Annotated in this window: 120 protein-coding genes, 1 pseudogene and 1 riboswitch (1 of these 122 running past the window's edge); of the genes and pseudogenes, 58 read left to right on the top strand and 63 right to left on the bottom strand. The window is 64.3% G+C overall.

Translation table 11 applies throughout. From position 1 onward, the window contains the following. Nucleotides 1-316: 316 nt before the first annotated feature. Entirely contained in the window at nucleotides 317-1,300 is a 984-nt protein-coding gene (locus ABZ677_RS18960) for a hypothetical protein (protein ID WP_358372097.1), read from the top strand. Here the strand turns inward: ABZ677_RS18960 and ABZ677_RS18965 are convergent. The 4 genes from ABZ677_RS18965 to ABZ677_RS18980 all read right to left on the bottom strand — a co-directional run bounded on the left by ABZ677_RS18965 (nucleotide 1,282) and on the right by ABZ677_RS18980 (nucleotide 4,944). Next, nucleotides 1,282-1,836, bottom strand: coding sequence for a GNAT family N-acetyltransferase (locus ABZ677_RS18965; protein ID WP_358372100.1), 555 nt, complete (start codon nucleotides 1,834-1,836; stop codon nucleotides 1,282-1,284). The two genes, ABZ677_RS18960 and ABZ677_RS18965, sit on opposite strands and share 19 nt — an antisense overlap. A 147-nt stretch (nucleotides 1,837-1,983) precedes the next feature. Continuing rightward, a complete protein-coding gene (locus ABZ677_RS18970) occupies nucleotides 1,984-2,403 on the bottom strand; it encodes a TIGR03668 family PPOX class F420-dependent oxidoreductase (protein ID WP_037195366.1) in 420 nt (139 codons plus the stop codon). 15 nt (nucleotides 2,404-2,418) lie between these two features. Then, nucleotides 2,419-3,786: a bifunctional diguanylate cyclase/phosphodiesterase gene (locus ABZ677_RS18975; protein ID WP_358372103.1), complete on the bottom strand. Its 1,368-nt coding sequence runs from the start codon at nucleotides 3,784-3,786 to the stop codon at nucleotides 2,419-2,421. Between the two features lie 93 nt (nucleotides 3,787-3,879). Further along, nucleotides 3,880-4,944 (bottom strand): LacI family DNA-binding transcriptional regulator, encoded by a 1,065-nt coding sequence (locus tag ABZ677_RS18980; RefSeq protein WP_358372106.1) that lies wholly within the window; start codon nucleotides 4,942-4,944, stop codon nucleotides 3,880-3,882. Between the two features lie 47 nt (nucleotides 4,945-4,991). Between ABZ677_RS18980 and ABZ677_RS18985 the strand changes: the two genes are divergently transcribed. The 4 genes from ABZ677_RS18985 (at nucleotide 4,992) to ABZ677_RS19000 (ending at nucleotide 9,204) form a co-directional block, all read left to right on the top strand. Further along, nucleotides 4,992-6,191, top strand: a complete 1,200-nt coding sequence (locus tag ABZ677_RS18985) for an MFS transporter (protein ID WP_358372109.1) — start codon at nucleotides 4,992-4,994, stop codon at nucleotides 6,189-6,191. A gap of 45 nt (nucleotides 6,192-6,236) precedes the next feature. Beyond that, a riboswitch (cobalamin riboswitch) is annotated at nucleotides 6,237-6,301 on the top strand. Between the two features lie 67 nt (nucleotides 6,302-6,368). After that, nucleotides 6,369-7,397, top strand: a complete 1,029-nt coding sequence (locus ABZ677_RS18990) for an ABC transporter substrate-binding protein (protein ID WP_358372112.1) — start codon at nucleotides 6,369-6,371, stop codon at nucleotides 7,395-7,397. Next, on the top strand, nucleotides 7,394-8,419 hold the full coding sequence (locus tag ABZ677_RS18995) for an iron chelate uptake ABC transporter family permease subunit (RefSeq protein WP_037195372.1): 1,026 nt from the start codon (nucleotides 7,394-7,396) through the stop codon (nucleotides 8,417-8,419). Before ABZ677_RS18990 ends, ABZ677_RS18995 begins: the two co-directional genes overlap by 4 nt. Next, nucleotides 8,416-9,204 (top strand): ABC transporter ATP-binding protein, encoded by a 789-nt coding sequence (locus ABZ677_RS19000; RefSeq protein WP_037195374.1) that lies wholly within the window; start codon nucleotides 8,416-8,418, stop codon nucleotides 9,202-9,204. The genes ABZ677_RS18995 and ABZ677_RS19000 overlap by 4 nt, the downstream gene beginning before the upstream one ends. Nucleotides 9,205-9,284: 80 nt before the next feature. Here ABZ677_RS19000 and ABZ677_RS19005 read toward each other — a convergent pair whose 3' ends face one another. After that, complete coding sequence (locus ABZ677_RS19005) at nucleotides 9,285-9,755, bottom strand: nuclear transport factor 2 family protein (protein ID WP_170945853.1); 471 nt, start codon at nucleotides 9,753-9,755, stop codon at nucleotides 9,285-9,287. 60 nt (nucleotides 9,756-9,815) lie between these two features. On the opposite strand from ABZ677_RS19005, the gene ABZ677_RS19010 reads away from it, so the two are divergent. From ABZ677_RS19010 to ABZ677_RS19020, 3 genes are all read left to right on the top strand, one after another. Further along, a complete protein-coding gene (locus tag ABZ677_RS19010; protein WP_358372116.1) occupies nucleotides 9,816-10,184 on the top strand; it encodes a glyoxalase in 369 nt (122 codons plus the stop codon). Between the two features lie 202 nt (nucleotides 10,185-10,386). Further along, nucleotides 10,387-10,806, top strand: coding sequence for a tetratricopeptide repeat protein (locus tag ABZ677_RS19015; protein ID WP_358372392.1), 420 nt, complete (start codon nucleotides 10,387-10,389; stop codon nucleotides 10,804-10,806). An 84-nt stretch (nucleotides 10,807-10,890) separates the two neighbouring features. After that, the gene (locus tag ABZ677_RS19020; protein ID WP_358372119.1) at nucleotides 10,891-11,322 is read left to right on the top strand and encodes a PPOX class F420-dependent oxidoreductase; all 432 of its coding nucleotides are present in this window, start codon (nucleotides 10,891-10,893) and stop codon (nucleotides 11,320-11,322) included. Between the two features lie 108 nt (nucleotides 11,323-11,430). On the opposite strand, the gene ABZ677_RS19025 is transcribed toward ABZ677_RS19020, so the two are convergent. Next, on the bottom strand, nucleotides 11,431-12,300 hold the full coding sequence (locus ABZ677_RS19025) for an AraC family transcriptional regulator (RefSeq protein ID WP_358372122.1): 870 nt from the start codon (nucleotides 12,298-12,300) through the stop codon (nucleotides 11,431-11,433). Between the two features lie 88 nt (nucleotides 12,301-12,388). Next, nucleotides 12,389-13,249: a helix-turn-helix transcriptional regulator gene (locus ABZ677_RS19030; protein ID WP_358372125.1), complete on the bottom strand. Its 861-nt coding sequence runs from the start codon at nucleotides 13,247-13,249 to the stop codon at nucleotides 12,389-12,391. A 130-nt stretch (nucleotides 13,250-13,379) separates the two neighbouring features. Here ABZ677_RS19030 and ABZ677_RS19035 point away from each other — a divergent pair, with 130 nt between their 5' ends. Next, nucleotides 13,380-14,453: an aldo/keto reductase gene (locus ABZ677_RS19035; RefSeq protein ID WP_358372128.1), complete on the top strand. Its 1,074-nt coding sequence runs from the start codon at nucleotides 13,380-13,382 to the stop codon at nucleotides 14,451-14,453. An 8-nt stretch (nucleotides 14,454-14,461) separates the two neighbouring features. Here ABZ677_RS19035 and ABZ677_RS19040 read toward each other — a convergent pair whose 3' ends face one another. Next, nucleotides 14,462-14,926: a GNAT family N-acetyltransferase gene (locus tag ABZ677_RS19040; RefSeq protein WP_358372130.1), complete on the bottom strand. Its 465-nt coding sequence runs from the start codon at nucleotides 14,924-14,926 to the stop codon at nucleotides 14,462-14,464. Between the two features lie 397 nt (nucleotides 14,927-15,323). Here ABZ677_RS19040 and ABZ677_RS19045 point away from each other — a divergent pair, with 397 nt between their 5' ends. Both ABZ677_RS19045 and ABZ677_RS19050 read left to right on the top strand, forming a co-directional pair. Then, complete coding sequence (locus ABZ677_RS19045; protein WP_094740531.1) at nucleotides 15,324-16,049, top strand: HAD-IA family hydrolase; 726 nt, start codon at nucleotides 15,324-15,326, stop codon at nucleotides 16,047-16,049. Beyond that, nucleotides 16,042-16,284 (top strand): hypothetical protein, encoded by a 243-nt coding sequence (locus tag ABZ677_RS19050; protein ID WP_358372133.1) that lies wholly within the window; start codon nucleotides 16,042-16,044, stop codon nucleotides 16,282-16,284. The genes ABZ677_RS19045 and ABZ677_RS19050 overlap by 8 nt, the downstream gene beginning before the upstream one ends. A 323-nt stretch (nucleotides 16,285-16,607) precedes the next feature. Here ABZ677_RS19050 and ABZ677_RS19055 read toward each other — a convergent pair whose 3' ends face one another. Beyond that, complete coding sequence (locus tag ABZ677_RS19055) at nucleotides 16,608-17,057, bottom strand: MarR family winged helix-turn-helix transcriptional regulator (protein WP_358372135.1); 450 nt, start codon at nucleotides 17,055-17,057, stop codon at nucleotides 16,608-16,610. A 29-nt stretch (nucleotides 17,058-17,086) separates the two neighbouring features. Continuing rightward, a complete protein-coding gene (locus tag ABZ677_RS19060; protein ID WP_358372138.1) occupies nucleotides 17,087-18,217 on the bottom strand; it encodes a Cmx/CmrA family chloramphenicol efflux MFS transporter in 1,131 nt (376 codons plus the stop codon). Nucleotides 18,218-18,434: 217 nt separating this feature from the next. Here ABZ677_RS19060 and ABZ677_RS19065 point away from each other — a divergent pair, with 217 nt between their 5' ends. Then, nucleotides 18,435-19,097 carry a hypothetical protein gene (locus ABZ677_RS19065; RefSeq protein WP_358372141.1) on the top strand — a complete coding sequence of 221 codons (663 nt, stop codon included), beginning with the start codon at nucleotides 18,435-18,437 and terminating at the stop codon, nucleotides 19,095-19,097. A 6-nt stretch (nucleotides 19,098-19,103) separates the two neighbouring features. Here ABZ677_RS19065 and ABZ677_RS19070 read toward each other — a convergent pair whose 3' ends face one another. From ABZ677_RS19070 to ABZ677_RS19080, 3 genes are all read right to left on the bottom strand, one after another. Then, nucleotides 19,104-19,316, bottom strand: coding sequence for a hypothetical protein (locus ABZ677_RS19070; RefSeq protein WP_037195400.1), 213 nt, complete (start codon nucleotides 19,314-19,316; stop codon nucleotides 19,104-19,106). A 16-nt stretch (nucleotides 19,317-19,332) separates the two neighbouring features. After that, the gene (mraY, locus tag ABZ677_RS19075; protein WP_032397044.1) at nucleotides 19,333-20,403 is read right to left on the bottom strand and encodes a phospho-N-acetylmuramoyl-pentapeptide-transferase; all 1,071 of its coding nucleotides are present in this window, start codon (nucleotides 20,401-20,403) and stop codon (nucleotides 19,333-19,335) included. Between the two features lie 117 nt (nucleotides 20,404-20,520). Then, nucleotides 20,521-21,345 (bottom strand): helix-turn-helix transcriptional regulator, encoded by an 825-nt coding sequence (locus tag ABZ677_RS19080; RefSeq protein WP_358372145.1) that lies wholly within the window; start codon nucleotides 21,343-21,345, stop codon nucleotides 20,521-20,523. Between the two features lie 45 nt (nucleotides 21,346-21,390). On the opposite strand from ABZ677_RS19080, the gene ABZ677_RS19085 reads away from it, so the two are divergent. Both ABZ677_RS19085 and ABZ677_RS19090 read left to right on the top strand, forming a co-directional pair. Continuing rightward, nucleotides 21,391-21,768: a VOC family protein gene (locus ABZ677_RS19085; RefSeq protein WP_358372148.1), complete on the top strand. Its 378-nt coding sequence runs from the start codon at nucleotides 21,391-21,393 to the stop codon at nucleotides 21,766-21,768. 19 nt (nucleotides 21,769-21,787) lie between these two features. Continuing rightward, complete coding sequence (locus ABZ677_RS19090) at nucleotides 21,788-22,174, top strand: VOC family protein (RefSeq protein ID WP_094740536.1); 387 nt, start codon at nucleotides 21,788-21,790, stop codon at nucleotides 22,172-22,174. A gap of 4 nt (nucleotides 22,175-22,178) precedes the next feature. On the opposite strand, the gene ABZ677_RS19095 is transcribed toward ABZ677_RS19090, so the two are convergent. From ABZ677_RS19095 to ABZ677_RS19105, 3 genes are all read right to left on the bottom strand, one after another. Further along, on the bottom strand, nucleotides 22,179-22,703 hold the full coding sequence (locus ABZ677_RS19095) for a DUF664 domain-containing protein (RefSeq protein ID WP_037195406.1): 525 nt from the start codon (nucleotides 22,701-22,703) through the stop codon (nucleotides 22,179-22,181). 102 nt (nucleotides 22,704-22,805) lie between these two features. Next, complete coding sequence (locus ABZ677_RS19100) at nucleotides 22,806-23,159, bottom strand: PLD nuclease N-terminal domain-containing protein (RefSeq protein WP_358372152.1); 354 nt, start codon at nucleotides 23,157-23,159, stop codon at nucleotides 22,806-22,808. Nucleotides 23,160-23,261: 102 nt separating this feature from the next. After that, complete coding sequence (locus ABZ677_RS19105; RefSeq protein WP_358372155.1) at nucleotides 23,262-23,879, bottom strand: LysE/ArgO family amino acid transporter; 618 nt, start codon at nucleotides 23,877-23,879, stop codon at nucleotides 23,262-23,264. A gap of 75 nt (nucleotides 23,880-23,954) precedes the next feature. On the opposite strand from ABZ677_RS19105, the gene ABZ677_RS19110 reads away from it, so the two are divergent. Next, nucleotides 23,955-24,809: a LysR family transcriptional regulator ArgP gene (locus ABZ677_RS19110; protein WP_358372158.1), complete on the top strand. Its 855-nt coding sequence runs from the start codon at nucleotides 23,955-23,957 to the stop codon at nucleotides 24,807-24,809. Nucleotide 24,810: 1 nt separating this feature from the next. On the opposite strand, the gene ABZ677_RS19115 is transcribed toward ABZ677_RS19110, so the two are convergent. Continuing rightward, a complete protein-coding gene (locus ABZ677_RS19115; RefSeq protein ID WP_037195412.1) occupies nucleotides 24,811-25,215 on the bottom strand; it encodes a hypothetical protein in 405 nt (134 codons plus the stop codon). Between the two features lie 130 nt (nucleotides 25,216-25,345). Here ABZ677_RS19115 and ABZ677_RS19120 point away from each other — a divergent pair, with 130 nt between their 5' ends. Then, nucleotides 25,346-25,672: a hypothetical protein gene (locus ABZ677_RS19120; RefSeq protein ID WP_358372160.1), complete on the top strand. Its 327-nt coding sequence runs from the start codon at nucleotides 25,346-25,348 to the stop codon at nucleotides 25,670-25,672. Here ABZ677_RS19120 and lat read toward each other — a convergent pair. Further along, nucleotides 25,669-26,997 (bottom strand): L-lysine 6-transaminase, encoded by a 1,329-nt coding sequence (gene lat / locus ABZ677_RS19125; RefSeq protein WP_358372162.1) that lies wholly within the window; start codon nucleotides 26,995-26,997, stop codon nucleotides 25,669-25,671. The two genes, ABZ677_RS19120 and lat, sit on opposite strands and share 4 nt — an antisense overlap. 124 nt (nucleotides 26,998-27,121) lie before the next feature. Here lat and ABZ677_RS19130 point away from each other — a divergent pair, with 124 nt between their 5' ends. Continuing rightward, the gene (locus ABZ677_RS19130; RefSeq protein ID WP_358372165.1) at nucleotides 27,122-28,657 is read left to right on the top strand and encodes an aldehyde dehydrogenase family protein; all 1,536 of its coding nucleotides are present in this window, start codon (nucleotides 27,122-27,124) and stop codon (nucleotides 28,655-28,657) included. Nucleotides 28,658-28,673: 16 nt separating this feature from the next. Further along, nucleotides 28,674-29,906, top strand: a complete 1,233-nt coding sequence (locus tag ABZ677_RS19135; RefSeq protein ID WP_358372167.1) for a hypothetical protein — start codon at nucleotides 28,674-28,676, stop codon at nucleotides 29,904-29,906. Between the two features lie 22 nt (nucleotides 29,907-29,928). Here the strand turns inward: ABZ677_RS19135 and ABZ677_RS19140 are convergent, their stop codons facing one another. After that, nucleotides 29,929-31,611, bottom strand: coding sequence for a cutinase family protein (locus ABZ677_RS19140; RefSeq protein ID WP_358372170.1), 1,683 nt, complete (start codon nucleotides 31,609-31,611; stop codon nucleotides 29,929-29,931). A 124-nt stretch (nucleotides 31,612-31,735) separates the two neighbouring features. Between ABZ677_RS19140 and ABZ677_RS19145 the strand changes: the two genes are divergently transcribed. The 7 genes from ABZ677_RS19145 to ABZ677_RS19175 are packed head-to-tail and all read left to right on the top strand — an operon-like array spanning nucleotide 31,736 to nucleotide 38,334. After that, complete coding sequence (locus ABZ677_RS19145; protein ID WP_358372172.1) at nucleotides 31,736-32,248, top strand: GNAT family N-acetyltransferase; 513 nt, start codon at nucleotides 31,736-31,738, stop codon at nucleotides 32,246-32,248. A gap of 26 nt (nucleotides 32,249-32,274) precedes the next feature. Further along, entirely contained in the window at nucleotides 32,275-33,162 is an 888-nt protein-coding gene (locus ABZ677_RS19150; protein WP_358372175.1) for a hypothetical protein, read from the top strand. Further along, nucleotides 33,159-35,345: a heavy metal translocating P-type ATPase gene (locus ABZ677_RS19155; RefSeq protein WP_358372178.1), complete on the top strand. Its 2,187-nt coding sequence runs from the start codon at nucleotides 33,159-33,161 to the stop codon at nucleotides 35,343-35,345. The genes ABZ677_RS19150 and ABZ677_RS19155 overlap by 4 nt, the downstream gene beginning before the upstream one ends. A gap of 43 nt (nucleotides 35,346-35,388) precedes the next feature. Further along, entirely contained in the window at nucleotides 35,389-35,622 is a 234-nt protein-coding gene (locus tag ABZ677_RS19160) for an RNA-binding S4 domain-containing protein (protein WP_358372180.1), read from the top strand. Then, on the top strand, nucleotides 35,619-36,356 hold the full coding sequence (locus tag ABZ677_RS19165) for a class I SAM-dependent methyltransferase (protein ID WP_358372183.1): 738 nt from the start codon (nucleotides 35,619-35,621) through the stop codon (nucleotides 36,354-36,356). The genes ABZ677_RS19160 and ABZ677_RS19165 overlap by 4 nt, the downstream gene beginning before the upstream one ends. Then, nucleotides 36,353-37,870, top strand: a complete 1,518-nt coding sequence (locus ABZ677_RS19170) for an NAD(P)/FAD-dependent oxidoreductase (protein ID WP_358372186.1) — start codon at nucleotides 36,353-36,355, stop codon at nucleotides 37,868-37,870. Before ABZ677_RS19165 ends, ABZ677_RS19170 begins: the two co-directional genes overlap by 4 nt. A gap of 8 nt (nucleotides 37,871-37,878) precedes the next feature. Continuing rightward, nucleotides 37,879-38,334 (top strand): GNAT family N-acetyltransferase, encoded by a 456-nt coding sequence (locus ABZ677_RS19175; protein ID WP_358372190.1) that lies wholly within the window; start codon nucleotides 37,879-37,881, stop codon nucleotides 38,332-38,334. Nucleotides 38,335-38,386: 52 nt separating this feature from the next. Here the strand turns inward: ABZ677_RS19175 and ABZ677_RS19180 are convergent, their stop codons facing one another. Together ABZ677_RS19180 and ABZ677_RS19185 are read right to left on the bottom strand one after the other, a co-directional pair. Beyond that, nucleotides 38,387-38,560: a hypothetical protein gene (locus ABZ677_RS19180; RefSeq protein ID WP_170945845.1), complete on the bottom strand. Its 174-nt coding sequence runs from the start codon at nucleotides 38,558-38,560 to the stop codon at nucleotides 38,387-38,389. A gap of 39 nt (nucleotides 38,561-38,599) precedes the next feature. Next, nucleotides 38,600-39,037 carry an Hsp20/alpha crystallin family protein gene (locus tag ABZ677_RS19185; RefSeq protein WP_094632239.1) on the bottom strand — a complete coding sequence of 146 codons (438 nt, stop codon included), beginning with the start codon at nucleotides 39,035-39,037 and terminating at the stop codon, nucleotides 38,600-38,602. Between the two features lie 232 nt (nucleotides 39,038-39,269). Between ABZ677_RS19185 and ABZ677_RS19190 the strand changes: the two genes are divergently transcribed. From ABZ677_RS19190 to ABZ677_RS19200, 3 genes are all read left to right on the top strand, one after another. Beyond that, on the top strand, nucleotides 39,270-39,764 hold the full coding sequence (locus ABZ677_RS19190) for a GNAT family N-acetyltransferase (protein WP_358372194.1): 495 nt from the start codon (nucleotides 39,270-39,272) through the stop codon (nucleotides 39,762-39,764). Nucleotides 39,765-39,836: 72 nt separating this feature from the next. After that, a complete protein-coding gene (locus tag ABZ677_RS19195) occupies nucleotides 39,837-40,181 on the top strand; it encodes a metalloregulator ArsR/SmtB family transcription factor (RefSeq protein WP_037195431.1) in 345 nt (114 codons plus the stop codon). Further along, the gene (locus ABZ677_RS19200) at nucleotides 40,178-40,645 is read left to right on the top strand and encodes an SRPBCC family protein (protein WP_358372196.1); all 468 of its coding nucleotides are present in this window, start codon (nucleotides 40,178-40,180) and stop codon (nucleotides 40,643-40,645) included. The genes ABZ677_RS19195 and ABZ677_RS19200 overlap by 4 nt, the downstream gene beginning before the upstream one ends. 1 nt (nucleotide 40,646) lies before the next feature. Here ABZ677_RS19200 and ABZ677_RS19205 read toward each other — a convergent pair whose 3' ends face one another. From ABZ677_RS19205 to ABZ677_RS19215, 3 genes are all read right to left on the bottom strand, one after another. Continuing rightward, entirely contained in the window at nucleotides 40,647-41,666 is a 1,020-nt protein-coding gene (locus tag ABZ677_RS19205; RefSeq protein WP_358372199.1) for a DUF5914 domain-containing protein, read from the bottom strand. Nucleotides 41,667-41,903: 237 nt separating this feature from the next. After that, the gene (locus ABZ677_RS19210; RefSeq protein ID WP_358372201.1) at nucleotides 41,904-43,049 is read right to left on the bottom strand and encodes an FAD-dependent oxidoreductase; all 1,146 of its coding nucleotides are present in this window, start codon (nucleotides 43,047-43,049) and stop codon (nucleotides 41,904-41,906) included. Next, nucleotides 43,046-43,381 (bottom strand): bifunctional 3-phenylpropionate/cinnamic acid dioxygenase ferredoxin subunit, encoded by a 336-nt coding sequence (locus ABZ677_RS19215; RefSeq protein WP_358372204.1) that lies wholly within the window; start codon nucleotides 43,379-43,381, stop codon nucleotides 43,046-43,048. Before ABZ677_RS19215 ends, ABZ677_RS19210 begins: the two co-directional genes overlap by 4 nt. Before the next feature lie 177 nt (nucleotides 43,382-43,558). On the opposite strand from ABZ677_RS19215, the gene ABZ677_RS19220 reads away from it, so the two are divergent. The 3 genes from ABZ677_RS19220 to ABZ677_RS19230 are packed head-to-tail and all read left to right on the top strand — an operon-like array spanning nucleotide 43,559 to nucleotide 48,292. Further along, nucleotides 43,559-45,991, top strand: a complete 2,433-nt coding sequence (locus tag ABZ677_RS19220; RefSeq protein ID WP_358372207.1) for an FAD-dependent oxidoreductase — start codon at nucleotides 43,559-43,561, stop codon at nucleotides 45,989-45,991. Between the two features lies 1 nt (nucleotide 45,992). Then, nucleotides 45,993-47,144, top strand: a complete 1,152-nt coding sequence (gene solA, locus ABZ677_RS19225) for an N-methyl-L-tryptophan oxidase (protein WP_358372210.1) — start codon at nucleotides 45,993-45,995, stop codon at nucleotides 47,142-47,144. Then, nucleotides 47,141-48,292 (top strand): aromatic ring-hydroxylating dioxygenase subunit alpha, encoded by a 1,152-nt coding sequence (locus ABZ677_RS19230; protein WP_358372213.1) that lies wholly within the window; start codon nucleotides 47,141-47,143, stop codon nucleotides 48,290-48,292. The genes solA and ABZ677_RS19230 overlap by 4 nt, the downstream gene beginning before the upstream one ends. Here the strand turns inward: ABZ677_RS19230 and ABZ677_RS19235 are convergent. The 3 genes from ABZ677_RS19235 to ABZ677_RS19245 are packed head-to-tail and all read right to left on the bottom strand — an operon-like array spanning nucleotide 48,266 to nucleotide 50,067. Further along, the gene (locus ABZ677_RS19235) at nucleotides 48,266-49,027 is read right to left on the bottom strand and encodes an IclR family transcriptional regulator (protein ID WP_358372216.1); all 762 of its coding nucleotides are present in this window, start codon (nucleotides 49,025-49,027) and stop codon (nucleotides 48,266-48,268) included. The two genes, ABZ677_RS19230 and ABZ677_RS19235, sit on opposite strands and share 27 nt — an antisense overlap. Before the next feature lie 18 nt (nucleotides 49,028-49,045). After that, nucleotides 49,046-49,357, bottom strand: a complete 312-nt coding sequence (locus tag ABZ677_RS19240) for an AzlD domain-containing protein (RefSeq protein WP_037195442.1) — start codon at nucleotides 49,355-49,357, stop codon at nucleotides 49,046-49,048. After that, nucleotides 49,354-50,067 (bottom strand): AzlC family ABC transporter permease, encoded by a 714-nt coding sequence (locus ABZ677_RS19245; protein WP_358372219.1) that lies wholly within the window; start codon nucleotides 50,065-50,067, stop codon nucleotides 49,354-49,356. The genes ABZ677_RS19240 and ABZ677_RS19245 overlap by 4 nt, the downstream gene beginning before the upstream one ends. Nucleotides 50,068-50,133: 66 nt before the next feature. On the opposite strand from ABZ677_RS19245, the gene ABZ677_RS19250 reads away from it, so the two are divergent. Both ABZ677_RS19250 and ABZ677_RS19255 read left to right on the top strand, forming a co-directional pair. Continuing rightward, complete coding sequence (locus ABZ677_RS19250) at nucleotides 50,134-50,691, top strand: XRE family transcriptional regulator (RefSeq protein WP_358372222.1); 558 nt, start codon at nucleotides 50,134-50,136, stop codon at nucleotides 50,689-50,691. A gap of 167 nt (nucleotides 50,692-50,858) precedes the next feature. Then, nucleotides 50,859-51,686: an SDR family oxidoreductase gene (locus tag ABZ677_RS19255; RefSeq protein ID WP_094737812.1), complete on the top strand. Its 828-nt coding sequence runs from the start codon at nucleotides 50,859-50,861 to the stop codon at nucleotides 51,684-51,686. Nucleotides 51,687-51,770: 84 nt separating this feature from the next. Here the strand turns inward: ABZ677_RS19255 and ABZ677_RS19260 are convergent, their stop codons facing one another. The 4 genes from ABZ677_RS19260 to ABZ677_RS19275 form a co-directional block, all read right to left on the bottom strand. Continuing rightward, entirely contained in the window at nucleotides 51,771-52,379 is a 609-nt protein-coding gene (locus tag ABZ677_RS19260; RefSeq protein WP_094737813.1) for a response regulator transcription factor, read from the bottom strand. Continuing rightward, nucleotides 52,376-53,521 carry a histidine kinase gene (locus tag ABZ677_RS19265; protein ID WP_358372226.1) on the bottom strand — a complete coding sequence of 382 codons (1,146 nt, stop codon included), beginning with the start codon at nucleotides 53,519-53,521 and terminating at the stop codon, nucleotides 52,376-52,378. The genes ABZ677_RS19260 and ABZ677_RS19265 overlap by 4 nt, the downstream gene beginning before the upstream one ends. A gap of 74 nt (nucleotides 53,522-53,595) precedes the next feature. Then, on the bottom strand, nucleotides 53,596-54,378 hold the full coding sequence (locus tag ABZ677_RS19270) for an ABC transporter permease (RefSeq protein ID WP_358372229.1): 783 nt from the start codon (nucleotides 54,376-54,378) through the stop codon (nucleotides 53,596-53,598). A gap of 9 nt (nucleotides 54,379-54,387) precedes the next feature. Continuing rightward, nucleotides 54,388-55,335, bottom strand: coding sequence for an ABC transporter ATP-binding protein (locus ABZ677_RS19275; RefSeq protein ID WP_358372231.1), 948 nt, complete (start codon nucleotides 55,333-55,335; stop codon nucleotides 54,388-54,390). A gap of 280 nt (nucleotides 55,336-55,615) precedes the next feature. Here ABZ677_RS19275 and ABZ677_RS19280 point away from each other — a divergent pair, with 280 nt between their 5' ends. The 3 genes from ABZ677_RS19280 to ABZ677_RS19290 all read left to right on the top strand — a co-directional run bounded on the left by ABZ677_RS19280 (nucleotide 55,616) and on the right by ABZ677_RS19290 (nucleotide 59,669). Beyond that, entirely contained in the window at nucleotides 55,616-56,146 is a 531-nt protein-coding gene (locus ABZ677_RS19280; RefSeq protein ID WP_094703438.1) for a GNAT family N-acetyltransferase, read from the top strand. 374 nt (nucleotides 56,147-56,520) lie between these two features. Then, a complete protein-coding gene (locus tag ABZ677_RS19285; RefSeq protein ID WP_358372234.1) occupies nucleotides 56,521-57,273 on the top strand; it encodes an ABC transporter ATP-binding protein in 753 nt (250 codons plus the stop codon). A gap of 80 nt (nucleotides 57,274-57,353) precedes the next feature. Further along, nucleotides 57,354-59,669 (top strand): ABC transporter permease, encoded by a 2,316-nt coding sequence (locus tag ABZ677_RS19290; protein ID WP_358372237.1) that lies wholly within the window; start codon nucleotides 57,354-57,356, stop codon nucleotides 59,667-59,669. Nucleotides 59,670-59,699: 30 nt separating this feature from the next. On the opposite strand, the gene ABZ677_RS19295 is transcribed toward ABZ677_RS19290, so the two are convergent. Both ABZ677_RS19295 and ABZ677_RS19300 read right to left on the bottom strand, forming a co-directional pair. Beyond that, nucleotides 59,700-60,086 (bottom strand): hypothetical protein, encoded by a 387-nt coding sequence (locus tag ABZ677_RS19295; protein WP_358372240.1) that lies wholly within the window; start codon nucleotides 60,084-60,086, stop codon nucleotides 59,700-59,702. A gap of 26 nt (nucleotides 60,087-60,112) precedes the next feature. After that, complete coding sequence (locus tag ABZ677_RS19300; RefSeq protein ID WP_358372242.1) at nucleotides 60,113-60,634, bottom strand: DUF3558 domain-containing protein; 522 nt, start codon at nucleotides 60,632-60,634, stop codon at nucleotides 60,113-60,115. A 180-nt stretch (nucleotides 60,635-60,814) separates the two neighbouring features. Here ABZ677_RS19300 and ABZ677_RS19305 point away from each other — a divergent pair, with 180 nt between their 5' ends. Together ABZ677_RS19305 and ABZ677_RS19310 are read left to right on the top strand one after the other, a co-directional pair. Beyond that, nucleotides 60,815-61,354, top strand: a complete 540-nt coding sequence (locus ABZ677_RS19305; RefSeq protein WP_358372245.1) for a hypothetical protein — start codon at nucleotides 60,815-60,817, stop codon at nucleotides 61,352-61,354. A gap of 248 nt (nucleotides 61,355-61,602) precedes the next feature. Beyond that, complete coding sequence (locus tag ABZ677_RS19310; protein ID WP_358372248.1) at nucleotides 61,603-62,859, top strand: reverse transcriptase family protein; 1,257 nt, start codon at nucleotides 61,603-61,605, stop codon at nucleotides 62,857-62,859. 9 nt (nucleotides 62,860-62,868) lie between these two features. On the opposite strand, the gene ABZ677_RS19315 is transcribed toward ABZ677_RS19310, so the two are convergent. From ABZ677_RS19315 to ABZ677_RS19330, 4 genes are read right to left on the bottom strand one after another with little or no spacing between them, the layout of a single operon-like run. Continuing rightward, nucleotides 62,869-65,001, bottom strand: coding sequence for an alpha-galactosidase (locus ABZ677_RS19315; RefSeq protein ID WP_358372251.1), 2,133 nt, complete (start codon nucleotides 64,999-65,001; stop codon nucleotides 62,869-62,871). Then, nucleotides 64,998-65,927 (bottom strand): carbohydrate ABC transporter permease, encoded by a 930-nt coding sequence (locus ABZ677_RS19320; RefSeq protein ID WP_082073862.1) that lies wholly within the window; start codon nucleotides 65,925-65,927, stop codon nucleotides 64,998-65,000. The genes ABZ677_RS19315 and ABZ677_RS19320 overlap by 4 nt, the downstream gene beginning before the upstream one ends. Beyond that, the gene (locus ABZ677_RS19325; RefSeq protein ID WP_037195454.1) at nucleotides 65,927-66,826 is read right to left on the bottom strand and encodes a sugar ABC transporter permease; all 900 of its coding nucleotides are present in this window, start codon (nucleotides 66,824-66,826) and stop codon (nucleotides 65,927-65,929) included. Before ABZ677_RS19325 ends, ABZ677_RS19320 begins: the two co-directional genes overlap by 1 nt. 52 nt (nucleotides 66,827-66,878) lie before the next feature. After that, nucleotides 66,879-68,177 (bottom strand): extracellular solute-binding protein, encoded by a 1,299-nt coding sequence (locus tag ABZ677_RS19330; RefSeq protein WP_037195456.1) that lies wholly within the window; start codon nucleotides 68,175-68,177, stop codon nucleotides 66,879-66,881. 213 nt (nucleotides 68,178-68,390) lie between these two features. Here ABZ677_RS19330 and ABZ677_RS19335 point away from each other — a divergent pair, with 213 nt between their 5' ends. From ABZ677_RS19335 to ABZ677_RS19365, 7 genes are all read left to right on the top strand, one after another. Beyond that, complete coding sequence (locus ABZ677_RS19335) at nucleotides 68,391-70,424, top strand: beta-galactosidase (protein WP_358372254.1); 2,034 nt, start codon at nucleotides 68,391-68,393, stop codon at nucleotides 70,422-70,424. Continuing rightward, nucleotides 70,424-71,242, top strand: a complete 819-nt coding sequence (locus tag ABZ677_RS19340; RefSeq protein ID WP_037195460.1) for a DeoR/GlpR family DNA-binding transcription regulator — start codon at nucleotides 70,424-70,426, stop codon at nucleotides 71,240-71,242. The genes ABZ677_RS19335 and ABZ677_RS19340 overlap by 1 nt, the downstream gene beginning before the upstream one ends. Before the next feature lie 16 nt (nucleotides 71,243-71,258). Continuing rightward, complete coding sequence (galT, locus tag ABZ677_RS19345; protein ID WP_358372395.1) at nucleotides 71,259-72,374, top strand: galactose-1-phosphate uridylyltransferase; 1,116 nt, start codon at nucleotides 71,259-71,261, stop codon at nucleotides 72,372-72,374. Next, nucleotides 72,371-73,537 (top strand): galactokinase, encoded by a 1,167-nt coding sequence (galK, locus tag ABZ677_RS19350; RefSeq protein ID WP_358372257.1) that lies wholly within the window; start codon nucleotides 72,371-72,373, stop codon nucleotides 73,535-73,537. Before galT ends, galK begins: the two co-directional genes overlap by 4 nt. 21 nt (nucleotides 73,538-73,558) lie before the next feature. Continuing rightward, entirely contained in the window at nucleotides 73,559-74,650 is a 1,092-nt protein-coding gene (ugpC, locus tag ABZ677_RS19355; protein ID WP_358372259.1) for a sn-glycerol-3-phosphate ABC transporter ATP-binding protein UgpC, read from the top strand. A 33-nt stretch (nucleotides 74,651-74,683) separates the two neighbouring features. Beyond that, nucleotides 74,684-75,172, top strand: a complete 489-nt coding sequence (locus tag ABZ677_RS19360) for a GNAT family N-acetyltransferase (RefSeq protein ID WP_358372261.1) — start codon at nucleotides 74,684-74,686, stop codon at nucleotides 75,170-75,172. A gap of 97 nt (nucleotides 75,173-75,269) precedes the next feature. Beyond that, complete coding sequence (locus ABZ677_RS19365) at nucleotides 75,270-76,100, top strand: MerR family transcriptional regulator (protein ID WP_358372264.1); 831 nt, start codon at nucleotides 75,270-75,272, stop codon at nucleotides 76,098-76,100. Here the strand turns inward: ABZ677_RS19365 and ABZ677_RS19370 are convergent. Both ABZ677_RS19370 and ABZ677_RS19375 read right to left on the bottom strand, forming a co-directional pair. Next, nucleotides 76,088-76,270, bottom strand: coding sequence for a hypothetical protein (locus ABZ677_RS19370; protein ID WP_032397091.1), 183 nt, complete (start codon nucleotides 76,268-76,270; stop codon nucleotides 76,088-76,090). The two genes, ABZ677_RS19365 and ABZ677_RS19370, sit on opposite strands and share 13 nt — an antisense overlap. A gap of 39 nt (nucleotides 76,271-76,309) precedes the next feature. Further along, a complete protein-coding gene (locus tag ABZ677_RS19375; RefSeq protein ID WP_358372268.1) occupies nucleotides 76,310-76,942 on the bottom strand; it encodes a hypothetical protein in 633 nt (210 codons plus the stop codon). Nucleotides 76,943-77,076: 134 nt separating this feature from the next. Here ABZ677_RS19375 and ABZ677_RS19380 point away from each other — a divergent pair, with 134 nt between their 5' ends. From ABZ677_RS19380 to ABZ677_RS19390, 3 genes are read left to right on the top strand one after another with little or no spacing between them, the layout of a single operon-like run. Next, on the top strand, nucleotides 77,077-78,351 hold the full coding sequence (locus ABZ677_RS19380; RefSeq protein WP_358372270.1) for a histidine kinase: 1,275 nt from the start codon (nucleotides 77,077-77,079) through the stop codon (nucleotides 78,349-78,351). Continuing rightward, nucleotides 78,342-78,998 carry a response regulator transcription factor gene (locus tag ABZ677_RS19385; protein ID WP_094633486.1) on the top strand — a complete coding sequence of 219 codons (657 nt, stop codon included), beginning with the start codon at nucleotides 78,342-78,344 and terminating at the stop codon, nucleotides 78,996-78,998. Before ABZ677_RS19380 ends, ABZ677_RS19385 begins: the two co-directional genes overlap by 10 nt. Continuing rightward, a complete protein-coding gene (locus ABZ677_RS19390; RefSeq protein WP_358372274.1) occupies nucleotides 78,995-79,768 on the top strand; it encodes a DUF4097 family beta strand repeat-containing protein in 774 nt (257 codons plus the stop codon). The genes ABZ677_RS19385 and ABZ677_RS19390 overlap by 4 nt, the downstream gene beginning before the upstream one ends. Nucleotides 79,769-79,802: 34 nt before the next feature. Here ABZ677_RS19390 and ABZ677_RS19395 read toward each other — a convergent pair whose 3' ends face one another. Together ABZ677_RS19395 and ABZ677_RS19400 are read right to left on the bottom strand one after the other, a co-directional pair. Next, nucleotides 79,803-81,041, bottom strand: a complete 1,239-nt coding sequence (locus ABZ677_RS19395) for an FAD-binding domain-containing protein (protein WP_358372276.1) — start codon at nucleotides 81,039-81,041, stop codon at nucleotides 79,803-79,805. 25 nt (nucleotides 81,042-81,066) lie between these two features. Next, on the bottom strand, nucleotides 81,067-81,354 hold the full coding sequence (locus ABZ677_RS19400; protein ID WP_358372279.1) for an FmdB family zinc ribbon protein: 288 nt from the start codon (nucleotides 81,352-81,354) through the stop codon (nucleotides 81,067-81,069). 140 nt (nucleotides 81,355-81,494) lie between these two features. Here ABZ677_RS19400 and fmdA point away from each other — a divergent pair, with 140 nt between their 5' ends. Next, nucleotides 81,495-82,748, top strand: a complete 1,254-nt coding sequence (gene fmdA, locus ABZ677_RS19405; protein ID WP_358372282.1) for a formamidase — start codon at nucleotides 81,495-81,497, stop codon at nucleotides 82,746-82,748. Nucleotides 82,749-82,762: 14 nt separating this feature from the next. Here the strand turns inward: fmdA and ABZ677_RS19410 are convergent, their stop codons facing one another. Then, nucleotides 82,763-83,356, bottom strand: coding sequence for a hypothetical protein (locus ABZ677_RS19410; protein WP_358372285.1), 594 nt, complete (start codon nucleotides 83,354-83,356; stop codon nucleotides 82,763-82,765). A 61-nt stretch (nucleotides 83,357-83,417) separates the two neighbouring features. After that, nucleotides 83,418-84,284 carry an aldo/keto reductase gene (locus ABZ677_RS19415; protein WP_358372287.1) on the bottom strand — a complete coding sequence of 289 codons (867 nt, stop codon included), beginning with the start codon at nucleotides 84,282-84,284 and terminating at the stop codon, nucleotides 83,418-83,420. Nucleotides 84,285-84,380: 96 nt separating this feature from the next. Between ABZ677_RS19415 and ABZ677_RS19420 the strand changes: the two genes are divergently transcribed. Together ABZ677_RS19420 and ABZ677_RS19425 are read left to right on the top strand one after the other, a co-directional pair. Next, entirely contained in the window at nucleotides 84,381-86,252 is a 1,872-nt protein-coding gene (locus ABZ677_RS19420; RefSeq protein WP_358372289.1) for a DUF222 domain-containing protein, read from the top strand. Nucleotides 86,253-86,370: 118 nt separating this feature from the next. After that, nucleotides 86,371-86,727, top strand: coding sequence for a hypothetical protein (locus ABZ677_RS19425; RefSeq protein ID WP_358372292.1), 357 nt, complete (start codon nucleotides 86,371-86,373; stop codon nucleotides 86,725-86,727). 4 nt (nucleotides 86,728-86,731) lie between these two features. Here the strand turns inward: ABZ677_RS19425 and ABZ677_RS19430 are convergent, their stop codons facing one another. Genes ABZ677_RS19430 through ABZ677_RS19440 form a run of 3 tightly spaced genes read right to left on the bottom strand, consistent with a single transcriptional unit; the run spans nucleotide 86,732 to nucleotide 88,960 of the window. Then, nucleotides 86,732-86,929 (bottom strand): PLDc N-terminal domain-containing protein, encoded by a 198-nt coding sequence (locus ABZ677_RS19430; RefSeq protein WP_358372294.1) that lies wholly within the window; start codon nucleotides 86,927-86,929, stop codon nucleotides 86,732-86,734. 15 nt (nucleotides 86,930-86,944) lie between these two features. Beyond that, nucleotides 86,945-87,901, bottom strand: a complete 957-nt coding sequence (locus ABZ677_RS19435; protein ID WP_358372296.1) for an ABC transporter substrate-binding protein — start codon at nucleotides 87,899-87,901, stop codon at nucleotides 86,945-86,947. A 60-nt stretch (nucleotides 87,902-87,961) separates the two neighbouring features. Then, nucleotides 87,962-88,960, bottom strand: coding sequence for a hypothetical protein (locus ABZ677_RS19440; RefSeq protein WP_358372299.1), 999 nt, complete (start codon nucleotides 88,958-88,960; stop codon nucleotides 87,962-87,964). Between the two features lie 39 nt (nucleotides 88,961-88,999). On the opposite strand from ABZ677_RS19440, the gene ABZ677_RS19445 reads away from it, so the two are divergent. Then, nucleotides 89,000-89,242 (top strand): PLDc N-terminal domain-containing protein, encoded by a 243-nt coding sequence (locus ABZ677_RS19445; RefSeq protein ID WP_358372398.1) that lies wholly within the window; start codon nucleotides 89,000-89,002, stop codon nucleotides 89,240-89,242. Here the strand turns inward: ABZ677_RS19445 and ABZ677_RS19450 are convergent. Both ABZ677_RS19450 and ABZ677_RS19455 read right to left on the bottom strand, forming a co-directional pair. Then, a complete protein-coding gene (locus tag ABZ677_RS19450) occupies nucleotides 89,224-89,676 on the bottom strand; it encodes a GNAT family N-acetyltransferase (RefSeq protein WP_358372301.1) in 453 nt (150 codons plus the stop codon). The two genes, ABZ677_RS19445 and ABZ677_RS19450, sit on opposite strands and share 19 nt — an antisense overlap. Continuing rightward, nucleotides 89,663-90,637 (bottom strand): aldo/keto reductase, encoded by a 975-nt coding sequence (locus ABZ677_RS19455; protein ID WP_358372303.1) that lies wholly within the window; start codon nucleotides 90,635-90,637, stop codon nucleotides 89,663-89,665. The genes ABZ677_RS19450 and ABZ677_RS19455 overlap by 14 nt, the downstream gene beginning before the upstream one ends. Nucleotides 90,638-90,701: 64 nt before the next feature. Between ABZ677_RS19455 and ABZ677_RS19460 the strand changes: the two genes are divergently transcribed. Beyond that, nucleotides 90,702-91,613, top strand: a complete 912-nt coding sequence (locus tag ABZ677_RS19460; protein WP_358372306.1) for an aminotransferase class IV — start codon at nucleotides 90,702-90,704, stop codon at nucleotides 91,611-91,613. Nucleotides 91,614-91,616: 3 nt separating this feature from the next. On the opposite strand, the gene ABZ677_RS19465 is transcribed toward ABZ677_RS19460, so the two are convergent. Both ABZ677_RS19465 and ABZ677_RS19470 read right to left on the bottom strand, forming a co-directional pair. Next, nucleotides 91,617-92,765, bottom strand: coding sequence for a serine hydrolase domain-containing protein (locus ABZ677_RS19465; protein ID WP_358372309.1), 1,149 nt, complete (start codon nucleotides 92,763-92,765; stop codon nucleotides 91,617-91,619). Between the two features lie 66 nt (nucleotides 92,766-92,831). Beyond that, on the bottom strand, nucleotides 92,832-93,401 hold the full coding sequence (locus tag ABZ677_RS19470) for a TetR/AcrR family transcriptional regulator (protein ID WP_358372312.1): 570 nt from the start codon (nucleotides 93,399-93,401) through the stop codon (nucleotides 92,832-92,834). A gap of 109 nt (nucleotides 93,402-93,510) precedes the next feature. Here ABZ677_RS19470 and ABZ677_RS19475 point away from each other — a divergent pair, with 109 nt between their 5' ends. Then, nucleotides 93,511-94,350 (top strand): alpha/beta hydrolase, encoded by an 840-nt coding sequence (locus ABZ677_RS19475; RefSeq protein ID WP_358372401.1) that lies wholly within the window; start codon nucleotides 93,511-93,513, stop codon nucleotides 94,348-94,350. Nucleotides 94,351-94,396: 46 nt separating this feature from the next. On the opposite strand, the gene rraA is transcribed toward ABZ677_RS19475, so the two are convergent. Next, entirely contained in the window at nucleotides 94,397-94,876 is a 480-nt protein-coding gene (gene rraA, locus ABZ677_RS19480) for a ribonuclease E activity regulator RraA (RefSeq protein ID WP_358372315.1), read from the bottom strand. A gap of 24 nt (nucleotides 94,877-94,900) precedes the next feature. After that, nucleotides 94,901-95,284: a DUF5313 family protein gene (locus ABZ677_RS19485; protein ID WP_358372318.1), complete on the bottom strand. Its 384-nt coding sequence runs from the start codon at nucleotides 95,282-95,284 to the stop codon at nucleotides 94,901-94,903. 119 nt (nucleotides 95,285-95,403) lie between these two features. On the opposite strand from ABZ677_RS19485, the gene ABZ677_RS19490 reads away from it, so the two are divergent. Both ABZ677_RS19490 and ABZ677_RS19495 read left to right on the top strand, forming a co-directional pair. Further along, nucleotides 95,404-96,444, top strand: coding sequence for an amidohydrolase family protein (locus tag ABZ677_RS19490; protein ID WP_358372321.1), 1,041 nt, complete (start codon nucleotides 95,404-95,406; stop codon nucleotides 96,442-96,444). 71 nt (nucleotides 96,445-96,515) lie between these two features. Continuing rightward, nucleotides 96,516-96,761, top strand: a complete 246-nt coding sequence (locus ABZ677_RS19495; RefSeq protein WP_358372403.1) for a WhiB family transcriptional regulator — start codon at nucleotides 96,516-96,518, stop codon at nucleotides 96,759-96,761. Here the strand turns inward: ABZ677_RS19495 and ABZ677_RS19500 are convergent. Together ABZ677_RS19500 and ABZ677_RS19505 are read right to left on the bottom strand one after the other, a co-directional pair. Further along, a complete protein-coding gene (locus ABZ677_RS19500; protein ID WP_358372406.1) occupies nucleotides 96,730-97,482 on the bottom strand; it encodes a MerR family transcriptional regulator in 753 nt (250 codons plus the stop codon). The two genes, ABZ677_RS19495 and ABZ677_RS19500, sit on opposite strands and share 32 nt — an antisense overlap. Before the next feature lie 87 nt (nucleotides 97,483-97,569). Then, nucleotides 97,570-98,775 (bottom strand): lipase family protein, encoded by a 1,206-nt coding sequence (locus ABZ677_RS19505; RefSeq protein ID WP_358372324.1) that lies wholly within the window; start codon nucleotides 98,773-98,775, stop codon nucleotides 97,570-97,572. A gap of 115 nt (nucleotides 98,776-98,890) precedes the next feature. On the opposite strand from ABZ677_RS19505, the gene ABZ677_RS19510 reads away from it, so the two are divergent. Beyond that, nucleotides 98,891-100,483, top strand: a complete 1,593-nt coding sequence (locus ABZ677_RS19510; RefSeq protein WP_255138067.1) for a succinic semialdehyde dehydrogenase — start codon at nucleotides 98,891-98,893, stop codon at nucleotides 100,481-100,483. A 24-nt stretch (nucleotides 100,484-100,507) separates the two neighbouring features. Here the strand turns inward: ABZ677_RS19510 and ABZ677_RS19515 are convergent, their stop codons facing one another. From ABZ677_RS19515 to ABZ677_RS19525, 3 genes are all read right to left on the bottom strand, one after another. Further along, a complete protein-coding gene (locus tag ABZ677_RS19515) occupies nucleotides 100,508-101,917 on the bottom strand; it encodes a PQQ-binding-like beta-propeller repeat protein (protein WP_358372327.1) in 1,410 nt (469 codons plus the stop codon). Between the two features lie 136 nt (nucleotides 101,918-102,053). Then, nucleotides 102,054-104,042 carry an MFS transporter gene (locus ABZ677_RS19520; RefSeq protein ID WP_358372330.1) on the bottom strand — a complete coding sequence of 663 codons (1,989 nt, stop codon included), beginning with the start codon at nucleotides 104,040-104,042 and terminating at the stop codon, nucleotides 102,054-102,056. A 3-nt stretch (nucleotides 104,043-104,045) separates the two neighbouring features. Beyond that, entirely contained in the window at nucleotides 104,046-104,531 is a 486-nt protein-coding gene (locus ABZ677_RS19525) for a MarR family transcriptional regulator (RefSeq protein ID WP_358372333.1), read from the bottom strand. 116 nt (nucleotides 104,532-104,647) lie between these two features. Here ABZ677_RS19525 and ABZ677_RS19530 point away from each other — a divergent pair. Continuing rightward, a pseudogene (locus tag ABZ677_RS19530) lies at nucleotides 104,648-104,803 on the top strand (VOC family protein); the annotation flags it as partial. On the opposite strand, the gene ABZ677_RS19535 reads toward ABZ677_RS19530, so the two are convergent. The 6 genes from ABZ677_RS19535 to mprA form a co-directional block, all read right to left on the bottom strand. Then, complete coding sequence (locus ABZ677_RS19535; RefSeq protein WP_358372336.1) at nucleotides 104,794-105,918, bottom strand: TDT family transporter; 1,125 nt, start codon at nucleotides 105,916-105,918, stop codon at nucleotides 104,794-104,796. The pseudogene ABZ677_RS19530 and the gene ABZ677_RS19535 overlap by 10 nt on opposite strands. Nucleotides 105,919-105,986: 68 nt before the next feature. Beyond that, nucleotides 105,987-106,901, bottom strand: coding sequence for a LysR family transcriptional regulator (locus ABZ677_RS19540; RefSeq protein ID WP_037186617.1), 915 nt, complete (start codon nucleotides 106,899-106,901; stop codon nucleotides 105,987-105,989). A gap of 18 nt (nucleotides 106,902-106,919) precedes the next feature. Continuing rightward, entirely contained in the window at nucleotides 106,920-107,774 is an 855-nt protein-coding gene (locus tag ABZ677_RS19545; RefSeq protein ID WP_358372340.1) for a GIY-YIG nuclease family protein, read from the bottom strand. Further along, a complete protein-coding gene (locus ABZ677_RS19550) occupies nucleotides 107,758-108,948 on the bottom strand; it encodes a DNA cytosine methyltransferase (RefSeq protein WP_358372343.1) in 1,191 nt (396 codons plus the stop codon). Before ABZ677_RS19550 ends, ABZ677_RS19545 begins: the two co-directional genes overlap by 17 nt. A 48-nt stretch (nucleotides 108,949-108,996) precedes the next feature. Beyond that, nucleotides 108,997-109,941 carry a CopD family protein gene (locus ABZ677_RS19555; RefSeq protein WP_358372345.1) on the bottom strand — a complete coding sequence of 315 codons (945 nt, stop codon included), beginning with the start codon at nucleotides 109,939-109,941 and terminating at the stop codon, nucleotides 108,997-108,999. 16 nt (nucleotides 109,942-109,957) lie between these two features. Then, nucleotides 109,958-110,027: the final stretch of an MprA protease, GlyGly-CTERM protein-sorting domain-containing form gene (gene mprA, locus ABZ677_RS19560; RefSeq protein WP_037186615.1), read on the bottom strand. The gene runs 494 nt beyond the window's last position; the window shows 70 of its 564 coding nt (coding positions 495-564); its start codon lies off the right edge, out of view; the stop codon is at nucleotides 109,958-109,960.

Genomic DNA, 110,027 nt, shown 5'->3' on the forward strand with positions numbered 1-110,027 from the left:
GGGATCCAGTGTTTCGGTCATCATCGATCCTTCCCGCCAAGCTCAGCTCGGCGTGTCGAACCAAGGACCGGATCCACCGTTATTCAGACAGTCCCCAATGTGACGTTCAGTGGCCTTTTCGGCAGTCAATGGCACATCGAGTGGACCTGGAATCGAGTGCGGGCAGCGAATCTTCGGGGCATTGGATCGTGGTGCAGCGTCGCCTCGGCGCACGAGGGTCGGCAGTTTGTCCACAGGGCGTGAGTTGTCCACAGGGCAATTGGTTTCCCGTCGTCGTGATGGATTCGGGGTGTGCGGACTGTGCATCATCTTGGTTATGAAGCGGGGTGGAGCACGAGTCGACGCGAAGGTAATCGCGGCTGCGTCGGATCGCGGCTTCATGAGGACAGCGCATCTACTCGAACTCGGGGTGGCGTCGAAGACCATTGTTCGACGCACTCAGCCGGACGGCAGCTGGTCACGGGCGCTGCCTGGGTTGGTGTTCTTGAAGAACCGCTCGCTGACGCCGATGGAACGCGCCACCGCGGTGGCGATCTACTGCGGCAAAGATGCTCTCATCAGTGGTCGGGCAGGGTTGGCGTTGCATGGATTCGGTACGTCGGGCTCGCTGGAGGAGACATTTGCACTGATTCCCGAGCCGCAACATCGCAAGTCCGTGAGCTTCGCAGTGGTGGAGCGAACGTGGCGAATGCCCACGGCGGAGATCAGGTCGGGGCTCCGCGTCGCGCCGATCGTTCGGTGCTTGTGCGATGCAGTTCGGCGGATGAAGAATGCCGAGCAGTGCCTGGCGCTGATTGCAAGCGTCGTGCAGCGAGGCGCGGCCACCGTGGACGCGATCATCAAGGAGCTCGACGCCGGCAGTACACGTGGGACGGCGATGCCGCGACGGGTGCTGCGGGAGTTGGCGGCCGGCGCGCATTCCGTTGCAGAAGCCCAGGCGCAGAAGCTGTACGCGCGCAGCGGACTTCCGGCGATGCAACACAATGTGGTCGTCCACGACGAGCGGGGAAAGTTCCTGTTGATCGCCGACAATTGGCTCGATGACGTCGCATTGGATTGGGAGATCGATTCGCTGGAGTACCACCTCTCGCCCGCGGCGCACAGGGCGACGGTGGAGCGTCGTGAACGAGCGCAGAACGCCGGCCTCATCGTGGTGACACATCTGCCGAGCGATATTCGAGACGATCCGGAACGCGTGCTGTCCGACCTTCGGGCGCGCTACGAGCAGGCCAAGGCGCGACCGCGACCGAACGTCACGGTTCGGCCGCGAGCAGATCAGGCTTATCGTCGGTCGGGCTGATACACCCAGACCATGTGCTCGCCGGTCTCTGAAACAGCTGCGATCGGTTGATGCTCGATCCTGTCCAGAACGAATCCAAGCCGCCTGGGTACGGCCTGGCTTCTGAGATTTGCTGCATCACAATGAATTTCGACTCGGCGGATCCCGTCCAGTTTCAAGGCCTCCTGTATGAGGGCAGCGACGGCCTCGCTGATCACTCCACGTCCCTCCGCCTGGGCATCGAGCCAGTAACCCAATTCGATTCCGTGCGGGCCGATTCGGCGATGCATCCCGATTTTGCCCAGAAACGCACCGCCGTCGTGGTCGAAAATTCCATAATCGAACATCTCCCCGGCATCCCACTGCTCGACGGCCTCGGCGATACGAGCTAATTGTGCCGAAGGCTGTGTGGCTTCTTCGGTCGCCCAACCCATCCAGGGCACGAGGCGAACGAGATTGCGATCGATCGCGTCGGCAATGGCAACCGCATCGTCGACCGATTCGCGACGAATGACGAGTCGGTCGGTGACAATCCGATCGGGAGGCACGTCGAGCATGGTCAGCAGTGTGTCAACAGTGCACCCGACTTGCCAACGAATTTCGCCGCACTTCCACCTACCCGCAGTCCACTCGATGTGCCATTGACGGGCGAAAAGGCCACTGAAGGTCACATTGAGTGGTCAAAGCGGGGGCAGGGGGCGGGGTCAGGAAGCCGACCAGGATCTCCAGGACAGTTTGTCGATGATGATGACTGGACCCTCGGGTCTGTTGTTTCTGTATTGACTGTATTTCGCGACCAAGGCGTCGGTGGCCGATGTGCCTTCGGTGCTGGAGGATTCGACGATGTGGGCGGATCCGTCTGCGCGGATCCACCAGAGTTGGGACCAGTCGTCGGTGTAGTGGTCGACGATGAGGCTGACGGCGGGGTCGGCGCGGATGTTGTCGAGTCGCTGGAGTTTTCGGGTTGTTTTGGGTTTCCAGTCGATGGCGGTGAAGATGCGGTCGCCGGTGGGCGCGACGGCGAAGACGATCGGTACGAGGTGCGGTGTGCCGTCGGGGTTGATGGTGGAGAGTTGGGCTCGGGGTGCGTCGGTGAAGCGTTGGACTTCGTTGTCGATCTTCACGTTCGGTTCCTCGGGTTAAGCGGATTCGCTGTGGGTGCTGTGTCGGGTGATGAATTGTTCGAGTGCCGCGACGGGCATGGGGCGTCCGAGTAGGTGTCCTTGGCCGAAGGTTACGCCCATGTCGGTGCAGATCTGGAGTTGTTCCGGTGTCTCGATTCCCTCGATGACGGTGTCCTTGCCGAGGGTGGTGGTGACGTCGACGAGGGCGGTGCAGAGCGTGGTCATGGCGCGGCGTCGGTGCAGGTTGTCGCTGTCGAGGTGTTGGGTGAGTGATTTGTCGATCTTGAGGATGTCGACGGGGAGGGTGGCGAGTCGTTCGAGGGAGGAGAAGCCGGAGCCGAAGTCGTCGATGGCGATGAGGACGCCGTGGCGTTGGACGTCGCGGAGTTGGTAGTGGACGGCGTCGAGGTCGTGGAGTGTCTGTGATTCGGAGAGTTCGAGTGCGAGCCGTCCGGGTTCGATGCCGTAGGTGTCGACGGTGTCGATGACGTCGGTGGCGAGGGTTCCTGTGGCGAAGTGGGCGGGGCTGATGTTGACGCCCACCTGGAGGTGGATGTTGCGGGCCTGCCAGTCGGCGATCGTGTGCGCGACCTCGGCGAGTATCCACAGGCTCAGCGGGACGATGAGGTCGGCGTCCTCGGCGAGGGGGATGAAGGTGTCGGGCATCAGTAGGCCGAGTTCGGGGTGGTTCCATCGAATGAGTGCTTCGGCCCCGACGACCGTTCCTGTCGCGAGTTCGACGATGGGTTGGTAGACCATCGTCAGTTCGCGCTCGACCATGGCGATGCCGCGTAGTCGTTCGATGAGTTCGAGTCGGGTGCGGTTGGTCTGGTGGAGCTCGTCGGTGAAGACGTGGTGTTCGTTGCGTCCGACGGCTTTGGCGGCGTGCATGGCTGCGGCGGCGTTGTGGACCAGTTGGGTGGCGCTGATGTCGGTGTCGGTGCTGGAGGCGACTCCGACGCTGGCGGTGAGGGTGAGTTGGTGGCCGCCGAGCTCGAAGGCGGGCTCGAAGATGCTCGTGAATCCGGCGGCCATGGCGCGCGCGGCGATGGAGTGGCAGCCTCGTGCGATGACGACGAATTCGTCGCCGGTGAGTCGGCCGATGGTGTCGCCGGGCCGGGTGGAGGCAAGGAGTCGGTCGGCGATCATGCACAGCAGGTCATCGCCTTGGGCGGGGCCGAGGGCGTCGTTGAATTCTCGGAATCCGTCGATGTCGACCAGCAGGACGCTGAACTGGCGGTCAGGGGTGCGTCGGTCGAGCTCGGTGGTGATGAGGGCAAGGATCTCGATGCGGTTCGGGAGGCCGGTCAGCGCGTCGTGTTGGGCTGCTGTTCCGGACACGGCTGCGACATGACGGGGCGGCGTGTCGTGCTCTCGGCTCATTGTTCCCCCTCATGGCCGGATAGCCACGAGTGATACTAGCCCAAGAGTCCGGTTAGACGCCATAAACAGGGAACATCCCCTTTTTATGGACTATTAGATCACGGTGTTCTCGGTTTGTGTGCCGTTTGTGCGACCTGTCGATATTCGTTCTTCGATTCTCCAGATCGCGTCGTCCACACTGTCGCTGAGTCCGAGCACCCACCGGGCCGCCGACCGCCCCTGATCGAACAGCGACTGCGCGACGGTGGTCAATCCGGCTTCGGCTGCGGCGGGGGAGTCGTCCCACCCGGTGACGGCCAGTCGCCCCGGAATGTCGATTCCGGACACGGTCGCAGCATCGAGTACCCCGAGGGCAAGTTCGTCGCTCATCACGAGCAGTGTGTCGACGGCATTGTCCTGCAACAACAGTCGCGCTGCTCGGTCGCCTTCTGCGCGGGCGTTGTCGGTGGTGAACAGTGTCGGTACCGTCGACCAGTCGATCCCCGATCGCAGGCATGCGTCTCGGTAGCCTGCGAGCCGCGCTCGGGTCACCGGCATCGAGATGTCCGACGCGTCCGCGCCACGCACGATCGTCGATTCGCGTCGGGTATCGGGTCTGAGGGCGACGATGGCAGGTCGAGATCGGCTGTTCAACGCGGTCGTGGCCACGGCGTCGGCTGCCGCTCTGTCGTCGATGGCGATCCAGTTCAGTCCGGGGTGGTCGGGCCCACCCTGGATGCACGTCGGGCGGCCGGTGTCGACGAGCACGTCGAGCAGGGGGTCGTCGATCTCGGTGGTCCACACGACGTACCCGTCGACCTGTGCGTCCCTGATGCGTGCGTTGTCGGTGTCGCGGTGCAGGTTCGGCAGCATCACCAGCGCGGTGTCGGCGTCGAGACACGCTTCGGCGATACCGGACAGAAAGCGTCGAGCCTGGGGATCCTCGAATGCATAGGTGAGTTTCTCGCCGAGGACGACACCGATGCTGTTGTGCCTGCCGCTGCGCAGTGACCGCGCGGTGCGGTTGGGACCGGCGTAACCGAGGGTGGCTGCTGCCTCGTGCACGCGATCGCGTGTGGCCGCCGAAACCCGGCTCGGTCGGTTGTAGGTGTACGAGACGCTCATGGTGGAAACGCCTGCGGACGCTGCGACGTCAGCCATGGTCACCCGAGTGTTCACCGGGCCACTGTAGCGCGCCGCACGGACCGTGTGTAACGATACACAACATGTCTTCGCCGCTACCGAAGCTGCTGGTGCTCGCCGCAGCCGCATTCATCTACGTCACGGCGGAAACGCTGCCGGTGGGGTTGCTCCCCGAGATCTCCGGGGACCTCGGTGTCGGCGAATCCGCCGTGGGTCTGCTGCTGACCTTCTACGCGTACGGCGTCGCGGTGATGACGATGCCGTTGATCCGGTTCGTGCGCGACTGGCCCCGACGTCGCGTCGTCGTCATCACCGTTGCTGCACTGGCACTCTCGCAACTCCTCTCGGCGGTATCCGTCGGATATCCGATGTTGGTGATCTCCCGAATGCTCTGTGCGGCAACACACGGAGTCTTCTGGGCCGTCGTCGCCCCGGTCGCGGCGTCGCTCGCGCTACCCGGCAAGCAGGGCAAGGCGATCGCCACGGTGTACGCCGGTACGTCGCTGGCGCTGGTGGCCGGCAATCCACTCACTGCCGCACTGGGCCAGTGGTTCGGATGGCGCACGGCAGCAACGATTCTCGGCGTCGTTGCCGCAGCGATCGCCGTGGCGTTGTACTTCGTCCTCCCGGCACTGCCGGTCACCCGGGCGGCTTCGGAGACGAAGAAGACACCGCGGGTGCTCGACGGCACCCTGGCCGTTCTGTGTGGAGTGACGTTTCTGGCCGTCCTCGGTCATTTCGCCGCGTACACCTACTTCTCGGTGATCGTCGACCGTGCCATCGGATCGGCGGGTACCACCCTGACTCTGATGTTGATGCTGTACGGACTGTTCGGGGTGATCGGCATCTGGGTGATCGGCAGAACCTACGACCGGTGGCCCCGACACTCGACCATCGGGGCCCTGGGTGCGGTCGCAGCGGCAGTGGCGATTCTCTGGTGCACTCTGAGCGGAGCGCCCGGTAGCTGGGCCGTGTTCGCCGTCGGTGCGATCGCCCTATGGGGACTGGCATTCACCACCCTCCCGGTGTGCATCCAATCGGCAGTGGTCAGAGCGGCCCCGGCCGATGCGGACAAGGCGTCGGCGATCTATGTCGTTGCCTTCCAGTTGGCGATCGCGACCGGTGCTCTGGTGGGCGGTGTGGTGATCGACCTCAGCGGCATCGTGGCCGTCACCGCAGCTGCAACGGCGCTGGTGGCCGCAGCGCTGGTGGTTGTCATCGTGGCGCGCAGGACCTTTCCGCGCAGCTATGCCCAGGAGCCGGTGACAGCAGCGGCACGCTGACCCTCGAGGTGCCCCGCACGATAGGGTCAGCGAGCGACGAACGAGGGAATCCGGTGCAATTCCGGGGCTGGCGCGCAACGGTGACGAGTGAGAGCTCGAAGTCCGAATGCTCGGACGTCGCGATCCACCTCCACCCGCGGCTCCGCGACACGAGCCCTCAGCAGGAAGCTCCTCACGATGCGCATCACACTCGCCGTCCTAGGCGCGGTCTCGATCCTCGTTCTCGCCGGTTGTTCGTCCACCGCGACCACCGACGCGGCCACCCCGACCACCGGAGACTATCCGCTGACCATCGAGAACTGCGGCCGCGACGTCGTCGTCGACGCCCCGCCGCAGCGGGCAGTGTCGCTGAATCAGGGTTCGACGGAAATTCTGCTCTCACTCGGCCTCGCCGACCGCATGGTCGGCACCGCCACCTGGACCGATCCCGTCCGCGCGAACCTCGAATCGGAGAACGCCAAGGTCCCCAGGTTGGCGGACAACAAGCCCTCTCTGGAGGTGGTCCTGGACGCCGAGCCCGACTTCGTCTCCGCGTCGTTCGGCGGCACCCTCGGGCCGGGAGGCGTCGCCGACAGGGACCAGTTCGAGCAGCTCGGTGTGCCGAGCTATCTCTCTCCCACCGACTGCAACGGCAAGACCGACGACAGCGTCAACTCCGACGGTGCGCGTACATCACCGCTCGAAATCGAGACCGTGTACCAGGAAATTCGCGACCTCGCAGCCATCTTCGACGTGCGTGATCGCGGCGAACGCTTCGTCGGCGAGCTGCAGGATCGCTTCGCGACGGCATCAGGAGCCGTCGACGCCTCGGGGGTGACGCTGGCGTACTGGTTCGCCGACACCGACACCCCGTACATGGCCGGATGCTGTGGGTCGTCGGGCATCATCACCGGATCCGTCGGTGCCCAGAACATCTACGCCGACACCACCGACGAATGGCCGCAGGTCAATTGGGAGAGTGTTCTCGATCGCGATCCCACCGCGCTCGTGCTCGCCGATCTGAGTCGACGGAGCATCGCCGGTGATGCTCTCGACAGCAAGATTGCCTTCCTGGAATCGAACTCCGTCACCAGTCGGCTCACCGCCGTCGAGGACAAGCGGTACATCGTCGTCAACGGTGCTGACCTCAACCCGTCGATCCGCACGATCGACGGGGTCGAGAAAGTTGCCGCAGCGCTGCAGAATTGGGGACTGACCACCCCATGAGCCGGACCGATCGCGGGTTGCTGATCCCGCTGCTGCTCGGTGGCTTCGTGGTGTTGGTGCTCTCGATCGGCGTGGCCGTGACGATCGGCCCGGCCAGTGTGTCGGTATCCGATGTGTATCGAGTGATACTGGGGCACATCGGGATCGGCACCGCCGGAGTGAGTCGCATCGAGGACGGCATCGTCTGGCAGTTGAGGTTGCCCCGAACGCTGCTCGCTGCCATCTGCGGTGCAGGCCTCGCTCTGTGTGGAGCCATCATGCAATCGCTGTTGCGCAATCCCCTGGCCGACCCGTTCGTGTTGGGTATCTCGTCGGGCGCATCCACCGGTGCCGTCTCCGTCGCGGTGCTCGGTGTGGGCGGCGGCGCACTGTCGCTGTCCACCGGAGCTTTTGCCGGAGCACTGCTGTCGTTCGTCCTGGTGATGCTGCTCGCCGCAGGTGCGGGCGGCGGAAACGACCGCGTCGTACTCGCGGGAGTAGCAGGGACGCAACTGTTCTCGGCTCTCACGTCGTTCATCGTCATCTCCTCGGCCGATGCCGAACAAACCCGCGGGGTGCTGTTCTGGTTGCTCGGCTCCCTGAGCGGCGCCGACTGGACAGACGTGGCATTGTGCGGCGGTGTCGCACTGCTGGGAATGGTGGTGTGCCTGTTCAACACCTCGGCCCTCGATGCCTTCACCTTCGGGCACGACGCCGCCGCGTCCCTCGGCGTTCCGGTGAAGTATGTGCGAATCCTGTTGCTGGTCATCACCGCACTGATCACGGCCGCTCTGGTCAGTGCCGCCGGAGCCATCGGATTCGTAGGACTGGTACTTCCGCATGCCGCCCGCTTCCTCGTCGGCGCGCGCCACCGAAGACTGCTCCCGACGACGGTGGTGATGGGCGCAATCTTCATGGTCTGGGTCGACACCATCGCCCGAACTGTGTTCGCACCACAGGAAATTCCTGTCGGAGTGGTCACCGCTCTGATCGGCGTGCCGGCCTTCGCGCTCATTCTCTTCCGGCTACGGAGGTCCCGATGACACTGCACGCCAGAGACATTCGATGGACCCGCGGTGGACACCCGATCCTCGACGGCATCAGCTTCGCGCCGGAACCCGGCGAGACCATCGGCCTGATCGGCCCCAACGGCTCGGGCAAATCCTCGCTACTGCGAATCCTCGCCGGCATCGTCGCCCCCGACAGCGGCGACGTGCTGCTCGACGGAGACAACCTGCGAACACTGCGTCGACGCCGCATCGCCAGACGCGTGGCGATGGTCGACCAACACTCCGACACCGACGTCGACATCAGTGTCCGCGACGTCGTCCGTCTCGGCCGCATCCCCCACCACGGCATCCTCGGCGGCGACGCAGCCGACGACGACGCGGCGATAGCGCAGGCACTCGCCGACACCGCCATGGCGTCGAAAGCCACCCGACGATGGCACACCCTCTCCGGCGGCGAACGCCAACGAGTCCAGATCGCCCGAGCCCTCGCCCAACAACCCACCGAACTACTGCTCGACGAGCCGACCAATCACCTCGACATCCAACACCAACTCGACATCCTCACCCTCGTCGCAGGCCTACCCCTGAGCAGCTACATCGCCCTCCACGACCTCAACCTCGCCGCGATGTTCTGCAACCGCATCATCGTGCTGAACAACGGCGCCATCGTGGCATCGGGAACCCCGAACGAAGTGATCACCGAAGACCTGGTGCGCACGGTATACAACGTGCACGCCAGCGTCACGAATGCCGACAATTACCCACAGGTGACCTATCGCCGCCCCGCCCCATCCGACCCCGGAGTCCACTCGATGTGACATTGACCGTCGAAAAGGCCACTGAATGTCACATTGAGTACCAGCCGAAGTGGTCCGCCGAGTCGATTGGCCCGGCGGATCTAGAGTTGCCGCAGTTTCTTCTCGAATGCGTCGAGGCGGGTGGTGTCCTCGAAGAAGTCTTCTTGCGAGATGATTTTTCCCCAACTCGTGCGGACCAGGAGCACTGTGCGGTTGCTGTAGATCTGGGTGCCGTCGGCTGCGTGGGCTTGGTCGTCGAAGCGGGCGAGCAGCGTCATACGCCAGGGTGCGCCGCCGCTGTAGATTTCCGTGATCTGGCCTTTGATTCCGGCAGCGACGAAGTCCTGGAAGAATTTTTCGATGGCCGGGCGGCCGCGGTGCGTGCCCGACCAGCGGCTGTCTCCATCGGCGAACTTGAGCACGGCGTCTCGGTGGAATGACGACAGTAGCGGGCGGTAGTCGCCGTTGTTCAGTGCTTCGATGTCTCGCTGCAGCTTGAGTGTCAGCGCTCGCATCAGCAGGAGCTTGAATGCGAAGGCCGTCGAGATGCCGGCCAGAAATCTCAGTTGCATGCCCATACGTTTGCCTACCGTTCACCGGCGTGTCAATCGAGATGGCGGTACGTTCGTTCGATGATTCACCACGTGCAGGTCGCCTGTCCGGCGGGCGGCGAAGACCGCGAGCGCGAGTTCTACTCGGGTGCTCTCGGCTGGCAGGAGATCGCGAAGCCGCCACCGTTGGCCGTCCGCGGCGGCTGTTGGTTTCGCGTGCCGGGAGTGGGCGGTCCCGATGGTGAGGTACACATCGGCATCGAGGACGACTTTCGCCCGGCGCTGAAGGCGCACCCGGCCTTCGTGGTCGATGTCGATGCGACTGCTGCAGCGTTGACGTCTGCCGGCTACCCGGTGAAGTGGGCCGATCCCGAGGAGATCCCGGGTCGACGGCGGTTCCATACCCGCGACGGCGTGGGCAATCGAATCGAATTCTTGGCAGCTCGATAGTTGTCGAGTGTCATCGCTACGTCGGGGAGTCGGCCTCGTCGATTCTCCGGACTACGTTTCTTGTGTCGCGAAGGACAATGCAAGTGCCGAGATACAGCGGTGGCGTCGGGCCGTGGCATCGTGGACGATCGATTCCATGCTGAGTTGGGAAGATCGAATTGCCGCATTCTGGCGCGACGCGGACGATACAGACCCCGTTCGTATGCGGATCCAGATCGACCAATTGCTTTCAGCCTCAGAGTGTTCTGACGCCCGTGCATTGTTCGAGCGAGCTTGCCTGGAGGACTTCTTGGGCGAAGAATCCGCGGCAGTTCCGCTGTACGAGGCGTCGTTGTCCCACGGGCTCGATATCGACAGGGAGAACCAGGCTCGGATTCAACTGGCGAGTTCGCTCCGCAACGTGGGTCGACAGGACGACGCATTGGCAATGCTGGAGGAGTTCGAGTTCTCAAACCAATACTCCTCTGCGCGAGATGCTTTCGTGGCACTCGCACTCTGGGACAAGGGCGACGGTGCACAGGCTCTGCGGAACGCACTGCATGCCGCAGACCCGGCCTTGGGGAGATACCGTCGAGCAATCGGGGCGTACGCGGCGGAGCTGTTCGACGACAGACAACCGTGAGGTCGGAACGGAACAAACGCCTCGTCGACGGCGTTCCCTGCTGAAGTTCGTGCATGCTTGTTTCGACTACCAAAAGGGGACTCCATGACCGGAAGCACCTACGATCCACATGCGCTTCTCGAGCAGAGCCGAATCGGCGTGCTGGCCACCATCAAAGCGAGCGGAATGCCGCAGCTATCACCGGTGACGCCGTTCTACGACCGGGAAGCCGGCACCATCACGATCTCGGTCACCGAAGGGCGAGCGAAAACGACGAATCTACGCCGAGACCCTCGTGCCGCGCTCGAAGTGACCAGCGCCGACGGCACAGCATGGGCGACGGCGGAGGGAACCGTCACCCTCACCGGCCCGGGATCGTCACCCGACAGCCGCGAAGTCGATGCCCTGGTGGACTACTTCCGCGCCGCCGCCGGTGAGCACCCCGATTGGAACGAATACCGAGCAGTAATGGTCGCCGACCGACGAGTACTGGTGACCATCTCGGTCACACACGTCTACGGCCAATCGATCGCCTGACACCTCTTCCGGTCCACTCGATGTGACATTGACCCCCAAAAAGGCCACTGGATGTCACATTGAGTAGCCATGGCTGGCCGCGACGGCAGGGGGAGGAGTGAAGGACGGCTATCGACTTCGTTGGACTGGAATCCAGAGTTCTCCCGCTCCCGAGGTCCAGTCGGGGGAGGTTTCGGTGACGGTCAGGATCTCCGGTCCCGGGATTGTTTCGTAGGGGTTGGAGGGGAACCATTCGCTGAAGGCGTCGGCCCAGAGTTGTTGCAGTGCGGGCGCGAGTGCGGTGTCGCTGCTTGTCTCGAATACTGCCCAGGTCGATGCGGGCACTGCACGGGTGTCCCAATCGGGTGTTCCAGGCACGGTGCTTGCAACGGCGAAGTAGTAGTCGAAGAGACTGCCGTCTTCGCGTTCGGGCTCGAAGCCGTCGCTGACGAAGAGAATGTCGGGGAGTTCGGGCAGGTCGGCTAGTTCGCGCAGTTGTTCGCCGGTGCCCGGTGTCAGGTGTCGATGGAATTCGGTCATGGCGGTGTTCTCGCCGTGGAACCGGAGTGGGATTCGGGTGGTTCTGCCGACGATATGGAACGCCGGCAGTTCGGTGATGCGGTATCGCATGGTGCTTCGTCCTTCGATGGTCAGGTGAAATGTCACTGCTTGTCTGGAACGCAGGACGGCTCCGGGTCGGCGTGCTCGAGATGGTGTGATGCCGTGCAGGTCTCGGAAGGCGCGGGTGAATGCGTCTGCGGTGTATCCGTACTTCGTCGCAACGTCGAGTACGCCCTGTCCGTCGAGAATATCCGCTGCTGCCAGCGTCATTCGCCGTTGTCGGATGTAGTGCGACAGCGGTAGCCCGGCGAGTGCCGAGAAGACGCGTCGAAAGTGATATTCCGATGTGAGGGTGATCCGAGCGAGCTCGGTCGGATCGATCTCGCGGTCGAGATTGCTCTCGATGTAGTCGAGCGCTGCGTTCCATCGTTCGAGCATGTGCCGATGACCTTCCTTTGTTCTGCCCAAAACGATAGGAGCACGGCACCGATGGAGTCTCGACTTTCCGTGTCGCGAAAGGTCGGATTCAGATGGTGCGCAGATGCCGCTCGCCACGTCGTCGTCGCAGCCGACCGAGTTCATTCAGCGCAGAACGAGATCGCGCGTCCGCGGGTCGGTAGACGATCAACCGCAGGTCCGGGTCTCCGAGTGGCGTGAGAACATCGAATGTCACGGTCACCGGCCCGACGAGCGGATGTCGCATCGGTTTGTCACCCCGGTTCCGAACGGCCACTTCCCGAGACTGCCAGAACCGGGAGAACTCGCTACTCCCTCGTTCGAGCTCGTCGATCAAGGCGGCGAGCACTTCGTCGTGTGAGTGGTTCACCCACGCGGCACGTAGGTCGGCTACTGCGCCCCGGACGACGTCGTCACGTGCCTCGTAGAATCCGTCGAATCGTTTGTCCAGGAAACACATTCGCAGAACGTTGCGTTCCGAGGCCGGACGGTCGTCGATGTCGAGCAGAAGCGCGGCCATTGTTTCGTTCGCCGCCAGGATGTCGAGTCGGTGATTGAGCACCATCGCCGGCAGCGGGGCGATATCGCCGAGCAACTGATGGATTCCGGTGGGAATCTGCTGGGCAGTGGCCCGCTCGGGTGCCCGGTGTCCGGCGAGCGTGAACAGGTAGCCGGTCTGATCGGACGACAGCTTCAACGCATTCGACAGTGACCGAACCACCTGAGCGGATGGTCGAACATCCCTCGCCTGCTCGAGTCGAACGAGATAGTCGACGCTCACCCCAGCCAGCGCAGCGACCTCCTCGCGTCGCAAACCAGGTGTACGTGAAGCCCCGATTCGTGGCGGCAGACCGACATCCGACGGGACGAGTGCCTCGCGTCGGGCACGCAGAAATGCCGCCAGTTCGTCTCGACCCAGCCGCGTACTCACCCGCTTCAGGGTAGGCCACTCCAGCGTGATCAGCCTGGTACCGCCCTTCCCAGGATGATCACGCCCTTCCCGTTGCCAGACGAGACCGGGACTGTGAGCTGGAGTGAACCGTGAACGAGAGGAACAATCTATGACGCGCATGGACGAGTACCGACTGCTGGGACGCTCCGGTCTGCGAGTATCACCATTGTCGCTGGGAGCCATGACATTCGGCGATGCCTGGGGCTGGGGTGCGGACGAGGACGACTCGAGGAGAATCTTCGACGCCTACCTCGACGCGGGCGGAAACATGGTCGACACTGCCAACATTTACACCGACGGCCAATCGGAGCGGTACCTGGGCCGGTTTCTCCGTGGCCGTCGCGATTCGGTCGTCGTCGCGACGAAATACGCGGCGACGCGTGATCCGCCGGATCCGAATGCCGGTGGGGGCGGGAGAAAGAGTCTTCGCGGGTCCGTCGAAGCGAGCCTGAAGAACCTCGGTACCGATTACATCGACCTGCTGTATTTGCACGCGTGGGACGGAATGACGCCGAGTGACGAGATCATCGCATCGCTCGGCGAACTCGTCCGCTCGGGAAAGGTTCTGTATCTGGGTGTTTCGGATACTCCAGCGTGGGAAGTCGCTCGTATGAACACCACCGCAGAGCTTCGTGGATGGCCGTCTTTTGCGTCACTTCAGGTGGAATACAGCCTGATCGAGCGAACTACCGAGCGAGAATTACTCCCTATGGCAGCCGATCTGGGACTCGGTGTGATTCCTTGGGCTCCGCTCGGCGGTGGAGTGCTGACGGGTAAGTACTCTGCCGCGGACCTTGCCACGGCCGGTTCCGACAGCCCATCAGGAACCCGTCGTGATCACGCGAAGGCAAACGGAACGCTGACCATACGGGGCCTCGACATCGCGAAAGTAGTCGTCGACGTCGCACACGAACTCGGTGTGTCCGCTGCGCAGGTGGCGCTGGCATGGACGCTTCGGAATCCGTCGGTCACCAGCTCTCTGATCGGGGCTCGGACCGTTGAACAGTTGAGGCAGAACATCTCTGCTCTCGATGTGGTCTTCGACGAATCCCAGCTCGACAAGCTACATGCAGTCAGCGCTGTAGACCTCGGGTTTCCGCACGAGTTTCTGACACGACCGATGGTGCGCGGCGTCACGACCGGACGCACCAGTACTCGACCCCGCCCGAATCGGCGGTGGTGAGCCGCACATCATGGCACCGGAGGAGACCGAAAGATCATGGGCTCACCGTCGTCGACGAGTGTGAACCCGGCACGCTCGAGCACCCGGCGGGAGGCCGTGTTCGCCCGGTACACCTGCGCCGCCAGTGGAAGCGCGGCCGCGTGCTCCTGCGCGTGGAGGAGCATCTCGCCTGCGTATCGGTGACCCCAGTGCTCCGGATGCACCCAGTACCCGACCTCGATGTGGTCGGATCGTCTGATCAGGCTGAGCAAGCCGACGGGGTGTCGATCCTCGTCGGTGCCGATGAACCACTGCTGCACATCCGGCCGTTGGCTGCCCGTCGCGCTCAGTGCCTGCGTGAATCGGCGATCGAAATGGTCTCTACTCCAGGGCTTTCCGTCTCCGACCCAACGGACGACCTCAGGGTTCGATGCCATAGAGAATAAGAAGTCGGCGTCGGACTCCTCGGCGGGGCGCAACAGAATCCGTGTCACAACTCTCGAACCCGCGAGGTCAGGTCCCTGCCCGCATCGCCGGTGTCGGCTCTCTCGAACAGCAGCGCGGATACCTCGTCGACTACGCCGATGCTGTCACTGTCGATGCTCATGGGGCTGCCCTTCGTCATCGTTCGAGTCGGCTCGCTGGAATTCTAGCCGGGGCGTGACGCCACTGCAGGGAGGTTGAAGTGCCCGATGTTTCCCACGACAGGCCCACGGTGAGCTACCCGATATACATTGTTGCGCAGTAGGTTTGATTCCCGGTCGGTCAGCGCGCACATCGACGGCCGGACAAGCGAGAGCAGATGACGGGCGGTAGGCTGTTCATGATCTGCAGACGGTATCGGCACGAGCAGTCGGCCGCCATCGAGTTTTCGCAAGGAGACCAAACCACATGAATCTCGCCGACTACGACGTCCTGAGCTTCGATTGCTACGGAACGTTGATCGATTGGGAAGCCGGTATCCTCGACGTGCTCAGGCCATGGGCGCAGCAGGCCGGCTCGCCGTTGTCCGACGACGAGCTGTTGTCGGCGTACGGTGTCAACGAGTCTCAGGCGCAGCGGGATTCGCCCTCGGACCTGTACCCTCGGATACTTGCCGAAGCCTTCGCGCGGACCGGTGGCACGCTGGGAATACCGGTCTCGGCCGAGTGGGCGGACAAGCTCGGGGCTTCCGTTTCGGACTGGCCGGCATTCGAGGATTCGGCCGACGCGTTGTCGTCCCTCGGGGAGAGCTACAAGCTCGTCATCCTCTCCAATGTGCACCGCGACGGCTTCGCAGGTAGCAATCGTCGGCTCGGCGTGCAGTTCGACGCCATCGTCACCGCCGAGGATGTCAAGGCCTACAAGCCGGCCGACAACCACTTCGATGCGCTCGACGGAGTTCTCGAGACGCTGGGTGCCCCACGATCTCGACTACTCCATGTTGCGCAGAGCCTGTTCCACGATCACGTACCGGCGAAGCGGCACGGCATCGCCTCGGTGTGGATCGATCGGCGGCACGATCGTCCCGGATGGGGAGCAACGCCGGAGCCATCCGGGGAATACAGTGTCGACATGAAGTTCCCGAGTATGGCCGCATTCGCAGCAGCGGCCCGCGAAGCCCGCTCGGATGCGTAAGGTCTCGATCCTGATCGGCTTCTCACTCGGGCTCATCGCCTCTATCGGTATCGTCCTGTGGGCCGATGCGCCGCGTCGAGTGAACTACGCATTCGTCGCAGGCAATTCGCAGTACTCGGAGTTCCTGGGTATGCCCGGGCAGCTGGCCACCCTCGTCGTCGGTTTGCCCGTTCTGGGCGCAGCGTTCGGTTTCGTTGCAGGCGTGCTGATTTCGAGGGCGCGTAGGAAACCCTGATCCTAGGATTGCTGTTCGCGAACGATATACGAGCGCGAATGGTGACGGCGACTCCACCGGCGCTGGCCGCTATGTGTCCGATGGCCATGAGACCAGATGGAAGCTTCCGTGTCGACGGACGAACCAGCACTCCGAGACCGACCACGGCACCGAGAAGCGACGCCCGGTAGTACGACCATGATCTCGAAGAGCGGCCAGGGCTCGATGACTCCGATAAAATGCTAGTTGCTCAGCGGCATAGAAGGCGATCGACGCCGAGCAGACGACCGACATGGTCGAGATACCGACGAGTGCTCGCACACGTGGGCCGACGCGCCTGATCGTCACCAATGCCAGGCGTCACCTCCGACGTTCTGGATCGTTCGTTGCAGGACTCGAATGGTGGTGACGAACTCGTCCTGGCCTATTCCCTGCATTCGTTCGTCCTGCAGCATTTGTTGAACGTCTGCTGCTCGCCGAAACAGTGCTTCACCTTCCGGGGTGAATGTCACGCGCGAATTCGATTCCACGACCAAACCTTTGGCGCGTGCAGACTCGATGGCCTCGACGATTGCTTCCGGCGTGTCGTTGTGCCCGATCTTCTCGATGGTCTCGGCGCGATCGGCCCCCGCGGGATGTAGCGAGATCTGGTGCAGGAGCCACCATTCGGGTTGCGTCAGCCCGATATCGTGGAGCGCGCCGAGAATCCGTGCTCGAATTGCCTCCCCGGCGCGCACGGTCCAGAAGCCGATGGGTTGACGCTCGGGCGGTTGCATGGGTCTGTTTGATGTCATGAAAACGAGCCTAAAACCTGAACATAGCTTCAGGTCAACAACGAGCGCAGGATCAGGGCCGTAGCCACCACAACGGCGCTGGCGGCAAGTGGTCCCACCGGACCGAGGACGGAGGCGTAAGCCCATCCGCCGAGGGCAGGGCCTGCAGCGGCACCGATGTTCAGGCTTGCTGTTGCGAATGAACCCGACATCGTCGGTGCGTCGACTGCCGTGCGCATCACCTGGCTGACCAGGGTGCTTCCGAGGGCAAACGACAAACCGCCCTGAACGAACGCAAGCAGTAGAACAGCCGTCGGCAGGTGGGCCAGGAGGGCGAAGCAGCACCAGCCGCCGAGAAGTGCCAGGCCGCCGATAGACACTATGCGGGAGGTGTGCCGGTCCCCGTACTTCCCGGCGGCCGACACCCCGCACAGAGCGCCCGCTCCGAACAAAGCGAGTACCAGGGGAACCGATGCCGGACGCAACTCTGCACGTTCGATGACGACCGTCGCCAAGTAGGTGAACGAACAGAATGTGGCACCGTTGATCAGAGCACACAGAGCGAGGACGCGAATCAGCGAAGGAGTCCGTAGCGCAGCACATTCGGTGGTCAGCGAGACGTCTGCTCGATGGGTTCGACGGTCAGGTGCGGCGATTGCCACGGCGACCAACGCGGGCACCGAGAGAAAAGCTGTTCCCCACAGAGCCGCGCGCCAGTCGAGAAGTGTTCCGACCAACGTGCCGGCCGGCACGCCGAGAACGAGTGCAAGTGTTGTGCCGGCAAGGATCGTTGCCACTGCGCGCGAGATCCGGTCGGGGGTCACCAACGCCGTGACCGTCGCCAGGGTGACCGCAAGAAAACCGGCGTTGGCGAATGCTGCGATGATCCGGGAAACGAACAGCACTTCGTAACTTGTTGTTGTTGCGCCGATTACGTGCACGGCGATGAAGGCAACCAAGAAGGCAGTCATGGCAAGGCGGGGTGGCAGGCGCCGTGTGGCAACAGCCATTGTGGGGGCACCGATGATCATGCCGACGGCGAATGCCGAGGTCAGTAACCCCGCCGTGGGCACAGTGGTGTCCAGGTCGGTGGCGATATCGGGCAGCAACCCGGCCAGAAGGAACTCGGAAGTGCCCTGGGCGAAAACTGCAGTGGCAAGCATGAATACGAGCGGTGGCATGTGTGTGCTCCGAATGTACGACGGGTCCAGGACAGTTGGACCGGCACACGGGTGCTCACCGAGTGGTTCGTAGTCGAGCGCGTCTGGCTTCTCGAGCTACCGGGGTGCCGGTAGCTCTGATCTGGATGCCTCGGGCGAACTCACCGACACACCGTAACGCGCGTTCTCTCCCGATGCCACCGAGTTTCCTTCGGGTCTCGTGGGTAGAGTCCCGATCGTGGACAGCCCATCAGGGAAAGGCCTCGTGGCGGTGCTCGCCGCAGTCGGTGCCTCGACAGGTGCTGCAGCAGCGGTGGTCTGGCACGTCGCGATTGCCGGCTCGTCCGATGGTGCGCCGGATTTCGGTTCGGCCTATCTGCGGCCGAATTGGTTTCCCATCACCCTGTACCTCGTCGGTGCCGGGCTGGCAATCGGGTTGGTTGCGGCGTCATTTCTCGTCGATACCGGTCTGCGTCTCGTCCAGGATCGCCAACGCAGTCGGATCGATTTGTTCGCGTTGCTGATCGTGATCGGTGCAATGCTGGGATCGGGCGCTGCGCTGGCGTGGACCTACTTGCCGCCGCAACCCACTGAAGTCGTTGTCATGCCACCGGTGTGGCCCCGGTATTTCGAGACCAACGACGGCGCCGCCGGACTTCACCAATCGCTGTACAGCGGTGCCATCGGCGGGATCTCGGTTGATCCCTATTCGGATACGAACTCCGCCACGATCGTTCTCGAGAGTGATGTTGTCCCATCGACCTTCACCCCCACCATCGGCGATCCGTGGCTGGTGTTTCCGATCGGTGGAGTAGCGATTGCCGCGTTGGCCGCATTGTCCTTGTCGCTGCGGGACTTCCGCCTGACCGTGGTGTCGCGCTCGGATCAGGATGCTGTGTGACGAGCCTTATTCGTCGGTGCGCAGTTCGTCGACCAAGGTGAACAGCCGGCCCAGGTAGTCGCTGTGGAAGACCTCCGTCGCGCGAATCTTGGCGTCCCCGTCGAGACCGAATTGAAGGTTGACGAGTTCGACCCCGATGGCGACGCGTCGAGCATCGAGTTGTTCGAGCTCGGCGGCGAGAGCGTCGACCTTGGCAACCGGAGACAGTTCGTCAGTCATCCCAGAATCGTAGAGGTCAGCCGACGGCCGCGAGGAACTCGCTGTAGAACAAACCGAGTCCCAGCGCCGACGCGATGGCCGCGAACAACCACAGTCGGATGATGACCGTCGTCTCCGCCCAGCCTGCCAGTTCGAAGTGGTGGTGGATCGGTGCCATTCGGAACGGCCGCTTGCCGGTGCTCTTGAACGACGCGACCTGGATGACGACGGAGGCACTCTCGGCGACGAACAGGGCTCCGAAGACGAGGGCGATCAGTTCGGTCTTGCTCACGATCGACAGTCCGGCGAGCAGTCCGCCGAGGGCGAGTGAGCCGGTGTCGCCCATGAAGATCTTGGCCGGGGCTGCGTTCCACCAGAGGAATCCGATACAGGCACCCGCGGCGGCCGCGCAGACGACTGCGAGGTCGAGTGGATCGCGCACCTGATAGCACCCGGCGACGGAGTTGGTCGCGCAGGATTGCCGGTACTGCCAGAACGTCATCACCGTGTACGCGCCGAGGACGAGCGTCATCGACCCCGCCGCCAAGCCGTCGAGCCCGTCGGTGAGGTTGACGGCATTGGACCACGCGACGACGAGGAAGACGCAGAAGAGGACGAAGACGATCGGGGCCATGGTGAAGAAGGTGGACTGGCGTACCAACGACAATTCGACATTGCCCGGAGTCAGCCCGTTCCCATTCCGGAACTGCAGCGCCAGCACGGCGAAGATCACCGCCGCACTGATCTGCCCGACGTATTTTCCGGTCGCCTTGAGGCCGAGGCTTCGCTTCATGCGGAGTTTGATGTAGTCGTCGAGAAAGCCGACCACACCGAGTGCGGTCGCAAGAGCGAGTATCAACAGCGCCGATGCCGACGGTCCATCGCCGCCCATCGTGACCAGGTGGGAGCCGAGGTAACCGGCCCACAGGCCGACGATGATCGCGACGCCGCCCATCGTCGGCGTTCCTCGCTTGGCGTGGTGACTCGCCGGACCTTCGACGCGAATCTCCTGGCCGAAGCCCTGCCGAGTGAACAGCGCGATGAGAAATGGAGTCAACAGAATCGAGACCGCCAACGCGATTCCACCGGCGATGAGAATGTTGATCATGCGTTGAAGCCCACTCTTCCTCTGTGCTGCTGTTCCCCACCACGATGCTTGTCGAGCACCGCGGGATACTGTGCCAAACGAATCGGCAAAAGTCGCATTGCGTGACGAAGGCGTTACTCAGGATTGGTAGGCGCTCGGCGGCATTCCGACCAATTCGGTGAACTCCCGAGTGAAGTGAGCCTGGTCGAACCAGCCGTATCGCGCGGCCAGGTCTGCCAGCGGACCCGAGTAGCCGCTGTCGAGCTCGCTGAGGGCGTCGTGAATCCGATATCGCCCGAGTACCCACTTGGGCGTCGCGCCGACATAACGCTCGAACAGCCGCTGCAATCGACGAGTGCCGATGCCGCACCGCTGTTCCACCTGTGCGACGCGAACCAGCGTCCGGTCGCGCAGCATCGCCGCGATGATGTCCAGGACGGTCTCGTACTCCGGTTCCACGTCACCGGCGTAGGGCGCGAGAACCAAGTCGACGACGGTTCGGCAGTGGTCGGCATCCAGGTGTCCTCCCAGCTCGGCCAGTGCAGCGACGGTCTCGGACCGGAACGGGGTCGGTGGCGCGACCGAGACGTCGCGCAGGGTCCGTGCGACGGTTCCGGTGAAACTCGCGTAGCCGCCGGGCCGGAACTTGACGCCGAAGACCCAACCGGACTCGGCGAGGACGACGTCGAAGCGGCGCGTGAGCACACCCGTCACGACCACCGGATCGACGACGCCCTCGCGGGTCCAACCGTGTTCGACGCTCAGCGTGCAGGCCGGGTGCGGGAGCGTCGAACTGCGATAGGAGACACCCGACGGCAGATCCCAGCGCAGCTGCCAGTAGTTCTCGACCCATGGTTCGAGGGACGGGGCACACGGCAGCCGTACCAGGTCGACATGCTCCGCCAACTGATCCGGTCGCAGGACGCCGGACTGCGTGGCTGTCGCGTTTTTCCTATCCGGCACGCGCGTCAGTGTAGGAGTCTGGTCCGACACGAGGAGGAGAACACCATGACCGAGACACCCGTTGCCACCCTGAAGATGGTCACCCTGGACTGCGCAGACCCCGAGGTCAGTGCCACGTTCTGGTCGTCGCTGTTGGGCTGGAGCGTCGTCCATGCGGAGAAGGACTACGCGATGCTGCAGGGGCCGAGCAGTGCGCTCGGATTCGGTCGCATCGACGACTATCGGCCTCCCGCTTGGCCCAATGCCAACTGCAGCAAGCAGTTTCACTTCGATCTCGCGGTCGAGGACCTCGACGCAGCGGCGAGTGCGGCAGTGGAGCTGGGTGCGTCGCTGCCCGAGGACCAGCCGGGCGAGACCTGGCGCGTGCTGCTCGACCCGTCGGGGCATCCGTTCTGTCTGACGAATGCCGCGAACTGGGGCTGACCGGTCTAGCCTTCTTCTCGTGAACCCTCGCCTCGCAGGAATCGAAATCGTCGTCGCCGACATGGCCTCGGCTCTGGCGTTCTACCGCGTTCTGGGACTGGACATTCCGGCCGAGGCCGATGCCGAGCAGCATGTGGAGGTCGACCTCGGCGGCGTTCGCCTGTTGTTCGACCTGCCGTCGACCATCACCTCGTTCGATCCGACGTGGACGCCGCCCAGCGGGGGACACCGCGTCGCCCTTGCCTTCGATTGCGGGACGCCCGACGGGGTCGACGCGGCGTGGGCAGCGGTGACCGCGGCGGGGTACACCGGCCACCTGCAGCCCTGGGATGCGTTCTGGGGACAGCGTTATGCGGTCGTGCACGACCCCGACGGCACCACCGTCGATCTGTACGCGAACGTCTGAGGCGTCAGCTCTCGGGTTCTTCGCCGGTCGGTCCGCCGGCCAGTTCGACAGCGATGTCGAGATGACCGAGATGGCGGGCGTATTCCTGGAGCACGTGGAAGCAGATCCAGATCAGCGTCGGCTGCTCGTCGGTGAATCGTCCACCCAGGCTGGCCGATTCGTCCATTCGATGTGAGCTCAGTACCTCGTCGGTGAGGCGGGCACCGTCTGCGAGTCTGCGCAGCAGGGTGTCGGCGTCCACATCGGAGGGCACATGCCACGACCCGTCCTTCTGGTCTCCCCACGGTGCGTCGACTGCGCGGCCGAGGAATCCCCAGACGAACCAGCGCTGCTCCATGTGCACCAGATGGGTCAGCATCTGCAGTGGGGTCCACTCCGAGGGAACGGCTGTGGTGGTCAGGGAATCGCCGCTCAGGGCCGTGATTCGCCGAACCAACTCGCCGCGATAGAAGCGCAGGTATTCGCGAAACAGGTCGGCGGGATCGGAGAGGGCGGAGTTCGGTTCGGGAAAGACCGTCAACTGGGCCATGGTCTCTCTATTCGTCGGGTAGTGGGCTGAGTGTCCACAATTCGGCTCGGCAGGCGGAAAACCGTCCGCAGACGAAAATTGTGGACACTGAGCGATGTTGGCTCAGTCGTTCTTGCGCTGCTCGCGGGCGATGCGGCGCTGTTCCTCGGCTCGGGCGCGGCAACGGCGTAGGAATTCCTCGTCGCTCTCCTGCGATTGAGCAACGGCGCGTCCGGGTCGTGCGTCGTATTCGGGGTAGGCCGACGAGGTACGAGGCATGCCGCTGCCACCCCAGATGCCGCCGTTCTCGGGTCGGCCGACGACGAGCCACGCAATCGACCCGGCGAGCGGCAGAACGATGACGAGCAGCAGCCACACCATTTTCGGAAGATGGCGGATGCCGGAGTCGTCGGCGGTGATGACGTCGATCAAACAGAAGATCGACAGCAGCATGATCAGCAGGCCGAAGTACGGCACGGGAAATCCTCCAGGGTTGTCAGACCGTGCGGTCGGTCTTTCGCGACTATCAGATCACTCGTTGTACCGCGGATCAAGTGCTGGGACGTCAAGTGTCGTGACTCAGCCGAGCACCAGCAGCGCCGCCAGTGTCAGCATCATGATGCCGATCCCGAGGTCGAGTACTCGCCACGCCGCCGGCCTCGCGAACAGTGGACTGAGCACCCGCGATCCGTATCCCAGGGCGGTGAACCACAGCACGCTGCCCAGCATCGCGCCGGCGGCGAACCACCACCGCAGGTCACCCGGCTGACGGTTCCCGATCGACCCGAGGAACACCACAGTATCGAGGTAGACGTGAGGGTTGAGCCAGGTCAAAGCCAGGCACGTGGCGACGGCGGCGATCAGCGAACCGCCACCGTGCGCCTCCGCGGTCATGGCGGACGGTGTGCGGGCACGGTTCAGTGCCATCAGCCCGTAGACGAGAAGAAACAGTGCACCGAGGATGGTCACGACCCGCAGAGCGGCGGGAAACCGGTCGACGAGAACGCCGATTCCTGCCACCCCGGCCAGGATGAGAACCGCGTCGGACAACGCGCACACTGCCACCACCGGCATTACGTGGGCGCGTTGTAGTCCCTTACGCAGTACGAATGCGTTCTGAGCTCCGATGGCGACAATCAGAGAGAGTCCGACGCCCAATCCGGTGAGGGTCGATTGTGCGGCGGCGAGCGAGGTCATGCCGGCAACGTTAGGAGTGCACCACCGTTAGGTCCAGCGAATGTATTTGAGGAATGATTAGCGTAGCTTAATCTGATGGAGATCGAGCAGCTCAGAGCGCTGCGGGCAGTGGTCGACGGCGGAACATTCGAGGCCGCGGCGCGCGCGCTGCACGTGACGCCGTCCGCGGTGAGCCAGCGCATCAAGTCACTGGAACAGTCGCTCGGTCGGACTCTGGTTCAGCGGAGCAAGCCGGTGGTGGCAACCCAGTCGGGCGTCGCCGTGCTGCGTCTGGCGCGTCAGATCGACACTCTCACCGAGCAGACTCGGGCAGAACTGGGTGACGACGGCGTTGCTGCGCCCCTTTCGCTTGCCGTCAATGCGGATTCGATGGCGACCTGGGTGTTGCCCGCGCTCGCTCCACTGGCGCGCAACACCACCTTCGATCTGCATCGACAGGATCAGGACCGCACCGCGCAGTTGCTGCACGACGGGATCGTCTCCGCCGCAATAACATCAGTGGCCGAGCCGGTTCGTGGCTGTACCGTCCGACGCCTCGGCGCGATGCGCTACCGGCCGTCGGCCACCCCGGAGTTCATCGAGCGATGGTTCGCCGCGGGAGTGACGGCAGAGGTTTTGCGCTCCGCTCCGGTGGTCGTGTTCGATTCCGACGACCGGTTGCAGGACAACTACTTACAGCGTTTCGGTATCGAACCGCACGAACCCCCGAGGCATTTGGTACCGGCCTCTGCCGACTACGCGCGGGCTGTCGACCTCGGCTTCGGCTGGGGCATGATCCCCGATTTGCAGGCCCGTGACTCGCTGAAGTGCTTCGACGACAACGGAATCGACGATGTGCTGCTCTATTGGCAGCAATGGTCGCTGTCCTCTGCAGCACTCCAGCGAGCGGCCGACGCCGTGGCAGCGGGCGCGGCACGAATGCTGCTGTAGCTCAGGCCGGACTGTCTTTCGGCACGATCTCGGGCAGTCCATCTCCGATGGGATCGAGAATCGCCGCCGATCGGGTGCCCCACCGCTCGTGAGCCGACTGCCGCGACATTCCGACGGCCGTCCCGATCGTCGCCCACGTTGCGCCCTGAACTCGAAGCACCACAACGGTTTCGATGCCGTCGAGTCCCGCTGCCATTTGCACGCGAAGACTCAACAGATGCCACGCGACGCTGCGTCGTGCGGGCAGATCGGTCGATTGCTCGGCTTCCCAGTCCGGTGTGCCCGGCAGGGGTCCTGTGCCGATGATCTCGTCGGCGATGCGCCCGGCCTCGGTGGCCGCTGCCGTCACGACGGCCCGCGTCGCCGCGGTGATATCTGCCTCGGTTGCGAGGGTGATGGGATCCATGACCGACCTCCTGTGTCAGGAAAAGCCTGACATCAGGCAGCGAAGTTGTCAAGAATTACCTGACATGGGCTCGGCGAGGGTGAGCCGATAATCGCTGTACCCGACGTGTTGCCGTTGCTATTTTTTGCCGATGACCATTCGCTATCACGTGACCTCGGTGCTCAATCGCGAGTCGATTCGGCGGCACGGACTCGACTGGCGTCGCATGGGTGCCGCTCGCGGTATTGCCGGTAGCCACCGGCCCGAGCAGGAAGGTTGCTTTCTGGCGGCCGATGTGTGGGAACGTGATTGGTTCGTGGGCATGAACAACACCGGTGGACCGGTCGATGTCTGGGAAGTCAGTGGCGTCGAAGACGGTGATCTCGTGCAGTCGCCGGAGAACTTCTACTTTCGTCCCGGTGTCATTCCGACGTCACAGATTCAGTTGGTGCAGAAGGACATCGAGCCCGAGCGCTAGAGCATGCTCAGCACCCGGTCGATGGAGTCGACTGCCTGTGTCAGTTCGGCTTCGGTGATGGTCAGGGCAGGTCGGAATCGCACTGCCGCATCGCCGCAGCCGAGCGCCAGTACACGTTCCTCGGTACGCAACAGCTCGATCACGCGGTCGCGGGTGGAGGCGTCGGGTAGGGAGAAGGCGCACATCAGACCGCGGCCACGGACCTCGGACACAACCGTGTGTCGAGTTGCCAACTCCTGCAACCGGTTCAGCAGTACAGCTCCGAGTTCACCGGCACGAGAGATGAGCTTCTCGGATTCGACGACCTCCAGGATTCGACGCGACCGCACCATGTCGGTGAGGTTCCCACCCCACGTGGAGTTGATGCGGGAGCTGACAGCGAAGACGTTGTCGTCGATGTCGTCGACGCGACCGCCGGCCATGACCCCGCAGACCTGAACCTTCTTGCCGAAGGCCACGACATCGGGGACGACGTCGAGCTGCTGGAATGCCCATGCGGTGCCGGTCATTCCGGCTCCGGTCTGCACTTCGTCCATCACGAACAGTGCGTCGAACTCGTGGCAGAGCTCCCGTAGCTTCTGCAGGAAGCGAGGCCGGAAGTGGTGATCTCCACCCTCGCCCTGGATGGGTTCGATGATGGCACAAGCGATGTCGTGCGGATTGGCCTCGAACGCCACCCGAGCCGCCGCCAACGATGCGTCCTCGAGTTCGTCCATGTTCGCGTCGGATCGGATGAACGGGGACGGGATGCGCGGCCAGTCGAATTTCGGGAAGCGGGCAACCTTGTTCGGGTCGGTGTTGGTGAGCGACATCGTGTAGCCCGAGCGCCCGTGGAACGCATGCTCGAAGTGCATCACCTGGGAGCCCAGTGACGGGTCGAGACCATGACTTTCGTTCCAGCGTGACTTCCAGTCGAACGCCACCTTCAACGCGTTCTCCACCGCCAACGCGCCGCCCTCCACGAAGAACAGGTGGGGCAGGCGAGCGTCACCGAGGACCCGCGCGAACGTGTCGACGAATCGGGCCATGGGCACGGTGTAGATGTCGGAGTTGCTCGGCTTGTTCATCGCCGCCTGCATCAGATCGGCCCGAAACTCCGGGTCGTCGATCAGGGCGGGATGGTTCATGCCCAGCGCGTTGGACGCGAAGAACGTGAACAGGTCGAGGTAGCGGGTGCCGTCCCTGGCGTCGACCAGTGTGGAGCCGGTCGAGGCGTCGAGGTCGAGAACCAGCTCGAAACCGTCGGCCAGTAGGTGCTCGCCGATCACCTCGCGGACCGTCGAGGCGTCGATGGTCGCGCCTGTGCGCTGTAATACTTGCGTCATGTGGTCGAACATACGCGTTAAAATTCCGTAAGCAAGTCCATATGACAGGAAATTATACGGTTGTGACCGTCATCGGTAGGCTCATCTCCGACAGTTCGGTTCTCTTCACGGAAGGTGTACGCGCATGTCTGCATCCATCACCCACGACGAGTTGAGTGTGCGCACTCGCGCGATCCTCGACCGGCTGGGTGCCACGATCGCGCTCGACGCCCCCGCGGGACCGGACGCGATCATCGCGCGCTCGCCGATCACCGGTGGGAACCTGGCGTCGCTGGCGTCGGCCTCGGCGGCCGATGTCGAGACCGTCGTCGCCGACGCTCGCACCGCGTTCGTGTCGTGGTCGCAGGTGCCGGCTCCCGTACGTGGTCAGGTGATTCGGGAACTCGGTGAACTGCTGCGCGTACACAAGGAGGATCTGGGCGCGCTGGTGTCCATCGAGGCCGGGAAGATCGTCTCCGAGGGACTCGGCGAGGTGCAGGAGATGATCGACATCTGCGACTTCGCCGTCGGACTCTCCCGTCAGTTGTACGGCAACACGATCGCCACCGAACGCCCCGGGCATCGCATGATGGAGCAGTGGCATCCGCTCGGTGTCGTCGGCGTCATCACCGCATTCAATTTCCCTGTTGCGGTGTGGAGTTGGAATACCGCTCTCGCTCTCGTCGCGGGAGACACGGTCATCTGGAAGCCGTCGGAGAAGACTCCGCTGACGGCCGTCGGAGTGCAGGCGCTGTTCGAGCGCGCCGCCGCCGCAGCCGGAGTGGACCCCAAGATCGCGCAGCTGGTGATCGGTGATCGCGCGTCCGGCGAAGCGCTGGTGGACGATTCGCGAGTTGCGTTGGTCTCGGCAACCGGCTCGACGAGGATGGGACGTGCCGTCGCACCGCGTGTCGCCGAGCGATTCGGCCGAGTGTTGCTCGAACTCGGCGGAAACAACGCAGCGATCGTGACGCCGTCGGCCGATCTCGATCTGACCACGCGTGGTCTGGTGTTCTCGGCCGCCGGGACGGCAGGGCAGCGGTGCACCTCGCTCCGACGCGTCATCGTGCATTCCTCCGTAGCGGACGAGTTGGTCGGCAAGCTGGTCGCGGCCTACGAGACGCTCTCGATCGGATCTCCCTTGGCCAGTGACACTCTGGTGGGTCCGCTCATCGATGCCGGTGCGTTCGCGGGGTATCAGAAGGCTCTCGAGGCTGCGGTGTCCGACGGCGGAACAGTGGTGGTCGGCGGCGAGCGGGTCGACGTGGTCGACGAGTACTCGTTCTATGTTCAGCCCGCGATCGTGACGATGCCCGCGCAGACCGACATCGTCAAGCACGAGACGTTCGCGCCCATCATGTACGTGCTGACATACGAGACCCTCGACGAGGCCATCGCACTGCACAACGATGTGCCGCAGGGTCTTTCGTCGTCGATCTTCACCACCGACCTGCGTGAGGCGGAGCGCTTCCTGTCCGCTGCCGGCTCGGACTGCGGCATCGCCAACGTCAACATCGGACCCTCCGGCGCCGAGATCGGCGGAGCCTTCGGCGGCGAGAAGGAAACCGGTGGGGGCCGCGAATCCGGTTCGGACGCATGGAAGGCCTACATGCGGCGGGCCACGAACACGGTCAACTACTCCAACGAACTGCCCCTGGCACAGGGAGTGAAGTTCGGCTGACGGCATGATCGGCAGTATGAAAGTACTGTCGATGATCCTCGCCGGCTTCGTCGTCGGCTATGCGATCAGTGATGTCCGACCGCTCGACTCCCTGCTGAGCAGCACGGCCGAATTCGGTTCACCGGCAACGATCGTCAACGGGCTCACTGTCCTCGCACTGACCGCCTGCCTGGTGAGCGTCGTGCTCGCGCGTTCGAGTGCACGGGGTGTGCTCGTCGTGGCGATCGGAGCAGTACTGGTCGTCGTGTTCCGGACAGTCGGCATGGTGACCGGAATGTTTGGAGACTGGGCCGGCGCAGTGGGAGCAGGTGCACTGCTCGGCGCGTCCGCCCTGCTGGCGGGGCGACATCGCGGTGCGCAGGCATCGCTGGTCGTCGCCGCTGTCGGAGCCGGTCTTCTCGGTAAAGCGCTCGATGCCCTGCTGCAAGCCGACGACGGTCCCGTGTTCGTGTGGGATGTCGTCGGTGCCGAGGACGCAGTGGTTCCGGAGCGGGCGATCGTCATGGTGATCGTGGCCTCGGCCGCGGCGATCGCACTGTTCCTGGCGTACCGCAATCAAGAACTACAGCCGTACGAGACCCGACGAACTCTGCTGGTCGGCCTTCCGCTGCCTGTGGCTGCCGGTGTTCTGAGTTGGTTCGCCGGCGGCCACGACGGTGGGGATGCCCTCTGGCTCGGTGCACTTGCCGGTATGACGGCCATCGCGCTGGTGGCGTCGTTCCTTCTGCCCGGGCGCGACGGACGGCTGCTGCTGGTCCTGTTCGCGTCATCGTCGGCTGGGATCGGCTCGTTCGGCTTCGCTGCCGGTGACAGTGCGCAGTTGGCTCTGAGCGTGGGTCTGCTGATCGTCGGAGCGGGCCTCGGCTACCGCTGGCCGCAGCTGTACATCGGGCTGGGCGGGCTGTTCGTCATCGCCGTTGCGGGCGTGATCGGGGGCTATGCCGAGGTGCCGACGGGATCGGAATTCGCCCTGCCGTTGGTCGCCGCGTACGTGGTGGTGTCGGCTCTCGCGACGTCGCCGGGCTCTCTGGCGCTCTCGCTGCCTGTGCTGTTCACCATGACTCTGCCGGTGGTGGTGTATGCCGCGAGTTATCAGCCGGGCCTGTCTTCGGACGAGGCAGTCGCCACGCGCACGAGCGAGCCCGACCACCTGGTGTTGTCGGTGGCCGGGCTCGTGGTCGTAGCAGTGGTGACGGGTGCCTGCGCGGTGCTGATGCGCAGGCCTGCCGTCGTGAGCGGAACCTCGTAGCGGGCTACGAAGTTCCGTTCACCTAGGGTGCCGGGACTGCCGTCGTCGTGGTCGGAACGACGGTCTCCGGAGCTGTCTCGGTAGCCGTGTCGGTCGCGGTGACGCAGACCGGCGGTGCTCCCTCGACCGGCGTCTCACCCTCGACGGGGATCGTGCACTCGGGGGTCGTCGTGACGACGGCGGGTGCCGGCGTCTCGGCGGTGGTGACGGGTGCGGGTGCAGCCGGAACGGTGGTCGTCACGACGGGGGTCGAGGTTGCCGGTGCGGTCGTCGTGGCCTTCGGAGTTGCCGTTGCCGACGTGGTCACCGGTGCGACGATCGTTTCGATCGCTGCGCGTCCGGCCTTCTCCTGAACTGCCTTGGTCTTCACCGGCTCGCCCCGGTTGGCTTCCTCCGCCAGTTCGGTCAGCCATGCCGCGGCGTACTGCACCGAGGTCAGCGGCTTGCCGTTGGCGGCATCGGCGTCGCGCCAGTAGTCGAAGTGGTGTCCCGATCCGGGTGCCAGGGTGAGGCCGTACGGGTCGTTCATCACGACGGGGATCGTGTTCTGGTTCGAGGAGATGAAGCCGGTGATCTCCTTGAAGATCTTCTGCGGCAGGTACACCAGGTCGACCATCTGACCGGTCTCGATCGGCTCCTGTTCGCCGTCGACCTTCGCCGAGACGGGGGTCGTCACTGTGCCGGGCTTGTAGTCGGGCTCGGAGACCTTGATCAGCACGTCGAGGAAGGTCTCGTCGCTCTGCATCCAGTTGGGCTGCGATGCGATCTCGTTGAAGGCGTTGACTGCGATGCGTCCCAGGGCCAGTGCGAGATCTGCACCGGTGGCGGGAGTGAGGTTCTCGTTCTGCAGCGCGTCGGCGTTGACCTGGCGACCGACGTTGGCGGCCAGGTGAATCAGTGACGTGTTGGCGGGGAGTGCGCAGGTGAGGTCGCCGTCGGAGCAGAAGGACGCCACTCGGCCGTCGAGTGCGCCGAATCCGCCGGACGTACCGGGGAGTGCGCCCTGGCCGGAGACCGCGTTGTTGCCGTTCTGGTACTGGGTGTCGAAGCCGTCCGGGTTACCGAACGGGTTCTCGGCTCCGGGGAACGGGCCCTCCCCGGCGACGCGGCCTGCGTCGGCGAAGATGACGACACCGACGACCTGGTTGGGGTCGACGATTCCGTAGGTGCCGTCGGCGGACACAACCTGGTTGCCGACCTCCATCGCGGTGCGGCGGGCAACGTCTGCGCCCTCGCTGTAGCCGACGATGGCGAATCTGGTGTCGGGGCAGGACGCCGAGATCGTCCTCATGATGGTCTGCGAGTTGGTGACGCCGGTCTGCACGGCGTTCTCGTAGCTCGCCAGGTCGGCCGGGTACTCGACGTACACCGCGGCGTAAGAGTCCGGAACCACGTTGCCGTTGTTGGGGGCGCGCACGGCCTGGTCGATCCAGTCGCTGGAGTAGTCACCGGACATCGCTGCGGGGAGCCGCTCGCCCTCGGGGGTGGTGAGCCACTTGACGCCCTCGCGCGGGGTGTCGCCGCGGCCGCCGATCGCGATGCTCACCATGTCGTAGCAGGTGGCCGTCGAGACCAGTTCGATCGATGCTTCGGTGGTCGTGGACGGAGTCGACCACGGTGCGGCGACGACTACTCCGGCACCGAGGGCTCCGATCGCGAACGCGCTCAACGCAACGCGCGCACGCTTCGACTTGCCAACATTCATGTTTTCGATCCCCATCGCTCACGGCCCGAACCGATTTTTCCCGACTGCAGTTGCCAGTGGGTTACCCGGGATTTCGTCGGTCGGGTCGTTCGCGTTACAAACCGCGTCATTTACCGTCGTACGCATGGCTTTTCGACCCCAAATGACATCGATGGAATTCGACCTGCCCGACGGGTCGACGTGCGTTGTGCGTGAGGCGGTGGCGTCGGACCTGGAGTCGATCGTGGCCTTGCTGGTCGACGACCCGCTGGGTGTCACGCGGGAGTCCGCCGACGACATGGATCGGTATCGCGCTGCGTTCGAGGACATCTACTCGGATCCCCGAAACCTGCAGGTAGTGGTGGTGCACGGTGACGCGGTGGTGGCAACGCTGCAGCTGACCCTCGTTCCCGGGCTGGCGCGAGGGGGCGCACTGCGGGCGCAGATCGAAGCGGTTCGGGTGGACGCGCGGTGGCGTGGCCGGGGACTCGGCGGTGCGCTGATCAGGTGGGCGATCGCGGAAGCCGAGCGGCGTGGGTGCGCTTTGGTGCAGTTGACGTCCGACGCCAGTCGAACGGACGCCCACCGCTTCTACAGCCGTCTCGGCTTCGTCGACTCCCACGTCGGCTACAAGTTGGCACTCGGAACTACCGCCTAGATACCCTGGGGGGGTAGGGTAGCGCTGTGAACTCGGAACGGCAGGAACTCGACGCACCAACCAAACTCCTCGGATTTGTCGTCGGGATCGCGTTCCTGTTCCTGGCGGCGCTGTTCGTCGGGGACAAGATCGGACCCGACGCCCAGGCGACCGCAGTCGCGTCACACAACGGCCACGACGCGCACGACGAGACGGCCGCACCGGCCGCAGTGCCTGCCGGGCTGCAGGCCACCCAGGACGGCTACACACTGTCTCTCGATCGTTCCGTCACCGAGTCCGGACCCGAGGTACCGGTCGCCTTCACGATCAGCGGACCGGACGGGGCGGCACTGATCGACTACGACGTCATGCACACCGAGGAACTGCACCTCATCGTCGTTCGGCGCGATCTGACCGACTTCCAGCACGTACATCCGACGCGCAACGTGTCGGGAACATGGTCGACGGCTCTCGATCTCACCCGGCCCGGGCCTTATCGTCTGTTCGCCGACTTCACCCCGGCCGGTGGCGAGAACATCACCCTGGGAGCGGAGCTCACCGTTCCCGGCGACTATCGGCCGCAGCCCCTGAGTACACCGAATGTGACATCGAGGGTCGACGGTTACGACGTGACGCTCGCCGGTGCGGTCACCGCGGGGACGAACTCCACCGTTTCCCTGACGATCGAGCAGGACGGTCGCGAGGTCACCGACCTCGAGCCGTACCTCGGTGCCTACGGACACCTGGTGGCCCTACGCGCCGACGACCTCGCCTACCTGCACGTTCACCCCGAGGACGGGCCACCGGGGCCGACGGTCGACTTCACCGTCTCCGCGCCGACCGCGGGGACGTACGCGCTCTATCTGGACTTTCAGCACGGGGGCGTCGTGCACACAGCCGAATTCACCATCGAGGTACAGGAGGGACAGGCATGAGCCAGGAAACCGAACTGATCCTGGGCGGCATGACCTGCGCTTCGTGCGCCAACCGCATCGAACGCAAGCTCAACAAGCTCGACGGGGTATCGGCGACGGTCAACTACGCCACCGAGAAGGCGCGCGTCACCAGTGACGGCGTGGCCACCGAGGACCTCATCGCGGCCGTCGAGGCGGCCGGCTACACCGCCACTCTGCCCGCGGCCGAACCGGCCGACGAGCTTCCGATCGACCCACTGAACCAGCGATTGATCGTCTCGGCGGTGCTCAGCGTGCCGGTGATCGCAATGGCGATGATTCCGGCGTTGCAGTTCACCAACTGGCAGTGGTTGTCGTTGACCCTCGCCGCACCCGTGGTCGTGTGGGGCGCGCTGCCGTTCCACCGTGCCGCATGGACCAACCTGCGGCACGGCACCTCGACCATGGACACCCTCGTCAGCATGGGCACCCTCGCGGCGTTGGGGTGGTCGCTGTACGCACTGTTCTTCGGTACCGCAGGCACGCCCGGCATGACGCATCCGTTCGAGTTCACGATCGCTCGAATGGACGGGGCGAGCAACATCTATCTCGAGGCCGCGGCGGGCGTGACCACTTTCATTCTGGCCGGGCGATGGTTCGAGAGCCGATCCAAGCGCCAGGCCGGTGCGGCGTTGCGCGCCCTGATGGACCTCGGTGCCAAGACTGTTGCTGTCCTGAAAGACGGTAAGGAACAACAGATTTCGATCGAGCAGTTGGCCGTCGGCGATGTGTTCGTCGTTCGTCCTGGCGAGAAGGTGGCCACCGACGGCACCGTCGAGAGTGGATCCTCGGCCGTCGACCGATCGATGCTGACCGGCGAATCCGTGCCCGAGGAAGTCGGCGTCGGCGACGCCGTGGTCGGTGCGACGCTCAACGTCGGTGGCCGAATCACCGTGCGAGCACAGCGAATCGGTGCCGACACTCAGCTCGCCCAGATGGCGAAGGCCGTCGAGGACGCCCAGACCGGCAAGGCGCAGGCGCAGCGCTTGGCCGATCGCATCTCCGGGATCTTCGTGCCGATCGTCAGCGCGATCTCGGTCGCGACACTCGGATTCTGGCTCGGTGCAGGCAGTTCCGCGGCAGGCGCGTTCACCGCTGCAGTCGCGGTGCTCATCATCGCGTGCCCGTGCGCGCTCGGATTGGCCACACCCACCGCACTGATGGTCGGCACCGGACGGGCGGCGCAGCTCGGCATCCTGATCAAGGGCCCGGAGATCCTCGAATCCACACGCCGGGTCGATACCGTCGTCCTCGACAAGACCGGCACCGTCACGACCGGGGAGATGACCCTGCAGTCGGTGCACGTGGCCGACGGCGAGGACGAGGACGTGGTCCGTGCCGTGGCGGCGTCATTGGAGTCGGGTTCGGAGCACCCCATCGCCCGCGCCATCGCGGGTTCGGCACAGTCCATGAGCGTCGAGGAATTCACCAGCCTCGACGGCCTCGGAGTGCAGGGTGTCGTGGACGGTCGCGCTGCGGTGATCGGCCGTCGTTCACTGCTGGCCGACTGGTCGATGCCGCTGCCGTCGGAACTGGCCGATGCATTCGAGACCGCGGAACGTCAGGGCCGCACCGCCGTCGCGCTCGGCTGGGACGGCAGGGCTCGCGGAGTGCTGGTGGTCTCCGATTCGGTCAAGCCGACGTCGAAGCAGGCCGTCGCGGAACTACGGGCACTCGGACTGACTCCCGTCATGCTCACCGGAGACAACGAGGCCGCTGCGCGCACGATCGCCGCCGAGGTGGGAATCGACCAGGTCATCGCAGGCGTCCTGCCGACGGGCAAGGTCGATGCCGTCCGCGAGTTGCAGGCGTCGGGCAAGGTCGTGGCGATGGTCGGCGACGGCATCAACGACGCGGCCGCGCTGGCCACGGCCGATCTGGGGCTTGCCATGGGTACCGGCACCGATGTGGCGATCGAGGCCAGCGACCTGACGTTGGTGCGCGGTGATCTGCGGGCAGTGGGCGACGCCATCCGGCTCTCCCGACGCACACTGACCACGATCAAGGGCAACCTGTTCTGGGCCTTCGCCTACAACGTCGCTGCCGTGCCGCTGGCCGCTGCGGGCCTGCTCAACCCTATGCTCGCCGGTGCCGCGATGGCGTTGTCCTCGGTGTTCGTGGTGAGCAACAGCCTGCGGTTGCGCCGGTTCCGTTCGTCGATGTGAACGGTTGGTAGCAGCGAACGGCTCGCTAGTACAGGATGGAGACATGTCCGACGCACACGATGTCCCCATCCGCGACGAATCGATCAGACTGGGTCAGTTCCTCAAGCTCGCCAACCTCATCGAATCCGGTGCCGAGGCGAAGAGCGTCATCGCCGACGGACTGGTGAGCGTCAACGGGGACGTCGATGTGCGGCGCGGACGGCAGTTGCAGCACGGTGATGTCGTATCGGTCCAGGGTGGGCCCTCGGCCCGCGTGAGCAAGGAAGAGGCACTGTGAAGGTCGGTAAGGGCGGACTGCCGCGCAACGAAGTTCCCGGAGCATTCGATGTCGGCGCCAAGGCGTACGACCGACTCGTCGGAGCGAACCCCGGTTACCACGACCACCTGCTCAAGTCGGCCAAGCGCCTACGGATCCCGAACCTCGGTTCCGGTCTGCGCCTGCTCGACATCGGTTGCGGCACCGGCGCATCCACTGCCGCGCTGCTCGAAGCCGCGCCGCACGCCGAGATCGTCGCCGCCGACGCGTCCGCCGAGATGCTCGAGGTCGCACGGAGCAAGGACTGGCCGTCGAACGTGACGTTCGTGCACTCACGCGTCGAAGATCTGGCGATCAACGGGGTGGACGGTCCGTTCGACGCGATTCTCGCCGCCTACCTCATCCGGAATGTGGACGCCCCCGACACGGAGCTCAAATCGCTTCTGTCACTGCTGCGTCCGGGCTCTACCATCGCGTTCCACGAGTACTCGGTGCACGATTCGCTGCGGGCCAGGATCTCCTGGAACGTGGTGAGCTGGGGCATCATCATTCCGCTGGGCTGGCTGGCGACGCGCGACGCCACCCTGTACCGGCACCTGTGGCGCAGTGTCGTGACCTTCGACGGTGCCTCGGCCTTCATGCGTCGGATGCAGCGAGCCGGCTACACCGGCGTAGCCAGAGAGACCATGACCGGTTGGCAGAACGGTGTGGTGCACACGTTCCTCGGCTCTCGTCCCACGGAGGAAGAGCGTTGACCGACTCCAAGAAGGTCACCCATGCTGCGGCGCAGGGATATTCCGATGCCGGTCAGCTGGCGGACGTCCCGCACGTGGTGGTGGTCGGCGGGGGAATCGCGGGCCTGAGTGCTGCGACCGCACTGGCCGAGCGCGGCGTGAAGGTGCACGTGGTCGAACGCGAAAGCTACCTAGGTGGCCGCGTCGGCGGCTGGGACACGACGCTCGAGGACGGCTCGCCCACCACCATGAGCCGCGGCTTCCACGCGTTCTTTCGGCAGTACTACAACCTCCGAAACCTGTTGCGTCGCACGGACCCCGAGTTGGCTCGGCTGCGCCCAGTCGATGATTACCCGCTGATCGATGGCGACGGCCGGATCGACGGATTCAAAGGCCTGCCCGATACGCCGCCACTCAATGCATTCGCGTTCGTCAAGCGCAGCCCGACGTTCCGGTGGAAGGACCTCACCGACCTCAACGGCATCGCGGCACTGCCGTTGATGACGGTGAGTGTGCCGAAGACGTTCGACGAGCTGGACACGACTCCGGCCGCAGAGTTTCTGCGCAACATCAACTTTCCCGAGGCAGCACGGCATCTGGCGTTCGGCGTGTTCTCCCGAAGCTTCTTCGCCGATCCCGAGAAGATGTCTGCCGCCGAGCTGGCCATGATGTTCCACATCTACTTCCTCGGCTCCTCCGAGGGCCTGATCTTCGACGTTCCACGCGACCCGTATCCGCAGGCTCTGTGGGACCCGCTGGGGGAGTACCTCACCGGGCTCGGAGTCGACATCAGAACGTCCACTCCGTGCGGCGAGATCAGCCGCGGTGGGTTGCGAAAGTTCCGCGTCGACGCAGGCGGCATCATCGACGCCGATGCGGTGGTGCTCGCCACCGACATCGCCGGATTGCAGCGAGTGCTCGAGCAGTCACCAGAGCTGGGTACGCCCGATTGGCGCAAACAGGTTGCGGCGCTGCAGAACACACCGCCGTTCCTGGTTCACCGAGTCTGGTTGAGCAAGGCCGTCAACGCCGACCGCCCCGCCTTCATCGGCACCGGAGGCATGCCCCCGATCGACAACATCAGCGTGCTCGAACGATTCGAGGACGAGGCCGCGCAGTGGGCTGCCCGCACCGGTGGCTCCGTCGTCGAACTGCACGCCTACGCCGCCGAGGACTCCGAGGAGGTCACCCGGCAGCAGCTGATGGATCGGATGCACGAGATCTATCCGGAAACCGCTGCTGCAGAGGTGATAGCCGAGCGATCCGAGTGGCGCGACGACTGCCCGATGTTCGGCCTCGGTGCGTTCGCCGAGCGGCCGACCGTCCGTACTCCCGAACCCGCACTGGTACTGGCGGGCGACGGCATCCGTATCGATCTGCCGGTCGCGCTGATGGAACGTGCAGCCACCACCGGGCTGCAGGCCGCGAACACACTGTTGGCGAGCTGGGGCATCACTGGTCACGACATCGAAACAGTTCCGACGAGTGGACGATTCAAGATGTTCGACGCCATCGAGAGGCTCATGAACAGGTGAGTTCCGGCATGCGGATCGAGGTCGACGATCTGTCGCGTCCGCACGTGCATGCGCTGCTCACCGAGCATCTCGCGGACATGCACGCCACCTCGCCTGCCGAGAGTGTGCACGCCCTCGATCTGTCGGGCCTGCGCGGATCGGACGTCACCGTGTGGACTGCCTGGGAGGCGGACGCACTGCTGGGAATCGTTGCCTTGAAGGAGCTTTCACCCGATCATGGTGAGCTGAAGTCGATGCGGACCACGGGGGCGGCGCGGGGCCGCGGTGTGGCGTCGAGTCTGCTCGTTCATGTTCTCGACGACGCGCGTCGACGCGGGTACGGGCGGGTGAGCCTGGAAACGGGAACTCAGGACTACTTCGCCGCCGCCCGCAGGTTGTATGCGCGGCATGGATTCGCCGAGTGCCCGCCGTTCGCGGACTACGTGGTCGATCCATCGAGTGCATTCTTTTCGTTGTCTCTGTAGATGTTTCCGGTGAGAAGGGCCGGCACCGAATGCTCGGTGCCGGCCCTTCTCGTCAGGCTGCGTGCTGTGTGTGCGGGTAGAGATCGTCGTCGAGAGGCTCGGCTCGACACTGATCGAGTACATCTGCCGTCGAGCATTCCCTCATGCTCGTCTCGACGCCCACCACCGTGCGCCACCAGCGCTCACGGTCGGTCGATTCCGTCCACACCACCGCCTCGGATTGCATTGCGCATCACCCCCACTGCCGTGTCGTGGTCGGTTCGATTCAGGCCGTCTCGTGTTCGATGGACTTCTGCTCGGCGTGTGTGATGTCGATCTTGCGCGGTTTCGCGCGTTCGGCCAGGGGGATGGTGATGGACAGAACGCCGTTGTCGTACGCCGCGGAGATGCGCTCGGTATCGACGCCGTCACCGAGAGAGACCTGGCGTCGGAACGTGCCGGCGAATCGCTCCGAGGTAATCCACTGCACACCAGTGCTTTCCGGGGCGGATCGATGAGCGGTGAGTGTCAACGTACCGCGGTCGACGTCGACATCGATGGATCCGGGGTCGATGCCGGGTAGATCGGCACTGAGCACGTAGTGGTCGTCGACTTTGTAGAGGTCCATCGGCATGAATCGCGGGGCGCGGTCCGAACCGGAAGAGGCACCCAGCATTGCCGACGTGAGGGAATCGACATCACGGAACGGATCGAAACGAAGCACAGCAACCACCTCCTGTACCCAGATGCGCTCACCCCTGTGGTGAGTCGCTCCTCAACTGTGCAGAACAGAAATTAGCACTCCGACCCCGAGAGTGCCAAGAGGTTTCACGAAGGTTCTCAGAATTTTTTCAGGTCCAATAGTGCTGCGGCGCAGTAGGGGTCGGGCGTACCGAGTCGCCGCCCGTCGCACATTCGATGTCCGAGTTCAACCGTCGCGACCTAGACTCGGTCCGATGTTGACCATCGCGCCCTACATCTCGCAGTACCGTGCAGATCTGCTCGCGTTGTCGCTCCGCGCATGGGAACCGGTATTCCCGATGGTGCACTCGGCGGTTCCGTCCTTCGTGTACGACTGCTTCTATCCCTCGGGGTGGCAGGCGCGGCAGTACGACGACCTGGCCCTCGTGCTCGACGGCGAACCCGAGAACGTGGACGTTGCTCTGGACGGTGACAGTCCGATCGGCTGGGTCTGCACCCGACTGCACCCCGAGGACGACATGGGTGAGGTGTATGTCCTCGTCGTCGATCCAGCTCGGCAACGAGACGGTATCGGACGAGCGCTCATGAATGGATCGTTCGAGAGGGTGAAGGCAGCCGGACTGCGGATGATCATGGTCGAGACCGGTGATGATCCCGGTCACGCCCCGGCGCGAGCAGCGTACGAGGCGAGCGGCTTTCAGAGATGGCCCGTTGCTCGGTACTTCAAGGATCTCGCCGAAGGCTCCTAGTGTGGTCGGAGCTGCATCGTCTTCCCATACTCAGCTCTTGCGCTCAGTATGACTGGAGCGATACTGTGCCTTATGGCTCAGTATTCGACTGTTCTCGACGATGTGTTTCAGGCACTGGCCGACCCGACCCGGCGGGCTGTGTTGAGCCGGTTGGGATCCGGACCGGCCACCGTGGGCGAGCTTGCCGAACCGTTCGACATGACTCTGCCGTCGTTCATGAAACACATTCATCTGCTCGAGCGCAGTGGCTGGATCCGTACGCGCAAGGTCGGCCGGGTACGTGCGTGCACGATCGAGCGATCCAACCTGGATGCTGCCGGTCACTGGCTGCAGGAACAACGGGCCGTCTGGGAATCCCGGACGGATCGCCTCGAAGACTTCGTCACCCATACCTCGAATGAAAGTGAACCGCAATGACATCGATCGATCCGGCTCTGGATCTGACCATCTCCCGAGTCATCAAGGCTCCACGCGCAGCAGTCTGGAGTGCGTGGACCGACCCGTCGAAGTTCGAGAAATGGTGGATTCCCGCGCCTGCGCTGTGTCGCGTCGACGGTTGGGATCCGAAGCCCGGTGGCGCATTCCGGACCTCGATGAGCGAATCCGGCGGTCCCTACGAGCCCCATATCGACGGCTGCTTCCTGGCCGTCGACGACGGTGAGCGCATCGTGTTCACCAACTCGCTCGTCGAAGGGTGGCGGCCGGCGCCGCAGCTGTTCATGACCGCGGTGATCACCCTCTCCGACCACCCCGACGGGACCGAGTACCACGCCCACGTGATGCACCGCAACGAAGAAGACCGAAAGACGCACGAGGAGTACGGTTTCCACGACGGCTGGGGCACCGTCATCGCACAACTCGCCGAGTTCGTCGAAGGCTAGATCAGGCCCGGCCCTGCGAACGCAACTCGTAGCGTCGCTCGGCGTAGTCGAGATCGTCCTTCCACAACCGTGCAGCGGTGAAGTTCATCGCCGGCCGCAGGAGACCGGATGCCTTGCGCGCCATCTGGAATCCCGGACGATCCGAACTCGCGATCGTGGCCTCGATGACGGCGGTACGAGGCGTGCCGTCGGCTGCGGGGGCCAGAGGCGTCGCATGCGTTTCGACCACGCTTCCCGCTCCTTCGCCGTCGAGGATGCGCATGACGATGGTGCGGGGACCGGGGCAGACGAACTCGGCCCGCACCGGAACTCCGATGCCGCGACTGACGCGGAAGGTCACGTCGACCAGAAAGCGATCGTCTTCCTCGGGTACATCGATCTCGGTCGGCGCGCCGACCACCTTCAGCCGAGCGAACGAGTACGGGTGGAACCACGCCCCGTGCCACGGGTCGAGTCGATTGGCGATGATGTCGTCGGGCTCGCACTTGCCGACGAGAGTGACCACACCGGCGATGGCGGTCGAGGCAGGCGGTCGGATCGGGACCACGGGCACGGGCGTCGGCTCCTCACCGCCGAGCTCGTCGAGCCGAACCCACACCAGAACCCCGTCGTCGAATGCGGGAACCGGACGCCAACCGGGCTTGCCCTTCGGCCCGAGCGCGAGACCGTGCCAGCGGCAGACCAACGTGTCGCACTCGATCTTCGCGGTGTCCAACGCTGCACCGAGATGCGGGCACGCACCCGGACCGATGTGGACCTTGCCTGCAGTGTCACGCCAGGCCACCAATTCGGTGGTGCCCACATAACGGCCGAACGGCTTGTCGGCCTTGACGTCGCGACTGGCAGCGAACACGAACCAGTTGCCGGAGGTCCGCGTCTTCGCACGCTTCAAAGCAGACTCGATGACCTGCGGATTCGCACCCTTCCAGGTGGGCTCCTGCTTGGCCCACGACTCCGACGGCAGCGGCTGCAACGGCATCGTCTTCGGCCAACGTCGTCGTACTGCATCCAGCGCGGTCATTGCTGCTCCCAAAGTCGACAATCGATTCCCGTATTCCGTCACCATTGTTCCCGTTGGTGGGTACTCAATGTGACATTCGGTGGCCTTTTCGGGGGTCAATGTCACATCGAGTGGACTTGGGGAGCGGGTGAGCGGCGGCGGGGGAGTCGGTTCGAGAGTGGATCGACCAACTGTCGTCAGTGTCCACAATTTCGCTCGAGAAGCGCGATGCCGTCGGCGGAGGGAAATTGTGGACGCTCAGGTCACCAGGTTCGCGGTATCGACCACCTGGCGGCGCCATTTGCCGAATGATCGCGGCGAGGAGACCGCGAGCACGGCGACGGGGTGATCATCGCGTCGGTAGATGGCGACGAAGGGTCCGGTGGCGGGGTCGCCCTCGACTATGTCGGCGACGCAGTCGGGTCCGTGATGTCCGGCGAATTGGATTCGTGCGGCGTATTGGTCCGACCACACGTACGGCAGTCCGGTGAACCTCGTGGACCCACCGGTGAGGAGCGCTTCGACGGCGACGGCAGGTCGGGTGGCGGCGGAGGTCCAGTGTTCGTCGCGTCGAATCACCCCGGTGGCATCTCGCACCGCAGCGCAGTCACCGACGGCGACGACAGCCGGGTTCGCGGTGATACCGCGCTGATCGGTCACCACTCCGCCGTGGATTTCCAAGCCGGATCCGTCGAGCCAGCCGACGTTCGGCATCGAGCCGACGCCGAGGACGACCACGTCGGACTCGATCATGGAACCGTCCGCCAATTCCACCGCACGCACCCGGCCCGCCTCGACGACGAATCCGGCCACCGATACTCCGGTCAGTAGTGTCGCACCGGCGTTTCGATGCCACCCGGCGATCAGTGAGCCCAGTTCACTACCGAACACGCGGGCAAGCGGAGTCTTCGAGGCCTCGACAACTGTCACCGACGCGCCCAGTCCGACTGCAGTGGAGGCTACTTCGCTGCCGATGAACCCGGCTCCGACCACCGTGACCCGTACTCCCGACGACAGCGAAGACCGCAGCGCACGGGCATCGTCCAGGCTGCGGAGCACATGAATCCCGTCGATCCCGACGGTGCCGGGGAGGCGGCAGGCCGCGGCACCCGTTGCGATCACCACCGCATCGGCACCGATATCCCCGGATGCGGTCGAGACCGTGGTTCCCGGCAGGCTCGTCGCCGCGTAACCCAGACGCCATTCGACGTCGAGGCCGTCGATGTCGAGGGGCAGTGCGGATTCGTCGCCGAGCAGAAAGCTCTTGGACAGCGGCGGCCGGTCGTACGGCAGGTGCACTTCGTCGCCGATCATCGTGATTCGGCCGTCGAAGCCCTGATCGCGCAGTGCCCGCGCTGCGGCCAGTCCTGCGAGCGAGGCCCCGACCACGGTCACCGATTTCACGGGGTGACCGCGATGCGGATGACCCCGTCCTCGACGTGTACGGCGTGCGTGCGTACGGGGATCTTCGCGGGTGCGCCCAGTGCGGCACCGGTGCGTAGGTCGAAACATGCTGTGTGGAGCGGGCATTCGACGGCGCAGCCTTCCACCCAGCCTTCGGACAGTGAGGCGTCCTGATGGGTGCAGGTGTCGTCGATGGCGAAGAACTCACCCTCGACGTTGAAGATCGCGATCGGCGGTGCTCCGGCCGGGGTGACGCGTAAGGCCTCGCCGTCGGGGAGATCCTCGGCGCGACCGACGTCGAGCAGGACGTGGGTGGAGAACGTTGCGGTCATGGTCGGGCCTCCGGGGACCTGAGGGTGTGCAGTGCTCGTGTTGTACCCAGCGTGAGATCACCCCGTTGCGGCGGTGGAACGCTCGAGTTTCGATCGTGTGAATCTGTTGCGCTATACGAAGTGCAGTTCGTATTGTGCAACTAAATCAACTCGACGTACACCCCCTAGGAGCGTGTCATGTCCTCGAGCATCCCGAGGGTTGTGATCGTCGGTGCCGGAATCGTCGGCTGCAGCCTCGCCGACGAACTCACCGCACGTGGCTGGACGGACGTGACAGTCCTGGACAAGGGCCCACTCCCGCTCACCGGAGGCTCCACCTCGCATGCGCCGGGCCTGGTGTTCGCCACCAATTCGTCCCGATCGATGTCGCGCTTCGCGGCCTACACGGCCTCCAAGTTCAAGAGCCTCGACTGCTTTCTCGACGTCGGTGGCCTCGAGGTGGCGACGACGCCGGAGCGCGTCGACGAGCTGCATCGACGCCACGGCTTCGCCACGTCCTGGGGACTGCAGTCGGAGGTGGTGGACGCCGAACGGTGCCTCGAGCTCTACCCCCTGCTCGATCGCGGCCGCATACTCGCCGGCCTGCACACCCCCGACGATGGGCTGGCCAAGGCCGTGAAGGCCAGCGCGACGCAGGCCGAGCAAGCCACCGCCCGCGGTGCGCGCTTCATCGGCGGCATGGACGTCACGTCGATCGACCAGAGCAGCGGCCGAGTGACGGCTGTGCGGGCGGGCGAGCACACGTTCGAGGCCGACATCGTCGTCTGCTGCGCCGGATTCTGGGGGCCGGAGCTGGGCGACCTCCTCGGCATGCGGGTACCCCTGCAGCCGCTGGCGCATCAGTACGCGCATACGACCGAGTTGGACCTGCCCTCGCGTCGAGCCGGAACCGAGGCCACGCTGCCCATCCTCCGGCATCAGGACGAGCGGTTGTACTACCGCGAGCACGGCGATCACCTGGGAATCGGCTCGTATCACCACCGTCCCATGCCCGTCGATTCCCGCGACCTGGGTTCCAGTGAGAACGTGACCGCACAGAACATGCCGTCGTCGATGCCGTTCACCGAGAACGATTTCGCCGACGCCTGGCAACGCAGCACCGAGCTCCTTCCCACTCTCGGAGGAGCGAAGATTCAGCACGCGTTCAACGGCATCTTCTCCTTCACCCCGGACGGCGCGCCGATCGTCGGTGAATCACGAGAAGTGCAGGGCCTGTGGGTTTCCGAGGCGATCTGGGTGACGCATTCCGCCGGTGTGGCGAAATCGCTTGCCGAGCAGATGATCACCGGTCACAGCGAGATCGACATGCACGAGTGCGACCTCTACCGATTCGAGAAGACCGACCTGGTGCCGTCGAACGTGGCACGCACCAGTGCGCAGAACTTCGTCGAGGTGTACGACATCATCCATCCACTGCAGCCCAAGGTGGAACCGCGACCGCTCCGCGTCAGCCCGTTCTACGGTCGTCAGCAGGAGCTCGGCGCGATGTTCCTCGACGGTGCCGGGTGGGAGCGACCGCACTGGTACGAAGCCAACAGTGTTCTGCTCGAACAACTTCCGGAACAGTGGCAGGCACCCAAACGGGAGCCGTGGTCGGCGAGATTCTGGTCACCGATCAGCGCCGTCGAGGCGTGGCGCACTCGCGAAGCCGTCGCGATGTACGACATGACCCCGCTCCGACGCCTCGAGGTCGGCGGGCCCGGCGCGCTGGCACTGCTGCAGAAATTGACGACCAACCAGCTCGACAAGAAGGTCGGAAGCGTCACCTACGCACTGATGCTCGACGAGACCGGCGGTGTTCGCAGCGACGTGACCGTCGCGCGGGTGGCCGAGGATCGATTCCAGGTGGGAGTGAACGGTCCGCTCGACGAAGACTGGATGCTGCGCCATGCCGGCAGTGATGTGTACGTTCGCGACATCACCGGTGCTACCGCCTGTATCGGTCTGTGGGGACCGTTGGCGCGCGAGGTGCTGGCTCCGCTCACCTCGGCAGACATCTCGCATACCGGTCTCAAGTACTTCAACGGCAGGACCATTCACGTCGGCGGGGTCGACGTCCTGGCGCTGCGACTGTCGTACGTGGGCGAGCTCGGCTGGGAGCTGTACACCGATGCCGATACCGCTCTGCGCCTGTGGGACACGCTGTGGGAAGCCGGGCAAGCGCACGGCGTCGTGGCCGCAGGACGGAGTGCGTTCAACAGCCTCCGGCTCGAGAAGGGCTACCGGTCGTGGGGTACAGACATGACGACCGAACACGATCCGTATCAGGCGGGGCTCGGGTTTGCGGTACGAAAGGCCAAGGGCGACTTCATCGGAGCCTCGGCGCTGCAGGAACAACGCGGCGGCCCGGTGTTGACCTGCCTGACGTTGGACGACCCGTCGCACGTGGTGATGGGCAAGGAACCGGTCTTGATCGACGGCACCGTGGCTGGCTACGTCACCAGTGCCGCCTACGGCTACACGATCGGCAAGACGGTGGCCTACGCCTGGCTACCGGCAGGGCTGCAACCCGGCGAACACGTTGCAGTGCAGTACTTCCGTGACCTACTACCCGCGACGGTCATGGCCGAACCGCTGGTGGATCCCGATATGAACAAGATCAGGTGTTGATATGACGTATGACGTGATCGTCCTCGGTATCGGCGGCATGGGCAGCGCCGCCGCCTGTCACCTCGCCCGACGCGGCCAGCGGGTGCTGGGTATCGATCAGTTCGGACCCGCGCATGCGCTCGGATCGAGTCACGGTGGCTCCCGCATCTACCGGCAGTCGTACTTCGAGGACCCGGCCTACGTACCGTTGCTCTTGCGCGCGTACGAACTGTGGCACGACCTCGCCTCGGACAGTGGGCGGGACGTGTTCACCGAAACCGGTGGCCTCTACGTGGGACGGCCGGATGGGCTCACGTTCGGTGGAAGTCTGTTGGCATCGGAGAAGTGGGGTCTGAAGCACGACGTACTCGACCCTGCCGAAGCGCAGCGGCGCTTCCCGACGGTACGGCTTCAGCCCGACGAGTTCGCCCTCTTCGAGGAGAAGGCAGGCATCGCGCGACCCGAGACGACGGTCGCCGCGCATCTCGATCTCGCCGAGGCTGCGGGTGCCGAACTGCGCTACGACGAGAAGGTGCTCGGTTGGGAATCCACCGACTCCTCGGTGACCGTGACCACGGTGGCCGGCACCTACACCGCTGGTGCACTGGTCATTTCACCGGGAGCGTGGGCGCCGAAGCTGCTGGCCGAGATCGGCGTACCGATGGTGGTCGAACGGCAGGTGATGCACTGGATCACCCCGCAGTCGGGTGAAGCGGCCTTCGACAGCTCGCATCACCCCGTCTACATCTGCGGGGACGGGCCGGATCAGATCTACGGCTTTCCGGCCATCGACGGGGAGGGCGGCGGCGTGAAGATCTCGTTCTTCCGCGCCGGAACGCCATGCGATCCCGACACCATCGATCGCACAGTGCATCCCGAGGAGATCGCTCGGCTGCAGCAGCGCATCGTCACCACGTTTCCGGCGCTGTCCGGACCGCATCAGGATGCGAAGACGTGCATGTACACCACGACACCCGACGAGCACTTCGTTGTCGCCAAGCACCCGGACCACGCGAATGTGACGGTGGCGTGCGGTTTCTCGGGGCATGGCTTCAAGTTCGTTCCGGTGATCGGAGAAGTCCTCGCGGACCTCGCGATCGACGGCGAGACGAAGCATCCGATCGCGCTGTTCGATCCCGCCCGATCGATTGCCGACCAGGTGGTGTCGGCATGACGATGCTGGAGCCGGAGTTGGATCCCGAGCCGACCTTGCTTCCCACGTTGGGAGGTGACACCTACGTCGATCCGGCATATTTCGTCCGCGAGCAGGAGCAGATCTTCGAGCAGATGTGGTTCTGTGCCATCAGATCGGACGACATCGGAGAACCCGGAAAATTCCGCACGATTCAGGTCGGTCGAGAGTCGATCCTGATCAGCCGCAATCGGAAGGGCGGTGTGACCGCGTTCTTCAACATCTGTCGACACCGTGGCGCGACACTGTGCACCGAGGCGTCGGGAACGGTGCGGCGAAACTTTCAATGCCCTTATCACGCATGGACGTACGATCTCGACGGCAAGCTGATCGCAGCTCCGAACCTGATCGACATGCCGATGATCGATCGGGTGGAGTACGGGCTCCGTAAGGTGCACGTCCGCGAATGGCTCGGGTATGTCTGGGTGTGCGTGGCCGAGGAGGCTCCGTCCTTCGAGGAGACGGTGCAGGGCGACGTTCGCGAACGGCTCGGGGGTGTGGGTGCCATCGATTCGTACGACATGGAATCACTCGCCCTCGGGCGTCGCATCGTCTACGACGTCAAGGCCAACTGGAAGCTCATCGTCGAGAACTTCATGGAGTGCTATCACTGCGCGACGATTCACCCCGAGCTCACCGAGGTGCTACCGGAGTTCGCCGACGGAATGGCCACGCAGACGTACGTGGGCCACGGGGCCGAATTCGGCAGCGACATAGCCGGATTCACCGTCGACGGCTCCCACGGATTCGACGCCCTGCACGGGGTGGGCGAGGATCGCGATCGCCGCTACTACGCGATCACGATCAGGCCGACGGTGTTCGTCAACCTGGTTCCCGATCACGTCATCATCCATCGGATGTTCCCGATGTCCGCGGATCGGACGGTCGTCGAATGCGATTGGCTCTATGCCCCTGCGGTGGTGGCAGATCCGCACAGTGCGGCGACGATGGACAAGTCGGTGGAGCTGTTCCATCGCGTCAACGAGCAGGATTTCGAGGCGTGCGAGCGGTGTCAGCCGGCGATGTCGTCACGGATGTATCGCGACGGCGGCGTGCTGGTGCCCGCCGAGCATCACATCAGGGCATTCCAGGACTGGGTCGGATCACGCGTGACCGGACCAGCCCAATAGCGTCGAAACGCGCTGCGCAGCATCGAGAACGGATACCCCTGCCGCCGTGAGGCGGTCCTCGTCCAGTCGATAGGCGGGACCCGAGACGGTGATCGCACCCACCGCGGAACCGTCGTAGCTCAGGATCGTTGCCGCCGTCGCGTTGAGTCCGATCTCCAACTCCTCGCGCGCGTAGGCGATTCCGGTGGCACGGACTGTCTCGATCTCGTCGAGCAGATCGGCCTTGGTGGTGATGGTGTTCGCGGTGAACAGTTCGAGATGACCGTCGACGCCGGCCTTCAGGAGCGAGTCGTCGTACGCCATCAAGGCTTTCCCGCTCGACGTCGCATGCAGAGCCGACCTCTCACCGAGCCAGTTGTGACTGATGATCGACGAGCCGCCGCGTACCTGATCGATGTTGACCGTCACGTTGCCGTCGGGCACAGCGATGTTGACGGTCTCGCCGATGGTGTCGGCGAGTTCCTGCAGGATCGGTCGGGCGATGCGAGTGATGTCGAGTTGAGCGGATACGGACGTCGCGAGGCGGATCAGGCCGATGCCGAGGCGATACTTGCCGCGCTCACCGGGTTGCTCGACGAGTCTGCGAAATTCCAGTGCGCTGAGCAGGCGAAAAGCCGTGGACTTGTGCACCTCGAGGTGCGCCGCAACGTCCTGTACGCCGGATTCACCGTGGTCGGCAAGGTATTCGAGCACCTCGATCGCGCGGTCGACGGACTGGACAGGGGACTCGGACACCAACCCAGTCTTGCAGACTCAGCTGACGCCGACCCATCGAAGTCCCGCAGTAGTGGCAGCTGCGGCGAGAACGATGACGACGAACGGCGCTCGTCGCCAGGCCAGTACAGCGGCAACAGCGACTCCTGCGGGCAACGCGAATCCAGCGAAGTCCTTGCCCACGAGGAGGCTCGATGTGGCTACCAGTGCCACGAAGATGACGGCGACGGCAGTGGTCATCACCTTGTCGATGCGAGGTGAGATGGTGACTCGGGTTCGGAGTGCCGGGCCGGCGATGCGGAGCGCGTAGGTGCCGATGACCAGTGCGAGTAGGGGAATCGTGAGGTTCATGCGGATTCCTTCTGTGTGACAGGAGCATTGGAGAGCATGACCGGTACGACGGCAATCAGTGCCAGGAGCACGGGAAGTCCGCTGGGCAGGAACATCGATGCGACGAGCGCAATGCAGGCTCCGACGAGGGCTGCGTTGCGGGTGGCCCGGTCTCGGAGTGCAGGCATGATCAGTCCCAGCAGGATCGCCGGGAATGCGGCATCGAGACCGAGTGCGGCGGTATCGGTGATCGCGCCGCCGCCCAGCGTGCCGATCACGACGCCGATGTTCCACGTGACGAACAGTCCGATCCCGCACAGCCAGAATGCTGTTCGACGGTTGCCCTCGTCCCCTTCGGCAACGCTGAAGGCCACTGCCTCGTCGGTGATGAGGTGAGTTCCGAGTAGCCGCTTCAACGGCGAGACGTTGCGAAACACCTCACCGATGGAGAAGCCGAGCGGAACCAGTCGGATGTTGGCGAGCAACGCGCTGGCGACGGCGGCAACGGGATTTCCGCCCGCCGCCAGAATGCCGACGAAGATGAACTGCGAGGACCCGGCGAAGACCACAAGCGACATCACCACCGGTAGCCACAACGGCAGGTCAGCGGCCACGGAGATCGCACCGAACGACGCCCCGACCAGGGCGTCGGCCAGGCAGACCAACGCGATGTCGCGGATGTTGACCCCGCCGAAGCTCGTAACCCTGAGGGTTCGCCATGTCGAACGCATGGTCGTTATAGTGGACGATGTTAAGCTGTTCGTCAAATCAAACGTATGTACCGATGGAGTGAACGAATGGCGGATACCGGTCCACCGATCGCGGCGATCGCTGCTGCTCTCCAGCAGCAACGACGCCGCGTCGGCCTGTCTCTGGCGGAAGTCGCGCGCCGAGCCGGCATTGCCAAATCGACTCTGTCGCAACTGGAATCGGGCACCGGAAATCCGAGTCTCGAGACCCTCTGGGCGCTCAGTGTCACGCTCGACGTGCCGTTCTCCAGACTGGTCGAACCCGCGAAGCAGTCGGTCCGCCTGATCCGTGCGGGGGAGGGGCCGAGATTCGCGTCGGACAGGGCGGACTACACGGCGACGCTGCTGGCGTCGTCTCCACCGAACGCTCGACGGGACATCTATCTGATCAGCGCGGACGTCGGTGAACCGAGGCGCTCGGACCCGCACTCGCCCGGAGTCGTCGAACATGTGGTGCTCAGCGCCGGGCGGGCCATGGTGGGGCCGATGGGTGAGGCCGTCGAACTGGCCGCGGGGGACTACGTTGCCTACCCCGGCGATGTACCGCACATATTCGAGGCGCTCGAGCCGAACACCATGGCAGTGATGATCACCGAACACAGCTGACGTGCGGGGAATAGTCAGCGTAGGCACCTCGTTGGACTCTTTCGACGGCGTTCGCTTGGCAAGCCCCGGGCCTCACCCCATTTGTCGCTTCGAGCGACCACTCGCCGAGAGGCGTTTGCAGCGGACGTCGTCCCTACTTTTGTCCGTGTAGCGAAGGGACGAGTTTCATGGCAGCGAAGACTTGGTTCATCACCGGTACATCCAAGGGGTTCGGACGCGAGTGGGTGATCGCAGCCCTCGAGCGCGGCGACCGCGTGGCGGCAACCGCCCGCAACACAGACACCTTGAAGGATCTCGTCGAGCAGTACGGCGATGCGATTCTGCCGATCGAACTGGATGTGAACGACCGTGCCGCCGACTTCGCGGCAGTCCAGCAGGCCTACGACACGTTCGGCTCACTCGACATCGTCATCAACAACGCCGGCTACGGCCAGTTCGGCATGATCGAGGAGATCTCCGAGGAGGACGCCCGCGCGCAGATCGAGACCAACGTCTTCGGAGCGCTGTGGGTCACGCAGGCGGCGCTGCCGTTCATGCGTGAGCAGGGGAGTGGCCACATCTTGCAGGTGTCGTCCATCGGCGGAATCTCCGCGTTCCCGAATGTCGGTGCGTACCATGCCTCCAAGTGGGCCCTCGAGGGATTCAGTCAGGCGTTGGCCCAGGAGGTCGAAGACTTCGGTATCCACGTGACGCTGATCGAGCCGGGTGGGTTCTCCACCGACTGGTCCGGCCCGTCTGCCAAGAAGTCCACCGACATCGCCGCGTACGACCCGATTCGAGACAAGGCAGCGAAGCTGCGCAGTGCCCGGCAGGCAACTCCCGGTGATCCGAGCGCTACACGGTCGGCACTGCTCAAGGTGATCGACGCCGAAAAGCCGCCACTGCGAGTCTTTTTCGGCGATGCACCGCTCCAGATCGCGACAAAGGACTACGAGTCGCGTCTGGCCAACTGGCGCGAATGGCAGCCGGTGGCCGTCGAGGCGCACGGAGGCTGAGTATTCAGCGGACCTGAAGGTTCACGATCGCATCCGGTCGGCGGCTTCCCGCGCACGAGCGACGATCGTGAACGACCAGGTCCGCTACAGCCACCCGTTTTCGCGTGCGGTGCGGATGGCCTCGAGTCGACTGCTTGCGCCCAACTTGGTGATGGTGCTCGAGAGGTAGTTGCGGACGGTACCGGGACTGAGAAACAGCCGTTCGCCGACCTGCTTCGTGGACAGGCCCTGGTCGACGAGTCTCAGCACGTCGAGTTCTCGGTCACGCAACGGATTCGGCCCGGCGCGCAGTGCTTCGGCAGCCAGGGCCGGATCAATGACGGTGTGCTTGGAGAACACGGCCTTGATGCCGGCGAAGAGGTGCACCGCGTCAGTGCTCTTGAGCAGGTACCCATTCGCTCCCGCGGCGAGGGCGTCGTGCACATGCCCGCTGCCGGGTAGGGCAGTCAGCAGCAGCACCGGGGTGCGATCATTCAATGCTCGAAGGGCGGCGGTGGCCTGGATGCCTGTCATCCCGGGCATGTCGATGTCCATCAGGACCAGGTCCGGTCGCAAGCGAGAGACGGCATCGCATACTTCATCTCCTCGGGACACTCGTCCGACCACCTCGATGTCCGGGTCGGTGGACAACAACACCTCGAAGGCTTCGGCCAGTAGAGCGACGTCCTCGGCAAGCAACACGGTGATCGTCATGCATCGGCCCCCTTCCGCGGGATTGTTGCCACGACTCGAAACTCGGTGCCCGCTAACGTCTTACCGGCTGTGAAACTTCCTCCGACGTCTTCCACCTGACGGGTCAGTGCAGTGATCCCGGTTCCCGTACCTGCGTCGGTCTCCTCACGGGTGACGCCGTCGTTGGTGAACTCGAAGACGTCGCATCCCCCCTCCGTGGAGACTCGAACGGTGCACCTGCGTGGGTGAGCATGCTTGAGCATGTTGGTGGACGATTCGCGTACGACCGCGGCGAAGATGCGGTCCACGTCGCTGCCCGGCGGGGCTTCCACCGAGGTGAGGCAGTCGATGCCCAGCCGGGCACACATCGCTTCGACGGTTGCCAGCTCCGAGATGAAGTCGTCGAGGATGGGTCCGCTGGTAATCCTCCGCAGATCGGCCTGACCACTGTTGAGGACCTCGTGCACATGCCCGAGCTGCTCGCGGGCCTTCTCCGGCTGATTCTCGAACATCTGCAGTGCAGCCTGATTGCGTAGCTGCGCGGTCACCAGAGTGCGGCCGATGACGTCATGCAAATCCCGCGAAATCCTATGTCGCTCAGCGTCGACCAGCAGTCGTGCGACCTGTTCACGTGATGCACGCAGCGCGTCGAGTGCGCGAGCAAGTTCGGTGAGTGCGATCAGCACAATGGTCACACCGAGGGTGAACAGCGTGATGATGAATGCTTCCAGAGGATCAGCCCGGTCCACGTCGACGGTGACGACCGTCGCGATAACGAATACTCCGCCGACGACCGCTGGCGCCCAGCGCCCACGCACCAGCGTTGACGAAATCGCCACCGTCATGCCGCACATTTCCCACACCTCGGAAAGCGGGACCACGACCATGCCCAACGGAATCGCGATCCAGGCCGCGACAGTCAGCCGCGGATCGACGCGTCCGTGAACGAACATGCGCTGCGCCAGGACCATGACGCCAGCGACGAAGACGACGATCGACGCCGACAGTGCGGCAAGCCCGTATCCGATACTTTCCCGATGATCGAACACCGTGGTGAGAGCGAAGAACGTGAATAGCGCGACGACGAACCAACTCGCAATGAACGCGACCAACGCGCTGGGGAACCGCTCGTCGCGTCGGGCATCGGTCGTCTGCGTGGTCACTGCCGTCACTTTCTCCGGGTAAGGAACCCACACTATGGACGACGCCTCCGCGCTGGGCAACCGTGACCTGCATGTCACTGGCGTCCGGTCGCCCCAGCAAATCGCCGGACGGCGGAGAAGGAGAATCCGAAGAACCAAGCCGCGACGTTGATGAGGGCACCTGCGAGCGAGGCGTGAGATCCGTCGAGGTTGTAGCCGTCGGTCTGCGCGTAGCGGGCCAGTGTCGCCACACCGTAGAGCGGTGTCACCTGTGCGACTGCGAGCATGCCGCCCGAGAGCGGGATGAAGATGTTGCCCAGGAAGGCGAGCCCGGTCATGACGACGCCGGGAACGTGGGTGACCACCTCGGGTGGCAGCAGCATCCCCAGCACCAGGCCGAGAGCGGAGAAGATGGCAGATCCGATCCAGGCCACGACGAGCCCGGTGATCCAGACGATCGCGTCGGCGCGGGCCCCGGTGAGTGCTCCGAGGATGCCGACCACGATGACCGGAATGGCCGCGTACACCTGGCAGGCGATGATGCGCGATGCGACGTAGCCGCCGGCACCCAAGGGCGACAGGCGAATTGTCCGCAGCCAGCCGTTGGCCTTCTCGTTCGAGATGCCCGCGGCCCGCGAGATGGTGCCGATCGACGCACCGTAGACGGCGATTCCGATCATCATCCAGGCCTGAAAGTTGCCGTGCGGCAGATCGACTCCGGCGCTGGGTTCCACGACGCGAAACAGGGCGAGGTAGAGCACGGCGGGCAGCGCGACGGTGAAGATCAGATTCTGTGGGGTGATCTGCCTACGGATGTCGTGCAGTACGAACGTGGGGTGTAGTCCGCGGCGGGGGCGTAGTGAGGTTGTAGTGGTCATCGAATGTCCTCAGTTCTGGTGAGTGCGGTCGGTCAGCGCCGAGAATGCTTCGTCGAGTGAGGCCGACACGATCGCGATATCGGTCGCGGAGGTCGACGTGCTCAGTGCGCGCACCACGGGGTCGGTATCGGTGCACACGAAGCGGAACCGGCCGTTGGCGAGTTCCTGCAGTCGCGAGCCGGTCTGCCCTGCAACGAATTCGGCCTCGGAGCGTGGCAGGTTGGCGTCGACGGTCCGATTGGAGACGGTGGCCTTGATCTGGGCCACCGTGCCGTCGGCGACGAGGGCACCGTCGACGATGACGACGATTCGATCGGCGAAGTCCTGTGCCTCTTCGAGGTAGTGGGTTGCAAACATCACGGTGGTGCCGTTGGCTGCCTGTGAGTGCATCGCCTGCCAGAAGTGTTTGCGCGCAGTGACATCCATACCGGCAGTCGGCTCGTCGAGCAGCAGCAATTCGGGGTCGGACAGGAGCGCGAGAGCGAACCGCACCTTCTGCTGTTCGCCACCAGAGCATTTCGATACGCGTCGATTCACCAGATCACCGAGTCCGGCGCGGGTGATCGCGGCGGCAGGATCGGCCCCGATGTACAGCGAGCTCATCATCGCGACCAGTGCGCCGACGGTGACGTCGGGCAACAGTCCACCGGACTGCAGTACCGCTGCGCTGCGTCCTGTCGACGCGGCGGTCAGCGGATCGGTGCCGAGCACCTCGATGGTGCCGCCGTCCGGTTCGGTGAGTCCGAGGATCATGTCGATCGTCGTGCTCTTGCCTGCGCCGTTCGGCCCGAGAAACGCCACAACCTGCCCGCGGGGAATCGAGAGGTTCAACTCGCGAACGGCGCGGAACTTCGAGCCCGTGGAGTCGCTGAACGACTTGTGGACACCGGTGGCGTGTACCGCGAGTGCTGTCTCGGTACTCACCGCCTCGGCGCGAGTTGAACTCTGCGTGATCATCTGCAATTCCCTTCGCTCTTTCGTCAGTGGATCTTCAGCCGTGTTCCTCGGCGACACATCAGACTCTTCACCTCGGAGAAAGCCCAGGTCAACGCCAAATGGCACGTCGTTTCGGCCGTCACGATGAACTGTTGACAACTGTCACGTTCATATACGGACCAGGTGTCACGTAAGCGCCCCGATGCAGGGATTCACGCCCCTCGTGGGGATTCACACCGCCTAGAGCGGGCGTGAATGACGATGAAGGGCGTGGATTGGGTAGTGGACTTATCGTGGCGTGATGGAAATCGGATTCGACGCGGGTTCGTATACGGTCCGTGAGGTCGATGGCGGAGACACCACCGAGCGGTTCCTGGCCGTGTTCAACAGCAACCCCGAGTTCCTCGACGCGAGCACGTTGCACACCGGCGTCACCGTCTTCACCGAGGTGGATGTCGAGAAATTTCTCTGGCACAACACGGTCATGGAGAACTCTCACTGCCTGGTGATTCGTGCAGCAGAACGAATCGTGGGGGTCATGACGTTGCTGGTTCCGCATCCCCGCGAAGGTCAACCGTGGGTGGGGAGTCTGATCGTCGACGGGGAACTGGAGCATGAGCGTGTGGCGAATCCGGTGCTGGCGGAGCTCGAGCGCATTCTTGTGGCACAGGGGTGGACCCATGTGTTCGTGGGTCCGATGGTGAGCATGGTCGAGAGCATCGGATGGTGGCGCTCACTCGGCTATCTGCCGGTAGAACGGCGACTGGACAACGACAAACGCGAAGTCGAGGTCCACCGAAAAGCGTTGCGGTCTATCAGTTCTCCGGAGTGAGCGCCGAGATGTTCGACGACGTCAGATCCTGAGCAGCCAGTGAGGAGCACAAGCGCCACTGCTGCCGTTATCGATCGACGTGCTCCACGCATTGCCTCACCTGTTCTCGCGAAAGCCCCATCTCCTTGGACGCAGGCCAGCTGTTTTCGGTTCCCGGGACGGGCCAGGTGCCAGCTACGCGCATGATGCTGGGATTGCCGCCCTTCGTGGGGATCCACACCCCGTCGACGGGGTGTGCTCGACGATCCCGGGCGTGGATCGAGGGCCCGGCCATCGTAGGCACATCGCCCGTCGCCGATGGTAGGGCTGACCCCCGAATATTGTGTAGTGCGTGCGGCACTGTGCCGCGTCGACGAAACACATTCAATTGCTGCATGATTCGACACGAAGCACCTGCGGTCCGGCTCGACGATGTTCGGAAGGTACACGGCGAGAGTCATCGCGCAGTCACAGCTCTCGGCGGGGTGTCGATGGACTTCGCGCGGGGTAGTTTCACTGCGATCATGGGCCCGTCGGGTTCGGGTAAGTCGACGCTGTTGCACTGCGCAGCAGGTCTGGACCGTCCGACCAGTGGCATCGTCATGATTGCGGGCACCGACATCGCCCAGCTCGACGAGAAGGCGCGCACCGAATTGCGTCGCCGTCGAGTGGGATTCGTATTTCAGGCGTTCAATCTCGTGGATTCGTTGACCGCAGCGCAAAACATCGAGTTACCAACACGATTCACGGGTACTCGTGTCCCGGCCACGGAAGTGACGGCGGCACTCGTGGCAGTGGGGCTCGAGGATCGCGCGGGCCATCGTCCTGCTGAATTGTCGGGCGGTCAGCAGCAACGAGTTGCCCTGGCGCGGGCGCTCATAACCCGGCCGGACGTTCTCTTCGCGGACGAACCGACCGGTGCCCTGGACTCGCGCTCATCGAAAGATGTTCTGTTGCTGATGCGCACGCTCGTCGACGATCACCAGCAGACCACTCTGATGGTCACGCACGACCCACTTGCCGCTTCTTACGCCGACGTAGCAATCTTTCTCGAGGACGGGCTCATCGTCGATTCCTTGGAGATCGAACGGGAGCGACCGGACACTGCGGCCGTGATTGCCGCTCGGATGGCCGGACTGGACGGATGATGCTGGCATCGGCGAACCTTCGCACTCATTGGAGAAGCTTTCTGGCAACACTGCTGGCCACGACGTTCGGTGTTGCCCTGATGAGCGCAACGCTCATCATCTACGACTCCGCACGACCGACGGTTCAGCCGCGGCTGGAGGGTGCGGCGCTACTCGCATTGCCCGCGCAGGCCGTGAACGAATTCGGCGACACGGCGGACTTCATTCCCTGGAGTGCAGAGCGGGCTCGGCAGGTTGCCGCCGATCTCGGCGCCGTGCCCGGAGTGGAGGCGGTCGTCACCGACAGGTCTTTCTATGCCCAGCCGTTCATCGACGGTGCGCCGGTCGAGGACGAGGGAGCGCAGGACGCTGGACACGGTTGGGCAAGTGCGCAATTGACACCGCTTCGGTTGACATCGGGGGCTGCACCGACGAACCCCGACCAGATTGTCGTCTCCGATTCACTGGGTCTCGCGGTAGGCGACACGGTCTCGGTGAACCTGGCGGCGGGGCTCGAGAACTTCGCGGTGGCGGGAACGCAGGACGGGCCGGGGCTCTTTTTCACCGACGAACGTGCCGCTCAGCTCGACCCCGGTGTACGCGCGATCGGCGTCGTAGCGACGTCCGATGCGCGGTTGGACGACCTCGAGACAAGGGTCGAAGAAAAGCTGGGTGACCGGGGACGAGTAGCCGCCGGCACCGATCGCGCAGCGCTGGAGCCCGAGTTCGTCTCGCACCGGCGGAATCTGGGCACTCAGCTGATCGTCGCGATGGCCACCATCGGACTGTTCACCACCGTCTTCGTTGTGGGATCGACATTCGTCCTCGCGACATCCGAACGCCGACGGGAGATCGCCCTGCTGCGAATCATCGGTGCTGCAACGGGACAAGTACGATGCTTGGTGCTCGGAGAGGCCGCGGTGATCGGCCTCGTGGGCGGTCTCGTCGGTGCAGGCCTCGGCATCGCAGCGTCACCTGCGCTGCGAATGTTGCTGCTGAAACTCGACGTTCAACCGCCGGATTTGCAGGTTCGGATATCGGCGTGGCCGCTACTGGTAGCGGTGAGCATCGGCATCGCCGTGGCGTTGATCGGTGCCTGGCTGCCAGCTCGATCGGCCGCCACAGTGGATCCCATCGAGGCCCTTCTCGATGCCGCCGTCGACCGACGTCCCATGACGACGCTGCGCTGGCTCATCGGGCTTGCCTCGCTCATCGGTGGTCTGGGTGCGACGGTGTCAACAGCAACAGCGGATACCGACAGCAGAGTGAATACCGCGGTCGCTGCGGCCATGCTGCTGATCCTGGCTGCGGCGCTACTTGCGCCGATCGTGATCGGGCCGATCGCCGGCTTCGTGACTCGGCCGTTCACACGGCGCTCTCGGTCGGCCGCATCGATGCTGGTCAGAGCGGAGTTGACCACGGGGTCGCGCCGTGCGGCCGCTACCGTGGCTCCGGTCATTGCCTCCGTCGGCTTCGCTGTGCTGTTGAGCGGAATGGTGCAGACGATGGCCGTGGCGTATCCGGCCGAGCAGACCGAGCAATTGCGCGGACTGGCAGCCGTGACCCCCGATGGAACTGCGGGTCTGAGCGATCAGGTGGTAGCCGAAACAGCGGCGGGACCGGTAGGAACAACTGCCGGGCTACCGTCACGCGTATTCGTTCCGGGACCTGACGGCACCGTGACCGTCGTCGACGCCGTCGGCAGCCTCGACGAACGGTACGCCGCACCGGGGCGGGCAGTACTGGACGAGGCAACAGCGAGTCTGTTCGATGTGCGGGCTGGCGAGGAGATATCGGTGACCTTTGCAGACGGTCGTTCCGAGAGCGTGGTGGTGTCGCAGGTACTCCCGCTCGACCCCGCTCGTGGTGCATTCGTGCTGCCGCGCGCACTGGTACGCGATCATGATCCGTCGGCATTGACGGAGGTCGTGTTCGTTCCGGAAGACATGGCACCGACACACTTGACCGCAGGTGCGAGGGTCGAAGACGCACACAGTTTTGCGTTGCAGGACTACATGGTCGACGCGCGCCTCACCAATTGGCTTGCGGCCGTGCTCATCACGATGGGCGTCGGCTACAGCGGTCTCGCTGTGGCAAACAGCACGGCTATGTCGGCGTACCGACGTAAGGACGACTTTTCCGTCCTGAGAGCGTCCGGTGCAACCGATCGGCAACTGCTGACGACGGCCGTCGGCGAAACTGCTGTGATTGTTCTGATCGGCTCTGCGCTCGGGGTGATGGTCACCGTGCCTCCACTGTTAGCGATGGCGGCCGGCTTGTCTCAGGTGACCGAAACCGAGGTGGGTCTGCAGATGTCGTGGTCGACGGTGCTGTGGGTGGTCTCGGGATGTTGGGCTCTGGCGACGGCCGCAACCGTGCTGGTGACCCGACGGGGACTACGGGTACGGACCGGATAGACGTGGGTAACCGAGAATCTATGTGCGCATTCAGTTTTCTGGAGCGAGTGCACTGATGTTCGCGGATGTCCGGTCATCGGTATCGGCCGTCTCGTCGAAGTAGCGACGAAAAAGCATCCGCATCGATTCGATGACGTCGATGTGCTGCTGAAGAATGACATCGAGAGACCGATCGGTACCGGTGGCGAGGCGAAGGAACCTATCACGCAACGCTTGGGCGGACGGCAAGTCGCCCCAGTCTTTGACCTCGGTCAGTCCGCGAGCGTCGCGTTTCATCTGCCTGAGGTGCGCGATGTAGGTGACGCAGGCGGCGTCGCATTGTTTGGCGACATCGGCCGGGATTGTGATGGTGCCGGCGTCAGCCTGGGCGTTGAGTTCTTGCCAGTGTGCGATGAGGCTTGGGTGGGCATCGGTCATGTTCGTGCATCCTTCGAGCGATGAAATTAGGCGGGAAGTTCGGAATCGAGTGCTGCGACCAGCGAGTTCAGTTCGGTACATGGGTCGTAGGGCGGATTCCGGTCTACTGCATCGGTGAGCAACGTCGCTCGAATCAATTGGGGCCCCGCAGGAAAGGCGACTCCGCAATTGAGAGACGCATCGGACCCGATTTGCTGATACTGGACGGCATCGCGCGTGCCGACTCGGACGGGTTGAAGCCGGTCGAAGTAGCCGGGGTCATCGATGTAGTCGATGCTTTCGAGCCCGACGAAGATTCGCACGTAGTACTTGTTGTTCGGTGGGCGGTCCTCCCACCCACAAATCTTGAATCCGTTCTGATCCCGTCCGAAGATTCCCGACTCCTTCGTCTCCACGTTCAATCCCGCTCGCTCGATGGCCTCGTCGGGGATGGTGCAGGGATCCCATGGCGTAGTGGGTGTCGCGACGGTGGGGCTTGTCTCCACCCGCGGCGACGCTTCCCCTTCGGTGGTGCTCGAGCAGCCCGCGATCAGCAGAAGTGTCGCCATCATCGGGATCCATCGACGTGCCCTGCGCATTGCTCTTGTCCGTTCCTCGAGAACACCTAAGTTCTTGGACGCAGCACAACCAGCGTCGGTTCCAAGTGTCAGCAATTCGGGAGTCTCAGAATCTGTGACAGGCTGGCAGACGTGGAGGATTGCGACGACGGCAACCCAGGCTTCACTACCGTGCTGGTCGAGACGGGTATCTACGGGGAACTGGATTTGATCTACCGGGACGACGAGGTATGCGGTTCGTATCGCGAGGGCGTACCCATGACCGTCACGATTTCACGCACCGGGCCTCGGATCTCGGACTCGGCACCGATCGGGACGCGCAGCGCCGCAAACCTGCAGGCGAGCATCGACGGCCGCGACATTGTTCTCGATCCCGGCCGCGCGAGGCTCTTCAAGCGGTCCTACCGCGTCGGCATCCAGTACGGCGGACGTACTCTGTCGCTGCGCGCCAAGAACCTGGAAGACAGTGTGCTGTTCGATGGTTCGTCGGATCGGGGAGACGACGAGTTCGGGGTGTTGACTCGCATTTTCGGTGGAGGTGTCGATGTGTTGTGGTCGCTGCCTTTCAAGATGGTGAACAAGACGATCGAACCGCCGACGCCGTCCCGCCAAGATGCCCTCGTCGGCATCGTCGTCGCCGCAGCGTTCGGAACCGGTGGGCTGTCGTTGACGACCATCGTGATGGGCGCACTCGAATCGATCCTTCCGTGACGGTCCCGCGGGCAACGCGCTGACAGATCGGCCTCGATTTGGCATGGTGGAGGGATGCAGCGGCGCGTGGGCGAGAGTTGGTCCGCGGGACCGGTCTCAGGGGTAACCCCTGGGTACATCAGGAGAATCGAGCACTGCGTCCGAAGCTGGTCTGCACGCTCCGCGTGCTTGGCAGCTCCGAGGACGAAAGATTTCGGTCGCCCCGCGCCGTTGCATGTCACAGCGCCGCACGTGATCGGTAAACATCCGTGACCGAGCGGGAGTTCACCCCGAAAGCAGCGGCGACACTGGCACGCCTGGCTGCCGAGGCCGAATGGACGCGGTCCGGACTGGAGGAGGCGTTCGAGCCACTCGTCCCGGCCAAGGCGTCATGGTTGGCGGATCGGGTCATCAACTTGTATCCGAGTCCGCCGTTCGACGAGGCATCGATTTTCGTTCTGCTGCGCGACCTTCCGTTCATTCCGGAACCGTCGGTATCGTCACAGAGACCGACTCGTAACAGTGACAAGCCCTGGCGATTCGACGTACCGCGGTACGAGACCACCGGCCAGCTGGCTCGGTCTCTCGACCTGACGATCTCCGAAATCGAATGGTTTGCCGACCTGCAGGGAAGGCTCCGTACTGCGCCGTTCCCGTTGCAGCACTATCGATCTGCGCGACTCGACAAACGTCAGGGCATTCGACTACTGGAGGTCCCGAAACCACGCCTGCGTGAGATTCAACGAAAGATACTGCGCCGCATACTCGATCGAATTCCTGCCCATCCAGCGGCGCATGGCTTTCGGAAGGCGCGCAGTCCGCGTACCTTCGCGATGCCGCATTCCGAACGCGATGTGGTGGTCTCGGTGGATCTCCGACGCTTCTTTCCGTCCATCGGGTTCGATCGAGTGGTCGCGATCTTCGAGGCGGTCGGCTACCCCAAGAGGGTTGCGGCGAATCTCGCCGCGCTCTGCACGACAGTCACCCCTGCCGGCGAATTGGTCGGGGTAGACCGTCCCACTGCGGCGCGGCTTCGCGCCACCCACTTGCCGCAGGGTGCGCCCACATCACCGGCGTTGGCGAATCTGGCTGCCCGACAACTCGATATCCGAGCCGCGGGCCTGGCCAGGTCCGTCGGTGCCCGCTACAGCCGATACGCCGACGATCTGGCGTTCTCCGGTGGTGCAGACATCGACGTCGACAGACTGCTGTGGCTGATTTCCCAGATCGCCCACGACGAAGGCTTCACCATTCATCCCGACAAGACCAGGGTTCGACGCGCTCATCAGCGACAACAGCTGACCGGGCTCGTCGTCAACTCGTGGCCGGCAGTGCCCCGAGAGGAGTACGACAATCTCAGGGCACTGCTGCACAACTGCATCAGCACCGGACCAGCCGAGCAGAACCTGCATGACCACAACGACTTTCGAGCACACGTCTACGGACGCATCGCCCGGATCGGCGAGACGAACGAAACGCGTCGAGCAAAGCTGCTGAGCATGGCGGCCCAGGTCGAGTGGGCCTGAAGCCGCAGTTCAGACGGCTCGCACCCGCAGCAACACTCCGGTCTGAGGGAACAGCACCGGAAGAGCCACGCCTGCCTGCGCCAACATCGAACCCGACAACTCGACGATTCCGCCGTCGGCGATCCAGGGCGGAAGTTCGATGCCGTTGCCCAGGTCGCTGAGCTCCCGGACGAACTCGACGCGGTACCGAACATGTGGATCCAGACCAGGGAGGCGGACCCGATCGGTGCGGTCCTCGGGTGAGGTATCCATCCGCACTACCGAGAATGCAGCCTCCGACAGATCAGCTGCCACGACTCCGTGTACCCAGACGCTCGGGTCGGGATGGTCGGCGCGCACCACATCGCCGGAGTGCAACAGCCCGCGCAATTCCTTGTACAGCCCGGTCCACGTCGTCAGGTACTCGTGGTCCTCGGACGAGAGCTCGGTGACGTCCATCTCCAGCCCTGCGTGGCCGAACAGTGATGTCAAGCAACGGAACTGGAGAGTGGACCATCGACCCGACGTATGCGCGATCTGCGGACCGACATGCGAGCCGATCAGCTCCGGCGGCAACAACTGCGTCGTCCACCGTTGCAAGCGTTGACGTTCGAGCGGATCGTTGGTGTCCGACGCCCAGACGCGGTCGGTGTGTTCGAGCACCTCCAGATCGATGCGGGCACCGCCCGATGCACAGGACTCGAACTCGACCTGTGGATGGCGGGATCGCAAGGCGTCGAGCAATCGATAGAACGCCGAGGTCTGTGCGTGCACCGCAGCGCGACCGTCGGAATCGACCGCCAGCATCAGGTCCCGGTTGTGATCCCACTTCACGTAGTCCGGCCGCTCGTTGGTCAACACCGCATCGATGGCCGAGAGGAGATAGTCGAATACGTCGTCGCGGGTCAGATCCAATACGTGCTGATGACGCCACTCCAGCGGGATGCGGGCAGGAGCGGCGAGCAGCCAATCGGGATGTGCCCGAGCGATATCGGAGTCCAGGTTGACCATCTCGGGCTCGAACCACAGGCCGGGGCTCATCCCGAGCGCTCGGACGTGATCGAAGAGCGGTGCCAGCCCATCGGGCCAGACTCCCTCGTCCACCTGCCAGTCACCGAGACCGGCTCGGTCGTCACGTCGGTGGCGGAACCAACCGTCGTCGAGCACGAATCTCTCGACGCCCACGCGCGCGGCGACATCCGCGATACCGCGAAGCCGGGTGAGATCGTGGTCGAAGTAGACGCCCTCCCACACGTTGAGCACCACCGGCCGCGGCGACGAGGGATGCGCCGGACGGGATCGCATCCAGCGGTGCAGCGAGAGTGCCGAACCGTCAAGTCCGACAGCCGAATAAACAAAATGCACCCACGGCGTCGAATAGGTTTCGCCGCTCTGCAGCACCACCTCACCGGGCGCGAGCAGTTCACCACCGCCCAGAACGGCAGAGGCCTGACCGGCCCGCTCGGGAAGCCGCTCGGCCAGGTGCAGGTGATCGCCGCTCCACGCGACGTGCGCACCCCACACCTCACCGCTACGGAAGCCGAAGCCCTCGCTGCCTGCGGTGAGAACCAGGGTGGCGTCGTGCCCCGTTCGTCCGCGGCGTGAAGCGCGCACCACCGCACCGTGGTCGAACCGTCGACGCTGGGGGGTGCGCTCGCGGCAGTGACGGCCCGTCAGATCGAGGAGTTCGGTTGCGGTGTCCGGCAACGGCATCAGCGTCACGACGCCGTCGACGGTCAAGGGACCACCGGAGACGTTCCGGACACTCTGGCGAACTCGCAGTGATCCACCGACCCCGAGGGACAATTCGATCGACCACGAGATACCCAGTTCGCCATCGGAAGCGTCCACAACACAACCGAATTCGGTAGCGGCACTCTGCACGTCCGCCCAGCGTGGGTACTGCACGGTGCCGGAGCGGTGCAATGCCAGAGCCGGTGTTCCCTGCCAGGCGTCGTCGCCGCCGGGTGCAAGGGTGAGCCACCGCGGAACGTCCACGCTCGAATGCGGAACCGCAGGGATCGCGGCCCTGCGCAGCTCGGTGAGGTCGTTCTCGGACAGCTCGCCCAGATCGGTACCCCAGTGCAGCACGGCCGGAACCGCGGTGGACGACGGACCGAGGATCACCATGACACCGTCACGGCGGAGGACGGAAAAACTCACTTGTTGGCACCCATCGTCAGACCGGACACGAAGTGGCGTTGCAGCGCAACGAATACGAGCACGGTGGGTAGTGCCACCAGCACCGAGCCCGCGGCGAGCAGGTTGGTATCGGTGAAGAAGCTACCCTGCAGATTCTGCAACGCCGTTGTCACCGGAAGCTTGTCGCCGCTGACCATCAGGGCCAGAGCCCAGAAGAAGTCGTTGTAGATCCACGTCACCATCAGTGTCGCGAGTGCAGCGAGCGCGGGACGGCACAGCGGCATCACCACCTGCCAGTACTGGCGGAACAGGCTCGCTCCGTCGACGGTGGCGGCCTCGAGCAGTTCGTGCGGAACGGTTTTCATGTAGTTGCTCAGTACGAACACGCAGAATCCGGTCTGGAATGCGACGTGCACGATGATCAGTCCCCAGTAGCTGTCGTACAGGGAACCGGAGGAGCTCATCCAGTACGGAACGGGAATTGCGTTGTACAGACGGAAGAGTGGGGTGAGCAGTGTCTGCTGGGGCAGCAGGTTTCCCGCGATGAACACCGCGAGCATGAAGATGTTGAACTTCCAGCTGAATCTGGCCAGGATGAACGCCGCCATGGAGCCGAAGAACAGGATGAGCAGTACCGACGGCACGGTGATGATCAGTGAGTTGAAGAAGTAGTGCGGGATTCCACCGATCTGCCACGAGTCGATGTAGTTGCTGAACGTGTAGCCGCCGACGGACAGGTATCCGTTGAGCAACACGTAGTCGTAGTCGCGGAACGAGTTGTACACCGCCCACACGAGCGGGAACATCCAGACGAGCGCCATGACGGTCAACAGCACGTAGATCGCGATCTGGGCGGTGCCTGCACGCCGGCGGTTGGCGACGGCGGCGCGGTTGCGGGTCAGCGGATCGCGTTCGGGAGGCGCTGTGCGGGTGAGTGAAGTGGTCATCAGTCTTTGCTCCGAAGAACGATGGCGAGGTACAGGGCGATGAAGACGAGAGAGATGAGAAGCATGACGGTCGCGAGGGCCGAGCCGAAGCCGATGCGGCCTGCTTCGCCGACGACGTTGGCCGTGACCAACGCCGATATCAGTTCCAATCCGTTTCTGCCCCTGTTGATCACCCAGACCAGGTCGAAGGCGCGAAGTGCCTCGATGACGGTGATGACAACGATGAGGAGATTGGTGTTCTTCATCAGCGGGAAGATGACGCTGAAGAACGTGCGGATCGGTCCCGCGCCGTCCATCACTGCGGCTTCGCGAACGGACGGATCGATGGCCTTGAGTCCGGCCAAGTACAACAGCATGATGTAGCCGGTGTGCCGCCACCCGGCTGCGACCATCACGGCCCAGATGTTGATGTCCGGGTCGCCGAGCCAATCGACGTCGGTACCGAGCAGGCTGTTGAGGACACCACCCTCGGTGGAGTAGATGAGCTGCCAGATGAAGCCGATGAGAGCCATCGACAGCACCACGGGAATGTAGAAGATGCTCTGGTAGAGCCGAGATCCTTTGAGGTTCTTGTCCAGAAGGATCGCCAGCAGGATGCCGATGACGGTGGGGACGAGGAACAGGAACACCAGCCAGAGCACGTTGTTGTGCAGGGCCTGTTGGAACGGTGGGTACGCCTCGACGGCATCGACGTAGTTCTGGGTGCCGATCCACTCGATGCTCGACGTGCCGCCGATGCCGTCCCAGCGGGCGAACGACAGGATCACCGTGAAGATCGTCGGAATCCAGACGAGACCGATGACGATCAGCGCGGGGACCCCGAGCATGAGCGCGATGGTCCACTTCTCGCGAACACTGCGCCGAACCTTCGGCGATTTGACCCGTTCGGTGGTGGTCATGGCTGTACCTGATCTCGAGGTCGGCGGGATGGGAGAGGGACGTCGTTGCGGCTCATGTCGTTCCGAACACCGCCGACTTCTGGCGTTCGATACTGCGGACGAGGCCGTCGACATCGTTGGGGTTGCCGATGAACTGCTGCAGGGCCGGGATCATGACGATGGATGCGAAATCGGGACGGGTGTCGCGGTCGAAGAACTGGGTGATCTCCTCCGCGTTCTGCACCAGATCAGCCGATTTGCGTACCAGCGCAGGGAAACTCGACAGGTCGGCGTCACGGTGCGCGGGAATGGCCTGCGGATCCTGTTTCGCGTACGCGACGGCAGGGTCGGGTCCGGTCATGTAGGTGAGGAAGTCCTCGGCTCCGGGCCGGTTGCGCGGGTCGGTGCGCATCATGAACCCGTCCATGGGAGCTTCGACCGTGGATGTTCCGACGGCGGAGTCGAGTTCGGGGAAGGTGAAGAAGTCCAGGTCGTCGCGTTCGGCACCGGCAGGGAAGCTCTGCGCGACGAACATGCCTGCGACGAGTGAACCGACGCTCTTGTTCAGCAGTGCCATCTGCGCATCGGCGATCTTGCGGCCCAGTGGCTGTGGCTGGTGGAACGGCAGTAGTTCACGCCAGGTGTCGAACACCGAGCGCACGCGATTGTCGGTCCAGCTCACGTCGCCGGCGAGCAGGGTTCGGTGGAACTCGACGCCGTTCAGCCGCAGATTCAGATAGTCGAACGTTCCGAACGGTGGCCATCCGTCGCGGGCACCGAAGCCGATCGGGGTGAGGCCGTCGGCCTGCATCTGTTTGCTCAACGCCACCCACTGGTCGTACGTGGCCGGGGGCTCGTACCCACGCTCGGCCCACAGGCTCGGCCGGTAGAACACCGCCCACGGGTAGTAGAAGAACGGGATCAGGTACTGCTTGCCGTCCATGCCGGTCGAGTTCTCGCGGAAGCTCTCGTTGAAGCCGCCGCCGTGGTTCGCCCAGATCGGCGAGAGGTCCTCCACCAGACCCTTCTCGGCGAAGTACTTCACCCGGTACCCACCCATCCAGGTGATGACGTCGTCGGGCGTGCCCTGGAGGTAGTTGTTGACGTTTTCCTGGAACGACGTGGAGTCGACGGTGTTGACGGCGAGCTGTCGCCCGGTCTGCTGTCGGTACATCGCGACGAAGTCCTCGACACCCAGCTTGGAGTTGGGGTCGGACAAGCGTGACCCGAGCGTGGTGACGTTCGGGTCGACGCTGTTCGAGCATGCCGACAGCGCGCCACCGGCGGTGATCGCACCCGCGGCGACGAGCGCGGACCGCAGGAAATCGCGTCGGGACGGCTGCCACGTGCGCGGCCACTCGTGTGGGTTCATGGAAGTCCTTCGACGAGAAAGTATCGATAACGATCAGAAATGAACATCCCCGCTGTTCGTTTTGCGGTGTTCACCTGACCATTCGGGGTGATGCAGGTTACAGAAACACGACGCTACGGCGTCTGTCAAGCTCCTCGTGGCCCGTTCACCTGCATCAGTAAGAAAATGTTCATTCATGTTGACATCTGAGAAAGCCTCGTTCATATTGTGAGCATGGACACAGCGCGACGCAGCACCTGGCCGACCCAGGGAATCTCCTTCGGCGGCGACTACAACCCCGAGCAGTGGCCCGAGGACGTCTGGCGACGCGACGTCGAGCTGATGCACGAGGCCGGCGTCGACTTCGTGACCGTCGGTGTCTTCTCCTGGGCTCGCCTGCAGCCGACCGCGTCGACGTGGGACTTCGAGTGGCTCGACCGCGTCATGGATCTGATGCACGAGGGCGACATTCGCGTCGACCTGGCCACGGCGACCGCGTCGCCCCCGCCGTGGTTGGCCACTGCGTACCCGCAGATGCGCCCGGTGGACGAGCGCGGTTATCGCTACGCCATCGGCAGCCGCCAGACGTGGAGCCCCAGTTCTGCTGTGTACCGCGAACATTCACTCGTACTGGTCGAGAAGATGGCGCACCGCTACGGCGAGCATCCCGCGCTGGCCATGTGGCACGTGTCCAACGAACTGGGCTGCCACAACGCACTGTGCTACTCCGACGACAGTGCGCATGCATTCCGAGAGTGGCTCAGCGTCAGGTACATCGACCTCGAGACCCTCAACACCGCGTGGGGCACCGACTTCTGGAGCCAGCGCTACAGCGACTGGGACGAGATCGTTCCGCCCTCGGTGAGCACCACGTTCGGCAACCCCACTCACCAACTCGACTGGCGCCGCTTCTGCTCGGACGCCCTCCTCGAGCAGTATCGCGCCGAGAAGGCAGTGCTGAACCGGATCACCCCGGACGTGCCGGTCACCACGAACTTCATGGTGGGCATGGGCCAGGGCCCCGCGCTCGCAGGCAACATGGACTACGCGTCCTGGGCCCCGGAACAGGACATCGTCTCCACCGACCACTATCTCGTCGGCCCCGAGACCGGCGACGCCGCAGCGCATCACAAGCTCTCGTTCTCGGCCGACCTCACCCGTGGCGTTGCCGGCCGTCGACCATGGTTGTTGATGGAGCATTCCACCAGCGCCGTCAACTGGCAGCACATCAACCGCGCCAAGGTCCCCGGCGAGATGATGCGAAATTCACTGGCACACATGGCTCGCGGAGCGGACGGCATTGCCTACTTCCAGTTCCGCGCCTCCAAGGCAGGGGCGGAGAAGTTCCATTCCGCTCTGGTTCCGCACGCAGGCGAGGACTCCGCGCGCTGGCGTGAGGTCGTCGAGCTCGGTGCGGCTCTGCGTCGCATGGCACCGGTGGCAGGCAGCACCGTCGATGCTCGGGTTGCCGTGCTCTTCGACTGGGCCTCGCAGTGGGCGTGCGAGCAGGAGGGTCATCCGTCGATGGCCATGCAGCCCATGGAGATTGCCCGCCGCGCCCATCACGGATTCACCTCCGCGGGCGTGACCTGCGATGTCGTTCCGTCGTCGACGGACCTGAGCGACTACGACGTCATCGTGGTGCCGGCTCTGTACCTGTGCAGCGACGAGACCGCCGCGCGGATAGCCGACGCGGCCGACGGGGGCGCGCAGGTCCTCGTCACCGCCTTCTCCGGAATCGCCGACGAGGACGACCACGTGCGACTCGGCGGCTACCCGGGCGCATTCCGTGACCTGCTCGGCGTGCGCGTCGAAGAGTTCTTCCCGCTCGCCGACGGGGAAGCCCTCACCCTGGACGACGAGACCGTCGGCGAGATCTGGAGCGAATATCTCACCGCGTCGGAGGACGTCGACGTGCTGGCGCGGCACACCCAGGGGCACCTGCGCGGCGTCCCCGCGCTGACCAAGCGCACCGTCGGCACGGGTGCCGCCTGGTACGCGGCGACCGTTCCCGACGCGGCAGGCTGGGCCACGCTGGCCGACAAGCTCTGCGCTGCAGCCGAAATCGACACCCGACGCGACCTCGGATCGGACGTGGAGATCGTGCGACGGTCGGCAGGGGAGCAGTCCTGGCTCTTCGTGCTCAACCACGGAACCGACAAGGTCAGCGTGCCCGCCTCGGGTACGGACCTGGTCGGCGGCGCACAGATCGACGGCGAACTCATCGTGGCCGCAGGCGGCAGTGCTGTGATCGCCGAGAACCGCTGATGCTCGCCCACCAGCGTCAGCAGAAGATCCTGGACCAGGTGACGGCCGAAGGCGCGGTCAAGGTCGCAGATCTGGGAGCCGCACTGTCGGTGTCGGACATGACCATTCGACGCGACGTCAACGAGCTGGTCGCTCGCGGTCTGGTCGAGCGGGTGCACGGCGGCGTGACGCTGCCGCGATCGGCAAGCGTGTTCGAGCCGGGGTTCTCGGCCAAGTCCGAACTCGATCGAGATGCCAAGGCCGCCATCGCCCGTGCCGCGGCACGATTCGTGCGGCCCGGGACCTCCATCGGCATCTCCGGTGGCACCACGACGCACGCACTCGCGCAGGAACTGCTCGACGTTCCTGACATCACCGTCGTCACCAACTCCCTGCCCGTCGCCGAGGTCTTCCACACCGGTGGCCGGTCGGACCAGACCGTGCTGCTCACCGGCGGACAGCGCACGCCGTCCTACGCGCTCGTCGGACCGCTCACGGTCAGTGCACTGCAGAGTATCCACCTGGACATGCTGTTCCTCGGCACACACGGTGTGGACATCGAATCCGGGCTCACCTGCCCCAATCTGATGGAAGCACAGACCAATCAGGCACTGGTCGCATCGTCCCGACGCGTCATCGTGCTGGCCGACCACACCAAGTGGGGTGTTCGTGCGCTCGCCAACACCATCCCGCTCTCTCGCGTCGACGTGTTCGTCACCGATGCCGGACTCGATCCCGGCGTCCACGAAGCGTTGTCCGAGACGGTCGACGACGTGGTGATCGCCGGAGAGCAATCCCCCGACACGAACGAGGAACGAGTACTCGATGACCGCGCATGACGCCACGACGCACACGATGCGCAAGACGTCGACCACTCTGGCCGACGGCCGTGAGCTGATCTACTACGACGACACCGAGCCCTACGTCTCGGGTGAGGCCACCCGCGATCTCGTCGACACGCGAGCCCTGTCTCCGTCGATGTCGCAGTCGCAGATGCGATTCGACGTTCTCACCGGCGAATGGATCGTCATCGCCGCCCAGCGGATGGACCGCACGTTCCTGCCGCCTGCCGACGCGTCGCCGTTGGCACCGAGTCGTCCCGACAGGCCGGCGACCGAGATTCCGGCGGCCGATTACGACGTGGTGGTGTTCGAGAACCGCTTTCCGTCACTGTCCGAAACCGCGGCACTGCAGTCACTTCCGACCGAGGTGGACGGCGAGGCGCTATGGCCGCTTGCACCCGGCACCGGTCGGTGCGAGGTGATCTGTTTCGCCAGTGACCCCGATGCGTCCTTCGTGTCGCTCGAGCTCTCCCGCGTCCGCACCATCATCGACGTCTGGGCCGATCGCACCACTGCCCTGTCCGCCATCCCCGGCGTTCAGCAGGTCTTCTGCTTCGAGAACCGCGGCAAGGAAATCGGCGTCACCCTGACTCACCCGCACGGTCAGATCTACGCCTACCCCTACCTCCCGCCGCGTACCGATGCGCTGATACGACAGTCGCGCAAACACTTCGAGCGGACAGGCCGAGTGTTGCTGGCCGACGTCCTCGCCGCCGAGCTTCGTTCGGGTCGACGGATCGTCGTCGACGCCGAGCACTGGGTGGCGTACGTGCCTGCAGCATCGCGCTGGCCGGTCGAGGTGCATCTCGCGCCGCGTCGCGACGTCTCGGACCTCGCCCAGTTGAGCGGTGCCGAGCGGGACGAGCTGGCGGTGGTCTATCAGGATCTGTTGCGCGGAGTCGACGCGTTCTTCGAGGGGGTCGACGAGGTGCCGTACATCGCGGCCTGGCACCAGGCACCCGTCGGAGCGGATCGCGAACTGGGACGCCTGCATCTGCAACTGTTTTCGATGATGCGCTCACCGGGGCGGATGAAGTTCCTCGCCGGTTCGGAATCTGCGATGGGAGCCTGGATCAACGACACCACTCCCGAGCGGATCGCGGACCGGCTACGCGAGGTGCTGGCGTGAACTGGCTCGACGTGATCGCCGAGGAGGATCTCGCCGACGGTGCAGCGGCGTTGTTCCGCAGTGCATTCAACGGTGATCCCGACGGGGTCTGGATCGCTCCGGGTCGAGTCAACCTCATCGGTGAGCACATCGATTATGCAGGCGGATTGGTGCTGCCGTTCGCGCTGCCGTATGCCACCGCGGTGGCCGTGCGCGGTCGGGAGGACACGACCATGCGGGCCGTATCGACGCACACCGACGAGTCGTGGACCGGTGAGCTCGACGAGATCGGTCCGGGTACCCCGTCGGGTTGGGCGGCCTACGTGGCCGGGGTGTCCTGGGCGCTTCGGGAGCACGCAGTCGGCGGAGTCGATGTGGCCGTGCATTCTTCGGTGCCGGTGGGTTCTGGGCTGTCGAGTTCGGCAGCCCTCGAGTGCTCGTTCGCCCTCGCTCTCGACGACCTCTTCGATCTTCGGCTCGACCGAAAGGTGCTGATCGACGCCAGTATCCGCGCCGAGAACGAGATCGCCGGCGCGTCGACCGGCGGCATGGATCAGAACATCGCGATGTCGGCACAGCCGGGACACGCGCTGCTGCTGGACTGTCTCGACGGTTCGACGCGTCAGATTCCCCTCGATCTGGCCGGGTCCGGCTCGCGGCTGCTGGTGATCGACACCAACGCGCCGCACCGCCTGGTAGACGGTCAGTACGGTGCCCGGCGTGCGGCCCTGGATACGGCGTACGCAGAACTGGGGGTGAAGACCTTGCGTGGACTCGACCCGGAGCAGGCCATGGCCGGGCTCGACGACGACACGCTGATCGCGCGAGTTCGTCACGTCGCCAGCGAGATTCGACGCGTCGAGGCGGCTGCGGAGCTCCTGGATCGCGGAGCCGCCGGTGTCGAACTCGGTGAGCTGATGACCGCGTCGCACATGTCCTTGCGGGACGACTACGAGGTCAGCTCACCGGAACTCGACAGCGCTGTCGACGCGGCATTGCGGGCAGGCGCATACGGAGCGCGGATGACCGGCGGTGGATTCGGCGGCTCTGCCGTAGCGCTGGTGCCGTCGGAGCTCGTCGAGGCTGTGGCGGACGAGATTGCCGCCAGTGCATCACGATCCGGACTGCCGGAACCCACCTTTCTCACTGCCGAGCCCGCCGGCTCCGCACATCGATTCTTCTAACCCATACAAAGGAGCACTCCCATGGCACAGGTCACGTACGAAGGAGCAACCAAGCTCTACCCGGGATCGGACGTCGCGGCAGTCGAATCGTTGGATCTCGCCATCGAGGACGGCGAATTCCTGGTGCTCGTCGGGCCTTCCGGCTGCGGCAAGTCCACCTCGCTGCGGATGCTCGCCGGGCTGGAGGACGTCGACTACGGTGCCATCAAGATCGGTGACCGTGACGTCACCTCACTGGCGCCCAAGGAACGCGACATCGCGATGGTGTTCCAGAACTACGCGCTGTACCCGCACATGACCGTCGCGAAGAACATGGGCTTCGCACTGCAGATCTCCGGAATGGACAAGGCCGAAGTGGGCCGACGCGTCGAGGAAGCCGCGAAAATTCTCGATCTCACCGACTACCTGGGCCGTAAACCCAAGGCACTCTCCGGTGGTCAGCGTCAGCGTGTCGCAATGGGCCGCGCCATCGTTCGGAACCCGCAGGTGTTCCTCATGGACGAGCCGTTGTCCAACCTCGATGCCAAACTCCGCGTGCAGACGCGCACGCAGATCTCGCTGCTCCAGCGCAGGCTCGGCACCACCACCGTGTACGTCACCCACGACCAGGTGGAGGCGATGACGATGGGTGATCGCGTGGCGATCATGAAAGCCGGTGTGCTGCAGCAGTGCGCCAGCCCGAAGGAACTCTACGAGCGCCCGGTCAACGCCTTCGTCGCAGGTTTCATCGGCTCACCCGCGATGAACCTGTTCGACGTGGACGTCGTGGCAGGCACTGCGAAACTCGGATCGCTGTCGGTGCCCATCGAGCGTGCGATCGCCGACCGGATCGACGGCAGCCGAGTGACGATGGGCGTGCGCCCGGAAGCGTGGACGCTCTCCGATTCCGGTACCGACATCGTCGTCGACGTCGTCGAGGAACTCGGTGCGGACTCCTACATCTACGGCCGCACCGCCGAGGACGCGTCGAATCTGGGAACCGTCGGGGCGCAGATCGTCGCCCGCATTCCTGACATCGCGGCCCCGTCGCAGGGTGATGTCATCCGAATCGCCCCGCGCGCCGAGACGGTGCACTACTTCTCGACCACAACGGGATTGAATCTGCGCCCCTGAGCGGTCGCTGATCCGAAACGGAGGTGGGTGTCTGTGACGGTTCACTCGACACTGGTCGCCCCTTCGCATGAACTGCGGGACGCCTGGCTGGACTGTCGTATCGAATGGGGTCCGGGCCTCCACGAGGACGGTTTCGGGTTGACGGCCGACGACGATGTCGAGTCCGCACGGGGCTTTTCGGACTGGGTGGACCGGCTTCGGAGCGACGCCGAGTGCACGTACCGCTGGATCGTGGAGGGCGAACGTGTGTTGGGCGGCGTCGCACTCAGACACGACGGCCACGAGCTTGCCGACCGTCTCGGGCACATCGGCTACGGGGTCCGCCCGTCCGAACGAGGTCGGGGAGTTGCCTCCTGGGCAGTACGCGAGGTGCTGAGGCTCGCCGCAGATCTGGGCATGACCCGGGTGGCGGCGGTATGCGAGGTGGGCAACGCGGCCTCGACAGCGACCCTGGAGCGAGCTGGGGGCCAACGTGTCGACTGCATCGGGTCGGCTGTTCGCTTCTGGATTCCCGTGCTCTGAAGAATCGGGTGCAGTCGACCGCGCTCAGCGCGGTCCAGTGCACCCGATTTTCTCCTCTTGACCCTCACACTGTGTGAGACGAGAACCTCGGAGGGTCATGTTCAGCATCGGAGAGTTCGCATCGATCGGCCGGGTGTCGGTTCGCATGCTTCGGCATTACGACGAGATCGGGTTGTTGACGCCGGCGCGGGTGGATCCGTTCACGGGCTATCGCTCGTACGACGGTTCGCAGTTCGAGGTTCTGGGACGCATTCTCGTGTTCAAGGACCTCGGGTTCAGGCTCGACGAGGTGACGCAGATCGTGCACGGCGAGGTCGACGGTGATCGGCTACGCGAGATGCTCGCCGCCAAACGCATTGATGTCGCGCGTCGACTCGATCTCGACGCCGCTCGTCTGCGTCGTATCGATGCGCGACTCTCCCACACCGAAGGGATGTCGATGATCACCGTGGACACCAAAACATTGCCGGCCACCCGTATCGCTCTCGTCAGCGAGACCGCCGCCGGGTTCGGGCCGGAGAACATCGGCCCGGTCATCGGCCCGATGTACGCCCGACTCGCCCAGACGCTCGCCGGGCACGGCGTGACGTTCGGGCCATCGTCGATCGCCATGTACGAGGCCGTCGACGACGGGGACGGCACCGGCATCACCGTCCATGCCGCATTCGAGGTGGGGCCCGAGGTGGTGGCCGGCGAGGGCTACGAGGTTCGCGAGCTACCGCCCGTCGAGCTCGCGGTGACCACCGTCCACCACGGTTCGATGGCGACGATCGGCGAGACCTGGGAGCAGTTCACGGCGTGGATCGAGGCCAACGGCTACGAACTCTCCGGCGTCTGCCGGGAGTACTACCTGGTGTCCGAGCCGCAGCCGCAGGAGAATTGGGTGACCGAACTGCAACAGCCGGTGGTTCGACGTCAGGACGCCTGAGCAAATTCCACGAGGGCGGTGCACTGGCAACCGCCGGTGACCTCCTCGCATTCGAGCACCAGGAAGTGGCGAACGTACTCGAGATCCACGCAGTCCGGCTCCGTGCACTCCGCACCGCCGACCGCGTGAATCACGAGTGTGCCGTTGCAAGTATCGAAGCGTGCGGACATGCGAATCCCTTTCTGTCGTCTCTCTCTACATCCTTGATATCACCGGGCTCCGACAAGTTCGGGAGAAGACCAGCGTGTTCGACGCCTGAGCTGGGTAGCGGCCATCACCGTCAGAGCCGGAATCCAGGCGTATCCGAGGGCGGTCCTTATGACCGTCCGGTCGCCCAGCCACGCTCCGGCCGACACCAGCACCACAGCCCATACGACTGCGGCCAGCAGGCTGAGCACCACGTATTCGCGGTGCCGCAGTGAGGAGGTCGCCACGAGTCGGGGCGCGATGGTGCGGATACCCCCGATGAGGTGTCCGGCGGTGGCGACAGCGCGTGGCCGTGATCGTGCCTGTGTGGTCAGCCCCAGGACGACCCTCATCACCGCGGCCGGCAGCGCTGACTCCGCTCGCCCGAGACCCAACACCGTCTCGGTGCGGCGACTGTGCCAGAACGCCCACTGCGCACCCATGCTCGACGCCACCGCCGCGGTGACGACGGCAGGCAGCCACGGCACCACGCCGATCGACGTCAGCACCCCGAGCGTGATCGGGACACTGTTTCCTGGTGTGAAGAGACCGAGCAACGACGCGGACTCGAATGCCAGCAGTACGAAGACGACAGCGAAGACGACCCACACGGGCACGGACGACAACCGGTCCACATCGAGGATGTTCAGGTTCATACCTGTCGAATCTCGTCGTCCGGGCCACGGAACTCACCACGATCGACCCACGGCCCGAGGTAGGGCCAGCCCTACCTCGGGCCGTGGGTTCACAGTGCCGACAAGCCGACAACACCCGACTTAGGCTGATCCGCATGAACGAGGCACTACCGATTCCCCTGAATCCGCTCAGGGCATGGATATCGCCGCACTGGTGGCTGGCAGTGGCATCGTTGCTGGTGTCGACGCTCGCCGGGCTGGGCGGCTGGATGATCCTGGGACTGCTGGTACTGGCGGTGTGCGCATTGCCCTTTGCGCTCAGCGGAGTGCTCGTGTTCGCCCTGACGATAGTGGCGCTGCGGTGGATGGACCGCGCAGCGCGGGCCGGAATCGGCTTCACCGGTGGAGTTCTCATCGAGGGCCCTGACGTGACCGTGTACCCGACCAGTTGGCGCACGTTCGTCTGGTGCCTCCGCGACATCGGTTTGTGGAAGTCGCTGTGCTATTGGCTCGTTCGCATTCCGGTCTCGGCCGTACTGCTGTTCTTGCTGCCGGCGCTCTTCGTGGCCCTACCCGTTCTTGCGGCGGCGCCGGTGGCCTGGATAGTGACGAACCCGGTCGCCAATGAGCTCGAAATAGGCGAACGGGTGGGCTATCCGCTCGTCGCGTTGGTCGGCTTCGCCTCGCTGGTCACCCTTGTCGCGGGAGTGCCACTGCTGCTCACGGCCCTGGTGCGACTCGACTGGTGGAGTGCCGCAACCCTTCTCGGCCGATCCGAATCCAGTAGGAGAGTGGACGAATTGACGGTGAGTCGAGCTCGCGTCGTCGACGCTGCGGATGCCGAACGCCGTCGCATCGAACGCGATCTGCACGACGGGGCCCAGCAACGATTGGTATCGGTGGCAATGTCACTGGGACAGGCCAAATCGCGCGTCGCGTCGACCGATGATGCGGTCCTGAAGGAATTGCTCGACGACGCCCACCGGGAGGCCAAGAACGCGATCGGTGAGATCCGCACCCTCACCCGCGGTCTGCATCCGCCGATCCTGACCGACCGCGGTCTCGACGCCGCACTGTCGTCCGTCGCGGCGTTGTGTGCGGTACCGGTGACTGTTCGGATCGACCCTGCCCTCTCCGGTGATCGACGTCCGGACGCCACCGTCGAGTCGACGGTCTACTTCGTCGTCTCGGAGGCCCTGACCAATGTGAGCAAGCACGCGAAGGCCGACCACGTCCGAGTCGACGTCTCGAGAGTCGAGTCCGCAGTGCGTGTCACGGTGGTCGACGACGGTTGCGGCGGAGCGTATCCGGCTCCAGGAGGCGGCCTGGCCGGGCTCGAGGACAGGCTCAGCGGAATCGACGGAACCCTCTCCATCACGTCGCCGTCCGGCGGCCCGACTCGGCTCGAGGTGAGTGTCCCGTGCGAGTGATCATCGCCGACGATTCGGTTCTGTTGCGAGAGGGTGTCGCTCGCCTGTTGGTCGACACCGGAGCGGACGTGATCGGGAAGGTGGCCGATGCGTCGGAACTGCTCGCGGCCATGTCTGCCGCCGATCCGCTTCCTGATGTCTGCGTGATCGACGTTCGCATGCCGCCGACCTTTCTGGACGAAGGTCTGCGCGCAGCACTGGTCATTCGCCAACGGTGGCCCGCTGTCGGTGTTCTCGTGCTCTCGCAGTACGTGGAGGAACGGTACGCAGCCGAGCTCATCCGGCAGAGCACGGACGGCGTGGGGTACCTGTTGAAGGACCGGGTGGCCGACGTCGACGAGTTCGCCGATGCCGTGCGGACCGTTGCCACCGGCGGAACCGTCATCGATCCAGAAGTGGTGCAGCAGATCCTGGCTCGGGCCCCACGATCGGATCCACTCGATTCGCTGACCCCTCGCGAACGGGAAGTGTTGACCGCCATGGCCGAAGGCAAGTCGAACGCCGGAATTGCCTCTGCATTGGTGGTCGGTCAAGCAGCCGTGGAGAAGCACATCGGCAACATCTTCGCCAAGCTCGGCCTACTCGGAGACAGTGCCGATCACCGCCGAGTCATGGCCGTCCTACGATATCTGGGAGCGATCCAATGAAGAAGTCGATGTGGCGCAGTGTCGTTGCGGTTTCGGCAGCTGTCGCGGTCGTCGGCACCGCAGGAGCAGCCACGGCGGCCACCATCGCCGTCGGCTTCACCACGCCGAAGATGCAGTCCTTCGATTACTCGGCCGACACAGCGATCGTCGGCAAGAATCTGTCCGTCACAACGCGATTAGCCCGTGTGTCGGTGTCGATGAGCTCCGACTCCGACCTGCACGTTCGGGCCGACGGGTCCTACCGAGGAGATACTCCGACGGTCGACATCGGTGACGACGGCTCGACGATCGCTGTGGAATGTTCCTACCGAAAGAACGGTAGCTGCGACATCGGTCTCGAACTACGGGTACCGGCCGGATTGGTACTCGACATCGACGAAGCAGCAGGCGACGTGGTGCTCACCGACGTGGACGCGCAGACCTCGGTGTCCACGTCGGCGGGCTCGGTGATCGCTCGGGGATCTGCCGGAACCCTGGACATAACAACCAGATTCGGCGATGTCGAGATCACCGATGCGGCTGTGTCTGCAGTCGAGGTGGCCACGACGTTCGGTCTGGTCACCCTGGATTCGAGGGTGCCGCCGGACTCGATACGCATCCAGAACATGCAGGGCGACAGCATGATCGAACTCCCGGCGGCAGACTTCTACGACGTCGAGGCGACGTCGGAGAAGGGAGACGTCGACATCGACGTCGTCGACGATCCGAGCTCCCCGAGGTCGGTATCGATCACCAGTGAAGAGGGCCAGATTTCGGTGCAGCGGAGATAGTTCTGGTCAGTGACTGCTGTTCAATAACTGCTGTTCAATGACTCCGACGCCAGGCGCTGAACGATCGGACGGAGGACGTGGTGGGACGCACCAGCCACGGCCACGGGTGCAACTCGACCGGGGCTATGGCGTCGGCGATGCGGGAGAAGCCGGGAACGGGTGCCCAGGTGGTGGCCACGGATCGTCCGGCCAATTCGTCGGCTACTCGGCCACGACGCACCTCCAACGGGCGGGTCGACGCGATCTCACCGAGCGTCTCGACAAGAAAGACGAGTCGCTTCCCGGAGAGCCGGAGTTTCCGCAGGAGCGGTTCGTCGAAAACGAACACGGCGGGCCGGTCGGTCTCGGCGGCCAGTGCTGGGTCTGCGGTGCCGAGCGATTCTGCTGTGATCCACACCTGTTCTGCGCCAGTACCTTCCACGTGGGCGGGGCCGGCGGGAATCGGAGCCTTGTTCAGATCGGGACCGTCGACAGTCGGCCCGAGATCGTCGTCGGGCCAGTTCTCGATGGGGCACGCGTCTTTCAGCGCGCAGTTGCGGCACAGCGACGGTGCTCTCTTGTTCACCTGCCACCGGCTGAAGCCGTAGACCTTGCCGCTTCCGGTACCGACGGTCCATTGCCAGCCGAGGCGGTTGGCAGCGCGAGAACCGTCGAGCAGGTGGGCGAACATCTCGTCCTCACCGTCGCGCCACGTCGCCCCGGCACGGACAGCCCACTGGGAGGCCAGCCACATGCGAGTTTGGTTGACGAGCCAACCGTCCTCGCGCAATTCACCCACCACCGAGGACATGCAGTTCATCTCCTCGGGCCACGGCTGCGCGGTCCAGCCCTGCGGTCGCGGCTGTTCACGGCGAAGCGAACGGCCGAGATCGGATCCGGTGCGCGCGTAGAGGTGGCGTGCGTACTCCTGCCACATGAGCTCGTCGCGGTACCGGGAACGGTCGCGTGGGGGAGCGTCGGCGACCGCGTCCCATACCTCTCGCAGCGTCAGCAGTCCGTGGCGGATGTACGGCGACATGCGGCTTGCGCCGCGGCGATTCACCGGTAGAACGGTGCTGCGATCGCGCGCATAGCCGGTGATGTCGAGTCCGGCCAGGGCGGTATCGGCAGCGGACTGCCCGCCGCGAATGCCACCCGCCGTAATGCCATCCGGCCCCTCGCGCGTCAGATCACCCAGATACTCGGCAACCCAGGCGACGACGTCGTCGGTGGTGGAGCCATCGGCGATGGACGGGGGAGGGGGCAGCTCGGGCATGCCGTCGGACTTCCCCATCGGCCCGGAAGGGAAACGCCGTTCGTCAGGGGCGCGGCAGTCGGCGATGCAGTGGGTTGGATGTGGTCCTCGTTGCCGATCTGCCGGCCGGCGGTAGGGATGAGACGACAGCAGGCGTGTCGGCCGTGGCGCGGGAGGCGTCGTGCGCCTTCATCGCAGCGCTGTTTCCTCTGCCGAGAGCAGGCGACGAGATCTGTCGTGCGGCTACCTCTCCGCACTCCGGGCACGTCACCTGCGAGGGCGCGTCGGCCATGGAGAATCGCTGTTCGACGGGGGCGCAACGCTGTGCGCAGCGGAAGCTGTAGGTCGGCACGCATTCGAGAGTAGCGCGATGTGGCGCATCAGCAACGTTCCGGCACAACGTCATACAAGATTTACACGTCAGAATCGGCCGGATGCGCCAGAACGGTGCAATGATCGAGGCAGGAGAATCCGCGCAACCGGAGGTGCCTCGTGCCCGAACTGCTGTTTCCGCTCGACTCGACGAAGAGTTTCACCGAACAGGAGATCGTCGGTCACAACCGATGGCATCCCGATATCCCGGCGGCTGTCACGGTCAAACCCGGCACGTCCTTTCGAGCTCATTGTCGCGAATGGTTCGACGGGGCCATCCACAACGACGATTCCGCCGAGGACATTCTGAATGCGCCGCTCAACAACGTGCATACGCTGTCCGGGCCGTTCCATATCGAGGGAGCCGAGCCCGGCGATCTGTTGATCGTCGACATCCTCGACGTCGGTCCGATCCCGCAGGAGGATTCGGGTCCGTTGGCCGGCCAGGGCTGGGGTTACACGGGAATCTTCGCCAAGGAGAACGGCGGCGGGTTCCTCACCGATCGATTCCCCGACGCGTACAAGGCGATCTGGGATTTCTCCGGGCAGACCACAACATCTCGCCACGTCCCGCACGTGAAGTACACCGGCATCACCCATCCCGGCCTGATGGGGACTGCCCCGTCGGCGCAGTTGTTGGCCAAGTGGAATACCCGTGAAGGTGCGCTGATCGCCACTGACCCCAATCGTGTCCCGCCGTTGGCGCTGGCTCCCGAACTCGACGGTGCGATTCTCGGATCGTTGAGCGGTGACGAATTCTCCCGCGTTGCAGGCGAAGCCGCGCGCACGGCACCGCCCCGCGAGAACGGAGGAAACCAGGACATCAAGAACCTGACCAAGGGCACTCGCGTCTTTTATCCGGTGTTCGTGCCGGGCGCGAAGCTGTCGTTCGGAGACCTGCATTTCTCGCAGGGAGACGGGGAGATCACGTTCTGCGGTGCCATCGAAATGGGTGGCTTCATGGACCTGCACGTCGATCTGATCAAGGGCGGCATGGAGACCTACGGGGTGAGCGAAAACGCGATCTTCATGCCCGGCAACACCGCGCCGCAGTACTCGGAATGGATTGCCTTCTCGGGTATTTCGGTGACCGTGGACGGTGAGCAGAAATATCTGGACTCCGACCTGTCCTACCAGAACGCATGCATGCACGCGATCGACTACCTCACCAAGTTCGGATACAGCCCCGAGCAGGCGTACCTGCTACTGGGATCGGCCCCGATCGAAGGACGCCTGTCCGGGGTAGTGGACATCCCGAACTCCTGTGCCACCGTGTACATCCCCACCGCGATCTTCGACTTCCCGATAGCGCCGTCCGCCAGTGGCCCGTTCCAAATCGACCCGGGAATGGGAGCGCCGAGAGCGCAATTCTGACGCAGCGTCGGTGGCTAGTGGGTCTCGTCGTAGCCGGCAGTGATGATCTGGTCGACGCGGACCGGTCGGGATTCGATGTCGGTGAGCGTGAGGACATCCGCGGCGGTCTTTGCGCTGCCTCCGAGATACGCGCAGGGGAAGTCGAAGTGTTGAGCCACGCACCATGCGTGGTCGGCGGGCCACCACAGGTTCGGTGACAGTCCTCCGAGGGTGTCCGTTGCGCGTGAGACCGGTCCCTTCAACAGGAAATAGTTGTAGCCGGCGATGTGTGCGGTCGGTGCCGTGTCGCGAATGTCGTCGAGAGCGGTGTTGCCTTCCCACACGGCGAACCAGCACTCGTTCGGTGTGTTCGTGTTTCGAGTAAGTACGGCGATGACGGACTTCAGCTGATCAGGCCAGGGCACTACGGATTTCGCCGCCGCAGGCTGGGACGTGCTGGCACGTACGGGATATAGGATGCGGGCATAGGCGTCGAACACAGTGGGGACCAGTGAGCCCACCGTAGTTGTGGAGACGATGTTCAGGCTGTCGCGCACCCACAGGGCCTCCGAGACATTCTGATTCAGATCGTCGTCCGACCATCCCGGCCGGTAGGTGCTCGATGCCATGGACCTGACGCTACCGATGTTCGGTGTGGTCGAGTCAACCCATTTCACATGCGAGAAGAGGCTAGGTCGAAATCTGAGCAGCGGTTTCCAATTGCTCGATCTCCGAGTTGTCGAGAATCAGCTGTGCCGCAGCGAGATTCGTGAGTAGGTGAGTAATTCTCGATGTTCCGGGTAGCGGAACTACCGTCGCCTCGGTCTGATTGCCACGATGATGGACCCAGGCCAATGCGATCTGACCGGAACTTGTGCCTCTGTTCGACGCGATACTCGCGAGAGCTTCGACAAGTGGCGTGTCGTACGAGCGGGTCAGGCTGCCGTGGCCAAGGGGTGAGTGTCCGATGAGAGCGATGTCGAGCTCCGCAAGAATGGGTAGGAGAGATTCGACTTCGCGGTGGTCGAGCGACCACTGTTGTTGCACAACGGCAATCGGATGTATCGCGTTGGCGCGCCGTACGTCTTCGGCGGTGACGTTCGAGAGGCCCAGGTGACGGATCTTGCCTGCCTGCTTCAGTTCTGCCATCGCGGTGACGGTTTCCTCTATCGGGGTGTCCGCGCTGCGATGGTGCAGGTAGTAGATGTCCAGATGGTCGACGCCGAGTCGGTCGAGCGTCCCACCGATCGCAGTGTGGACGGTCTGGGAATCTGCTTTCACCGACCAGTCGTCGAAACTCCCCGACTCGCCCCAGTAGACGCTGAACTTGCTGCAGAGAGTCACCTGCGCGCGATGCGAACCCAAGGCGCGCCCGACGATGGCTTCGTTGCCATACATTTCGGCGGTATCGAGCAACGTCACGCCGGCGTCGATGGCAGTCCGTACCAAGCGTCCAGGATCCCGGTCTGGATCTCCCCAACCGTCGTCCCGCAGGCGCATCAAGCCGAGGCCTTGAACTGGCGGGATGTCCTTTGTCCACGGCGTCGCGTAGGTCATGAGCGACACGGTACGGCCCCGATGCCGCTGTGGCGACGACGGCGCGTTCGTACTTGAGTTCGAAAGTGTGTCGGTGGGTCGCGGTAGATTTTGTTCATGCTTTCGGGGGACGGCGGATCAGGGGTGGACGGCATCGAGACGGTGCCGCCTGCCCCTGAGGTGTCCGATCCGGAGTTGTCGTTGTTGGTGGATCGGGTCGAGTCCGCGGTCGCGGAGTTGGCGGGGCAGGCGTCGGTGTCGTGGACGAACGCCGACCGGCGTGCGGTGATCGAACGGATGGAAACTCTGACCCGGTCTGTGACGGCGTACTCGTATACCTGGCTCAACGAACTCATCGCTCAACACGGCCTCGATGTGTATGCGGGTTCGGTGCCGTCGTCCGTGGCGTGGATGCTGCGGATCACCCCACACGCCGCGGGTGCGCGGGTGCGTCTGGCTGCGGAATTGGGCGACCGCACTTGTTTCTCGGGCGAAGTTCTGCCGCCGTTGCTGCCGCACACCGCTGCTGCCTTGCGGGCGGGGTTGCTCGACGCCAAGCATGTGCAGATGATCCGCGAGTTCTTCCGGCATCTGCCCTCGAGTGTCGACCCGCAGACGCGGGAGCGAGCCGAAGAGCAATTGGTGGGTTTCGCCTCGACCAGACGGCCCGACGACTTCGCACCGTTGGTGGCAAACCTGGATTCGATCCTCAACCCCGACGGCGACCACGACGACGACGAAGACGAGGACGGGAAGCCGAGGCCGCGGAAGCGACGGGATGCGTTCTTCTACCTCGGTGAACAAGGTGCCGACGGGATGTCGGAAGGAAAATTCTGCGTCGACCCCGAACTACGCGCCTACCTCGAAGCCCTGTTCTCCAAAGCCGCGAAACCCGGAGTGAACAACCCCGCCGACGGCAAACCGATCGTCGACGACGAGACCAGCCGCGACGAGGACGACCAGACCTCCGGCGAGGATGCTGACGCACGACCGCAGCCCGGGACCACGCCCCGCGAAGCAGGGGCGAGTGATGCAGGATCGGGTGAGTCCAATTCCGGGACACCACCGGTACCTGAGCGGGAAGACCGGTGGCGAAGTGATGCGGGACTCGGGGACGACGGTCTATGTGGCTGTGACGGCCATTGCGGTGACGATGACTGCGGAGGCGGCATCGAATGCGGTTGCGGTACAGGCTCTGACGACGCCCCCTCCGACGACACTTCCTCCGACGCCTCTGCTGCCAGTCGTACCGCTGCCGGGCACGGCGATACCGAGAGCAGTGAGGCACGGGCCGAGGCTGCGGCGTCAACGTGCGAGGCCGCAGCCCAGCGTGACAGCCGCACCCAGAACGAACGTCGGCACGACGCCGTGAAACTGGCGCTCCGGCAGGTACTGGCCTCCGGCACACTCGGCACCCATCGCGGCCTGCCCGTCACCGCGATCGTCACCATGAGCCTGAAAGATCTGGAAGCCGGCTGCGGTTATGCCATGACCGGCACCGGATCCCGCGTCTCGATCCGCGACGCCATCCGCATGGCCTCCCATGCCCACCACTACCTGACGATCTTCGACGACCACGGCAGAGCTCTCTATCTGGGCCGTTCCAAACGCATCGCCTCCGCCGACCAACGCATCGTGCTCATCGCTCGGGACCGTGGTTGCAGCTTCCCGTCCTGCACCCGGCCGGCAACGTGGTGCCAAGCCCATCATGTCGACGACTGGACCACCGGTGGGCTCACCGATATCGACGAGTTGACCTTCGGCTGCGACATGCACCACGCACTCGTCGGCACCGGACCAGGCAAATGGGCCACCACCAAAACCGGAGCAGGACATCGCTATCCGGGTCGCACCCTGTGGCATCCACCGGCGGGGATGGACCCCAAACGCCGCGGACTGATCAATCACGCACACCACCCCGAGGAAGTGCTGTACCCGCCCGACTTGCACGGCGACACCGGGGACGAGGAACCACGACAACCCGCCTGACGACCCACACCAGTGTCAGCGCACAGCTCTGCCTGTCGTCGGTAGATGGCAGCCGCCGTACCGGTCGTGCGCGGAAAATAGTAGGGCTCCCGAGTTCGTATCTGCGTACGGTAAGCAGATGATGGTTCTCGCGAGCAGGACTGCGGTGTTGTCGCCGCCGGTCTTCTTCGTCTGGAAGGCACTCATGTACCCCGATGTGCATCCGAAGAATCAAGGGTTCGCGTGGCCGGTGATGTTGGAGGGCCAGCCGCTACCTCGCATTGTCGAGAGCAGCGAGTTCGACCGCGTTGTCTGGAGCTCGCCGTGGCCGAGCCATCCCGACGTCCTGCTGCAGTTCGACTTGACTCCTGAAACCCGGCTGCGCTGGACGCTGTTGGCTCACACGCCCGCGCCCGATCAGCAGGCCGTCGAATGGCTCCGCGACCAGGTGAGCCACCTGGTGAACATCGACCTGCGCAACGCGACCGGACATTGAACTGTCATCGATTGCCGCCGCTCAGACCGTAGGGATAGCGCTTGCCGACCGTGAACCACAGGATCGGCCCGATGATGGGCAGAATCGATGCAACGAGAACCCAGGCCAACTTGGCCAGAGATCCTAGATAGGGGTCGCGGATAATCGAAACAACAGCCATAGCGAACAGGGCAAGCGCGATCGCGCTGCCGGCAGAAATCATGGCTCCTAACGTAACTCAATCCGCTTTGCGGACAACCTCGATCAGCCTGTTGGCGAAACTGGTTGCGGTGATGACCAAACCGTTGTTCAGTTGCGGATCCAGCACCGCACTGCGACCCGCGGCGACGGCGGGAAGGTTCTGCCACGCGGCGATTCCGTCGATCTGGGTGGGATCGGTGGTCTGGTGGAAGATGAACTCCGCGTCGGCGATCTGGTTCAGATTCTCGACCGACAGTCGATAGTTTCCCTCCTCGTCCTCGGGATTGTTCTGCAGCACAGTGAATCCCATATCTGTGGCGACCGCGTTGCCGAGGTAGTTGGTCCACACGATGACGTATCCCTTGGCAACCGGCTCGCTGGTGATGAGGGCGATCCTGCGACCGTTCGTGACCGCGGCCGCGTCGTCGATGGTTCGGTGGTACTCGTCCAGGCGCGGCTGCACTGTGTCGAGTAGCCCGATGGCCGAGAACTGGTCGACGGTGTACTGCTCGAAATTCGGTTCGTTGACTTCGACGGGGAGGACCGGTGCGATCTTGGTCAGTTGCTCGTTTCCGTACCAGTCGAGCCGCCATCCATTGGCGCGCATCACGATGAGATCGGGAGACAGCGCGGCGATCTCCTCTGCCGCTGGGCCGTCGGGCCCGCCGATGACCTCGGTCTGCGCGTCCAGCAGTCCCTCGAACTGCCCCGCGGGACGCGCGCCGGGCTGGAAGGTGTTGCCGGTGGCAATGATGGGATATCCGGCCAACAGGGCAAATTCGAGATCCCCTCGCCCCTCCATCACGACCACGCGGGTGGGTCGCGTAGGAACGGTGACATCGAAGCCGTCGCCCGTCATCCGCACAGTCTCCGCGGTCGTGGCTGCCGCATCCTGGCTGCGGGGCGAGCAGGCGGAAACGAGTGCGGCAGCCCCGGCGAGTACGAAGAACCCACGTCGATCGAGGGTGCGCGAGGACAAGAATCGAGATGACATTGGGATAGGCTACCCTTGGTCTTAATGTGGGGGCGGTCGGACCTGGTATGCGTCGATCGCTCAGAATCGTTCAGAGGATCGACTGATCCGTCGGAGACGGTCCACCGGCTCCCCGGGGTGGAGAGATGCCTGCAGTTCGAGGACCGCCGCCTCATCGAGTTCCAGGTCCATTGCGCCTGCTGCCCAATCCCATTCGGTCGTGGACCAGACGTAATGACTGACTCCCCATTTCGGCGTCCATCCTGCGTCCCGACGAGGACGGCGTCCTAGGAGCGTCCTGCGATTGCTCGTATCGAAGCCTCCGTTGCCGGCGATGCGAACGTCCTCAGGAGTGAAGTTCAGGGGCGCACGAACCGTCAGCGGCGTGGATGCCACTTGGTCGGTGAACCACCGAAGGTGGTCGCGCCGCAATGCTCTGGACTCCTCTTCGAGCAGACTTTGGTACTCCTCGGTCGTGTAAGCGGGACCATCCCAGACGAATATTGCATCGTCGATCGGCTCTCCCATCGTCACGTCGACGAACTGCGAACCGATCCCTGCCTCGTCGATGCGGTCACCCAAGATGAAACCGGATTCGACGTCGACCCAGATGCGCAGCGGATACGGTTTCCCGTCGGGAGGAGCCAATTGCACAGTCCAACAATCGCGCCCGGCGAACTCGACCGTCTCCACCGTGCCGATCGGTTGCGCGAATTCGTTTCCGGTCCACTCGGCGGTACTGCGTTGCTGCAACAAGAATTGACTGGGACCCAGGTAGATCACGCGACCGACTGGACCGACGCGGGGCCGGTCGACCGAGCCTGTGAAGTCCCAGGCGCGAACGCCATCGCTGACGAAGATCGGACTACCGACGTTATGTTCGACGCGGATCTTTCTCCCGGATCGCCATACCCGACAACTGTCTTCGGGTGCGATCAGAACGGGAGGTGTGCCGCTGTAGGCAAATCCTTGACGATAGGACTCGGGGCTGCCTGCTTCCCGGATCTCTTCGATAGTGCCCCGCATCGGTATGGTCGATGCAGCGGTCATGGCCGTGAGAACTTCGATCCAGGCGGTCATGGTCGCAGCCTAACGCCGAGCAAAATCGATGGGGTGAGTATGAGCACCGAGGTCAACCCGACACTTCCGTTGGCGTTCGATCTCGCGTGGATAGGTGCGGTTGTTCTGTGGCTGGGCCTCGTGGCTGCCGCGTGGGTGTCGATTCTTCGGAGCAACAAGGCTCGTCGGGGATCCGCGTTCTGGTGGTGTCTGCTCGTCTTGCTCATGCCGATCACCGGTGCGCTGATCTGGTTCGTCGCCCGCCCGCGCAACTTCGATACCGATCAGCGGTCGAGTTCGTAGCGCGCCAGCCACAGTCCCGTCAGTACTTCCTGATCCTCGGTGTGCACAAAGCCGAGTAATTCGTACAACCTGCGGGCCGGCGCGTTGTCTCGTCCGGTGGCCACCTGCACACGTTGTCCCACAATCGAATCCAGCATGCCAATGACCAACCTGCGTCCGATGCCCTGTCGGTGAGCGTGCGGTGCGACAATCAGACGGTCGATCTCGGCCTCGGACCAGGCTGCAGCGCCGAGGATTTCGTCACTCTCCCGCGCGACGAGCCAATGAACCTGTGCAGCGCACAGATCGTCCACCGACTCGTGCAGCAACGGGATTCGGTTGTCGCCGATCAGTCCCGCTTCGACCGCATACGAACTCTTCTGCACTGCGAGAATGTGCTCGGCGAGGCCCAGATCGGCGACGGGGTCGACGCGAACGATCTCAATAGCGACCACCGGCGGGTGCCGGCAGTGCGTCGAGGGCAGCGAGGTGGTCCGGGCTCAAGGTGAGCGAGGCTGCGCCCGCGTTCTCGTCCAGACGCGAGGTGCGTCGAGTACCGGGAATCGGAACCACGTGCTCGCTCTGCGCCAGAACCCAGGCCAGGGCCACCTGCGCAGGCGTCGCGCCGAGTTCGTCGGCGACGGCCGCGATGGAGTCGACGATCACGAGGTTCGCATCGAGGTTGTCCTGACTGAAGCGTGGCAGCCGAGCTCGGAAATCGTCTGCAGCAGGCGTGGTTCCGCGAAAGTTGCCGGTCAGGAATCCTCGGCCCAGCGGTGAGAACGGCACGAATGCCGCACCGTTGTCTTGCGTCCACTTCAGCGAGGTGGCGAGGTGATCGCGCGTCCACAGGGACAGCTCCGACTGCACTGCAGAAATCGGGTGCACCTGCTGGGCCCGATCGAGCTGCTCGACGGAGAACTCCGAGACACCCAGTGCCCGAACCTTTCCGGCCTGCACGGCCTCGGCCATCGCGCCGATGCTGTCTTCGACGGCCACCTCGGGATCGGGACGGTGCAGGTAGTAGAGATCGATGTGGTCGACGCCCAGGCGGCGCAGCGAATCGTCGATTGCCGAACGTAGGTGTTCGGGCTTGCCGTTGGGGCCCGAAATGACCGGCTCTCCGGCGTCGCCGACGTGGGAGACGAGCCCACCTTTGGTCGCGAGGGTCACCTCGTCACGCCGGTTCCCGATGGCTTTGCCGACGACTTCCTCGTTGGTGAACGGGCCGTAAACGTCTGCCGTATCGATGAAGTTCACGCCCAGGTCGAGGGCGTGCCCGATGACGCGATCGGGGGTCTCCGTTCGATCGTCGGCCTTGTATGCCCAGGTCATTCCCATGCAGCCCAAGCCGATGGCACCCACCTCGGGGCCGTCGTTCCAGAGGGTGCGGGTCAGTACTGTGCGTTCGCTCATGTACTCGACCATAGAGAAGTAAAAGCGTTGTCGCTTGGACTCACCGGGCGACTAGCATCGCCGCATGGCTCTTCCGCACTCGAAGGTGTATTTCGGCGATCGCTTGGTGGACGCGCAGGAGGCGACACTCGGGGTCGCGACCTCGGCCGTCCTGTACGGGCTCAGTGTCTACACGGTGTTCCCCGTGCAGGTGGACGGTGAACGGCGTACGGCCTTCCGGTTGCTCGATCACTATCAGCGACTCGTCGAATCCTGCAAGATCATCGGCATCGACACGTTCGCCTCGCAGTGGACGTTCGAGAAGTTCGTGCAGGCGACGCGGGACGTGGTCGCCGCCAACGCCCCGACGACCGAGGTCTACGTTCGAGCTACCGTCCACGTCGACGAGTCGATCCCCGGGACGCGAGTCCGCGGACTGCACACCACCGTATCCATCTTCCTGTACGACGCCAATCCCATTGTCCCGCAGGACGGCATGCGGTTGAAGACAAGTGTCTGGCGTCGAATTCCCGACTACGCCATTCCCTCCCGTGCCAAGGTGAACGGTGCGTACGTCAATTCCGTTCTGGCCAAACAGGATGCAATCGACAGTGGCTTCGACGACTGTATCTTCCTCGACATCAACGGCCATGTCTGCGAACTCAGTGCCGCGAACATCTTCCTCGTGCGGAACGGAGTGCTCGTCACCCCCGACGTCACCAGCGACATTCTCGACGGCATCAACCGTCGGACGATTCTGACCCTGGCGCGCGAAGAAGGGCTGACCGTCCAGGAGCGCACCGTCGATCTCACGGAGCTGTACATCGCCGACGAGGTCTTCGTCTGCGGCACCTCGGCCGGAGTAGCCCCGGTGTACGAGATCGATGGTCGCGCAATAGGAACGAAGCAGTCGGGCCCGGTGACACTCACTCTAGGAAAGCGTCACCAGGCCGCGCTCACCAGCGACGAAGTGCACGGCTGGGTGAGTGTGCTGTGAGTGCTACGCCGGGCAGGTCGAGGTGAGTCCGGCGATCAATGCTTCGGTGGCCGGCTGTTCGAGTGGGTCGGCGGCGGGGTTCGACCCGGCCGTGGTCCAGGCCAGCGATACCTGACGCTGGCCGTCCGGGCTCGAGAACGCGTAGGTGCGGTAGCCGAAGCCGTTGCCGCGGTTGCCGAACACGAGCTCGCCCGAACCCGGGTTGCACGCGTCTCCGCCCAGCAGCAGGCCGAGTCCGTACGTGGATGGCGTCACGACCTGCATCTCGTCGATCAGGTTCTGCGGGATCAGCGTGCCGTCGAACAGCGCTCTGAAGAAGGTGTTCATGTCTGCCACGGTGGAGACCACGGCAGCCCCCGACGACCAGATACTGGCGTCGTAATCGGTGACGTCGGTGTAGGTTCCGTTCTCCAGCACGTAGCCGTGCAACGCGTCGGGGTCGAGCGTGGAATCGGTGGGGTACGTCGAGTCGGCCATCTCCATCGGATCGAAGATCCTGTCCTGCAACGACTGTCCGATGGACTTGCCATCGAGGTCGGCGACGATCTGTCCGAGCAGGACGTAGTTGGTGTTGGCGTAGCCGAATTCCTGACCGGGCTCACTCGTCCAGGGCATGGACACAGCCCGGTCGATCAGTTCGTCGTCGGTGACGGCATCGGTTGCACGTGCGGCGATCTGCTCGGCAGAATCGAATCCGGTGAAGTAGTCGGGAACGCCACTGGTGTGATCGAGTAGTTGGCGAACGGTGACCGGCTTGGGTAGTACTCCGGGAAGCAGTTCGTCGACCTGCTGATCGAGCTCGAGCTTCCCCTCGTCCACGAGTTGGAGCACCACAGCAGCAACCATGGCCTTGGTGACGCTGGCGATACGGACCGGATCCTCGGCGGACGCAGCCTCGGTGCCGTCGCGCTCGACGAGACCGGCCGCTCCCGACCACGAATCCTCGCCGTCGCGTATCTGCGCGACAGCGGCGACGGATCCGGCGTCGACCAGGGCGTCCAAGGCTGCCTGAACGTCGTCGGTCTTGATGCTCCCTGTGGAGGGCGTGGTGGTGGTCGGTTCGACGGTGGACGGCTCGTCCGTCGACGAGCATCCACTGACCAGCAGGGATGTCGACACTGTGAGGGCGGCGAGGATTCGTAGCTTGCTCATGTCTTCGACGCTAACGCCGACCTGCGAAGGATTTCAGTGTCAAATGTCAGTAATTGCCGATGCTGGTCAGCGACCGACCCGGCCCGCACTCGAATCGAGCAGAACTTTCGCCGCAGCTTGTGCCGCAGCGGCGGATTCGGCCAGTTCGGTGATGGCCGCGGTGGTTTGAGCACCTTCGGCGAGCAAGGCAATCTGCAGCCCGACGGTGGGCTCACATCCGGCCTCGACCGCCAATCGGGTGACGTAGTCGATGAAGTTCTTCTTGTGCTGATGCGCAGCGTCGGCGACCTCGGGCATGGTGGCACCGAGTTCGCCGAAGGAGTTGATGAAGGCACACCCGCGGAAGTCGTCCTCACGAAACCAGTGGTCCAGGAAGTCGAAGATCGACAGCAGCTTCTCTCGAGGGGACTCGTGGGCAGCGGCTTCGGCGTGGATCCCGTTGTTCCACTGCTGTGTTCGACCGCGAAGCACCTCGGCGACGATGGCGGTCTTCGACGGAAACAGTGAGTACATGCGCTTGAGGGAGATACCCGCGCTGCTGCGAAGCTCGTCCATTCCGACGGCCTGGATTCCGCGCGCATAGAACAGTGCATCCGCTGCTCGGATGACGTCGTCGCGTCCGAGTTCGGTACCCATGACCCACCTACCCCTTGCCGAGAGAACCAACGTTCTCTACAGTAGTCCACACGCGGTGAGAACGACCGTTCTCACCCGTCGAGCTGCAGGACAACAGGAAGGCAGGATCATGGCGTACATCACCGTCGGAACCGAGAACTCCACCCCCGTCGAGGTCTACTACGAGGATCACGGCACCGGTCAGCCGGTCGTGCTCATCCACGGCTACCCGCTCGACGGCAACTCCTGGGAACGTCAGTCACGGGCGCTACTCGACGCCGGCTACCGCGTCATCACCTACGACCGCCGCGGATTCGGCCAGTCGAGCAAGCCGACCGTCGGATACGACTACGACACCTTTGCCTCGGACCTGGACAAGGTGCTCACCGAGCTCGACCTGAACGATGTCATCCTGGTCGGATTCTCCATGGGCACAGGTGAACTCGCGCGGTACGCGGCGAAGTACGGCACGGATCGCGTCGCGAAGTTCGCGTTCCTCGCCTCGCTCGAGCCGTTCCTGCTGCAGACCGAGGACAATCCCACCGGCGTCCCGCAGTCGGTGTTCGACGGCATCGACAGTGCCGCGCGGGAGGATCGCTTCGCCTGGTTCGAGAACTTCTACAAGGACTTCTACAACCTCGACGAGAACCTCGGGACTCGCATCAGCGAGGCCGCAGTACGTGCGAGCTGGAACACCGCGACCGGTAGCGCTCCCGTGGCCGCCTATGCCGTCGTGCCCACGTGGCTCGAAGATTTCCGCGGTGATGTGGAGAAGGTGCGCGAATCGGGCAAGCCGACGCTGATCCTGCACGGCACGGCCGACAACATCCTGCCGATCGATTCCACCGGCCGTCAGTTCCACAAGGTGTTCCCGGAGGCGACGTACGTCGAGGTCGACGGCGCACCGCACGGACTGCTGTGGACGCACTTCCAGGAAGTGAACGACGCGCTGCTCGCGTTCGTGAAGTAAGAGCAGCAGACGGCGGCAGGCATCCGGGCCTGCCGCCGTTCGTGGGCTAGACCGCGACGACGCCGTCGTGGTCGCTGTAGACGATCTCGCCCGGGTTGAAGGTGACTCCGCCGAAGCTGACCGGCACGTTCTTCTCACCCGATCCGGTTTGCGTGCTCTTGCGCGGGTTCGTTCCCAGTGCCTTGACGCCGATCTCGAGTGTGCGCAGGATCGCCGAGTCGCGTACCGCGCCGTTGACGATGATGCCGGCCCATCCGTTGGTGACACCTCGGCCCGCGATGATGTCTCCGACCAGTGCGGTGTGAACGCTTGCATCGCCGTCGACCACCAGAACGCCACCGTTGCCCGGCTCGCTCAGCGTCTGCTTGACCAGGAGATTGTCCTGGAAACAGCGGATGGTGGTGATGGGGCCCGCGAATTCGGTGTGCTTGCCGAACTGGATGAACTGGGTGTCGCAGCTGCGGATGTCGGGACCGATCTCGTCGGCCAGATCAGCTGTTGCCTTGAATTCCACAGGTGAAGTCATGCGGCACAGACTATCGCTCGCTCGTCAGCCTCGGCCGTGACGCCGTTCGTAGTCGTCGCGAGTGCGGTCGGCCCGGCTCTGCGCCTTGGCGTTGATCAACTGCGGGTCGAGGCCGTGGATCAGCAGACGATGCCGCCGATAGACGTTCATCAGGGCAATCGAGAAGTACACCAGCGGGATGAACAGCAGCGACATCATCGCCAGGGACATCCACAGCGGCCCCGGGATCAGCAGGAACAGCAGCAGTAGCGGGATGACGGGCACGGTGAATCGGGCGATGTAGCGGACCTGGGCGCCGTTACCCACGAGATCCTTGCGGACCCAGTCCTGCATGGATTCGGGCAGCGTGCGGCCGAACGAATAGCCCAGAAACTGCAGTGGAGTAGGCGTCATGCGTTCGGTGGTCATCGCGCAATGCTAGTCCCACAAGAGTTGGTACAAGTCACCGTTGACTGCGGTTTATCTCATATGTGACGATAACGTCAGTTGATACGCCGTTGTTGGACATCGGAAGAGGCTCCTCGGACATGATCGATCGCAGAACCCTGCTCGGCGCGCTGGGTGCCGCAACGATCTCCGGAGTTGCACTCTCGACGTTGCCGTCTGCGACCGCATCGGCATCGCCCACTCCGGGCACCGGTGGAGTGATCGACGTCCATTCGCACATGGTTCCCGACTTCTACCTACGTGAGGCCATCGCGTCGGGCATCGTCTTTCCCGACGGTATGCCGAAGTGGCCGAGCTGGTCGGTCGGTGAACACCTGCAGATGATGGACGGTTGCGGCATCGACAGCGCGATCCTGTCCGTCTCGTCACCCGGGGTGCATTTCGGCGACGACGGCAAGGCCGCCGATCTCGCCCGACGCGTCAACGATTTCGGCGCCGGGGTGGTGGCGAGCGAACCCCGACTCGGCTTCTTCGCGTCGCTACCGCTGCCGAACGTCGTCGACTCGACGGCCGAGGCCATCCGAGCGCTCGATCGACTCGGCGCCGACGGCGTGACGGTGATGTCCAACGCCGGCGGCATGTACCTGGGCAACGCCGTGCTGACGCCCTTGCTCGCGGCGCTGGACGCGCGATCGGCGGTCGTGTTCGTACATCCCACGTCACCGCCGAATGCTGCTGCGGTATCGCTCGGGCGTCCGGCACCGATGATCGAGTTCCTTTTCGACACAGCGCGAACCGTCGTCGATCTGATTCTGCTGGGCGTGGTCGATCGATTCCCGAACATTCGCTGGGTGTTCACTCACGGCGGTGGAGTTTTGCCGCTGCTGGCGGACCGGGTCGATTTCTTCCGTACCCAGGTGGGCCTGGGGACCCCGACCACGCCGGATGTGCTGCAGCGCTTGTGGTTCGACCTCGCCGGAACTCCTGTCCCGCGGCAGCTGCCCGCGTTGCTGTCGACCGTCGGCCCCGATCGTCTGGTGTACGGCAGCGACTACTGCTTCACGCCGATCGCTGCGGTGCAGGAGCAGCTGCGATCACTCGACGCCGGTGCCGCGAACGGCGGACTCGAGGACTGGCGCGCAGCCACATCCGGCAACGCCCGCCGACTGCTCGATCTCTGAACCGAAAGAGGTGGACACTGCCGATGAAAACGCAAGCACTGCAACCGATCTCCGAGCACTGGGATTGGCAGATGAATGCCGCCTGCCGCTCGATGCCGGTCTCGATGTTCTACCCGCCCCTGGGTCTACGGGGATACTCGCTGCGAAACCTCGAGCGACAGGCGAAGCTCGTGTGCGATCGATGCCCCGTGATCGAGCGCTGCCTGCAACACGCACTCGACTCCGACGAAAGGCACGGAGTCTGGGGTGGATCGACCGCACACGAGCGGTCCGCGATGGTTCGCGTCAGCCCTCACGAGCGGCGTTCGCGACAATGACATCGCGAATGTACTGCGCCAAGCCCGACGCAATGTCGTTGTAGTGCTTGGCGAATCGCTCGTCTGCGATGTACATCTCCGCGAGGTTCACCTGCATCTCGTAACCGCAGTCGTAGTACCGCTCGATGGAAGCCCGATGCCGTTCGGCCAGTACCCCGGCCTCGGCGGAATCCGGCGACACACCCCGCTGCATCGCGGCCGCGAGATCCGCTTCCAGCACATCCGTTTCGGCCTTGACGGCCTTCCAATCGTCCTTGGTGAACGACGCCGTTCGCTGCTGTGACTGCTTCCACTCGTCGGTCTCGCCCCAGCGTTGCTCGGCTTCCTCGGCGTACTCCTCGCCGGGCCAGTTGTCACCGAAGATCTCGCGCTGCTCCTCGGGAGTCAGTTGCATACCCATCTTCTTCGCCTCCATCATCTTGTCCACGGCCGCAGCCATTGCGTGCAAGTGATCGATCCGCTCGTTCAACAACTCTCGTTGCCGACGCAGATGCGCCATGGCATCGGCCGCCGGGTCGTCGAGCAACGCCGCGATGGCGTCGAGCGCAAACCCGAGTTCGCGGTAGGTCAGCACCTGGTGTAGCCGCTCGACATCGGCCGACGAGTACGTCCGATAGCCCTTCGGGGTTCTACCTGACGGCACCACCAACGCGATCTCGTCGTAATGATGCAGCGTTCTGACGCTGACACCGACCAACCGTGCGACGGCGCCGACCTGCATGCCGACCTGGACGTCAACCGAACTGTTCGCGGACGAATCACTCACGAAGGACACTGTGCTGCCTCCCGTGGCGTGAGGGTCAAGCGCTTACCGGATGACGCGTTCGCAACCGGAGGTGGATTCTCCGGCGAGCCGCTGCCCGAGCCAATCGTATGCGCCGGGACGGCCGTTGGTCTGCGCCACCGAATGATCCCCGGGAACCAGTTCGAGGCGAACCGACGCTCCCGCAGCGCACCACTGGTCCTGCACGGCCTCGGCACCTTCCTTGGGAATGAGGAAGTCCTGCAGACCCTGGTAGATGTAGATCGGTGCGTCCGGCTTCGTCTGGCCCATCCGGTTCTCTTCGACGACGGCCTTGGTGATCGGGTGGTCGAAGACATCGGGCACGTTGGAGAGGTTTCGCTGGTCCAGCAGCAACAGTCCCGAATACGACAACACATCGACGCATTGATCCTTCTGCGCCAAAGCCAGTCGTTTTCCGTTGTCGTTGGCGAGCTCCCGCATCTCCGGGTACTCCCTGGACAACCCGATCGTCGCCGCAGTGAACAGACCGGAACCGATCTGGCCGTTCAATGAGGTCTGCAGAATCTTGTAGTCGGTGGGCGGGCCACCGAACGCGACACCGGCGATGTTCAACTCGGGCGCATACTCGGGAGCCAACTGCGCGGCCCAACCCGAGGCGATGGCACCGCCGGAGTAACCGGTGATGCCGATCGGCGCGTCCGCAGCCACTCCTGCACTCCGGGATGCGCGTAAGCCGTCGAGCACGGTGTGTCCGGAGACGAGGCCGGCCGAATAGGCCTGCCGAGGACCCTGGTAATCGGTGACGACCACCGTGTAACCGCGGTCGAGCAGAATCCGGACCTGATCGACTTCTTTGTTGTTGCCCCGCGGCAGGGTGTACGACGGCGCGCACTGATTACCCAGTGAGTCCGTTGCCTCGTTGTACGCGATGACGGGACGATTTCCGGCTCCGGTCCAGGGCGCGGTGGGCGTCAGGACCGTCGTCGCCGCTGCGATGGGTCGGTTCTTGGAGTCGGTCGAGCGAAAGAGCAACTGCACGGACGACGCCTGGGGAGTCACCGCGACATCTCGACGGTTCAGCACCGTGCCTGGCTGCAGGTTCTCGAATCCGGCCGGCGGATCGAACCATGGATCACCGAGAGAGGTGGGGAGATACGCATCCGGATCGCTCGGCGGAGCGATGAAATCCTGCAGAGGATCGGCCTGGGCCGGCCCTACGAACGACAGCATCAATGCTGCGGCTCCGGCCAGAACGAGTGCCTTGCGCATGTGTTTCCCACCCTGTTGCTCCGTACGCCCCGACGTCCGGTAGACCACGGACCATCGTGCCATACGGTGGCGCGATTTCGGGTCTGTGAACTGAGCCAGCGAGCAGGTAGGTTGTCTGTTACTCAGAACACTACTCACCAGTAGGGACACGTCCATGCCAGCACCGTCCGCCTCGACCTTCTCCCGGCTCGCCGATCTCATCGCCATCCCCGACGCCGAATCGCGGCCGACGAAGACCATCACCGAGGTGTTCACCGGCAAGGAGCTGGCGACCATCCCGGTCGGCACCGCCGCCGACGCGACCGCCGCGATCGCCCGCGTTCGCTCAGCTCAGGTGGCATGGGCCAAGCGCCCCGTGTCCGAGCGCGCCGAGATCTTCCACCGCTACCGCGACCTGGTGCTCGCCCACCGCGACGAGCTGATGGACATGGCGCAGGCCGAGACGGGCAAGTCCCGCGCCGCTGCCCTCGAAGAGGTTCTCGACATCTCGATGACCGCGCGGCACTACGCGCGCACCGCCGCGAAGCTGCTGGCCCCGAAGAAGGTCACCGGCATGCTGCCCGTGCTGACCAAGACCCGGATCCGGTACCAGCCCAAGGGCGTCGTCGGAATCATCTCCCCGTGGAACTACCCGATGACCCTCGCGGTGTCCGACGCCATCCCGGCACTGCTGGCAGGCAACGGCGTCGTGCTCAAGCCGGACAGCCAGACGCCCTACTGCGCGCTCGCCTGCGTCGAACTGCTCTACAAGGCAGGTCTGCCCCGTGACCTGTTCGCCGTGGTTCCCGGCCCGGGTTCGGTGGTGGGAACAGCCATCGTCGAGAACACCGAGTACGTCATGTTCACCGGCTCCACCGCCACCGGTCAGCTCCTGGCCGAGCAGGCCGGGCGTCGACTCATCGGATTCTCCGCCGAGCTCGGCGGCAAGAACGCGATGATCGTCGCCAAGGGTGCCAACCTCAGGGAAGTGTCCGACGCGGCCGTGCGGGCCTGCTTCTCCAACTCCGGCCAGCTCTGTATCTCCATCGAACGTATCTACGTCGAGAAGTCGATCGCCGCGGAGTTCACCGAGAAGTTCGGTCAGCGGGTGCGCAACATGAGCCTCGGAGCCGACTACGAATTCGGCATCGAGATGGGCAGCCTCATCTCCGAGGACCAGATCAAGACCGTCTCGGCCCACGTCGACGACGCCAAGGTCAAGGGCGCGACCGTCGTCGCAGGCGGCAAGGCCCGCCCCGACATCGGCCCGCTGTTCTACGAGCCGACGCTGCTGGCCAACGTCACCGAGGACATGGAATGCGCGGCAACCGAGACCTTCGGGCCGCTGGTGTCGATCTACCCCGTCGCCGACGTCGACGAGGCCATCGAGAAGGCCAACGACACCGAGTACGGACTCAACGCCAGTGTGTGGGCCAAGACCAAGGCGCAGGGCGAAGCCATTGCAGCACGGCTGCATTCGGGCACCGTCAACGTCGACGAGGGCTACGCACCGACGTGGGGCACCACCGGCGCTCCGATGGGCGGCATGGGCGTGTCCGGTGTCGGACGCAGGCACGGTACCGAGGGCCTGCTCAAGTACACGGAGTCGCAGACCATCGCGACGACGCGTCTGCTCAATCTCGGTGGGCCGCGCGGACTTCCGCCGAAGCTGTGGGCAAAGATCATGCCGCCCTTCGTCAAGGCGCTCAAGTACATACCGGGTCGGTAAGCAACGTCGGCGACGGGGGAGGGGCTATCTCGCTCGTAGGACCGAGATGCTCAGTGCCCTGGTGTAGATCGAGTCGGTGTAGATCGAGTCGGCTTCGACTCGATCGAACATCGGCCACGACTGCCGATCGATTCCCTCGTCGTCGAACGTCGCAACGGGTATGTCCCACACGGTGGATCCGGTTCTGACGTCGATTCCGCGCAGCACTTCCGGTCCGAACAGCGTGGCCACGTCACCGTCGAGCGCGCCGACCTCCGCGAAGGTTCCCGATTCGCGACTCCACAGCGTGTTCCCGGTGTCGAGGTCGAGCGCGGATTCGGTGGCGGTGTCGTTGTTGCGCAGCAGTGCCACCGAACCCGTGATGGCGTAGGCCAGTCCGTGCGTGGACAGGAATGCCGCGGCGGGGGCGGTGATGTCCGACGGAACAGCCCAGGCCAGACTCTCGTCGGTCCACACGGGTTCGGGATTCGACGGCCGATAGCCGCCCGTCCCGAGCAGTAGCGGGCTCTCCTCGGCGGGGGAATCGAACGTCGGCTGCTGCAGGGTCACGGAATCCGTTGCAGCGAGCACGGTTCCGTCGGTGTCGACGATCTCCGAACCCACGATCGTGTTGGGGTCCGAGCAGTCGGTCCGCACCACCCGCACTGCGCCGTCGCGCGCGGCGTTGCCCGAACGAGCGCAGTCGGGAATCGTTCTGGACCACAGGTTGTCGCCGGTGTCGAGGTCGAAGGCGAACACTCCTCGGCCGTCGTCGAACAGTCCGATTCCGTTCTGGGTGTGCAGCCTGGACGCGAACGGTGCACCCGGCGAGGCCGTGGAATCGAACTGCACCGACCAGTCCGCGTCGAGGGCGTCCGCCGTGCCGCGAGACACCGTCGCCCTGGCACCCTCGCGCACCGCCCGGGAGGCGTACACGTGGCCGTCCGCGGTGGTCAGACTCGTGATCGGAAAGGTTGCGTCCCGAGTACTGGACTCCCCGGATTCAGCGTCGACAGTGAGGATTTCGGATGTCGTGCCGGTGTTGCCGCGGTAGCAGACGATCTGCCCGTCGACGAATTCCTCACCGCAACCCACGACATCGTCTGCGGGGGTGCGCCAGAGCACCGAGCCGTCCGCGATGCTCAATCCCACCAGGGTCGCGTCGACGAACTCTCTGCCGTCGAGACGGCCGACGAGCGTGACGACCGTCGACCCGTCGGAGATGGAACCGGACTCCATCGAATCGGTGGCGCTGCCGTGGACGGGATCGCGAAATTGACCACCTTCGATAACGACGTCCGAGGGCGTGAGGGACCATCCGAGACCGGGAGCAGATCCTGTTGCACCGTCGACGGGGGTGCCGGCCGTCGGCTGCCGCTCCTCGGATGTGCACGACGCGCAGACCAGCGTTGCTGCCAGGAGCGCGGCGGCGGAGATCCGGAGACGACGTGTCACGAAGGATTCTCCCGCCTGTGCAGAACCGAAAGAAGGTGGCCGGTCCGTTCTTCGAAGCATAGAGAACGAAAATTCCCCGCACTCCCTGTGGGGGTGCGGGGAACTGCCGTGACGCGTGGCCTGGTCGACGCTGGGCCTAGTTGACGCTCTGTCCGTTCAGGCCGGCGTGTGCGTAGTGATTGCGGCTGTCGGGAATGTGGTTGTCTCCCAACACTCGAGCAATCTGCTGCTCACTGAGTCCGAGGCGACGGAGCCGCTCGCACACTGCATCGAAATCGAGCATCTTCGCGTCGAGTTCCTGCTGCAGTTCGATCACCTCGGCGCGGATGGCCTCGGCCTCGTCCAGTGCGGCCAACGTGTCCTTCGGCTCCGGCAACAGCAGAGCGAGCAGTCGATCACGAGCATCGGTGCTCAGGCCCTCGAAGGGACGCTGACCCGGCTGAGCCTCGTGCCGACCCTCGGCGCGACGATCGGTGTCGTACTCGGCGGAGACGTAATCCTGAGTGGCACCGAAGGACGGAATCTCGGCGAGCTGACCCTGCGGCTCGTCCTTCGGTCCCTGTGCGGGGGCCGACGCGATGTCGATCGTCTGGCGCAGTGGGCGATTCGGAATGAAGACGACTGCGATCAGCGTGACGATCGCGACGAAGCCGGCGATCATGAAGATGCGACCGGTTGCGTCACCGTATGCGGTGCGGACGACTTCGAGGACCGGAGCGGGCAGTGAGGTGAGATCGAGTGATCCACCGCCGCCCGACGAGCTGTCGACGCCGAGCTGGGCCAGGCCGGCTGCGGACTTGTCGGCCACCCGGGTTGCCAGCAGCGATCCGAGAACGGAGACACCGATCGCGCCGCCGAAGGTACGGAAGAACGCAACCGTCGACGATGCCGCACCGACGTTCTGCACACTGACCGTGTTCTGCACTGCGAGAACGAGATTCTGCATCAGCATGCCGGTACCGAGGCCGACGATGGTGATGAAGATGCCGACCGTCACCAGGCTGGTGGCGTGATCGATGGTGCCCAGGAGCAGGAATCCGATCACCAGCAGGATGGAACCGGTGACGATGAACGGCTTCCACTTACCGAACTTGGTGATGAGCTGACCGGAGCCGACGGAGGCGACGAGCATGCCGAACACCAGTGGGATGGACAGCAATCCGGCCTCGGTCGGGGTGTAGCCGCGAGCGGTCTGGAAGTACTGGCCGAGGAAGGTGGTGGCTCCGAAGAGGCCGACACCGACGGCGATGGAGGCGACGATGGCCAGGCCGGTCGTGCGCTCGGTGACGATCTTGAGCGGGATGATCGGCGACTTGTGCCGAGCCTCGACGATGATCGTCAGAATCAGCAGCAGAACTCCGCCGCCCACCAGGTAGGCAGTCTCGCGGGAGAGCCAGGCGTAGTAGTCGGCCTTGCCTGCGAACGACACCCACACGAGGAGAACGGAAACGCCTGCGGTGAGCAGGAGTGCGCCGAGCCAGTCGATGGAGACGTTGTCCTTGCGGACGGTCTTGATGTGCAGGGTCTTCTGCAGCAGGCCGAGAGCGACAACTGCCAGCGGCACGCAGACGAAGAAGCACCAGCGCCAGCCGAGGGGGCTGTCGACGATGACGCCGCCCAGGATCGGGCCACCGGACATCGACACGGCCATGACTGCACCGGTGTAGCCGGAGTAGCGGCCGCGATCACGCGGCGAGACGATGGTGCCGATGATGGCGATCACGAGAGCCGTCAGACCACCCATGCCGATGCCCTGCACCACACGTGCGGCCAGCAGGACCGGCACGTTGTGTGCGAAGCCGGCGATCAGAGAGCCCGCGACGAAGATGACGATCGCGCTCTGGACCAGCACCTTCTTGTTGAACAGGTCGGCGAGCTTGCCCCAGATGGGAGTGGACGCGGCATTGGCCAGCAGGGCCGTGGTGATGACCCAGGCGTACGCGGTCTGCGAACCCTTGAGATCACCGATGATGGTGGGCAGTGCCGTCGAGACGATGGTGGTGCTCAACAGCGCGGTGAACAGCGCGGCCAGCAGGCCGGTGAGGGCTTCGAGGATCTGGCGATGCGACATCGCGTCGGGATCGACGACTGCCTGATTGGGCGGAGTTTCCGCAGATGTTGTCATGTTCTATCTCGCAATCAATTCAATGCGGGCCACGTCCTGGTGCTGAGCGTGGGCGTCTTCGGTGAAGGTGTCGTTCAGTTTGCGGATCGAGTCGAGTGCTTCGAGTGCCTCGGACTCGCTCCAGCCGCTGAGCATTTTTGCCAGGCGGCGTGCGCGTCTGTCCCAAATTTGCTTCAGTCGAACCTGACCGAGGTCCGACACACAGACCCGCGACGCACGTTTGTCGTCGGGATCCGGATGTCGATCTATGTAGCCGAGGTCGACGAGATCTGCGATCTGCCGGCTGAGGGCGGACTGACTGACGCAGAGCCTGCTGGCCAGGTCGGTCTGTCTGCATTCGCCCTCGGTCGCCAGGATGGCCAGAACTCCGGTCAGGGCCTGCGGTAGGGGTGAATCCTCGACTCCGGTGGTCACAGCCCGCTTCAGCGTGCGCCCGAAGAGAAATACCTCTTCGACCAACGACTCCGCTGTCGTGGATTGAACTGCCATGAGTGCTCCAACGATGAGGGTGATTTACTTGCTGTCTGCAACCATATATATACATACATGCGCTAAGCAAATAATATTCCTGTCTCGTGGGTCACAGGGTTGAAGTCGAATCGCGGTCAAGGGAGGTGGACGACGTGGACGCGGCCTATAGAGCTGCCGTCGACGCGGATCTCGAGATCGTCTACGAGATCAGCAACGAGGAGTGGGGCGTCCGCCGATTCTTCTTTCGCGATGCAGGCGGCAATGTGGTGAACGTGCTGTCTCACCTGTGACCCGGATGCAGCAACTCTCCGCGCCGGATGCCGCGAAGAGTGCGGGTGGCCACGATGATCCAGGCGGCGAGCAGTAGGACGTACAGGGCAACGGCCAGAGCCTGCACCGCACCGAAGTTCAGCGCATGACCCAGTGCAGTCGCTCCGGTGACGCAGGTCCCGATGGGGAACGTGAACGACCACCACGTCAGCGAGAACCCCAAGTTTCTGCGTGCCGCGTGCACGGTCAGAGCAGTCGCGAGCGCGAACATCAGCATTCCGAAGCCGCCCATGACCAACCCGTAGCCGATGCCGAACACGTGTAGCCCGACGGCGATCGACGACTGTGCGCCGGTGAACACCATCGATGCGTCGGTGCCCAGCAGGTTGGCCGCCGTGATCGACTGACCGATCAACCCCAACGTGATCCACACGGTGGGAGCCGCGTCGACGGGCGGCAGACCGCCGTGCAGCAGACGTCCGTAGATCAGAGTCAGCGTGATCATCCCGACGATCAGCGACAGCCCGAACATCGCGTAGCAGGCGCACAGCAGCGCCAGCTGCCACTGGCCTTCGGGTAGGTGCGGAAGCAGCAACGCCCCGGTCGACGCCGACACCATCGGCGGGACGACGGGCATCAGCCACGCGGGCAGGGCTGCGACGTCGCGATGATCGGACGCGGTGATCATCCGAAACGGAACGACGACGCTGGTGAGCAGACCGGCGATCGTCCCAGCGATCCACAGGCCGGCGAACAGCGTGGTGGCCGCGGTCGGTCCGAGCAGATCCGCTCCGAGCAGACCTGTGCCCGCGCCGACGGTGAGCATCGCCATGGGCGGAGCGCCGTAGAACTGCACCATCACCGGGTGCCGGGCGTAGGCGACGGCCCGGTCGCGGTGTCCGGTCCAGTGCATCGCGAAGGCCACACCGATCACGAGCAGCGCCGCGGCGGCACAGGCCCAGACAGCGACCGCGAAGACGTGCAGAGCCGGGAACTGCACCGGCAACGTCGCGGCCGCGGTGGCCACGATGCCGGTCCCCATCACCGCGGCGAACCAGTTGGGGGTGATGTGCTCGAAGGGTCGGCGGTGCGAAAGGTGCTCGGTCGAGATGGCGGCGTGGTCGGTCACGGTCATGTCTTCAGCCTGCGCGGCACCGTGCCCGGCCGGTAGGCGTCAGTTCGTCCACCAGCCATAACCCAGGGTTATGGCTGAAGTCGAGTCTTCGCCGCCACTGTGAGCAACTCCGCGGCCGGTCCACTCGGCGCGCGACCGGACGGCCAGATCGCCCGCAACTCACGACGCAGAGTCAATCCTGGGATCGGTACGCGGACCAGGGTTCCCGCGGCCAGCTCGGGGGCGACGGCCAGTGAGCTCAGTACGGCCCCACCGATGCCTGCCCCGACAGCGGACTTGATCGCCGTCGTCGAGGAGACCTCGAGGAGCGGCGACATCGGCTGTCCGAGACCCGCTGCAGCCACGGCGCTTTCGTAGGCCGAGCGCGTTCCCGACCCCGCCTCCCGCGTCACCAGTGCGGTGGCGACGATCTCGGTGGCCGACGGCGGAGTGGATGCCCAGGAGTGATCCGGTGCCACCACGAGCACCAGCTCGTCGGTGGCCACTGTCCGGTGGTCCAGAGCTGCAGGCACATCGGGACTTTCGATGAAGCCGAGGTCGGCAGCACCCGCGAGCACCTTCTCGGCGACCACCGTCGAGTTACCCGAACTCAGCGTCGGAACGATGTGCGGGACGAGCGTGTGCAGCGTGACCAGCCAGCGCGGCAGAAGATACTCTGCGACAGTCTGACTCGCGGCGATCTGCACATGGCCGATGCGTTCGGCGTGCAACGTGGCGATCGCCGTCGCCAAGTCCTCGGCGGACCGAACGACCGGCGCGGCCCAGCTCGCGACGAGCTCACCGAGGTCGGTCAGTACCGTTCCTCGCGCTCCGCGCCGCAGCAGCGGAGCGCCGACGCGTCTCTCCAGCGCACGGATGCGCGCACTGGCCGCCGGCTGCGACATGCCGTGAGCTCTACCCGCTCGCCCGATGCTGCCGAGCTCGGCGACCGACAGCAGCAGGTCGATGCTGGTGAGATCGGCAACGTGAGGGGGAAGCGGCACAGGGCGAGCCTACTTTCGTCAGTACTCGCCGAACAGGTCCAGCTCGCCCTCGGGCTCGGCGTCCGGGTCAGGGTCGCTTTCGGTATCGATACCGGAGTCGCGCTCGTGCAGCACCGAACCCACCAATGCGGTGACGTCGATCGCGGCGGGATCGGGGATCGGATGCCCCTCGACGAAAGCGAGTCGCTCGGCCGACAGGTAGGCCAGGCGCACGGCCTGGACCACGAGGACGCGTCGTAGACCCTCGGAGACCTCACCGCGTTCGCGAGTGACCGCTGCCAACCGTGAGATGGTCTCGGCGCGGCGCGCGATGCGGATATCGGGATGTCCGCGCTCGCGGCGGGTCTGCTCGGAGATCAGCGACCGACGCAGTGACGCGGGGAGCGCGATGGGCTCCGAGACCGGCGGAATCTTCTCGTTGAGGATCGCCTTGTGCCGCGACTTGTCGATGGCCTCGAGGTATGCCGTGTACTCGTGAGCATTCAGATCACGCTCGGCGGCCCGGAATTGCTCTGCGCCGTCGGACTTCTTGAGATCCTCGTACTGCCACAGCGGCCAGATCTCGATCTCCGCGACCTCGAAGACGTCGAGCACTCGCATCGCGACGGCGTCGGTTCGCTGGTTGGTCAGGTGACGCTGCACCCGGACGCTGAGCTTCTCCTTGGTCTGCCCCACGTAGATCGGCTCGCCGTCGTAATCGTAGAACGCATACACGCCCCACTTGGCCGCCGACCACACCCGACCCCGATCGTCCTTCTCGCCCAGCACTTCTCGCAGAGCCGTACGAAAGGACTGCACGTCGTCCGCGGGAAGAGTGCTCTTGCGCGGCGCGACGGCAGACGACCGCAGCGAGGACTTACCGTGACTGGACATGCGCCGCAGTCGTATTCGCCGCAGTCGAACTCAGGGTCCCGTTGACCAGCGGCATCAGGTAGTGCTCGGCGAGCCACGCGACCACGGGAACGCACACGGCATCACCGAAACCGAAAAGCGCCTGGTTGTTTCGCAGACCGTCGAGTGTGTACTCGCCGGCACCCATCAGGCGGGCGTATTCGAGTGGCGTCATCCATCGCACCTGCAAACGGCCGTTGCCCATCTTGACCACCGCTTGCTTGGACGAACCGCCGCGGGCGGTACGGAGGCAACCGGAGATGTCGTCGGGACGCGCCTCCCACACGGCGACGCCGTTGCGGGTGCGACGGTAGGCGGTGCGGTAGCTGACCTTGCGAGCCTTCTTCAGAATTTCGATGCGCTGCAACTGAATCGGCGACAACGACTGCACGAACGCCGCGGTTCGGGCCGCATCCCACCACCGCTCGTCGCGATAGTCCATGCGCTCGACCACATCACCGAGACCACTGGTCAGCGGAATCGGTGGACTCGGCAGCGGAGCCCGATGCGTCAGCAACGTCGAGTCGCCGTACACCGCCTGCAACCAATCCGGTCGAAGCTCACTGTTGGGATCGCGGGCATCCTCGGGGGGATTCTGCGCCCCGATGAGGAACAGCCGTGGACGTGACTGCGGGACGAAGCGTCGAGCATCGATGGTGAGGACATCGACCGAGTAGCCGAGCTCGTTGAGCTCCCGGACCGCTGCGGCCAGGTCGTCCCCACCGTGACTTGTCGCCAGCCCGACGACGTTCTCGAGCGCGACCACCTGGGGCCGAGCATCACCGAGCTCGCCCAGGACCCGAGTGAAATGCCGGAACGTAGAGGAGTTCTTGCCCGCAAGCCCGGCCCGGCCGCCGGCCAACGACAAGTCGGTGCAGGGAAACGACGCCCACGCCAACGACAGCCCCTCGGGCAGATCGTCTCCTCGAGTGCGAGCGACATCGCCTAATTGGAAATGGCCCGCGTCGTCGCCGAAGTGCTGGCGATACATGTGATGCTTGTCGCGCTCGATGTCGTTGGCCCACGAGACCTCGAAACCGGCCTGCTCCAAGCCCATTCGCACCAGACCGATACCGGCGAAGAACTCCGCGACAGTGTGGATCCGACCGAGCGCAGGTGCCGAAGAACCACCCGGCACCACAGTCAACTTCGGCATGCACCCAGGCTAGTACAGAGTGCCGACAAGGTTTCGGCTACTGCCGGCTCACGCAGTGGTCGCAAGCGCCGCAGCCAAGCCGAACGCCACCGCGAGCAGGCAGACGTGCGCCGCCGCACGTCCCACCGAGTGCTCCACCGTGGATCGGTGTGCGGACACGGTGGGCAACCACGTCCCACGGATCCGGTGAGCCGACGCGATCAGGATGACCGTGACGAGGACCTTGGCGAGAACGATTCGGCCGTAACCGGTCTCGACCACGGCAGTGAGGCCGTCCAGCTTCAGGACCGCGTCCAGCACCCCGGTGGTGGCTACTCCGACGACGCACCAGAACGCGACTCGCGAATAGACCGGCAACAGCGTCGCCCACGCCGATTTGCTCCGCAGACTCAGCGCCATCGCACTCAGAACACCGAGCCACACCGACGCGCACACCACATGCACGGCAACGGCGAAGGACCCGAACGCGAACTGCGACATGTGCCCGGTGATCGGCCGAGCGACCAGGGCAAGGGACGCCAGCACGATCACCGGAATCGGAGACCAGCTCGCCCCCAGCCGATACCCGGCCACGCCGATGGCACACAGAGCGAGCGTCAGGACCACCGTCGCAGAACCAAGACGGCCCACGGAGATCGAGGTGGCGAACGTGGTGAAAGCGCTCGGCGACAACGTCAGTGGCGTACGCCCGGCGGAATCGGCCGCCGCCGCGACCAGCAGAACGAACTCGGCCACCGCCCACAGTCCCGACAGATAACCGATCGCGCGCCACATCACCAGCGAGTCGACGGCGGGGCGTCGGGAATCGGAATTGCCGTCCAGGACAGCGAGAACCCCGAACCCCAACACCACCGAGCCCGACGCCACCGCGATCACCCGTAGCCACGACGACCCACCGGGAAAGGTGGGGTACGCCAGCGCGAACGCTGCCGCGACCCCCAGCAACGTTGCAGCTGCGGCGGCGAGTACCAGCCGAACGCTTCTCTCGCCCACCGCAGCCACGTCGGTGCTACTTCCCGGTCTTCGTCTTGTTCGGGGCTTTCGGCTTACGCAGGGCGAATCCCAATGCCCCGGCGAAG

The sequence above is a fragment of the Rhodococcus sp. NPDC006774 genome, assembly GCF_040636045.1.
In the GTDB taxonomy this organism is placed as follows: Bacteria; Actinomycetota; Actinomycetes; order Mycobacteriales; family Mycobacteriaceae; genus Rhodococcoides.

Coding starts and splice junctions, on each gene's coding strand:
- ABZ677_RS19105 (WP_358372155.1), bottom strand. CDS start 23,879: ATGACCTCGCTCGCCGCCGCACAATCGACCCTCACCGGATTGGGCGTC.
- ABZ677_RS19160 (WP_358372180.1), top strand. CDS start 35,389: ATGTCCGACGCACACGATGTCCCCATCCGCGACGAATCGATCAGACTG.
- ABZ677_RS19275 (WP_358372231.1), bottom strand. CDS start 55,335: ATGATCACGCAGAGTTCAACTCGCGCCGAGGCGGTGAGTACCGAGACA.
- ABZ677_RS19060 (WP_358372138.1), bottom strand. CDS start 18,217: ATGCCACCGCTCGTATTCATGCTTGCCACTGCAGTTTTCGCCCAGGGC.
- ABZ677_RS19140 (WP_358372170.1), bottom strand. CDS start 31,611: ATGAATGTTGGCAAGTCGAAGCGTGCGCGCGTTGCGTTGAGCGCGTTC.
- ABZ677_RS19460 (WP_358372306.1), top strand. CDS start 90,702: ATGGCTCTTCCGCACTCGAAGGTGTATTTCGGCGATCGCTTGGTGGAC.
- ABZ677_RS18965 (WP_358372100.1), bottom strand. CDS start 1,836: ATGCTCGACGTGCCTCCCGATCGGATTGTCACCGACCGACTCGTCATT.
- ABZ677_RS19110 (WP_358372158.1), top strand. CDS start 23,955: ATGGAGATCGAGCAGCTCAGAGCGCTGCGGGCAGTGGTCGACGGCGGA.
- lat (WP_358372162.1), bottom strand. CDS start 26,997: ATGACGCAAGTATTACAGCGCACAGGCGCGACCATCGACGCCTCGACG.
- ABZ677_RS19505 (WP_358372324.1), bottom strand. CDS start 98,775: ATGCGCAAGGCACTCGTTCTGGCCGGAGCCGCAGCATTGATGCTGTCG.
- ABZ677_RS19085 (WP_358372148.1), top strand. CDS start 21,391: ATGACCGAGACACCCGTTGCCACCCTGAAGATGGTCACCCTGGACTGC.
- ABZ677_RS19475 (WP_358372401.1), top strand. CDS start 93,511: ATGGCGTACATCACCGTCGGAACCGAGAACTCCACCCCCGTCGAGGTC.
- ABZ677_RS19445 (WP_358372398.1), top strand. CDS start 89,000: ATGAGCACCGAGGTCAACCCGACACTTCCGTTGGCGTTCGATCTCGCG.
- ABZ677_RS19525 (WP_358372333.1), bottom strand. CDS start 104,531: ATGGCAGTTCAATCCACGACAGCGGAGTCGTTGGTCGAAGAGGTATTT.
- ABZ677_RS19320 (WP_082073862.1), bottom strand. CDS start 65,927: ATGACCACTTCACTCACCCGCACAGCGCCTCCCGAACGCGATCCGCTG.
- solA (WP_358372210.1), top strand. CDS start 45,993: ATGACGTATGACGTGATCGTCCTCGGTATCGGCGGCATGGGCAGCGCC.
- ABZ677_RS19220 (WP_358372207.1), top strand. CDS start 43,559: ATGTCCTCGAGCATCCCGAGGGTTGTGATCGTCGGTGCCGGAATCGTC.
- ABZ677_RS19045 (WP_094740531.1), top strand. CDS start 15,324: ATGAATCTCGCCGACTACGACGTCCTGAGCTTCGATTGCTACGGAACG.
- ABZ677_RS19325 (WP_037195454.1), bottom strand. CDS start 66,826: ATGACCACCACCGAACGGGTCAAATCGCCGAAGGTTCGGCGCAGTGTT.
- ABZ677_RS19180 (WP_170945845.1), bottom strand. CDS start 38,560: ATGCAATCCGAGGCGGTGGTGTGGACGGAATCGACCGACCGTGAGCGC.
- ugpC (WP_358372259.1), top strand. CDS start 73,559: ATGGCACAGGTCACGTACGAAGGAGCAACCAAGCTCTACCCGGGATCG.
- ABZ677_RS19270 (WP_358372229.1), bottom strand. CDS start 54,378: ATGACCACTACAACCTCACTACGCCCCCGCCGCGGACTACACCCCACG.
- ABZ677_RS19520 (WP_358372330.1), bottom strand. CDS start 104,042: ATGACAACATCTGCGGAAACTCCGCCCAATCAGGCAGTCGTCGATCCC.
- ABZ677_RS19260 (WP_094737813.1), bottom strand. CDS start 52,379: ATGACGATCACCGTGTTGCTTGCCGAGGACGTCGCTCTACTGGCCGAA.
- ABZ677_RS19300 (WP_358372242.1), bottom strand. CDS start 60,634: ATGGCGACACTTCTGCTGATCGCGGGCTGCTCGAGCACCACCGAAGGG.
- ABZ677_RS19340 (WP_037195460.1), top strand. CDS start 70,424: ATGCTCGCCCACCAGCGTCAGCAGAAGATCCTGGACCAGGTGACGGCC.
- ABZ677_RS19470 (WP_358372312.1), bottom strand. CDS start 93,401: ATGGGTACCGAACTCGGACGCGACGACGTCATCCGAGCAGCGGATGCA.
- ABZ677_RS19435 (WP_358372296.1), bottom strand. CDS start 87,901: ATGTCATCTCGATTCTTGTCCTCGCGCACCCTCGATCGACGTGGGTTC.
- ABZ677_RS19415 (WP_358372287.1), bottom strand. CDS start 84,284: ATGACCTACGCGACGCCGTGGACAAAGGACATCCCGCCAGTTCAAGGC.
- ABZ677_RS19465 (WP_358372309.1), bottom strand. CDS start 92,765: ATGAGCAAGCTACGAATCCTCGCCGCCCTCACAGTGTCGACATCCCTG.
- ABZ677_RS19120 (WP_358372160.1), top strand. CDS start 25,346: ATGACCATTCGCTATCACGTGACCTCGGTGCTCAATCGCGAGTCGATT.
- ABZ677_RS19485 (WP_358372318.1), bottom strand. CDS start 95,284: ATGACCACCGAACGCATGACGCCTACTCCACTGCAGTTTCTGGGCTAT.
- ABZ677_RS19115 (WP_037195412.1), bottom strand. CDS start 25,215: ATGGATCCCATCACCCTCGCAACCGAGGCAGATATCACCGCGGCGACG.
- galT (WP_358372395.1), top strand. CDS start 71,259: ATGCGCAAGACGTCGACCACTCTGGCCGACGGCCGTGAGCTGATCTAC.
- ABZ677_RS19495 (WP_358372403.1), top strand. CDS start 96,516: ATGAATGCCGCCTGCCGCTCGATGCCGGTCTCGATGTTCTACCCGCCC.
- ABZ677_RS19035 (WP_358372128.1), top strand. CDS start 13,380: ATGACGCGCATGGACGAGTACCGACTGCTGGGACGCTCCGGTCTGCGA.
- ABZ677_RS19025 (WP_358372122.1), bottom strand. CDS start 12,300: ATGCTCGAACGATGGAACGCAGCGCTCGACTACATCGAGAGCAATCTC.
- mraY (WP_032397044.1), bottom strand. CDS start 20,403: ATGATCAACATTCTCATCGCCGGTGGAATCGCGTTGGCGGTCTCGATT.
- ABZ677_RS19550 (WP_358372343.1), bottom strand. CDS start 108,948: ATGCCGAAGTTGACTGTGGTGCCGGGTGGTTCTTCGGCACCTGCGCTC.
- ABZ677_RS18985 (WP_358372109.1), top strand. CDS start 4,992: ATGTCTTCGCCGCTACCGAAGCTGCTGGTGCTCGCCGCAGCCGCATTC.
- ABZ677_RS19240 (WP_037195442.1), bottom strand. CDS start 49,357: ATGAACCTCACGATTCCCCTACTCGCACTGGTCATCGGCACCTACGCG.
- ABZ677_RS19130 (WP_358372165.1), top strand. CDS start 27,122: ATGTCTGCATCCATCACCCACGACGAGTTGAGTGTGCGCACTCGCGCG.
- ABZ677_RS19015 (WP_358372392.1), top strand. CDS start 10,387: ATGCGGATCCAGATCGACCAATTGCTTTCAGCCTCAGAGTGTTCTGAC.
- ABZ677_RS19500 (WP_358372406.1), bottom strand. CDS start 97,482: ATGCAGGTCGGCGCCGTCGCACGGTTGGTCGGTGTCAGCGTCAGAACG.
- ABZ677_RS19410 (WP_358372285.1), bottom strand. CDS start 83,356: ATGGCATCGAGCACCTACCGGCCGGGATGGTCGGACGACGATCTGAAT.
- ABZ677_RS19200 (WP_358372196.1), top strand. CDS start 40,178: ATGACATCGATCGATCCGGCTCTGGATCTGACCATCTCCCGAGTCATC.
- ABZ677_RS19375 (WP_358372268.1), bottom strand. CDS start 76,942: ATGAACCTGAACATCCTCGATGTGGACCGGTTGTCGTCCGTGCCCGTG.
- ABZ677_RS19190 (WP_358372194.1), top strand. CDS start 39,270: ATGTTGACCATCGCGCCCTACATCTCGCAGTACCGTGCAGATCTGCTC.
- ABZ677_RS19095 (WP_037195406.1), bottom strand. CDS start 22,703: ATGGCCCAGTTGACGGTCTTTCCCGAACCGAACTCCGCCCTCTCCGAT.
- ABZ677_RS19145 (WP_358372172.1), top strand. CDS start 31,736: ATGGCTTTTCGACCCCAAATGACATCGATGGAATTCGACCTGCCCGAC.
- ABZ677_RS19255 (WP_094737812.1), top strand. CDS start 50,859: ATGGCAGCGAAGACTTGGTTCATCACCGGTACATCCAAGGGGTTCGGA.
- ABZ677_RS19280 (WP_094703438.1), top strand. CDS start 55,616: ATGGAAATCGGATTCGACGCGGGTTCGTATACGGTCCGTGAGGTCGAT.
- ABZ677_RS19490 (WP_358372321.1), top strand. CDS start 95,404: ATGATCGATCGCAGAACCCTGCTCGGCGCGCTGGGTGCCGCAACGATC.
- ABZ677_RS19390 (WP_358372274.1), top strand. CDS start 78,995: ATGAAGAAGTCGATGTGGCGCAGTGTCGTTGCGGTTTCGGCAGCTGTC.
- ABZ677_RS19440 (WP_358372299.1), bottom strand. CDS start 88,960: ATGACCGCCTGGATCGAAGTTCTCACGGCCATGACCGCTGCATCGACC.
- ABZ677_RS19205 (WP_358372199.1), bottom strand. CDS start 41,666: ATGACCGCGCTGGATGCAGTACGACGACGTTGGCCGAAGACGATGCCG.
- ABZ677_RS19330 (WP_037195456.1), bottom strand. CDS start 68,177: ATGAACCCACACGAGTGGCCGCGCACGTGGCAGCCGTCCCGACGCGAT.
- ABZ677_RS19245 (WP_358372219.1), bottom strand. CDS start 50,067: ATGCGTTCGACATGGCGAACCCTCAGGGTTACGAGCTTCGGCGGGGTC.
- ABZ677_RS19425 (WP_358372292.1), top strand. CDS start 86,371: ATGATGGTTCTCGCGAGCAGGACTGCGGTGTTGTCGCCGCCGGTCTTC.
- ABZ677_RS19135 (WP_358372167.1), top strand. CDS start 28,674: ATGAAAGTACTGTCGATGATCCTCGCCGGCTTCGTCGTCGGCTATGCG.
- rraA (WP_358372315.1), bottom strand. CDS start 94,876: ATGACTTCACCTGTGGAATTCAAGGCAACAGCTGATCTGGCCGACGAG.
- ABZ677_RS19455 (WP_358372303.1), bottom strand. CDS start 90,637: ATGAGCGAACGCACAGTACTGACCCGCACCCTCTGGAACGACGGCCCC.
- ABZ677_RS19285 (WP_358372234.1), top strand. CDS start 56,521: ATGATTCGACACGAAGCACCTGCGGTCCGGCTCGACGATGTTCGGAAG.
- ABZ677_RS19430 (WP_358372294.1), bottom strand. CDS start 86,929: ATGATTTCTGCCGGCAGCGCGATCGCGCTTGCCCTGTTCGCTATGGCT.
- ABZ677_RS19395 (WP_358372276.1), bottom strand. CDS start 81,041: ATGGGGAAGTCCGACGGCATGCCCGAGCTGCCCCCTCCCCCGTCCATC.
- ABZ677_RS19295 (WP_358372240.1), bottom strand. CDS start 60,086: ATGACCGATGCCCACCCAAGCCTCATCGCACACTGGCAAGAACTCAAC.
- ABZ677_RS19005 (WP_170945853.1), bottom strand. CDS start 9,755: ATGCAACTGAGATTTCTGGCCGGCATCTCGACGGCCTTCGCATTCAAG.
- ABZ677_RS19155 (WP_358372178.1), top strand. CDS start 33,159: ATGAGCCAGGAAACCGAACTGATCCTGGGCGGCATGACCTGCGCTTCG.
- ABZ677_RS19175 (WP_358372190.1), top strand. CDS start 37,879: ATGCGGATCGAGGTCGACGATCTGTCGCGTCCGCACGTGCATGCGCTG.
- ABZ677_RS19335 (WP_358372254.1), top strand. CDS start 68,391: ATGGACACAGCGCGACGCAGCACCTGGCCGACCCAGGGAATCTCCTTC.
- ABZ677_RS19010 (WP_358372116.1), top strand. CDS start 9,816: ATGATTCACCACGTGCAGGTCGCCTGTCCGGCGGGCGGCGAAGACCGC.
- ABZ677_RS19370 (WP_032397091.1), bottom strand. CDS start 76,270: ATGTCCGCACGCTTCGATACTTGCAACGGCACACTCGTGATTCACGCG.
- ABZ677_RS19535 (WP_358372336.1), bottom strand. CDS start 105,918: ATGACCGTGACCGACCACGCCGCCATCTCGACCGAGCACCTTTCGCAC.
- ABZ677_RS18995 (WP_037195372.1), top strand. CDS start 7,394: ATGAGCCGGACCGATCGCGGGTTGCTGATCCCGCTGCTGCTCGGTGGC.
- ABZ677_RS19195 (WP_037195431.1), top strand. CDS start 39,837: ATGGCTCAGTATTCGACTGTTCTCGACGATGTGTTTCAGGCACTGGCC.
- ABZ677_RS19215 (WP_358372204.1), bottom strand. CDS start 43,381: ATGACCGCAACGTTCTCCACCCACGTCCTGCTCGACGTCGGTCGCGCC.
- ABZ677_RS19000 (WP_037195374.1), top strand. CDS start 8,416: ATGACACTGCACGCCAGAGACATTCGATGGACCCGCGGTGGACACCCG.
- ABZ677_RS19070 (WP_037195400.1), bottom strand. CDS start 19,316: ATGACTGACGAACTGTCTCCGGTTGCCAAGGTCGACGCTCTCGCCGCC.
- ABZ677_RS19250 (WP_358372222.1), top strand. CDS start 50,134: ATGGCGGATACCGGTCCACCGATCGCGGCGATCGCTGCTGCTCTCCAG.
- ABZ677_RS19290 (WP_358372237.1), top strand. CDS start 57,354: ATGAGCGCAACGCTCATCATCTACGACTCCGCACGACCGACGGTTCAG.
- ABZ677_RS18975 (WP_358372103.1), bottom strand. CDS start 3,786: ATGAGCCGAGAGCACGACACGCCGCCCCGTCATGTCGCAGCCGTGTCC.
- ABZ677_RS19365 (WP_358372264.1), top strand. CDS start 75,270: ATGTTCAGCATCGGAGAGTTCGCATCGATCGGCCGGGTGTCGGTTCGC.
- ABZ677_RS19020 (WP_358372119.1), top strand. CDS start 10,891: ATGACCGGAAGCACCTACGATCCACATGCGCTTCTCGAGCAGAGCCGA.
- ABZ677_RS19420 (WP_358372289.1), top strand. CDS start 84,381: ATGCTTTCGGGGGACGGCGGATCAGGGGTGGACGGCATCGAGACGGTG.
- ABZ677_RS19545 (WP_358372340.1), bottom strand. CDS start 107,774: ATGTCCAGTCACGGTAAGTCCTCGCTGCGGTCGTCTGCCGTCGCGCCG.
- ABZ677_RS18960 (WP_358372097.1), top strand. CDS start 317: ATGAAGCGGGGTGGAGCACGAGTCGACGCGAAGGTAATCGCGGCTGCG.
- ABZ677_RS19230 (WP_358372213.1), top strand. CDS start 47,141: ATGACGATGCTGGAGCCGGAGTTGGATCCCGAGCCGACCTTGCTTCCC.
- ABZ677_RS18990 (WP_358372112.1), top strand. CDS start 6,369: ATGCGCATCACACTCGCCGTCCTAGGCGCGGTCTCGATCCTCGTTCTC.
- ABZ677_RS19380 (WP_358372270.1), top strand. CDS start 77,077: ATGAACGAGGCACTACCGATTCCCCTGAATCCGCTCAGGGCATGGATA.
- ABZ677_RS19050 (WP_358372133.1), top strand. CDS start 16,042: ATGCGTAAGGTCTCGATCCTGATCGGCTTCTCACTCGGGCTCATCGCC.
- ABZ677_RS19055 (WP_358372135.1), bottom strand. CDS start 17,057: ATGACATCAAACAGACCCATGCAACCGCCCGAGCGTCAACCCATCGGC.